We start from the raw sequence: 113,669 nt of genomic DNA on the forward strand, positions 1-113,669 counted from the left end.
CTTATTCTCGATGGCTCGGAACTGACGCTCGAAGTCCAGCAGCAGCTGGGCGACGGCGTGGTCCGCACCATTTGTCTGGGTGCATCCGACGGCCTGCGCCGCGGCCTGACCGTGAAGAACACGGCAAAGCCGATCTCGGTGCCGGTCGGCAAGCCGACCCTCGGCCGGATCATGGACGTGCTCGGCCGTCCGATCGACGAAGCCGGCCCGATCGAAAGCGAACATACGCGTTCGATCCACCAGAAGGCTCCGGCGTTCGACGAACTGTCGCCGTCGACCGAACTGCTCGAAACGGGTATCAAGGTTATCGACCTGATCTGCCCGTTCGCAAAGGGCGGCAAGGTTGGCCTGTTCGGCGGTGCTGGCGTGGGCAAGACCGTCAACATGATGGAGCTCATCAACAACATCGCGAAGGAACACGGTGGTTACTCCGTGTTCGCGGGCGTGGGCGAGCGTACCCGTGAAGGGAACGACTTCTACCACGAAATGAAGGACTCGAACGTTCTCGACAAGGTCGCGCTGGTGTACGGCCAGATGAACGAGCCGCCGGGCAACCGTCTGCGCGTCGCGCTGACCGGCCTGACGATGGCCGAGCACTTCCGTGACGAAGGCCTCGACGTGCTGTTCTTCGTCGACAACATCTACCGTTTCACGCTGGCCGGTACCGAAGTGTCGGCACTGCTCGGCCGTATGCCGTCGGCAGTGGGCTATCAGCCGACGCTGGCTGAAGAAATGGGCAAGCTGCAAGAGCGCATCACGTCGACCAAGAAGGGCTCGATTACGTCGGTCCAGGCCGTGTACGTCCCTGCGGACGACTTGACCGACCCGTCGCCGGCTACGACCTTCGGCCACCTGGACGCAACCGTCGTTCTGTCGCGTGACATCGCTTCGCTGGGTATCTACCCGGCGGTCGACCCGCTCGACTCGACGTCGCGCCAGATCGACCCGAACGTGATCGGTGAAGAGCACTACTCGATCACCCGTCGCGTTCAGCAAACGCTGCAGCGCTACAAGGAACTGCGCGACATCATCGCGATTCTGGGTATGGACGAACTGTCGCCGGAAGACAAGCTGTCGGTCGCGCGCGCTCGTAAGATCCAGCGTTTCCTGTCGCAGCCGTTCCACGTTGCTGAAGTGTTCACGGGCTCGCCGGGCAAGTACGTGCCGCTGAAGGAAACGATCCGCGGCTTCAAGATGATCGTCGACGGCGAGTGTGACCACCTGCCGGAACAGGCGTTCTACATGGTCGGCACGATCGACGAAGCCTTCGAAAAGGCCAAGAAGATCTCGTAAGGATTCGAGTGAGTCGCACGGCGCGTGCTGGCCGGGGTGCCGGTCTTCACTGACCGGTAACCGGGCCGGCCGCGCCGACCGCAATACGCTCAATCCGCCGTGCATGGGACGAGGGCAGGCGCCGTGAGGCGTTCGCACTCGTCGACAGGAGTCGATATGGCAACCATCAAAGTAGACGTCGTCAGCGCGGAAGAGCAGATCTTCTCGGGCGAGGCGAAATTCGTCGCGCTGCCGGGCGAAACGGGTGAGCTGGGTATTCTGCCGGGCCACACGCCGCTGATCACGCGGATTCGTCCGGGTGCGGTGCGCATCGAAGTCGAGGGCGGCAACGACGAATTCGTGTTCGTCGCGGGCGGCATTCTCGAAGTGCAGCCGGGCGCCGTGACGGTGCTCGCCGATACCGCGATCCGCGGCAAGGACCTCGACGCGGCGAAAGCCGAGGAAGCACGCAAGCGTGCCGAGGAAACGCTGCAGAACGCGAAGTCGGATCTCGACCTCGCGAAGGCGCAATCCGAGCTTGCGACCGCGATGGCGCAGCTCGAGGCGATCCAGCGTCTGGCGAAGATTCGCAGCCGGCACTGAGCCGCGCCGCGTATCCCGCGAAAGAAAGCAGCCTTCGGGCTGCTTTTTTTTCGTCCGTCGTGTTCGTCTGATTTTTGCGGGCCGGATCATTCCGTCCGGTCGTGCTATTTCATCCGTCCGCCGCGATTTGCTGTCAGAGTGTCGTCAGCCGCGCGCGTCATCATCTGTGTCGAGGCCGTCCGTCGCGATTTCGCGGCGGAGGCGGGCGCCGGAAGTGCGTAGGCCGACCAGACCAAAAGGACGGAGACATTCATGGCAGCAGACCTTGGCGTGGAGGCGCTGATCGCGCCCGAAAACGGATTGTCGTACGTACGCGGCACGACTGACGTACCGCTCTCCGAAGCGACGATCAGCCGGTTCCTGCTCGACACGGCGGGCCGCTTTCCCGATCGTCCGGCCGTCGTGTTCCGCGAGCAGCAGGTGCGCTGGACCTGGCGCGAGTTCGCGAACGAGGTCGACGTGCTGGCGTCCGGCCTGGCCTCGCTCGGCATCGTGAAGGGCGATCGCGTCGGCATCTGGTCGCCGAACCGCAGCGAATGGCTGCTCACGCAGTTCGCGACGGCGCGGATCGGCGCCGTGCTCGTCAACATCAATCCGGCCTACCGGCTGTCGGAGCTCGAATACGCGCTGAACAAGGTCGGCTGCAAGGCCGTGATCGCCGCCGAGCGCTTCAAGACGTCCGCGTACGTCGAGATGCTGCAGACCATCGCGCCGGAGCTCGCGAGCGCGACACCGGGCGAGCTGCATGCGGCGCGCGTGCCGAGCCTGCGCACGGTCGTGTCGATGGGCGACGTCGTGCCGGCCGGCATGTTCCGCTTCGCGGACGTGATGGCGCGCGGCCGCCAGGCCGTCGATCCCGCGCTGCTCGATGCGATCGGCGCGACGCTCGCGGCCAGCGAGCCGATCAACATCCAGTTCACGAGCGGCACGACCGGCAGCCCGAAGGGCGCGACGCTCACGCATCGCAACGTCGTCAACAACGGGCGCTCGATCGCGGCGGCGATGCGCTTCACCGAACAGGACACGCTGTGCATCCCGGTGCCGCTGTATCACTGTTTCGGGATGGTGCTCGCGGTGCTCGCGTGCGTGTCGAAGGGCGCGGCGATGGTGTTTCCGGGTGAGGCGTTCGACCCGGTCGCGACGCTCGCGGCGGTGGCCGACGAGCGCTGCACCGCGCTGCATGGTGTGCCGACGATGTTCATCGCGGAGCTCGATCACCCCGAGTTCGCGAAATTCGACCTGTCGACGCTGCGCACCGGGATCATGGCTGGTTCGCCGTGCCCGATCGAGACGATGAAGCGCGTGGTGTCGCAGATGCACCTGTCGGAGATCACGATTGCGTACGGGATGACGGAAACGAGCCCCGTGTCGTTCCAGAGTTCGACGGACGATCCGCTCGAAAAGCGCACGACGACGGTCGGCCGCATCCAGCCGCATCTGGAGGTGAAGATCGTCGACCCGAACGGCGAGATCGTGCCGGTCGGCGCAACCGGCGAGCTGTGCACGAAGGGCTATTCGGTGATGCTCGGCTACTGGGACGACGACGCGAAGACGCGCGAGGTGCTGGTGGACGGCTGGATGCATACGGGCGATCTCGCGACGCTCGATGCGGACGGCTACTGCAACATCGTCGGCCGGCTGAAGGACATGGTGATTCGCGGCGGCGAGAACGTCTATCCGCGCGAGATCGAGGAATTCCTGTTTCGGCATCCGAAGATTCAGAGCGCGCAGGTATTCGGCGTGCCCGATGCGAAATACGGCGAGGAGCTGTGTGCGTGGATCGTGCTGCGCGCGGACGAGCAGATGACCGAGGACGACGTGCGTGCGTTTTGCAACGGGCAGATCGCGCACTACAAGATCCCGCGCTACATCCGCTTCGTCGACGAGCTGCCGATGACGGTGACGGGCAAGGTGCAGAAATTCGTGATGCGCGACCGGATGATCGAGGAGCTGAAGCTCGACGTGCAGAAGACCGCGTAGTGTGGCATGAAGGCGGGAAAAACGCGGCGGCCTGCGGGCCGTTGCGCTTTCGATGGACGAAAAAAAGCGGGCTTATTAGCCCGCTAAAAACCACACGCTACGGGGTTAGCGCGAGGAGACCAAAGATGAAACCGAATCCGGCGGGGGGCCGGAAACGACTCCAACAGGGATGCCCCTCGGAAGGGCTTCGGTACGTGACCGACTGGCTCGCAGCGCTTCGCGTCCGCTCACACTTGGCACACGAGACCGCATCCGTGTTGAAACCGTTGAGGCCATTGTGGGCGAATTAATGACCCGTCGCGGTAACAAAGTGTTTCAGGTTGTAACGCCCGCCAGATAAGGCTTTCCGGGATTTTTTGCTGTTTTTGAGGGCCTGAAAAAGGTCATTTTTACTCATATTTTCCGCAGCGTTTTCAGCGCATGCGCACGATGCGTTTTTCATGCGTATCAGGCTCGACGAACTGCCGATTTGCACGTGAGAAAATGCGCCTTTCGGCCGATGCCGCGCATGACGATTCATTCGTCAGAAAGATTTTGAAACGTGATCGGCACGCGCGGAAGTCGGCCGTTCGGCCAATTCGATGGCTTCGGGCCGATTTTCCGGGCGCCGGCATGCTGCGCCGAACTGTAACGGCGGCGCGTCGGTTGCCGCCGCGCAGTGACTTTCGCGGCGATGGTCGCGGGGTCGGTGCCTGCTATCTGTCGCCGTGCGCGTGCCCGCTTACTTCAGCCATTTGTCCGAAATCGCCTGGTATTCGCCGGTCGACAGCGCGAGATGCAGCCACTGATCGACGTATTGCTGGAACGCGACGTCGCCGCGCGGCACCATGTATGCCTTCTCGCCGAACTGGAACGGCTTGTCCGGATGCACCGAGCACAGGCCCGGATTCAGCTTTTGCTGCAGCAGCGTCTCGGACGCATCCGTCACCATCACGTCCGCCTTGCCGGCGAGGATCTGCTTGAAGATCGTTACGTTGTCCGGATAGACGGTGAGGTTCGCATGCGTGAAGTACTGCTTCGCGAACCGCTCGTTGGTGCCGCCCGGGTTCACGATCACGCGCGTCTCCGGCCGGTCGATCTGCGCGACGGTCTGGTATTTGCCGGCGTCCGCGCAGCGCACGATCGGCGTCTTGCCGTCCACCACGTACGGCTGCGTGAAGAACACGCGCTTCTGGCGCTCGAGCGTGGTCGACACGCCGCCCACCGCGATGTCGCATTTCGCGACGAAATCGCCGGTCAGGTTCGGCCAGCTCGTCTTCACGTAATCGGCCTTCACGCCGAGCGATTTCGCGAGCGATTCGGCCATGTCGATGTCGATGCCCTCGAAGCGGCCGTCAGCACGGTAGTACGAATACGGCTTGTAGTCGCCCGTCGTGCACACGCGCAGCGTGCCGCGCGCGAGCACGTCGTCGAGCCGCGAGCCGGCGCCCGCTGCGGCGGCGGTGCCCGCGCCGGTCTGCGCGTGCGCCGCGGCGCAGCAAAGCAGCGTGGCGGCGGCGAGCGTGGCGAGTGTCTTCATCGGTCTCCTCCTTCGTTTCGTTCGATATGAGCGTCCGATCATAACGGAGCCATCGCGCGCGTCATATGGCCGCCATCGCGTCGGCAAGCGCGGCCCGACGGCGCCTGTCCGGTAAAATGCCGCTTTGCCCTCGCATCGTCGCTCCTACCGTGGCCCATACCCTGCTCAACGACACCTTCCTGCGTGCGCTTCTGCGCGAGCCGACCGACTACACGCCGATCTGGCTGATGCGCCAGGCCGGCCGCTACCTGCCCGAATACAACGCGACGCGTGCGCGCGCCGGTAGCTTCCTCGGCCTCGCGAAGCATCCCGACTACGCGACCGAAGTGACGCTGCAGCCGCTCGAGCGCTTTCCGCTCGACGCCGCGATCCTGTTCTCGGACATCCTGACGATTCCGGACGCGATGGGCCTCGGCCTCGACTTCCAGGTCGGCGAAGGGCCGAAGTTCGCGCATCCGGTGCGGACCGAGGCCGACGTCGCGAAGCTCGCGGTGCCGGACATCGAAGAGACGCTCGGCTACGTGACGGGCGCCGTGCGCGAGATCCGTCGCGCGCTCACCGACGGGCAGGGCCGCCAGCGCGTGCCGCTGATCGGTTTTTCGGGCAGTCCGTGGACGCTCGCGTGCTACATGGTCGAAGGCGGCGGGTCGGACGATTTCCGCACGGTGAAGTCGATGGCGTATTCGCGCCCCGACCTGATGCACCGGATCCTCGACGTGAACGCGCAGGCGGTGGCCGCGTATCTGAACGCGCAGATCGAAGCGGGCGCGCAGGCCGTGATGATCTTCGATACGTGGGGCGGCGCGCTGGCGGACGGCGCGTACCAGCGTTTCTCGCTGGACTACATCCGCCGCGTGGTCTCGCAGCTCAAGCGCGAGCACGACGGCGAGCGCGTGCCGGTGATCACGTTCACGAAGGGCGGCGGGCTGTGGCTCGAGGAGATCGCGGCGACCGGCGTCGACGCGGTCGGGCTCGACTGGACGGTCAACCTCGGCCACGCGCGCGAACGCGTTGCGGGCAAGGTCGCGCTGCAGGGCAACCTCGATCCGACGATCCTGTTTGCGCCGCCCGCCGCCGTACGCGAGCAGGCGCGCGCGGTGCTCGACAGCTATGGCAACCATCCGGGCCATGTATTCAACCTCGGGCACGGCATTTCGCAATTCACGTCGCCCGATCACGTCGCTGAACTCGTCGACGAAGTGCATCGCCACAGCCGCTCGATCCGTAGCGGAGCCGCGGGCTGAGCGCAAGCGCTGTCATGCTGCACTGCGGCGTGACAGCGTTTCGCTGCCGGAACTAAACAGGACGCAACCCCCCACCGGTTGCCGATTCAGTGCTTGTCAAGACTTGACTTATACACATTTTCCACGTTGCAGCGCGGTAGAGCCCTGTATCGGTCAATTTGTCTCGCTATGGTTCGGTAATTTGAATAGCAGCCTTATGGAATAAGGCTCAGCGGGGCACCGCAACAAGCGGCGAAAATCCGCGCAAAGCACGGCCCCGCGCGCGTTGCGGCCAGTGAGCGGCGAGTTCTCAACAAAGTTATCCACAGGCTGGGCAGGGTATACGGCGATTCCTAATGCGAATCCAAAACTTAGCGCCGAATCTGAAGTTTTACTTTAAGTTCGCTGCCTCGATGCGAGCGCGGATGTCGGCCGTCCATGCCCATGCGGCGCATGCCGCCGTCGGAGTGCCGTCATGAGCGGCACCTATCTGCGCGTCGCGCTCGACCATCCGCTCGCCACCCTGTTCGATTACCGCTGCGACGTGCAACCGCCGCCCGGGCCGGGCACGCTCGTGCAGGTGCCGTTCGGCAAGCGGCAGGCCGTCGGGCTCGTCTGTGAAGTGACGACTCACACCGAGGTGCCGCCGTCCCGGCTGCGCGCGATCGACGCGATCTGCGCCGACCTGCCGCCGTTGTCGCCGGACTGGCTCGCGCTCGTGTCGTTTGCCGCCGACTACTACCAGCGCGGGCGTGGCGAGGTCGCGTTGCCGGCGCTGCCGCAGGCGCTGCGCGATGCCGGGCGCTGGGGGCGGCTGCTCGCGCCCGAAGTGCGTTACCGGCCGACCGATGCCGGCCGCGCGGCGCTGCCCGATGCGCTGCCCGCCCGCGGGGCCGCGCTGCGGCGGCTCGCGCAGGCGCTGGTCGACACCGGCTCGCTGGCGCTGCCCGATGCGCGCGCGCTTCACCCGAAGGCGGCGGTCACGCTCGACGACTGGGCGACGCGTGGCTGGGTCGACGTCGAGGAGATCGGCTGGGGCGACGCGCCTGTGGCCAAAGCTGTGGATAACCTGTTGGCAGCCGGTGGACGAACTGTGCCGCCGGCGCTCACGGACCAGCAGGCCGAGGCGCTCGACGCGATTCGCGCCGCGCAGGGCTTCGCGCCGTTCCTGCTGCACGGCGTGACGGGCAGCGGCAAGACGGAAGTCTATCTGCATGCGCTCGCGTCGCTGCTCGACGCACGGCCGGATGCGCAGGCGCTCGTGCTCGTTCCCGAAATCAACCTGACGCCGCAATTCGAAGCCGCGTTTCGCGCGCGCTTCGCGGGTGCCCTCGCCGACGACGCGATCGTCACGTTGCACAGCGGGCTCGCCGAGGGCGAGCGTGCGCGCAACTGGCTCGCCGCGCATACGGGGCGCGCGCGGATCGTGCTCGGCACGCGCCTCGCGGTGCTCGCGTCGATGCCGACGCTCGCGCTGATCGTCGTCGACGAGGAGCACGAGCCCGCGTACAAGCAGCAGGAAGGGTTGCGCTATTCGGCGCGCGACCTCGCCGTGTGGCGCGCAAAGCAGCTCGGCATCACGGTCGTGCTCGGCTCGGCGACGCCGTCGCTCGAAAGCTGGTGGCAGGCCGAGCAGGGCCGCTACACGCGGCTCACGCTGTCGCGCCGCGCGGTAGCCGACGCGACGCTGCCGACCGTGCGGCTGATCGACCTCGAAGAGGAGCGGCGGCGCGGGCGCGCGTCGCTGGGCGGGCTGTCGGGGCCGCTCGTCGCGGCGCTGAAGGCGAGGCTCGAGCGCGGCGAGCAGAGCCTCGTGTTCCTGAACCGGCGCGGCTACGCCCCGCAGCTCGTGTGCGATGCCTGCGGCTGGGTGGCCGGCTGCCCGCGCTGCAGCGCGTACGTCGTGCTGCACAAGCCCGAGCACGCGCTGCGCTGCCATCACTGCGGCTGGGAAGCGCGCATTCCGCGATCGTGCCCCGAGTGCGGCAACGTCGACATCGCGCCGCTCGGGCGCGGCACGCAACGCATCGAGGAGGCGCTCGCCGAGGCCGTGCCGGGTGCGCGCGTGCTGCGGATCGACGCGGACAGCACACGCCGCAAGGGCAGCGCGCAGGCGCTCTTTTCCGATGTGCACGCGGGCGAGGTCGATATCCTCGTCGGCACGCAGATGATCGCGAAGGGGCACGACTTTCAGCGCGTGTCGCTCGTCGGTGTGCTCAATGCCGACACCGCGCTGTTCTCTCACGACTTCCGCGCGAGCGAACGGCTGTTCGCGCAGCTGATGCAGGTGAGCGGCCGCGCGGGGCGCGCCGGGCTGCCGGGCGAGGTGCTCGTGCAGACGCGTTACCCGCGTCACGCGCTGTACCACGCGCTCGGGCGGCAGGATTACGTCGGCTTCGCGAATTCGACGCTCGGCGAGCGTCGCGACGCGCACCTGCCGCCGTTCGTCTACCAGGCGCTGTTGCGCGCCGAAGGGCGAACGCTCGACGCGGCGCTCGCGTTCCTGCTGCAGGCCGCGGCCGCGTTGCCGGGGCTGCCGGGCGCCGATCGCGTGACCGTCTACGACGCGGTGCCGATGACGATCGTCAAGGTTGCGAACGTCCACCGTGCGCAGTTACTGCTCGAAAGCGCGTCGCGGGCGGCGCTGCAGCATGCGCTGCGCTCATGGCAGCCGGAGCTGCGCGCGCTGAAGGGCGTGCTGCGGTGGAGCGTCGAGGTCGATCCGCTGGATATCTGAGCGGCGCGCCGTGCGCTCGTCTGGCTGCATGCCGCCGCATTGAAGCCGGGCCCGTCGGGGCCGGGCGCCCCCAAGCCGTCTCTTGCCGCACGGCTGCGCCTCGGCGCCACACCCGCCGTCACACCCAGTGCAACCCATTTTCGTCCGCCGCCTCGCGCGGGGAAGGTTGCGCACGCATGTCAAACCGGCCCGCTCAGGGAAAACACCGATCCTCCGACCACGGGCAACCCCTAGGTTGCAACCACATAAGTGTATGATTATATTGAGTAACCCAAGGGTGCAACCTGCCTCGCAATTTGGTTGCACCTTTTTATTGCGTGCCGTAGGATTTCGCGCATCCTCTCACACCCTATTGCCGGGCTCGCACCGGCGCACGAACCCACCATGGCAAGCACGACTCTCGGCGTCAAAGTCGACGACCTTCTCCGCTCGCGCCTCAAGGACGCCGCCGCGCGCCTCGAGCGCACTCCCCATTGGTTGATCAAGCAGGCGATCTTCGCGTACCTCGAGCGGATCGAGCACGGCCAGTTGCCGCCCGAGTTGTCGGGCCACAGTGGCGTCACGGAGCTCGCCGACGGCCAGGCCGCGGACGGCGACGACGACAACTCGCCGCATCCGTTCCTCGAGTTCGCGCAGAACGTGCAGCCGCAATCGGTGCTGCGCGCGGCGATCACGGCGGCGTACCGCCGCCCCGAGCCGGAATGCGTGCCGTTCCTGCTCGGCCAGGCGCGCCTGCCCGCGAACCTGCAGGCGGACGTGCAGGCGCTCGCGACGAAGCTCGTCGAGGCGCTGCGCGAAAAGAGCTCGGGCGGCGGCGTCGAGGGGCTGATCCACGAGTTCTCGCTGTCGAGCCAGGAAGGCGTGGCGCTGATGTGCCTCGCCGAAGCGCTGCTGCGCATTCCCGATCGCGCGACGCGCGACGCGCTGATCCGCGACAAGATCAGCAAGGGCGACTGGCGCTCGCACGTCGGCCACGCGCCGTCGCTGTTCGTGAACGCGGCGACCTGGGGGCTGATGATCACCGGCAAGCTCGTGACGACCAACAGCGAAGCCGGGCTGTCGTCGGCGCTGACGCGCCTGATCGGCCGGGGTGGCGAGCCGCTGATCCGCAAGGGCGTCGACATGGCGATGCGCCTGATGGGCGAGCAGTTCGTCACCGGCGAGACGATCTCCGAAGCGCTGGCGAACAGCCGCAAGTACGAAGCGCGCGGCTTCCGCTACTCGTACGACATGCTCGGCGAAGCGGCGACGACCGAAGAGGACGCGCAGCGCTACTACGCGTCGTACGAACAGGCGATCCACGCGATCGGCAAGGCAGCCGGGGGCCGCGGCATCTACGAAGGCCCGGGCATCTCGATCAAGCTGTCGGCGCTGCATGCGCGCTACTCGCGTTCGCAGCAGGACCGCACGATGAGCGAGCTGCTGCCGCGCGTGCGCGCCCTCGCGCTGCTCGCACGCCGCTATGACATCGGCCTGAACATCGACGCCGAAGAGGCCGACCGGCTCGAGCTGTCGCTCGACCTGCTCGAGGCGCTGTGCTTCGATCCGGATCTCGCGGGCTGGAACGGCATCGGCTTCGTCGTGCAGGGCTACCAGAAGCGCTGCCCGTTCGTGATCGATTACCTGATCGATCTCGCGCGCCGCAGCCGTCACCGCCTGATGATCCGCCTTGTGAAGGGCGCATACTGGGATTCCGAGATCAAGCGTGCGCAGGTCGATGGCCTCGAAGGCTATCCGGTCTACACGCGCAAGATCTACACCGACGTGTCGTACCTCGCGTGCGCGAAGAAGCTGCTCGCGGCGCCGGACGCCGTCTACCCGCAGTTCGCGACGCACAACGCCTACACGCTGGCCGCGATCTACCAGCTCGCGGGCCAGAACTACTACCCGGGCCAGTACGAATTCCAGTGCCTGCACGGGATGGGCGAGCCGCTGTACGAGGAAGTCACCGGCCGCGACAAGCTGAACCGTCCGTGCCGCGTGTACGCGCCGGTCGGCACGCACGAGACGCTGCTCGCGTACCTGGTGCGCCGCCTGCTCGAGAACGGCGCGAACACGTCGTTCGTGAACCGCATCGCGGATAAAACCGTGTCGGTAAAGGAGCTGGTTGCCGATCCGGTCGACGAAGCGTCGAAGGTCGTGCCGCTCGGCGCGCCGCACGCGAAGATCCCGCTGCCGCGCAACTTGTACGGCGACGAGCGTCCCAACTCGATGGGCCTCGACCTGTCGAACGAACACCGTCTCGCGTCGCTGTCGTCCGCACTGCTCGCGAGCGCGCATTTCCCGTGGCGCGCGGCGCCGATGCTTGCCGACGACACGCTCGCCGATGCGCCGGCCCGCGACGTGCGCAACCCGGCCGACCAGCGCGACCTGGTCGGCACGGTCAGCGAAGCGACGGCCGAACACGTGAGCGCGGCACTTGCGCACGCGGTGGCCGCCGCGCCGATCTGGCAGGCGACGCCGGTCGATGCGCGTGCCGATTGCCTGGTGCGCGCGGCCGACCTGCTCGAAGCGCAGATGCACACGCTGATGGGCCTGATCGTGCGCGAAGCCGGCAAATCGCTGCCGAACGCGATCGCCGAGATCCGCGAGGCGGTCGACTTCCTGCGCTACTACGCGGCACAGATCCGCGGCGAATTCTCGAACGACACGCACCGTCCGCTGGGCCCCGTGGTCTGTATCAGCCCGTGGAACTTCCCGCTCGCGATCTTCATGGGCCAGGTCGCCGCGGCACTCGCCGCCGGCAACACGGTGCTCGCGAAGCCGGCCGAACAGACGCCGCTGATCGCCGCCCAGGCCGTGCGCCTGCTGCGCGAGGCCGGCGTGCCGGCCGGCGCGGTGCAGCTGCTGCCGGGTACCGGCGAGACCGTCGGTGCGGCGCTGGTCGCCGATCCGCGTACGCGTGCGGTGATGTTCACCGGCTCGACCGAAGTCGCGCGCCTGATCAACAAGACGCTCGCCGCGCGCCTCGACCCGGACGGCAAGCCGATCCCGCTGATCGCCGAAACGGGCGGCCAGAACGCGATGATCGTCGACTCGTCGGCGCTCGCGGAGCAGGTCGTCGCGGACGTGCTGCAGTCGTCGTTCGACTCGGCCGGTCAACGGTGTTCGGCGCTGCGCGTTCTGTGTCTGCAGGACGACGTCGCGGATCGTACGCTGACGATGCTCAAGGGCGCGATGCACGAGCTGGCGCTCGGCAATCCCGACCGCCTGTCGACCGACGTCGGCCCGGTGATCGACGCCGAAGCGAAGCAGACGATCGACACGCACGTCGCGGCGATGAAGGACAAGGGGCACGCCGTCACGCAGCTGCCGGCGCCCGAGGCCTGTGCGCACGGCACGTTCGTGCCGCCGACTTTGATCGAGATCGGCAGCATCGACGAGCTCAAGCGCGAGGTGTTCGGCCCCGTGCTGCACGTGGTGCGTTACCGCCGCAGCCAGCTCGACAAGCTGCTGGAGCAGATCCGCGCGACCGGCTACGGCCTGACGCTCGGCATCCACACACGGATCGACGAGACGATCGCGCACGTGATTTCGAATGCGCATGTCGGCAACATCTACGTGAACCGCAACGTGATCGGCGCGGTGGTCGGCGTCCAGCCGTTCGGCGGCGAAGGGCTGTCGGGCACGGGCCCGAAGGCCGGCGGCGCGCTGTACCTGCAGCGCCTGCTCGCGACGCGTCCGTCGGGCCTGCCGCGTTCGCTCGCGCAGATGCTGATCGCGGACGGCGCGGTGGAAGGCGACGCGCGCGGCAACCCGGCGGCGGCGCTCACGACGCTGCGCGACTGGCTGATCGAGCAGCGCGAGCCGGCGCTGGCCGCGCGTTGCGACGGCTATCTGGCCCAGGTGCCGGCCGGTGCGACCGCGGTGCTGACCGGTCCGACAGGCGAGCGAAACACGTATACACTCGGCCCGCGCGGCACGGTGCTGTGTGTCGCGGCGACGCCGGGCGGTGCGCGCGCGCAGTTCGCGGCAGTGCTCGCAACCGGCAACCGCGCGCTGTTCGCGGGCGCGGCCGGCGAGGCGCTGGTCGCCGCGCTGCCGGCGTCGCTGAAGGCTCACGCGACCGTGCGCAAGCAGGCCGACGCGCCGTTCGACGCGGTGCTGTTCGAAGGCGACAGCGACGAACTGCAGACGCTCGTGAAGGACGTCGCGCAGCGGCCGGGCCCGATCGTGTCGGTGCAGGGCGTGTCGGCGGGCGCGTTCGAGAACGGCGATGCGGAAGATTACGCGCTGGAACGGCTGCTGACGGAGCGCTCGGTGAGCGTGAACACGGCCGCGGCGGGCGGCAATGCGAATTTGATGACGATCGGCTGATCATCCTTGCCGTTCGGATCAAACAAAAGAAGCGGCAAGGCGATCCCGAAGCCGCTTCATTTACCCTGGTACCAAGGAGATGCTATGCAACACACGATGAAAAAGCTGGCAGGCGCGACGTTTGTCGCAGTCATGTCGCTGGCGGGGACGGCCCATGCGGATGACGTGAAGATCGGTTACGCAGGGCCGATGACGGGCGCGCAGGCGCACTACGGCAAGGATATGCAGAACGGGATCGTGCTCGCGATCGAGGATTTCAACGCGACGAACCCGAAGATCGGCGGCAAGCCGGTGAAGTTCGCACTCGACACGCAAGACGACCAGGCTGACCCGCGCACCGGCACGACGGTTGCGCAGAAGCTCGTCGACGACGGCATCAAGGGCATGCTCGGCCACTTCAACTCGGGCACGACGATCCCGGCTTCGCGCATCTACGCGAACGCGGGCATTCCGCAGATCGCGATGGCGACCGCACCGGAATACACGCAGCAGGGCTACAAGACGACCTTCCGCATGATGACGTCCGACACGCAGCAGGGCTCGGTGGCCGGCACGTTCGCGTCGAAGGATCTCGGCATGAAGAAGATCGCGATCGTCGACGACCGCACGGCCTACGGCCAGGGTCTCGCCGACCAGTTCGAGAAGGCCGCGAAGGCCGGCGGCGCGTCGATCGTCGACCGTGAATTCACGAACGACAAGGCTGTCGACTTCAAGGCAATCCTGACCAAGCTGAAGGCTGCGAAGCCGGATCTCGTCTACTACGGCGGCGCGGATTCGCAGGCGGCGCCGATGGTCAAGCAGATGAAGACGCTCGGCATCACCGCTCCGCTGATGAGCGGCGAAATGGTGAAGACGCCGACGTTCCTGAAGATCGCGGGCAACGCGGCCGACGGCACGATCGCTTCGCTGGCAGGTCTCCCGCTGGAAGAAATGCCGGGCGGCAAGACGTACGCGGACAAGTACAAGAAGCGCTTCGGCGAAGACGTGCAGACGTACTCGCCGTATGCGTACGACGGTGCGATGGCGCTGTTCAACGCGATGAAGAAGGCCGATTCGACCGATCCGGCGAAGTACCTGCCGCTGCTCGCGAAGACCGACATGGCCGGTGTGACGTCGACGCACGTCGCGTATGACGCGAAGGGCGACCTGAAGAACGGCGGCATCACGATGTACAAGGTCGAGAAGGGCGAGTGGAAGCCGCTGAAGAGCATCGGCGGCAAGTAAGCAGGGCATGACGTGCGGGCGGCGGCGTCTGTCGCTGCCCTGCCGATCATGCGAAAAAGCCACCGGGCCGTCGGGCTCCGGTGGCTTTTTCTTTGGTGGTACACGGCCGGCACGTCATATGGATTTTGCAGGCGATGGTGCAGCAGGCTTGCCACATGTGTACATCAACGCCGCATCGCCGTGACTGGCGGCGGTATGACGTTACTTGCCATCACAGCACTTGTTAGGGCAATCGGGCAGGAAGGAAATTTCCACACGCCGCCCATTGTCCACGTCGCCATGCGAGTAGACGCGGGCGCTCGTCTTGATGGTCCCGCGTAAAAAACCTAGTTGCTCCAACAGCGCATACGCGGTTTGCATTCTTGATTGCGCAAGGGCCAGTGCGCTCCGTTCACTTTCCTCGGCATGGCCACTAATCAGTGTTGTTTCTTTGGTGAAGTGATTGGCGTAATAGACTTTTTGGTCAGCGGCCCATTTTGCAATGCGGGCGATTTCGGAATTCGATATGTGCGAGCTATCTATCGAGAAGTAGATGTCAAAATTCTCGCTGGCGATGCATGCAAATGCCGGATTGGCGGTGAGAAGGCTTAGGCTGAGAATTAACTTAAGCATTGTAAATTACGTATCCCGCAACACTGTCAGCATTGTTTATTGCTTGATTCGGATGGCATCCCATTTTCAATAAATGGAATGGCTATCTGGAGACACTATTCCAGATAAGAAACGTCGATCAATCGGACGAATATGATTCAGTACCGCTAACTTCTATTACTAGTTCAATTCCGCGTATTGCATCGGCCGCGCGTTCGGGAATGCATGGGTCAGCTTATGGGGCCGTGCGATTTCCTGGAGGGCGTTCGCATTCGCTACGTGGCAGTCCGAGGGAGACGCGGACAGGGAATGGTGCAGTATCCCGCTTTGATGAAAGATTGGGGGCACGAGGGGAATATGAGTACGCGAGTTGCAAGTGCGTTGGCGCAAACGTGGGTACTCAGTCCCTGCGACGCCCGCGCAGCAGGAACTTCTGCAGCTTGCCCGTCGGCGTGCGAGGCAGCGCCTGCGCGAACGTGAATTCGCGCGGGATCTTGTACGCGGCCAGCCGCTCGCCGCAGAACGCGCGCAGCGCGTCCGCATCGGGCACGGCGCCCGTGCGCAGCACCACGTGCGCCACGACGGTTTCGCCCCAGTCCGGATGAGGCGCGCCGACGACGGCTGCCTCGGCGATGTCCGGGTGCGCGCCGAGCACGTCCTCCACTTCCTTCGAATAGACGTTCTCGCCGCCCGTCACGATCATGTCCTTCAGCCGGTCGACGATGAACAGGTAGCCATCCTGATCGATCCGCGCGATGTCGCCGGTGCGATACCAGCCGTCCGGCGCGAACGCGGCGCGCGTCGCGGCTGCATCGTCGAGATAGCCGAGCATCATGCTGTCGGTCTTCAGCCAGATCTCGCCGGTCTCGCCCGGCTGCGCGTCGATCCCGTCCATCCGCACGACGCGCAGGTCGACGCCCGGGCCGCCCTGGCGGCCGATCGAACCGGCCTTCGCGATCTGCTCGTCCGGATACAGCGTCGTGCCGGCCGGGCCCGCTTCCGTCATGCCGTACACCTGGAAGAACGCGTCGCTGCGATACGCACGCGCGAGACGTTCGGCCTGCGCAGGGCCGATCGGGCCGCCGCCATACAGCCAGGCGCGCACGCTCGACAGGTCGAACGCCGCGAAGCCGTCGACCGTTTCGAGCGGCAGCAGGTAGGACACCGGCGCGCCGAAATACAGCGTCACGCGCTCGCGCTCGACGGCCTGCAGGAAGCGCAGCGGATGGTATTCGCGCAGCAGCACGACGGTGCCGCCCGCGACCAGCGTGCCGCCGAACCAGTTGTTGAGCGGCGACGCATGCCAGATCGGCATCGCCATCAGCGTGCGCTCGTGGCGGTCGATGCCGGTCGCGAGGGCCGCCTGCATCGCCGCGAGCGTCACGGTGCGGTGGCTGTGTACGCAGCCTTTCGGGTGGCCGGTCGTGCCGGACGTGTAGAGGATCTGCGCGATGTCGCCGTCGGCCGGCTCGATGCCCGCGAGGCCGTCCATCGTCGCGCACAGCGTGTCGAAGCACGGCACGCCGTCGAGCTCGCCTTCAGTCACCAGCCGTCGCGCGGGATGCACGATGCGTTCGGCCACCGGTGCGAGCGCCACGTCGAACAGCAGCACCTTGCTGCGGCTGTGTTCGAGCACGTAATCGACTTCCGGCGCCTGCAGCTTGTGGTTGATCGGCACGAGCGTCGCGCCGAGCCGCCACGCGCCGAACATCAGGTCGACGAAGGCCGGCGTGTTGAAGCACATCGCGGCGACGCGGTCGCCGGCCGCGACCCCCAGCGCGCTCAGCACGGCTGCCGCGCGGTGCGAGCGCTCGCGCGCGGCAGCATAGGTGATCGTCGCGGATTCGCTGACGAGGAACGGCTTGTCGGGCGTCGCACGGGCGGCGCGGTCAAGGGCGGCGACGAGGTTCATCGGGGCTCCGGGCGGGCGATCGAAGGCGAACGGGGTCGTACTGAGTGATCCGAAATGACATCAGGCCGGATACGCGCGCTGCAGCAGCGCGTCGACGTCGATCGCGTGCGGATCGAAGCCGCCCGCGATGCGGCCCCAGTCGGGCGCGGCGAGCCGCGTCGCGACGAACGCGTCGGCGACGGCCGCCGGTGCATCGCGGCGCAGCAGGCACGCCTGTGCGACCACCGCGAGCCGCTGCGCGAACACGCGGCCCGATGCCTCGAGCGTGTCGGCCGGCGCCGCGAGCATCGCGCGCAGCACATCGAGCGCCGCGCGGATGCGCGGTTCGCCCGCGCCGAGGTCGGCGAGTTCGGCGAACAGCGCGGCGGCCGCGTCGGGCTCGCGCGATATCGCGCGCAGCACGTCGAGGCACATCACGTTGCCCGAACCTTCCCAGATCGAGTTGACGGGCGCCTCGCGGAACAGCCGCGCGATCGGGCCGTCGTCGACGTAGCCGTTGCCGCCGAACACTTCCATCACCTCGCCGGTCAGCTCGACCGCGCGCTTGCATACCCAGAATTTCGCGGCGGGCGTGACGATGCGCTTCCAGGCGCGTTCGCGCGGCGAGTCGTCGCGCTCGAACGCGTCGGCGAGACGCATCGAGAGGGACAGCGCCGCTTCGCTTTCGAGCGCGAGATCGGCCAGCACGGTGCGCATCAGCGGCTGCTCGGCAAGTACGCGGCCGAACGCATGACGCTGGCGTGTGTACGCGATCGCCTGCACGACGCCCTGGCGCAGCATCGCCGCGCTGCCGAGCACGCAGTTCAGCCGCGTGTAGGTGGCCATCTCGATGATGGTCGGAATGCCGCGGCCTTCGTCGCCGAGCATGATGCCCCACGCGTCGTTCAGCTCGACTTCGCTGCTCGAATTGCTGCGGTTGCCGACCTTGTCCTTCAGCCGCTGGATCTCGACCGTGTTCTTCGTGCCGTCCGGCCGCCAGCGTGGCACGTAGAAGCACGACGGGCCGCCGGCTTCGGTGCGCGCGACGACGAGGTGCGCGTCGCACATCGGCGCGGAGAAGAACCACTTGTGGCCGCGCAGCAGGTATTCGCCGCCGCGCCCGCCCGCGCCGACGGCGGTCGCGAGCGTCGTGTTCGCGCGCACGTCCGAGCCGCCCTGTTTCTCGGTCATCCCCATGCCGAACCAGATCGAGCGCTTGTCGGCGACCGGCACGTCGCGCGGATCGTAGTCGTCGCTGTAGAGCTTGTCGCGCAGCAGCGCCCACAGCGCGGGCTCCTTCTGCAGCACCGGGATCGCGGCCTGCGTCATCGTCGCCGGACACAGCGTGCCGGCCTCGATCTGGCCGTGCAGGTAGAAGCCGGCTGCGGTCGCGGCCCAGCGGCCGCGGCGCGACTCGCGGAATGCGAGCGACACGAAGCCTTCGTGGCGGTATTGGCCGAGCAGGGCGTGCCAGGCCGGGTGGAAGTCGACGCGGTCGATACGCCGGCCGCGCCGGTCGAAGGTGTTCAGCTCCGGCGTGTGGCGGTTCGCTTCGTCGGCGAGCCGTGCGGTGTCGGCGCTGCCGAGCCGCGCGCCGTACGCGTCGAGCTGCGGTACGGCCCAGTCGGCGCCCGCGCGGGTGAGCGCGTCGCGCAGCGCGATGTCCGTCGCGAAGAGGTTATAGTCGACCAGTTCGTCGAACTGGTTCGTGACGGCGTGAGTCGATTCGGTCATCGAGGTTGTCTCCGGTCTCATGCTTCGCGGGCGGCCGGCGCCATGCCGCACGGATGGCGCTTCGGCGCCGGTTCCGGTCCCCGGTAAAACGCATGCCCTGCTGATTTTCAGAGTAGCAAATATGCCGCCGCGACATGTTCAGGTTCCGGCGCCGCCCGGGCAGCCGGCGGCGCAACCCGCGCCCGCATTGCGCCGCCGGCCGCGCCAGTCGCGCGCGCAGGCGAGTTCCGACGCGCTGCAGCAGGCGTTCGTTCAGCTTTTGCTCGAACGCGGCTACGCGAAGGCGACGATCCGCGAAATCGCGGCTGTCGCGGGCGTCAGCATCGGCACCTTCTACGAGTATTTCGGCGACAAGCAGAGCCTCGCGGCGCTCTGCATCCACCGGCACGTGCAGGCGTTGGCCGACCGGCTGCGCGACGCCGTGGCGCGGCTGCGCGGCGCGCCACGGGCCGAAATCGCTGCCGCGCTCGTCGACCTGCAGGTCGATGCGATCGGCGCCGACACGGCGCTGTGGGGCGTGCTCTTCGCGCTGGAGCGGCAGGTGTCGCCGCTCACCGCCTACCGCCGGCATTACGACGCGTACGTCGCGCTGTGGCGCGACGCGCTCGCGCACGCGCACGCGGCCGATCCGCCGCCGGCCGCACGGCTCGACGGGCTCGCGCGGATGGCGCACGCGATCTGCTACGGCGGTCTCTCGCAGGCGCTGCTGACGCTCGGGCCCGCGTTCGACATCGCCGCGCTGCGCGACGAACTGCGGGCCGTGCTGCTCGCCTACCTGGCCGCGGCCGGCCGGTAGCATTCCCGAGGGGAAATGCCTGATTCGCATGTCGCTCTGGCGGCCTAGCCTTGCCGCTGCGCGCACCGCTTTGCGAGCCATGAGAAAAATGCATGGCAGCCATGACGAACTTTCGATTGTCCGCCGATATTGGCTCGGGCTAAATCTTGCGGCAGATGCAGGCCGTGCGCGGCTTGCCCGAAGGACATCAGAAGGAGGAGTCATGCGAAGCGCGACCGCGCCCCGTTCGAAACTGCCCGACGTCGGGACGACGATCTTCACGGTGATCGGCCAACTGGCGGCTCGGCACGATGCGTTGAACCTGTCGCAGGGCGCGCCGAATTTCGCGCCCGATCCGGCGCTCGTCGAAGGCGTTGCGCGCGCGATGCGCGACGGGCACAACCAGTACGCGCCGATGGCCGGCGTCACGGCGCTGCGCGAGCGGCTCGCCGAGAAGACCGAGGCGCTGTACGGCACGCGCTATGACCCGGCCACGGAAATCACGGTGATCGCCAGCGCGAGCGAAGGGCTCTACGCGGCGATCAGCGCGCTCGTGCACCCGGGCGACGAGGTGATCTACTTCGAGCCGTCGTTCGACAGCTATGCGCCGATCGTGCGGCTGCAGGGTGCGACGCCGGTGGCGATCAAGCTGTCGCCGGAGCATTTCCGCGTGAACTGGGACGAAGTCGCCGCGGCGATCAACCCGCGCACGCGGATGATCATCGTCAACACGCCGCACAACCCGACCGCGACCGTGTTTTCGGCCGACGATCTCGAACGGCTCGCGCAGCTCACGCGCGATACCGGCATCGTGATCCTGTCCGACGAGGTTTACGAGCACGTCGTGTTCGACGGCGCGCAGCACCAGAGCATGGCGCGCCATCGCGAGCTGGCCGAGCGCAGCGTGATCGTGTCGTCGTTCGGCAAGTCGTTCCACGTGACGGGCTGGCGGGTCGGTTATTGCCTCGCGCCGGCCGAGCTGATGGACGAGATCCGCAAGGTGCACCAGTTCATGGTGTTCGCGGCCGACACGCCGATGCAGGTCGCGTTCGCGGAGATCCTCGCACGCCCGGACAGCTATCTGGGCCTGTCGGCGTTCTACCAGGCCAAGCGCGATCTGCTCGCGCGCGAGCTGGCCGATTCGCGTTTCGAGCTGCTGCCGAGCGAAGGCTCGTTCTTCATGCTGGCGCGCTTCCGGCACTTCTCGGACGAGCGCGACAGCGATTTCGTGCTGCGCCTGATTCGCGATGCGCGCGTCGCGACGATTCCGCTGTCGGCGTTCTACACCGATGGCACCGACGCCGGCGTGATCCGGCTCAGTTTTTCGAAGGACGACGCGACGCTGGTCGAAGGCGCGCGGCGGCTGCGTTCGCTGTAACCGTACGGAAACCGGCGACGAGGACGTCGCATCGACCAGACCAGGAGATCACGATGAAGCACACGGCCACCCTGAAACTCGCATTCGCACTTGCGTGCGCAATCGGCTCCGGCGCGGCGCTCGCCGACGCGCAGACGCTGCGCTTCGGCCTCGAGGCGCAATACCCGCCGTTCGAATCGAAAGCGCCGAACGGCGACCTGCAGGGTTTCGACATCGACGTCGGCAATGCCGTCTGCCAGACGGCGAAGCTGTCGTGCAAATGGGTCGAGACGTCGTTCGACGGCCTGATTCCCGCGCTGAAGGGCCGCAAGTTCGACGCGATCAATTCGGCTATGAACGCGACCGAGCAGCGGCGCCAGGCGATCGACTTCACGACGATCATCTATCGCGTGCCGACCCAGCTGATCGCGCGCACCGGCAGCGGCCTGCTGCCGACGCCGGAATCGCTGAAGGGCAAGCGCGTCGGCGTGCTGCAGGCGTCGATCCAGGAAACCTTCGCGAAGGCGCACTGGGAACCGGCCGGCGTCGCGGTGGTCGCGTACCAGGACCAGAACCAGGCGTATGCGGACCTCGTGGCGGGCCGCCTCGACGCGACGCTCGTGCTCGCACCGTCCGGCCAGCGCGGTTTCCTGTCGCGCCTGGACGGCAAGGGCTTCTCGTTCGTCGGCCAGCCGGTGCACGACGACAAGATCCTCGGCAGCGGCATCGCATTCGGGCTGCGCAAGGGCGACGATTCGCTGAAGGCGAAGCTCGATGCGGCGATCGACAAGCTGAAGGCGGACGGCACGGTGAAGTCGCTGGGCCTGAAGTATTTCGGCGATATCGACATCTCGACGAAGTAAGCGGGGCCGCGCGCGATGCCGAATCCGAACCCGGCCGCCGTGGGCGGCGAACAGGACGGCGCGCCGCTGTCCGACGATGCGCTCGATGCCATGCTCGTCGCCGAACTGGGCGACGCGCTCGTCACGCGTTCGGCCGACATCGATCCGCGTTACTTCACCGCGTACAACGAGCCGGCCGGCGTGCGGCCGCGCGCGCTGGTGCGCCCGCGCAGCGTCGACGACGTGTCGCGCACGCTCGCGCTGTGCACGCGTCTCGGCCAGCCGGTCGTGCCGCAGGGCGGGCTGACCGGGCTCGCGCGCGGCGCGGTCGCGCTCGGCGGCGAGGTCGTGCTGTCGATGGAGCGTTTCGCGGGCATCGAGGCGCTCGACGCGGCGGCCGGCACGATCACCGTGCGCGCCGGGACGCCGCTGCAGACGGTGCAGGAAGCCGCGGAGGCGGCGGGTTTCACGTTCGGCGTCGATCTTGGCGCACGCGGCTCATGCCAGCTCGGCGGCATGCTCGCGACCAACGCGGGCGGCACGCGCGCGATCCGCTACGGGATGATGCGCGAGCAGGTGCTCGGGCTCGAGGCCGTGCTCGCGGACGGCACGGTCGTGTCGTCGATGAACCGGATGCTGAAGAACAACGCGGGCTACGACCTGAAGCAGCTGTTCATCGGCAGCGAGGGGACGCTCGCTGTCGTCACGCGCGCGGTGCTGCGGCTGCATCCGTTGCTCGCCGCGCCGGCCACGGCGCTCTGCCGCGTGCGCGACTACGACGCGGTGGTCGCGTTGTGGAACCGCGTGCGCACGCTGCCGGAGGTCGTCAGCTTCGAGGCGATGTGACCGGCGTTCTACGACTACGTCGCGCGTCGTACGCCGGGTGTATCGGCACCGTTTGTCGGCGACGCCGGCTTCGCGATCCTGATCGAATGTGCGACGAGCGCACCGGGCGGCGACGCGAACCAGGCGCTGGAAACCGGTCTCGCGGCGGGGTTCGACGCAGGGCTCGTGGAGGATGCGGTGATCGCGACGTCGGAGCGGCAGGCGCGCGACTTGTGGACGTTGCGCGAAGGTCTCGCGATCGATGCGCTGCCGCATCTCGTCAACTTCGACGTGAGTCTGCCGACGGGCGAACTCGGCGCGTTCGCCGCGCGCTGCGAGGCGGCGCTGCGCTCGCGCTGGCCGGACGTCACGTGCCTGTTCTTCGGCCATGTCGGCGACGGCAACGTGCATATCGGCGTGTCGCTCGCCGGGATGACCGACGTGGACCTCGATGCGCTGGATCGCTGCGTGTACGCGGTGGTGCGCGACATGGGCGGCTCGGTGTCGGCCGAGCACGGGATCGGCGTGCTCAAGCGTCCCTATCTCGCGCATACGCGCAGCGACGCGGAAATCGGATTGATGCGACGCCTGAAGGCCGCGCTGGATCCGCTCGGCATTCTGAATCCCGGCAAGGTGCTTTGATCGCGGCGATGCCCGTTGCCGGCAGGGGCCGGCGCGACGCGTCAGCCGTCCACCCAGCGCAGCGCGCCGATCTTCAGGTGTTCGACGACGCTGCGCGCCCATTCGAGTTCGGCATTGAGCAGCACGAGCGCGTGCTCGTTTTGCAGCAGGAACAGGCGCGGCACCTGATCGGCTTGCGCGGTGGCGCGCAGCGTTTCGAGGCGCTCGCGCTCGGCGTCGAGCCGGGCGATCCGAAGCTCGAGCTGGTGGCGAGCATCTTCGGCGTCGAGTAGCGGCAGGAACGCGAGGCCGGCGCCGAACGCCGGAAATTCACGTGCGGGCTCGGCGAGCAGCGCATGCAGCCACGCCTGCCCGGCCGTGTGCCCTGCCTCGGTCAGCGCATACAGCGTGCGCTCCGGAAACGCGCCGTCGCGCTCGGTGTCGTGCACGACGATCATCCCGTCGCGCAGCAGCCGGTCGATCGTCTGATAGAGGCTCGTGCGCTGGCGCACGTTGACGACTTCGTCGTACCCGCGCGCTTTCAGTTGCTGCAGCATCCCGTATGGATGCATCGGCGTTTCGGTCAGCGTCGCGAGGACGGCCAGCGCGAGCGGGGACGGACGACTAGTGGACATGAATAGTTATTTGATGTCTAGTGTGAATATAACTATTTTCAACCAGACTATCATATTTCACAAGGGTTTCAGCCGAGGTGCGAGCGTTTCGCGGCCGGGGCGACGGTTTCCATCGTCGCGAGACCGTGCACGATGCCGCAATCCTCGACCGAATGCTCGCCGACGCACTGGCGGCGCAATTCGATGAGCTGGTTGCGCAGGTGCGTGAGTTCCGCGAGGCGCGCGTCGACGTGCCCGATGTGGTCGTCGAGCAGCGAATTGATCGAATCGCACGGATCGGCAGGCATGTCGGTGAGCTGCAGCAGCGCGCGGATTTCGTCGTGCGCCATGTCGAGCGCGCGGCAGTTGCGAATGAAGCGCAGCCGTTCGACATGCGCGTCGGTGTAGTTGCGGTAGTTCGAGTCGGTGCGCTCCGCATCTGGCATCAGCCCCTCTTTCTCGTAGAAACGGATCGTCTCGGGTGTGCAGCGGGCCGCTTTGGCCAGTTCGCCAATCTTCATGCCTTTCTCCCGTGTAAGGGTTGACCTTGTAGTGGCTTCAGGGTGTTAACTCTACACCGTCAAGCCATAAAGGAGGTTGTCATGACCGACGCCCAGCGTACCCACGACCCACGACATCGTCATGCCGACGACGCCGATACGTGCTGCGCCGACCCGCGCGACACGCAGCTGGCGACCGTTGCCGACGCGGTGCCGGCGGCCGGCGAGCACGCGCACGGCAAGGCTGCCTCGCGCGGCCACGACCACGATCACGGCCATGCACACGACGAACCGCATGTGCAGGGTGCATCGTGCTCGCACGGGCATGCCGAGCATGGCGATGCTGGCCACGATCACGATCATGCGCACGACGACAAGCGTGTGCATGGCGACGCGCGCTCGCACGACCACGACCACGCGGCCGGCGACTGCTGCGCGCCTGCCGCGCTGACGCTCGCGCCGCTGCCGGTTGCGCAGGCGACCGCGTCGGGCCACGTGCGCTCCGCGTTCCGGATCATGCAGATGGACTGTCCGACCGAGGAAACGCTGATCCGCAAGAAGCTCGGCGGGATGAGCGAAGTGTCGGCGCTCGAATTCAACCTGATGCAGCGGATGCTGACCGTCGAGCACGTGCCGGGCGCGCAGCCGGCGATCGAAAGCGCAATCCGCACGCTCGGGATGACGCCCGAGGCGGCAACGGCCGGCGCACCGGCGCAGCGCGTCGCTGACGCACCCGCGAAGCCGTGGTGGCCGCTGGCGCTGGCCGGCGTCGCCGCGATCGCGTCCGAAGGCGCGACCTGGGCCGGCCTGCCCGTGTGGCTGTCGGCGGCGCTCGCGCTCGCGGCGGTGCTCGCGTGCGGGCTCACCACGTACAAGAAGGGCTGGATCGCGATCCGCAACGGCAACCTGAACATCAACGCGCTGATGAGCATCGCGGTGACGGGGGCGATGGCGATCGGCCAGTGGCCGGAAGCCGCGATGGTGATGGTGCTGTTCACGATCGCCGAGCTGATCGAAGCGAAGTCGCTCGACCGGGCGCGCAATGCGATCCAGGGCCTGATGCGGCTCGCGCCGGACACCGCGACCGTGCGGGACGCCGACGGGTCGTGGCGCACGATCGAGGCCGCGCGGGTGGCGCTCGGCGCGGTCGTGCGCGTGAAACCGGGCGAGCGGATCGGGCTGGACGGCGAAGTCGTCGCGGGCCGCTCGACGGTGAACCAGGCGCCGATCACCGGCGAGAGCCTGCCCGTCGAAAAGACGACCGGCGACGCCGTGTACGCGGGCACGATCAACGAATCGGGTTCGTTCGAATATCGCGTGACGGCCGTCGCGGCCAATTCGACGCTCGCGCGGATCATCCATGCGGTCGAGGAAGCCCAGGGCGCGAAGGCGCCGACGCAGCGCTTCGTCGACCAGTTCGCACGCGTCTACACGCCGATCGTGTTCGCGGTCGCGCTGCTGGTCGCGGTGGTGCCGCCGCTCGTCATGGGCGGTGCGTGGCACGACTGGATCTACCGCGCGCTGGTGCTGCTCGTGATCGCGTGCCCGTGCGCACTGGTGATCTCGACGCCGGTGACGATCGTGTCGGGGCTCGCGGCCGCGGCGCGGCGCGGGATTCTCGTGAAGGGCGGCGTGTACCTGGAAGAAGGGCGCAAGCTCGCGTGGCTCGCACTCGACAAGACCGGCACGATCACGCACGGCAAGCCGGTGCAGACCGACTTCGACCTGCATGCGGACGACGCTGATGCGGCACGTGTCCGGCATCTCGGCGCGAGCCTCGCGGCGCGCTCCGATCACCCGGTGTCGCAGGCGATCGCAACCGCTGCCCGCGACGCCGGCGCGAACGCCTTCGCCGATGTGCAGGACTTCGAAGCGATCGTCGGGCGTGGCGTGCGCGGCACGATCGACGGCACGCGCTACTGGCTCGGCAACCACCGGCTCGTCGAGGAACTCGAGCGCTGCTCGACGGCCCTCGAGGCGAAGCTCGATGCGCTCGAGCGGCAGGGCAAGAGCGTCGTGGTGCTGGTCGACGAAGCGCGCGTGCTCGGCATCTTCGCAGTGGCCGACACGATCAAGGACACGAGCCGCGAAGCGATCGCCGATCTGCATGCGCTCGGCATCCGTACCGCGATGCTGACCGGCGACAACCCGCATACCGCGCAGGCGATCGCGCAGCAGGCCGGCATCGACGACGCGCGCGGCAACCAGTTGCCGGAAGACAAGCTCGCGGCGGTCGAGGAACTGTCGGCGAATGGCGCGGGCGCGGTCGGGATGGTCGGCGACGGGATCAACGACGCGCCGGCGCTCGCACGCGCCGACATCGGTTTCGCGATGGGCGCGATGGGCACCGACACGGCGATCGAGACGGCCGACGTCGCGTTGATGGACGACGACCTGCGCAAGATCCCCGCGTTCGTGCGGCTGTCGCGTGCGACGCATCGTGTACTGGTGCAGAACATCGGCTTCGCGCTCGGCGTGAAGATCGTGTTCCTCGGCCTCACGGTCGCGGGGCTCGGCACGATGTGGATGGCGGTCTTCGCCGACGCGGGTGCAAGCCTGATCGTCGTGGCCAACGGTTTGCGGCTGCTGTCGTCCTCCGGGGCGTTCGGCGGCGCGCAGGCCAAGCGTTGAGGAGCACGCGATGAGCTTTCTGAAACGAATCCTGGGCGGCCACGGCGGTGGCCATGGCGGGGGGCACGGCAACAGCGGAAGCGGAGGCGGGCATCACGGCGGGCAGCGCCGGGACGGGCATGGCGGCCACGATGCGCGCGGCCGCGATCGTTACGGTTGGGGCTGGCAGGCGCCGGACGACGGGCACGGTGGCCAGGGCGGTAACGCGCCGCTGAGCCAGCTTGCGTGCGCGGGCTGCGGCGCGCTCAATGCGGCGGATGCGCGTTTCTGTGCGCAGTGCGGCGCGTCGCAGCGCGCCAAGGCTTGCAGCCGCTGCCACGCGGCGCTGGCTGCCGACGCGCGTTTCTGCCCGGGCTGCGGGACGCAGGCCGGATAACGCGCGATCTCCGGCGTGATTGCCCGCATCGGAACCGTCGCCGAGAGTATGGTGCCTGCAACGGGCGTCGTCCTGGAACAGCGCGCCGGCTCGCCCCGGCACCCCGGCCCTTCGATCAGCGCAGCGGCAGGTAGATCTCGGTGCGCAGGTCGGTCGGCGCCGCATCCATCGGCGTATTGAGGTACAGCTCGAACGGCGGCGCGTCGGCGGCTTCGCGGCCCGAGTGACGCAGCCAGTCGCCGTAGAGCCACTGGTAGGCCGTCTTCAGGTCCGCATACGGCCCCGTATGCAACAGCACCGCATATTCGCCGCCCGCCACGGTCACGCGCTCCACCGGCGGCGCGGGTTCGATGTCCGGCGCGCTGTCGGTCGGCATGAAGCACGCCTTCGCGCGCAACTGCGCTTCGGGCGTCGTGTCCGGATCGTCGTAATAAATGCCGATCATCTTCGCGCCGGGGCCGATCAACCCGTGCTGCCCGACCCACGCGCCGATCTGCATGAACGCTTCGCTGACCTTCAAGTACGAACCGGTGTGCGCCACGGCATAGCCGTGTAATTCCGGCACCTGCCGGATGTCGACTTCAGGCTTGAACATGTCTGCTGCTCCTCGCTGTAACGGATAGATGGGCCGGTGGCTGCCCGTGCGCCGGTGCGGCACGGGCGGCACCCCGTATGCGTCGCGAAACGCCCGCGTGAACGCGTGCGTCGAACCGTAGCCCGCGCGCCGTGCGATCTCGTCGAGCGGCCGCGCGGTGCAGACGAGATCCTCGGACGCGCGCACGATCCGCATCCGCCGCACCGTCAGCACGATCGACTCGCCATACAGCGCGCGATACACGCGCTGCCAGTGATACGGCGACAGGCACGCGACTTCGGCAAGCCGGTTCAGGTCGAGCGGGCCGTCGAGGTGCGCGCGAATGTACTCGTGGACGCGCGCCACGCTGGCCGCATAACGGAGCCAGGCGGGCTGGTCGGGTTTCGTTTCGACGGTCATCGGCGTGTCCGGGCGGGAACCGACGTCACGGTAGCACGGGCCAGATTGATAAATCTTGCGGAAGTGCGTAGAAGCCGGCGAATCGGGCCCCTTTTTATTGCGACGAAATGGGGTCTTGCCCCCCTGCGATCTATGACTAAAGTTAAAGACGGTGAAATCGGGTGATCGCGTCATTTTTCTCGGGTAAGTTGCTCCATCGGGGCAGCGCGTTTTCGAAAGTACGCAGGTAGTTCGTCGATGTTCAATCGCAACACCACGTTTTCGGGAGAAGAAGAAATGGATGCTTCCAGCTTCATCACGTCGCTGCAGACCACGCTAGGGGGGTATCTGCCAAAGATCGCCGGCGCGATTGGCATCCTGGTGATCGGCTGGCTGATCGCCGTCGTGGTGCGGGCCGGCGCGATGCGCCTGCTCGGCGCGCTGAAGGTCGATCAGCGGATCAACGAAAGCACCGGCCAGGGCGCCTGCGTCGAGCGCATCATCGCAGGCGGCCTGTTCTGGCTCGTGCTGCTCGTCACCGCGGTGGGCATCTTCAACGTGCTCAACCTGTACGCGGTCTCCAACCCGTTCTCGCTGCTCGTCACGCACATCGTCAACTACCTGCCGAACCTGATCGGCGGCGGGGCGCTGACGTTGATCGCGTGGCTCATCGCGTCGATGCTGCGCAGCCTCGCGAACCGCACGCTGAAGGCGAGCAAGATCGACGACAAGCTGTCCGAAGGCGCGGGCATGCGGCCGATGAGCGGCTATCTCGGCGACGTGCTGTTCTGGCTCGTGATCCTGATGTTCCTGCCGGCTATCCTCGCGTCGTTCGCGCTGTCGGGGCTGTTGTCGCCGGTGCAGGGGATGGTCGACAAGCTGCTCGCGATCGTGCCGAACCTGTTCGCGGCCGCGGTGATCGGCCTGGTCGGCTGGATCGTCGCGCGGGTGCTGCGCGGCCTCGTGACGAACCTGCTCGTCGCCGCGGGCGCCGACCGCCTCACGCAGCGTCTCGACAGCCCGACGCCGGTGCGCGTGTCGAGCCTGATCGGCACGATCGTCTACGTGTTCGTGTTCGTACCGACGCTGATCTCCGCGCTCGACGCGCTGAAGATCGACGCGATCTCGGTGCCGGCCACCAACATGCTGAACCAGTTCCTCGGCGCGGTGCCGGACATCGTCGCGGCGATCGTGATCGTGCTCGTGACGTTCTACTTCGCGCGCTTCGTCGCGTCGCTCGCGCAGAAGCTGCTGGAAGCCGCGGGCGCCGACGGGCTGCCGGCCGTGCTCGGCGTCGAGCGCGTGTTCTCGGGGATCCTGCAGCCGTCGGTGCTGGTGGCGCGGCTGATCGTGTTCTTCGCGATGCTGTTCGCGTCGGTCGAAGCGGCGAACCGGCTCGGGTTCTCGCAGGTGCGCGACGTCGTCACGCTGTTCATCGAATTCGGTGGCCACGTGCTGATGGGCGGCGTGATCCTCGTGATCGGCGTGTGGCTCGCGGGCCTCGCGCGCCGCGTGATCGAGCAGGCCGACCGCGAGCACAGCGTGCTGTTCGCGCGCATCGCGCAATTCGCGATCCTCGGCCTCGTGTTCGCGATGGGGCTGCGTGCGATGGGCATCGCGAACGAGATCGTCCAGCTTGCGTTCGGCCTCGTGCTCGGCGCGATCGCGGTGGCGGTGGCGCTGTCGTTCGGCCTCGGCGGGCGCGAAGCGGCCGGCAAGCTGCTCGATCGCTGGTTCAACCAGCGCGGCGGCGGGCAGTAAGCCTGCCGCGTGCCCGTCCGGCCGCTTCGCGCGGCCGGCGGTGGTGATCCGCAGGGGGCGGTCGGGCGTGCGCGCCCGGCACGTCGACGCGCGTCGCATGGCCGGCCGAGCCGGCATTTCCGTCAGCGAAATGTCAGCCGCGATCTTTGCCGAATTTCGATAACACGTCGTTTAATGACTCTCTAGCATCGATTCTCAGTCGCGCAGGCCGCCAGGCCCGGCGCCTTTGAGGAGAGAGTCCGATGAAAGCAGAGTCGAATGGCCGGCCCGCCGCCGGCGCCAAGTCGTCCGGCCAGCCCGCGCTGCAGCAGACGCTCGGGACCTGGCAACTGTGGGGCATCGCGGTCGGCCTCGTGATTTCCGGCGAATACTTCGGCTGGAGCTACGGCTGGGCGAGCGCCGGCACGCTGGGCTTCGTCGTCACCGCGCTGTTCGTCGCGGCGATGTACACGACCTTCATCTTCAGCTTCACCGAGCTGACGACGTCGATTCCGCACGCGGGCGGCCCGTTCGCGTATGCGCGCCGCGCATTCGGCCCGACCGGCGGTTATCTTGCCGGCGCCGCGACGCTCGTCGAGTTCGTGTTCGCGCCGCCCGCGATCGCGCTCGCGATCGGCGCGTACCTGCACGTGCAGTTCCCGGGGCTCGAGCCGAAGCATGCGGCGATGGGCGCGTATCTCGTGTTCATGGCGCTGAACATCGTCGGCGTGCAGATCGCCGCGACCTTCGAGCTGGTCGTCACGCTGCTCGCCATTTTCGAGTTGCTGGTGTTCATGGGCGTCGTGTCGCCGGGCTTCGCGTGGAGCAACTTCATGAAGGGCGGCTGGTCGGGCGCCGATCATTTCAGCGTGGGCGCGTTCCACGGGATGTTCGCGGCGATCCCGTTCGCGATCTGGTTCTTCCTCGCGATCGAAGGCGTCGCGATGGCGGCCGAGGAGGCGAAGAACCCGAAGCGCTCGATTCCGATCGCGTATGTCGCCGGGATCCTGACCCTCGTTGCACTCGCGATCGGCGTGATGGTGTTCGCCGGCGGCGCGGGCGACTGGACCAAGCTCGCGAACATCAACGACCCGTTGCCGCAGGCGATGAAGTACATCGTCGGCGCGAACAGCGGCTGGATGCACATGCTCGTGTGGCTCGGGCTGTTCGGGCTCGTCGCGTCGTTCCACGGGATCATCCTCGGCTATTCGCGCCAGATCTTCGCGCTGGCCCGCGAAGGCTACCTGCCTGAGTGGCTCGGGAAGGTGCATCCGCGTTTCAAGACCCCGCATCGCGCGATCCTCGCGGGCGGCGTGGTCGGCATCGCGGCGATCTACAGCGACGAGCTGATCCAGTTCGGCGGCCAGACGCTGACCGCGAACATCGTGACGATGTCGGTGTTCGGTGCGATCGTGATGTATATCGTGAGCATGGCGTCGCTGTTCAAGCTGCGCCGCTCGCAGCCGAACATGGCGCGGCCGTTCCGCGCGCCGCTGTACCCGATCTTCCCGGCATTCGCGATCCTTGCGGCGCTCGTCTGTCTCGGTACGATGGTGGTCTTCAACGGGCTGGTCGCGCTGGTGTTCGTCGGCTTCCTCGCGGTGGGCTACGCGTACTTCCTCGCGACGAGGTCGCAGCGTGCGAGTGCGCCGGGCGACGTGCTGCTGGAGGAATGAGCATGGCGAAGGTGAACGGCCGTTCCTGACGGCATCCGGCGCGCCCCGTCAAACGGGCGCGCCGTCGGCTTTTGGCAAGGAGACTCGCAGATGTCCTATACGGAGACGATCGGCCCGCGCACGTACCGCTTCGCGGACCTGAAGACGCTGCTCGCGAAGGCGAGCCCGCTGCGTTCCGGCGACCAGCTCGCCGGCGTCGCAGCGGCGAGCGAGGAGGAGCGCGTCGCCGCGAAAATCGCGCTCGCGGGTGTGCCGCTGAAGGCGTTCCTGAACGAAGCGGTGATCCCGTATGAAGACGACGAGGTCACGCGCCTCATCGTCGACGATCATGACGCCGCCGCGTTCGCGGAAATCTCGCATCTGACCGTCGGCGATTTCCGCAACTGGCTGCTGTCGCCGGCGGCCGACGGCGCGGCGCTCGAACGGATCGCACCGGGCCTGACGCCCGAGATGGTCGCGGCCGTGTCGAAGCTGATGCGCAACCAGGACCTGATCGCGGCGGCGAGGAAGCGCCGCGTCGTCACGCGCTTTCGCAACACGGTAGGGTTGCCGGGCCGGATGTCGGTGCGGCTGCAGCCGAACCACCCGACCGACGACGTGAAGGGCATCGCCGCATCGATGCTCGACGGGCTGATGTACGGCTGCGGCGACGCGATGATCGGCATCAACCCGGCCACCGACAGCCTCGCGGCGATCGTGAAGCTGCTCGCGATGATCGACGGGTTCCGCGAGCGCTACGGCGTGCCGACGCAGTCGTGCGTGCTCACGCATGTGACCAACACGATCGCGGCGATCGAGAAGGGCGCGCCGGTCGATCTCGTGTTCCAGTCGATCGCGGGTACCGAGAAGGCGAACGCGAGCTTCGGGATCTCGCTCGCGCTGCTCGGCGAGGCGCGCGAGGCCGCGCTGTCGCTCAAGCGCGGCACGGTCGGCAACAACCTGATGTACTTCGAGACCGGGCAGGGCAGTGCGCTCTCGGCGAACGCGCACTTCGGCGTCGACCAGCAGACCTGCGAAGTGCGCGCGTATGCGGTGGCGCGCAAGTTCGAGCCGTTCCTCGTGAACACGGTGGTCGGCTTCATCGGCCCTGAATACCTGTACGACGGCAAGCAGATCATCCGCGCGGGCCTCGAGGATCACTTCTGCGGGAAGCTGCTCGGCGTGCCGATGGGCTGCGACATCTGCTACACGAACCACGCGGAAGCCGACCAGGACGACATGGATACCTTGCTGACGCTGCTCGGTGCGGCGGGCATCAACTTCATCATGGGCATTCCGGGGGCGGACGACGTGATGCTGAACTACCAGAGCACGTCGTTCCACGACCAGCTTTACGTGCGCGAGGTGCTCGGCCTGCGCCGCGCGCCGGAATTCGAGGAGTGGCTGGAAACGATGGAGATCGCCGACGCGCACGGCGCATTGCGCGCCGCGACGTCGCGTGTGCCGCTGCTCGCGGGCGCGAACGACTGGATGGGGATTTCGGCATGAGCGACGCCGTCGAGAAGAACCCGTGGGCGCAGTTGAAGGCGTTCACGAACGCACGGATCGCGCTCGGTCGCGCGGGCAACAGCCTGCCGACCGCGCCGCTGCTCGCGTTCAACCTGTCGCATGCGCAGGCGCGCGACGCGGTGCACCAGCCGCTCGATGCGGACGCGCTGCGGCGCGAGATCGAGACATGCGGGTTATCGACGCTCGGCGTGCAGAGCGCCGCGCCGGACCGCGACCACTATCTGCGCCGGCCCGACCTCGGCCGCAAGCTGTCGGATGACAGTCGCGGGCGGCTGGCCGGCTACGGCGCGGCGCTCGACGACGCACCCGACGTCGTGTTCGTGGTCGGTGACGGGCTGTCGGCGTTCGCGGCCGCGAAGCAGGCGTTGCCGTTGCTGCAGGCGGTGCGGCCGCGGCTCGATGCGGACGGCTGGCGGATCGGCCCGGTGGTGGTCGCGACCCAGGCACGCGTCGCGCTCGGCGACGAGATCGGCGAGCTGCTGCGCGCGCAGGTCGTCGCGATGCTGATCGGCGAACGGCCGGGGCTCAGCTCGCCGGACAGCCTCGGCGTGTACCTGACGTGGGCGCCGAAGGTCGGTTGCCACGACGCGCTGCGCAACTGCATCTCGAACGTGCGGCCCGAAGGGCTGCCTTACGCGGCGGCCGCGCACAAGCTGCATTACCTGATGACGCATGCGCGCAGGCTCCAGCTGACGGGCGTCGGGCTGAAGGACGACAGCGATGCGTTGCTGCCGCAGGCGGAGCGGATCGGGGCGGACTGAAAAGGGCCGTGCGGGCCGCTGGTACGCGGCGGTATTCGCGCAGTTCGAGCGGCTTGCGGGGGCTACCTGAACAGCCGCTCGCACAGAAAATCGACGAACACGCGCAGCTTCGGCGACAACTGCCGGCTCGAGGGCCACACGATCGAGAACTGCCCCGGCGCGATCCGGTAGTCGTCGAGCACGGTGACGAGCGCGCCGCGTTCGAGCGCGTCGTGCGCGAGGAAGTCGGGCATGTAGCCGATGCCGAGCCCCGCGAGCACGGTGCCGCGCAGCGCTTCCATGTTGTTGCAGGTCAGCGCGGTGCGCAGTTTCAGCGGCGTGCCGTCGTCGGCCGCGAGCGCCCAGTCCTGCAGCTTGCCGGTGGTCGGGAAGCAGTAACGCACGCACTCGTGCGTTTCGAGATCGCGCGGCGTGCGCGGCGTGCCGGCCTGGGCGAGATACGCGGGCGTCGCGCACAGCACGAACGCGAACGGGCCGAGCCGCCGCGACATCAGGCTTGAATCGGACAGCGGGCCGCTGCGGATCACCGCGTCGAAGCCGCCTTCGACGACATCCACCATCCGGTCGTTGAAATCGAGATCGAGTTCGACGTCCGGGTAGCGCTGACGGAATTCGGGCAGCACCGGCAGCAGGAACCGGTAGCCGATCACCGGCAGGCTCACGCGCAGCTTGCCGCGCGGGCGCTGCGCCGACGCCGTGACAGTCGCTTCCGCATCGCGGAAATCCTCGAGGATCCGCTGGCAGCGTTCGTAGAAGTGCCGCCCTTCTTCGGTGAGCGTGACGCGCCGCGTCGTGCGGTTGAACAGCCGCACGCCGAGCGACTGCTCGATTTTCGCGATCGTCTTGCCGACCGCCGACGCCGAGATGCCGAGCGCGCGGCCGGCGGCGACGAAGCTCAGCGCTTCCGCGGTGCGGACGAAGGCGACGATGCCGGTCAGGTTGTCCATCGAATCGAAGGGCGTGCGCCAACACGCGTAGTCGAGTGAATTGCGGAATTCTAGTCCGTTATATGCGGAACTTCGCGTGGTTTTTCGCGGATTGAATCGGATTTATCTTCTGTCGCTCTGGCGGCGCATCCGCGCCGGCTTTTCGAGGAGCGATGATGGATCACCCTTTTTCAGCCGCTTCAGACCCGTCGGCACGCCGGCGCGCGTGGGTGCTGGCCGCCGTCTGCATGGCCGCCGTCGCGCTGCCGCTGTCGTTTTCGGGCGGCGCGGTCGCGACGCCGGCGATCGGCCGCGACCTGCACGGCGGCACGGTCGCGATGAACTGGATCACCAACGCGTTCATGCTCGCGTTCGGCAGCTTCCTGATGGCGGCCGGCGCGCTGGCCGACCAGTTCGGCCGCAAGCGGCTGTTCGCGATCGGCGTCGGCGGCTTCACGCTGATGTCGGTTGCGCTCGCGTTCGCGCCGTCGATGCTCGCGGTCGACCTGCTGCGCGCCGCGCAGGGGCTCGCGGCAGCCGCGGCGCTCGCGGGCGGCACGGCCGCGCTCGCGCAGGAGTTCGACGGCGCGGCGCGCACGCGCGCATTCAGCCTGCTCGGCACGACCTTCGGCATCGGGCTCGCGTTCGGGCCGGTGCTCGCCGGCGCGCTGATCGGGCATGTCGGCTGGCGCGCGATCTTCGTCACGAGCGCGGTGGCCGGCGGGCTGTCGCTCGTATTCGGGCTGCCGCGCATGCACGAGTCGCGCGACCCGCATGCGACGGGGCTCGACTGGCCCGGCACGGCGGCGTTCACCACCACGCTGACGCTGTTCACGTTCGGCGTGATCGAGGCGCCGGCGCGCGGCTGGTCGAGCCCGCTGGTGATCGCGCTGCTGGCCGGCGCGGCGCTCGGCGCCTGCGCGTTCGTCGTGATCGAGACACGGGTCGCGCGGCCGATGCTCGACCTGTCGCTGTTCCGGATCGCGCGCTTCGTCGGCGTGCAGGTGCTGCCGGTGTCGACCTGCTGCTGCTATATCGTGCTGCTCGTCGTGTTGCCGCTGCGCTTCATCGGCATCGACGGTTTCAGCGAGATCGACGCCGGCTGGCTGATGCTCGCGATTTCCGCGCCGATGCTGGTCGTGCCGCTCGTCGCCGCGACGCTCACGCGCTGGCTGTCGGCCGGCGTGATCTCGGGGCTCGGGCTCCTGATCGCGGCAGCCGGGCTCGTGTGGCTGGGGATCGCGCTGCGCAGCGGCGCGGGGCCTGCGGCGATCGCGCCGATGGTGGCGATCGGCGTCGGGGCCGGGATGCCGTGGGGGCTGATGGACGGGCTGTCGGTGAGCGTCGTGCCGAAGGAGCGCGCGGGGATGGCGACGGGGATCTTCAGTACGACGCGCGTGGCCGGCGAGGGGATCGCGCTTGCAATCGTCGGTGCGGTGCTGGCCGCGCTCGCGCGGGCGGGGTTGGCGCAGGCGGCGGGTGCTGCGGGCACACCCGACGCGACGCTGCGTGCGGCTGCGCGGCTCGCGACCGGTGATCTGGCGGGTGCGGCAGCCGCGCTGCCGGGTGTCGGGCATGCGGCGCTGCTCGCGAGTTACGCGCATGCGTTCGATCGGTTGCTGATCGGGCTGGCGGTCGTTACGGTGCTGTGTGCGGGGGTGGTGTTTGCGTTTCTCGGCGGGCGGCCGGCGGCGGCTGAAACGGGTGACGACGCCGGCGAGCACGCGCACACCGACGTGCCGGTGCGCAGCCGGATCGAAGCGGCGTGTGCCCAGACGCACGGACGTTGAGTCGCGCGTCGTCGCGCACGGGTGCTCCGGCCACGGCGGCCGGCGTGCCGTCTTGTTTCGTCATCGCTGTGCTCGCACGTTGACGCTCCGTCACGCGCATCACGCCAGCACCAACGGCGGCAGCGTCGCATCCTCCCGTGCCTGCGCCCGTTCCACGTCAACCACCACATAGCGCCGCGCGGCGGGCCACACGTGCGCGCGTTTTTCCGCCTCCTCGTCGATCGTCGCGCGGCCCTGCACGAGCCAGGTCGTCTGGCGCACGAAGTCGACGAACAGCAGCGCGATGGCCGGATTCACGAGCAGGTTGCCGATCGTGTTGAACAGGTTGTTGCCCGCGAAGTCGGGCAGCACGAGCGTGCGGCGGTCGGGCATGTCGACGAGCGGCTCGAACGAGCCGTCCGCGCGTGGCTCGCGGCCGCGGTACGAGCAGTCGCTGTTGCCGTCCGCGTCGGCGGTCGCGACGATCAGGAACGCCTGTTCGCGAATGAACGCGATGGCGTCGTCGGTCAGGGGGCCGCGGTCGTTCATGGTGTCGTCCGGCGCACACGCCGTTGCGTGGGAATGCGCGTTGTGCACGCAAGCGACATGCCACGCGGCGTGGCCTGCCTTCGCGCTCAGGTGCGCCTGCGCACTGTGGAAATTTCGAACACCGCCCCGGCGCGCGGCGCAGTCGCGCTGTTCAGAATCGGCACACCCGCCGTGCGGCATCGATGAACACGGCACGGTGCGCCCGCGGGCCGGCTGGGGTCGCCGTGTTTCCGTCCTGTTTGGCACGCATGTTGCGTAAACGAGGGCAGCGCAATTCGAACCGGCGCTGTACTCACACAAGCACGATAAACAGGAGACATGTATGAACCCGTTTGACCTGAAGCAATTGGGCCTCGACGTCGAATACCCGTACCGTCAGCAATACGACAACTACATCGGCGGCAAGTGGGTTCCGCCGGTGAAAGGCGAGTACTTCGAGAACGTATCGCCGATCAACGGCCAGCCGTTCTGCCGCATCCCGCGCTCGGGCGCCGACGATATCGAGCTGGCGCTGGACGCCGCGCATGCCGCGCGCCGCAAGTGGGGCAAGACGTCCGTGGCCGAGCGCGCGAACCTGCTGCTCGCCGCCGCCGACCGGATGGAAAAGAACCTGAAGCTGCTGGCCGTGGCCGAGACGATCGACAACGGCAAGCCGCTGCGCGAGACGATGGCGGCCGACCTGCCGCTCGCGATCGACCACTTCCGCTACTTTGCGGGCTGCATCCGCGCGCAGGAAGGCGGCATCTCCGAAATCGACGACAACACCGTCGCGTATCACTTCCACGAACCGCTCGGCGTCGTCGGCCAGATCATTCCGTGGAACTTCCCGTTGCTGATGGCCGCCTGGAAGCTCGCGCCGGCGCTTGCCGCCGGCTGCTGCGTGGTGATGAAGCCGGCCGAGCAGACGCCCGCGTCGGTGCTCGTGCTGATGGAGCTGATCGGCGACCTGTTCCCGGCCGGCACGATCAACATCGTGAACGGCTTCGGCAAGGAAGCGGGCGAAGCGCTCGCGACCAGCAAGCGCATCGCGAAGATCGCGTTCACGGGCTCGACGCCGGTCGGCAAGCACATCCTGCGCGCGGCGGCCGACAGCCTGATCCCGTCGACGGTCGAACTGGGCGGCAAGAGCCCGAACATCTTCTTCGCCGACGTGCTCGACCAGGACGACGCGTTCCTCGACAAGGCGCTCGAAGGGCTCGCGATGTTCGCGCTGAACCAGGGCGAAGTGTGCACGTGCCCGTCGCGGATCCTGATCCAGGAATCGATCTACGAGAAGTTCATCGAGAAGGCCGTCGCGCGCGTCGAGCGCATCAAGGCCGGCCATCCGCTCGACCTGCAGACGATGATCGGCGCGCAGGCATCGCAGCAGCAGCTCGACAAGATCCTGTCGTACATCGACATCGGCCGCGGCGAAGGTGCGCAATGCCTGACGGGCGGCGAACGCACGGCGCCGGCGGCGGAACTCGGCACGGGCTACTACGTGAAGCCGACGATGCTGCTCGGCAACAACAAGATGCGCGTGTTCCAGGAAGAGATCTTCGGGCCGGTCGCGTCGGTGATGACGTTCAAGGACGAGCAGGACGCGATCGAGCTCGCGAACGACACGTTCTACGGGCTCGGCGCGGGCGTGTGGACGCGTAACGGCACGCGTGCGTACCGGATGGGCCGCGAGGTCGAGGCCGGCCGCGTGTGGACCAACTGCTACCACCTGTACCCCGCGCACGCGGCGTTCGGCGGTTACAAGCAGTCGGGGATCGGTCGCGAGACGCACAAGATGGCGCTGTCGAACTATCAGCAGACGAAGTGCCTGCTGGTGAGCTACCAGGCCGAGGCGCTCGGGTTCTTCTGATCCCCGCGCGGGTGTCCTGGCCGGCCGGCAATGGATTGCCGGCCGGTCGGGGCGCCGAGTTTCGGCGTCAGCGGCGAAGCGTCGGATGCCGGATGGTCGTCGAACGCGTGTCGCGCCGGGCGACGGCGGCTGCCTGGCCGACGACCGGTGCGCAGATGCGCGCCGCACGGCCGACCGGCGATCCGGAGTTTTGCCGTTTCCGCCCATTCGCAGTCGCAACCCGACACCGGCCGCGCATTGCCGCGGCCTTCGACGGAAACGAACCCGATGGCCGTTTGCTCGCGGCGGCATGTTGAGCCGGCGCGCCGGACGTAAAACCCCATGTCAGAACCGCCCCGATCCCGTCCGCGCCATCCCGTGTTCCACGCGGGTGAACTCGACGCGCACCAACGCTTTGGCGTCGCCGACGAGGCCGAGCGGATGAGCGACGTCGTGACGACGCGGCTGAGCATCGGTGTGCGGCAATTCATCGAGACGCAGCCGTTCATGTTCGTCGGCACGGCCTGCGGCGGGCCGGCGGGCGTGACCTGCGACATCGTGCAGAGCCGGCGCGACGCGAACGGCGACCTGCTGCCGGTCGTGCGCGTGATCGATACGAAGACGCTGCGCTTCGCGCTGCCGGTGTACGGTGAGGGCGACGACGGCCGGGGCGACATTGCGCGGTGCGATGGCAACGGGGTCGGGTTGCTGTTCGTCGACTTCATGCGCGGTATCCGTTACCGGATCAACGGGCGCGCGACGCTGCGCACGGACCTGTCCGATGCGGACGCGGCGCCGTGGCCGGCCGGCAGTGCGATCGTCGAGTTGGCGGTCGCGCAGGCGTACGGCAATTGCGGCACGCGGGTCGTGCGGCTGCGGCGCGCGAACGGTGGCTAGCCGGCCGTCGCGTGTCGCCGGCGGGGCGGAGCGCACCGGGTGCGCCGGCGTGGCGCGTGCCGCACTGGCGGGGTGCGTACGGCAGGGCGTTTGGGTACGCCTACATGGCGCGCGCAGGCCGCGCAGCGCCGAATGACGGGCTTTGCACAGGTGATGCATCGTTCGGCACGGGACTTGCGTGACAGGCGGGGTTCCGGGCAGGTGAGGGAGGACACGATGGACCAACACGTGGCGTGCAGCGAAGAACCGACGGCCGAAGACACGCGGCGCAGCGCGCAGGGCGACGATGCGCTGGCCGGGCAGGCGGTCGTCAGCGTGGCGCACGACGCCGACGAGCAGGCGCGCAACCTGATCGGCTGGCGGCAGACTTACGACCAGCTCGCGGCTGGCCGCTTCGTCGGCACGCTGACCGAGCTGCCGCTCGACACGATGAAGCTGTTTCGCGAATCGACGAGCCACCTGCTGCGCCAGGCGTGCGAGGTGCGCGGCGATGCGTACTGGTTCGGCATCCCGCTCGTGTGCGATGGCACCGCGCGCGTCGATGCGTGCCGCATCGGGCCGGGTGCGCTCGCGTTCCGGCCCGGCAATGTCGAGTTCGAACTGGTGACGCCCGCGCAGTTCTCGATCTACGGTGTCGTCGTGCGCGGCGACGTGCTGCGCCGCTATGCGGAGGAGGTCGAGCGCCGCGCGCTCGACGAGCGGCTGTTCACGCAGCGCGTGATGCAGGTCGGCGATGCGCGGCTCGCGCGCCTGTGCGCGCTGCTCGGCCGCCGGCTCGATGGTGCGGTGGCGATGGCCGGCCCGCTGGCCGATGCGCAGCGCGACGACCTGCAGGCCGAGGTGCTGGCCGCGCTGTTCGATGTGTGTGCGCAACCGGCCGACGATGCCGCCGGCCGCGCGCCATCGATGCGGCGCTGGATCGTCGAACAGGCACGCGACTACGTGCTCGCGCACCGTACGCGCCCGGTCGGCGTGCCCGAGCTGTGCGAGCAGTTGCACGTGAGCCGGCGCACGCTGCAGTACTGCTTCCAGGACGTGCTCGGCATGGCGCCGGCCACCTACCTGCGCACGCTACGGCTGAACGGTGCGCGGCGTGACCTGTGCGGCCGCGCGGCCGGTTCGGTGCAGGACGTGGCGGAGGCATGGGGCTTCTGGCACCTCAGCCAGTTCGCGACCGATTACCGGCGGCTGTTCGGCAAGCGGCCATCGGAGACGCTGCGCGATCGCGCAGCGATGGTGACGGTGGGGTAAGCGTGGGGCGGTAGTCGAAGCGGTTCTGGTTTCGATGCAGACTTCGGCACTGGCTCAGGCTCAGGCTCAGGCTCCGGCTCCGGCTCCGGCTCCGGCTCCGGCTCAGGCTCAGGCTCAGGCTCAGGCTCAGGCTCATGCTCAGGCTCAGGCTCAGGCTCATGCTCAGGCTCAGGCTCAGGCTCAGGCTCAGGCTCAGGCTCAGGCGGCGCGGACACACAGCGCGCTTTCGGCGTCGCCGCTGCCCGCCGGACCCTGCTTCCCTATGCGGCCGTAGCCGCCGCCTCGCGCGGCGCGGGCCACGCCACCGCATCCCAATCGATCGCGCGATAGGCCGCCTCGACCGCCGCGAGATCGGCCGGCCGCTCGCTGCGATGCAGCCCGAGCAATTCGGCGGGCACGTCGAGCGCGACCGGCACGCAATGCGGATAGTCGCGCACGCGCAGCGCCGGCCCGATCGTCGTGAAGCACGCGAGCGTCGGCACGTCGAAACCGTCGGCGAGATGCAGCGCGGCCGTGTCGGGCGTGAACAGCAGGCTGGCACCCTTGACCCATGCGATGAACCGGGCCGTATCGTCGGCCGCATCGGCGCTCACGTCGACATAGGCGGGATGCGCGACGGGCCCGAACCCGGCCACCGGCAATCCGTAGCGCTGCGCGAGCTGCTCGACGAACGTTGCCCACAGTGCGGGCGGCACGCTACGCAATGCGGTGCTCGCGGTCGGACAGAACAGCACGTACGGGCGCTGCCATGACGCAGGCAACGCAGGCAGCCGCAGCCGCGCGAGCCAGCGGTTGCGCTTGGCCGATGCCGGCACCGATGCGGGTTCCACGCCGAGCGCGTCGAGGAAGAAATCGATCATCGGCAGCCGCGCGAACGCGGGCCAGTACAGGTGATTGCCGACGTCGATGCACGGCGCGTCCGCCAGCAGCGCGTCGGCGGGGTGCGGCAGGGTGCGGGACGGCGCGACGATGTCGGCCGCGAGCGCATACAGCGCCTCGACATAGCGCGGCGCGCGGGCTGGCCGGTACAGCGTGAAGCGCAGGCCCGGGTGCGCGTCGCGCAGCGCGGCGAGGGCGGTGAGCCCGATCACCGAATCGCCGAGCGTGACGCCCATCCCGTTGATCACGCGCACGTGCACGTGCCGTGCGTTGTCGTAGTCGAGCCGGAACGGCCGGTGCGCGGCGTGCAGCAGCCTGCGTGCGGCCGTGGCCGGCACGTGGCCGACGGCACGCGCGCCGCCGTGCTCGAGGTCGTAGGGTGCGACGAACGTGCCGTCCGGTGCGAGCAGCGTGCCGGGGAGCGTGAGTGCGTCGTCGTGCGACAGCGCGACGTCGGGTGGCGCGGCGTGCGTGTCCACCGTCATCCGCCGCGCGCGCGGCGGCCCTGTTCGCGGATCTGCTCGAGTGTCGCCGCCGGCGTGCTGGCGTCCTGCGGGATGCGGATTTCGATCAGGGCGGGCCGCCCGCAGGTCAGCGCACGTTCGAGCGCGGGCGCGAAATCGGCGGTGCGCTCGACGGTCTCGCCATGCGCGCCGAACGCGCGCGCATACGCGGCGAAATCGGGATTCGTGAGCCCCGTGCCGTGCACGCGTCCCGGGTAGTTGCGCTCCTGATGCATGCGGATCGTGCCGAAATGCCCGTTGTTGACGACGATCACGACGATGTTCAGCCCGTACTGCATCGCGGTCGCGAGCTCGTTGCCGGCCATCATGAAGCAGCCGTCGCCCGCGAGCGCGACGACGGCGCGCGACGGGTACAGCGACTTCGCGGCAAGCGCAGCCGGCACGCCGTAGCCCATCGCGCCGCTCGTCGGCGCGAGCTGCGAGCGGAAGTGCCGGTACGCGAAGTGGCGATGCAGCCAGATCGCATAGTTGCCGGCGCCGTTGGTGAGGATCGCGTCGTGCGGCAGGCGCTCGCGCAACTGCACCATCACGTCGCCGAGCTGGACGTCGCCGGGCATCGGCAGCGGCGCATGCCATTCGCGATACGCGCGGTGCGCGTCGGCAGCGGTGCCGGCCCAGGCGGGGTGCTCGGGCGCCTCGAGCGCGGCAAGCGGCGCGGCGATCTCGGGCATGCCCGACACGATCGGCAGGTCGGCCGCATACACGCGGCCAAGCTCGTCCGCGCCCTGGTGCACGTGGATCAGCGTCTGGCGCGTCTTCGGGATGTCGAGCAGCGTGTAGCCGCCGGTCGTCGCTTCGCCGAGGCGCGGCCCGATCACGAGCAGCAGGTCGGCGTCGCGGATGCGCTTCGCGAGCGCGGGGTTGATCCCGAGCCCGACGTCGCCCGCATAGTTCGGGTGGGCGTTGTCGATCGTGTCCTGGTAGCGGAAGGCGCACGCGACCGGCAGTTGCCAGCGCTCGACGAAGGTGCGCAGGTTCGCGCACGCGTCGGGCGTCCAGCCGCTGCCGCCGACGATCGCCAGCGGCCGTTCCGCGCGCGCGAGCCGCTCGCGCAGTTCGTCGAGCTGCGCGGCCGACGGCGCGGCCGCGACGCGTTTCGCGGCCGGCACGACGGGCTGCGGCGCGCACGCTTCGGACAGCACGTCTTCCGGCAGCGCGAGCACGACCGGGCCCGGACGGCCCGACATCGCAACGTGGAACGCGTGGCTCAGGTATTCGGGAATGCGGCGCGGATCGTCGATCTGCGCGACCCATTTCGCCATCTGGCCGAACATCCGCCGGTAGTCGATTTCCTGGAAGGCTTCGCGGTCGAGGTGCTCGCGTGCGCACTGGCCGACGAACAGGATCATCGGCGTTGAATCCTGGAACGCGGTGTGCACGCCGATCGACGCATGCGTCGCGCCGGGCCCGCGCGTGACGAACGCGATGCCGGGGCGGCCGGTCAGCTTGCCGACGGCCTCGGCCATGTTGGCGGCGGCCGCCTCGTGGCGGCAGACGACCGTCTGGATGCGGGCGGTGTCGTCCGCCAGCGCATCGAGTACGGCGAGGAAACTCTCGCCCGGCACGCAGAACACGCGTTCGACGTGATTGGCGAGCAACGCATCGACGAGCAGTCGCGCGCCGGTGGTGGCGGGCTGCTCGAGATCCTTGGAATGCGACATGGGCTGCCGTCTCCCTGGGTAGCGGGACGTACAGCTTACGCCTGTCGGTGGGGCGGTGAAAAGTGTCGGAACGCGGGGGGGGTGCCCCTATGTCTTTCGTCAAGCGTTAGGGGCTGACTTGGGTTGGTAAATGGTGCCGTCGCGCAGCATGGCGAACAGGACGTCGCAGCGTCGCCGTGCCAGCGCGATGAGTGCCTGGTTGTGGCGCTTACCTTGCTGGACCTTGCGCGAGTAGTAGGCCCGTGAGACTGGGTCTCGTAAGGCGGCGAAGGCGGAGAGGAACAAGGCGCGCTTGAGCACCTTGTTGCCGCGTCTGGATGGATGTTCGCCACGGATCGACGAGCCTGAGCGCCGGGTGACCGGCGCGAGGCCAGCATAGGCCGCCAGATGAGCAGCCGAAGCGAAGGCTTTATGGGCGACTTCGGTCAGGAGTCTGGCGGCGGTCCTGACGCCGACTCCCGGCATGCTGGTCAGGACCGGCCAAAGAGGGTGAGCATGCACCAGCCGCTCAACTTCGGCGGCGATTTCGCCACGCTGCTTGCGCAAGGCGGCGAGTTGCTGGGCCAAGCGGGGCATGACGATGGTGGCAGCCTGCGTGCCGGGTACGATCACGGCTTGCTCGCTCAGCGCTTGAACGATTTCGGCCGCTAAGTTCTTGCCCATGCGGGGCGCGAGCTTGGTCAGACGGTTGGCGAGCGTCTTCTCGCTGGTTGCGGCAAGCGCGGCGGGCGACGGATAGCGCTCAAGCAGATCGAGCACCGCCGGATGGTCGAGGCGCGGTCCGAGAACGCGCTCGAGCGCCGGATGAATCTGGGTAAGCAGGCCGCGAATGCGGTTGCTGGTCTGAGTGACCTGAGCGGCGAGATCATCGTCGAAGCCGCATAGCATGGTGAGCTCGGCGAGCTGCTCGTCGGCCAATCGAAGCGAGCGCAGCGTATGCGGCATCGAGCGGGCCGCTTCGGCAATGATCGCGGCGTCGCGGGCATCGGTCTTGGCTTCGCCGGCGTGCAGGTCAGCGATGCGGCGCATAGCCAGTCCCGGCAGATAGGCGACGAGTACACCTTCAGCGCGGGCGACGGCCACTGGGAGTGCGCCAATGGTGGAAGGCTGGTCGACGACGAACAGAAGTCGACCGTGAGTCTTGAGTTCAGCGATGAGGGCACGCAGCTTGGCCTCGTCGTTGGGTAGCGCTTTGTTGTACAGACGCTTGCCGTTTCGATCGAGTGCGACGGCGTGATGCTGGCCTTTACCGACATCGACGCCGACGAAGACATCGACGGCATCACGTTGTTGTGTGTCTTGCATCGCAGTTTGTGCAGAGTGAACGGATTGGCCCGCAACAACGGTGGCAAGTCTCGGCATCCACGTTACGGACGGCGTCGGGATATCCCGGCCAAACCCCTATCAGCGATCACCAGCCACCCACCAGGCCCGGTGACAACACCCCCCGGATCATGACTGCGACTGGGGGCGGGAATCATGCCGGGCCCGGCTGGCCAAAACCCCGATTATCGGGGCGTGAAGATAGTAACGGGTCGGCGCGCGCGCGCCGGCTTCGGTTGGCCGAACGGCCAGCTTGTGCGTGATTGCTCGACGGGGAGAATTGAGGGCTACGGATGTCGAGACGAATACGGGTCTCGATCATCGATGTCGTGCCTCCCAAGTAATAATAAAACGGGAGCCCGTTCAATAGTAAAATTTTCCAGAATGACTAACGGGATCGAGGATCCGTCATGGCAACCGAAACGATTGATCAAAAGACCCTCGTCCAGCTCGTCGAGGCCGGTGCGGTGCGCGCCGCGCGGGTGATCGGCTGCGGCAACGGCTGGGCCGTGTCGGCCCGTTGCGGCGCAAGCGAACGGCTCCTGTCGGCCAAGCGCGGCGACGTGCGCGTGTTCCGTCGTTTTGAAACCCTGGTCGGATTTCTGCGCGATATCGGCATCAGCCGGTTCGATGTTGACACGTCGGATTTCGACCCGGATGCAGCCGGCCGGGCGACCCGGCCCGATCGTGCGGCCGCGCTGAAAGCGGCCCATGAAGCGGCTGTCCACGACCGCTGGTTTCGCGAGCAGGTGCAGCAGGCGCTGGACGATCCGCGCCCGTCGATTCCCGATGCCGAGGTCAGCGCAGAGTTTGCGTCGCGCCGTGCCGCGCTGCGTCAACGGATCGCGGGCAAGCGGGGTAATGCTGTTTGACCCTCGCGCTGCATTGGCATCCTAAGGCGTGCGAGGACCGCGCCGCGATCATGGACTACATCGGCCGGCATGACCCGCTGGCCGCGCTCGAGCTGGACGAGCGGCTGGAGGAGCGCGCCGCGGCGTTGCCCGCGCGCGCCGAACTGTATCGGCAAGGGCGCGCGGCGGGCACGCGCGAGCTGGTGGTCGCACCGAACTACGTGCTCGTATATCGCATCCGGCCGGCCGACAACATTGTGGAGATTCTCCGCGTCTTGCATGCGCGGCGGCAGTGGCTGTGACGCGCGGCGCTCTCAAGAAAAAGCGAGGGCGCTCCAGGTTTTCGGCCTCGAAGTGAGGCCCTTCGGGGAATAGGCCCCTCGGGGGCCTGACGCGAAGCGATGGGCCCGGGGGCATTCAGCACTCGACGATATTCACCGCGAGCCCGCCGCGCGACGTTTCCTTGTACTTCGTCTTCATGTCGGCGCCCGTCTCGCGCATCGTCTTGATCACGGAGTCGAGCGACACGTAGTGCGAGCCGTCGCCGCGCAGCGCCATGCGCGCCGCGTTGACGGCCTTCACCGACGCCATCGCGTTGCGCTCGATGCACGGGATCTGCACCATCCCGCCGACCGGGTCGCAGGTGAGGCCAAGGTTGTGTTCCATCCCGATTTCGGCCGCGTTCTCGACCTGCTGCGGCGTGCCGCCGAGCACGGCCGCGAGTGCGCCGGCCGCCATCGAGCACGCGACGCCCACCTCGCCCTGGCAGCCCACTTCCGCACCGGAGATCGACGCGTTCAGCTTGTAAAGAATGCCGATCGCGGCGGCCGTCAGCAGGAAGTCGATCACGCCCTGTTCGTTCGCGCCGGGCGTGAAGCGCGTGTAGTAGTGCAGCACGGCCGGGATGATGCCCGCCGCGCCGTTGGTCGGCGCGGTGACGACGCGGCCGCCGGCCGCGTTTTCCTCGTTGACCGCGATCGCATACAGGTTGATCCAGTCGATCATCGACAGCGGATCCTGCAGCGCGCGTTCCGGGCTGCCCGTCAACGTGCGGTACAGCTGCGGCGCGCGGCGCTTGACCTGGAACGGGCCGGGCAGGTTGCCGTCGGCTTCCGGGTTGCCGATCCCGCAGCCGCGCGACACGCACGACTGCATCACGGCCCAGATCTTCAGCAGGCCGTCGCGCGTCTCTTCCTCGGTGTGCCACGCGCGCTCGTTTTCCCACATCAGCTGCGCGATCGACTTGCCGGTCGACTCGGTCAGCGCGAGCAGCTCGGCGCCGGTGCGGAACGGGTGCGTCATCTGCTCGGCCGCGCTCAGCACCTTCGTGTTCGGTGCGCCGGCCGTCACGACGAAGCCGCCGCCGACCGACAGGTAGGTGCGCTCGACCAGCACCGCGCCGCTCGCGTCGGACGCGCGCAGTTTCATCCCGTTCGGGTGCTCGGGCAGCGCCTGGCGGTAGAACGCGATGTTCTCCTTCAGCACGAACGGCACCGGATGCGTGCCGAGCAGCGCGAGCTGCTTCGATTTGCGGACGTCTTCCAGCCGCGCGTCGATCGTGTCGGGATCGACGGTGTCGGGCGCGTCGCCGAGCAGGCCGAGCATCACGCCGCGGTCGGTGCCGTGGCCCTTGCCGGTGGCGCCGAGCGAGCCGTACAGCTCGACCTTCACGTGGGCCGTTGCGTCGAGCAGCCCGTCGCGCTCGAGGCCCTGGACGAACATCAGCGCCGCGCGCATCGGCCCGACCGTATGCGAACTGGACGGACCAATACCGATCTTGAAGAGGTCAAAGACGCTGACTGCCATGTTGATTTCTGCCTTGCTTTAAGAGTAGTGCTAGCGCGCCTGCAATGGCAGGCACGCGGCGAGCCATGCGGGCGGCGTTGGGGAAAGCTGCTGCGCGACGCGGGCATAGCGCCCGTCGAGCCGCGCGGCCAGATGAAAGAGTTCGGTGGCGTTTTTCGGGTCCCACTGCCCCGTGTAGCCCGGCAGGCCGGCCTCGCGGCGCTTCGCGTCGAACGGCACCGGCGAATTCACGAATTCCTCGTGCGTTTTCTCGCCGAGCGCGTACGGCACGAGCCAGTCGAGCGCGGCCGCGAGCGTCGCGCCGTTCGCGCCGCGCTCGCGCAGCCAGTTGCGGTTGAAGCGGCGCGCGGCGAGCGCGGCCGTCACCAGCGGCTGCAGGTCGTACACCGCATAGTGCAGCGCATCGCGTTCCTCGAAGTCCCACGTCTTGCCGTCCGGGCCGATGTTGTCGGCAAGATGCTCGACGAACAGCCGCTGCGCGGCGTTCATCATCTTGCGGTCGCCGAGCGTGAACGCGGACAGCGCGATCAGCTTGATCCGGTGGCTTTGCCAATTGTTGCGCCAGGTGCCGGTGAGCGGGCGCTTCTGCGCGTCGATCTGTGCGACATAGCCGGCGCCGAGCTTCGCGATGAACGCGGCCGTCGCGTTGCGGGTCTTCACCGGCAGCGCGCTCGCGGTCATGTCGTACGCGACGATCAGGCTGTCGAAGCGCGTCTCGTCGATCGGGTTGAAGCTCGGCTGGTAGGTCGCGACCCAGGCGGACAGAAAGCGGTCGACGAGCTGCAGGTAGCGCGGCGCGTTCGTCACGCGCCACGCGAGCGCGGCGTCGCGCATCAGGTCGAGATCCTTCAGCGCGTCGACGCTCTGGTCGTAGATGCCTTCGTGCGGCAGCGTGCCCTCGGTGTGCACGCGCGGCATGGCCTTCGGCTGCTCGCCGATGCGCGCGTCGACGCTGCGGATCAGCGCCTGGACGCCCGGCTCGGCCTGGGTCGTCTCGCTCGCCTGCAGTGCCGGCGCCGCGCAGAAATTCATCGCCGCGCGCGCGCTGCCGGACGCGCCGAGGCCGGCAGCGGCAAACGACAGCGACGCGACGAGCATCGGCGCGAACCGGCGTGCGCGCGTGCGCGGCCGGCTCTGCATTGCACCCTGGCCCGGAAACATCGGACGCACCATGCGGAACTCCTTCATTGGCTGGATCGCGTGTGATGTTAGCCGGATTGGCGGGCGAACGCGCACCGGTTCGGGCGGCGAATGCAAAAACCGCACGCAACCCCGGTTGCGTGCGGTGCGGTCACCATCTGGCGGCTCCTGGCCTGACGCGCGTTATGCGTATTCCGACATCGGCACGCACGAGCAGAACAGGTTGCGGTCGCCGTAGACGTTGTCCGCGCGGCCGACCGGCGGCCAGTACTTGTTCGTGCCGAGCGACGCGACCGGGTACGCAGCCTGCTCGCGCGAGTACGCATGCGGCCATTCGTTCGCGGTGACGACGGCTGCCGTGTGCGGTGCGTGACGCAGCGGGTTGTCCTCGCGATCGGCGCGGCCTTCCTCGACCGCACGGATTTCGTCGCGAATCGCGATCATCGCGGCGATGAAGCGGTCGAGTTCTTCCTGCGATTCCGATTCGGTCGGCTCGACCATCAGCGTGCCCGGCACCGGGAAGCTCATCGTCGGCGCGTGGAAGCCGTAGTCCATCAGGCGCTTCGCGACGTCGTCGACGGTGATGCCGCTCGATTCCTTGATCGGACGCAGGTCGAGAATGCACTCGTGCGCAACCAGCCCGCCCGGGCCCGAATACAGCACCGGGTAGTGCGGCGCGAGGCGCTTCGCGATGTAGTTCGCGTTGAGGATCGCGGTTTCCGTCGCGGCGGTCAGGTTCTTCGCGCCCATCATCGCGATGTACATCCACGAGATCGGCAGGATCGACGCCGAGCCGTACGGCGCGGCCGATACCGCGCCGATGCCGTCTTCCGCGCGCGTGTAGCCGGTCGAACGCTGGTTCGGCAGGAACTTCGCGAGGTGCGCGCCGACCGCGACCGGGCCGACACCCGGGCCGCCGCCGCCGTGCGGGATGCAGAAGGTCTTGTGCAGGTTCAGGTGCGACACGTCGCCGCCGAACTGGCCCGGCGCGGTCAGGCCGACCATCGCGTTCATGTTCGCGCCGTCGACGTACACCTGGCCGCCGTGCGCATGGACGATCTCGCAGATCTCGCGCACGTTCTGCTCGAACACGCCGTGCGTCGACGGATACGTGATCATGATCGCCGCGAGATCCTTCGAATGCTCGTCGGCCTTCGCCTTCAGGTCGGCGATGTCGACGTTGCCTTGCGCGTCGCATGCAACGACCACGACCTTCATGCCGGCCATGTGCGCGGATGCCGGGTTCGTGCCGTGCGCGGACGCCGGGATCAGGCATACGTCGCGGTGCGCTTCGCCGCGCGATGCGTGGTAGGCGTGGATGATCAGCAGGCCGGCGTACTCGCCCTGCGAGCCCGCGTTCGGCTGCAGCGACACGGCCGCGTAGCCGGTGGCCGCGACGAGCATCTGCTCGAGCTGGTCGATCATCTCGCGGTAGCCGACGGTCTGCTCGGCCGGTGCGAACGGATGGATCCGGCCGAATTCGGGCCACGTGACGGGCAGCATTTCCGACGTCGCGTTCAGCTTCATCGTGCACGAGCCGAGCGGGATCATCGAGCGGTCGAGCGCGAGATCCTTGTCCGACAGGCTGCGCAGGTAGCGCAGCATTTCGGTTTCGGAATGGTGGCGGTTGAACACGTGGTGCGTCAGGTACGCGCTCGTGCGCTCGAGGCCGGCCGGCAGCGCGGCGACGCCGGCGAGGCCCGCGTCCAGCGCGTCGACGGCCGGCGCGGTGCCACCTGCGGCTTGCGCGAACACGGCGAGGAGATCGGCGAGGTCGTCGCGCGTCGTCGTTTCGTCGACCGTCACGCCGACTTGCGTGTCGCTCACGCGGCGCAGGTTGATGCGCTTCGCCTTCGCGAATTCGTGAATCTGCGCGGTGCGCGCGCCGGTGTCGATCGTCAGCGTGTCGAAGAACGTGTCGTTGACGGTCGCGAAGCCGAGCTGCTTCACGCCGGCGGCGAGCAGCGCCGCGATGCGGTTCACGCGCAGCGCGATCGTCTTCAGGCCGTGCGGGCCGTGGTAGACCGCGTACATGCTGGCCATGATCGCGAGCAGTGCCTGCGCGGTACACACGTTCGACGTGGCCTTCTCGCGGCGGATGTGCTGTTCGCGGGTTTGCAGCGCGAGGCGCAGCGCGGGCTTGCCCTGCGCGTCGACCGTCACGCCGACGAGGCGGCCCGGCATCTGGCGCTTGAATTCGTCACGCACCGCGAGATACGCGGCGTGCGGGCCGCCGAAGCCCATCGGCACGCCGAAGCGCTGCGTGTTGCCGATCGCGACGTCCGCGCCCCAGTCGCCTGGCGGCGCGAGCACGGTGAGGGCCAGCAGGTCGGCCGCGACGACCACGTGGCCGCCGGCCGCGTGGATCGCTTCGGTGAGCGCGCGGTAGTCGCGCACGTCGCCGTTCACGCCCGGGTACTGCAGCAGCACGCCGAATGCATTCGATTGTGCCGCGTCGGCGGCCGGGCCCGTCTTGACCTCGATGCCGACCGGCAGCGCGCGCGTGCGGATCACTTCGAGCGTTTGCGGCAGCACGTCGTCGGCGACGTAGAACACGTTCGACGCCGGCTTGCCGGTGCGCTGCAGCAGCGTCATGGCTTCGGCGGCAGCGGTGGCTTCATCGAGCAGCGACGCGTTCGAGATCGCGAGGCCCGTGAGGTCGGCCACCATCTGCTGGAAGTTCAGGAGCGCCTCGAGGCGGCCCTGGGAAATTTCGGGCTGGTACGGCGTGTAGGCCGTGTACCACGCCGGGTTTTCGAGCACGTTGCGCAGGATGACGGCCGGCGTGTGCGTGTCGTGGTAACCCTGACCGATATACGAGCGGAACACCTGGTTCTTGTCCGCGAGAACCCGCAGCGCGGCGAGGGCTTCGGCCTCGCTCTTCGGCTGCGCGAACGGGCCGAGCGGTAGCGTTTCGGCGCGACGGATCGAGGCCGGGATCACGGCGTCGATCAGGGCGGCGCGCGACGCGAAGCCGAGCGTGTCGAGCATGGCCTGCTGGCTGGCGGCGTCGGGGCCGATATGGCGTTCGGCGAACGCGTCGTGCGTTTCGAGCGCGGCGAGCGAGAGGGGCGTGCGGTTCATCAGGCGGTCCGGGTGTTCGAGCTTCATGGCGTGACTCTGGTCCCGCGCGGGACGGGGCGGCTGGCCGGCCCCGCGCGGTTCGGGTGAGGAAATTAGTCGATCAGCTTGGTGTAGGCGGCAGCGTCGATCAGCTTGTCGGTCGATGCGCCGGCCGCGAGCTTGATCTTGAAGAGCCACACGCCGTACGCGTCGCTGTTCACTTCTTCCGGTGCGTCGGCGGCTTCCGTATTGACGGCGACAACCTCGCCGGACACCGGCGAGTAGATGTCGGATGCAGCCTTCACCGATTCGACGACGCCGACGGCGTCGCCTTCCTTCACCTGCTTGCCGACTGCCGGCAGCTCGAGGAAGACGATGTCGCCGAGCGTGCTCTGCGCGTGATCGGTGATGCCGACCGTCAGCGTGCCGTCTGCCTCGGTGCGGATCCACTCGTGTTCGTCGGTGTATTTCAGATCGGCCGGGACGTTGCTCATCGGATGCTCCTGGATAAAAGGGTGTGATTCGTTTTGCTGGCGCGCCGCCGGGGCGCGCCGGGTGTGGTGTTGCGCCGGGCGCCATCTCCCGGCTTCCCGGGAGGCGGGCCTCCCGGCCGTTACGCAGCGAGGACCTTGCCGTTGCGCACGAACGGCAGTTTTACCACGCGCGCGGGAAGATTCTTGTCGCGAATTTGCACCTGGACCAGATCGCCGATCTGGACGGCCGCCGGCACGCGCGCGAACGCGATCGATTCCTGCATCGACGGCGAGAACGTGCCGCTCGTGATCTCGCCTTCGCCGTGCGGCGTGACGACCTTCTGGTGCGCGCGCAGCACGCCGCCCGCCTTGCCGTTTTCCTTCTGCAGGATCAGGCCGACGAACGCGGCGCGGGTGCCGTTGGCTTCCAGTGCGGCGCGGCCGACGAAGTCGCGCGGCGCGGAGAGATCGACCGTCCACGCGAGGCCCGCGTCGAGCGGCGAGACGGTGTCGTCCATGTCCTGGCCGTACAGGTTCATGCCGGCCTCGAGGCGCAGCGTGTCGCGCGCGCCGAGCCCGCACGGGCGCACGCCGTTTTGCTGCAGCGCGTTCCACAGCGCTTCGACGTGCACGGCCGGGACGATCACTTCGAAACCGTCTTCACCGGTATAGCCGGTGCGCGCGATGGTGAGATCGCCGAACGGCGTGCCGGCGACCTGCGCGGCGTTGAACGGCTTCAGTTCGCTCGTCGCGGCACGCGCGGCGGGCACGGTCGTCCAGGTTTTTTCGCGGGCGTTCGGGCCCTGGACGGCGACGATCGCGAAATCGCGGCGCGGCGCGATCGTGACGCCGAAGCCACCTTGCTCGTTAAGCTGGTTGAACCACGCGATGTCATTCTCGGCCGTGCCGGCGTTGACGACGACGCGGAAGAATTCTTCGGTGAAGTAGTAGACGATCAGGTCGTCGATGACGCCGCCCTGCGGATTGAGCAGGCACGAGTAGAGTGCCTTGCCGGGCGTCTTGAGCTTGCCGACGTTGTTCGCGATCGCATGCTCGAAGAACGCGCGCACGCGGCTGCCGGTGAAATCGACGACGCACATGTGCGACACGTCGAACATGCCGGCGTCGGTGCGCACGGCTTCATGTTCTTCGATCTGCGAGCCGTAGTTGACGGGCATGTCCCAGCCGCCGAAGTCGACCATGCGGGCATTGAGCGCGCGGTGCGCGGCGTTGAGCGGGGTGTGATTCAGTGCAGTCATCGAGGCCTCAGGCAAGGCGCTTGCGCGCGGATCAGAACGGCCATGTGCCGACCGCCGCGGCCGATGGCCTGCGAGCGATCCGGTACATGCCCCTCTGTCCTCGATACCTGAGAGATTGCGCTGCCGGCCAGGCCTGGCGAACGCGCGCCCCTTCGGTGGGCAGCCTGCCCGCGCAACCGATGTGCTGCGGGCTACTGCCGCTCTCCAGAGTGCGGGGAGAGTGTGGCCCGCGCAATGCGCGGACGTGATTCCCCGACGCGGTCGGTCCTTTTGCCTGAGAGTTTGCGGGTGTGCCCCTTCGGCGGCGCAACCGGTGCTGAAACAGCCCGGTTACACGCTCTCCCGACGCGTGCGGGCGACTGTACGCGAGCGGGTGGGCCTTGTCAATTTGAGCAAAAGAATGTCGCTTCGCGACAAGCGGCGGCACCCGGTGCCGCCGCTTTTTCCGCTCCGGCGGAAGCCGGTGCGTTACTCGCCGATCGCGCGTGCGGCCGTGTCGAGTTCCTGGTTCAGCACGCGCTGCTCGTCACCGGACAGGCCGCCGCTGTGCTGCGCGGACATATCGTTCGCTTCCTGGCGGATCACGTCGAGGCGGTGATGAAGCTGCGCGCCGTACGGCGGCGGGTAGTAGCCGCCGTTCACGCGCGCATCGATGCGGCGGTGCAGGTTGTCGATCCGGCCCTGGATCTGCTGCATCCGCTCGTTCGCGACGACCTGCGGATTCGGCCGCGGCGGGGGGGCCGGGCGGACCGGCTGCTGCGGCTGCACGATACAGGCCGCAAGCGAGGAAACCAGGACGCAGCACGCAGCTGCGCGAATCAACCGTTGCATCAACATTCTCCTGACGGATTGGTGTCGGATCGACTTTTTTGAGAAACGCGTCAGACCGGTCGGGCGCTGACTTTCGTTCCCCCGGCATTTGTAACCGAATGTTCCGGCCGATCCAAGTGCGCGTGAGCTGGCCGGCCATGACCGGCCGGCGCGCGGTGTCAGATCGTGCGGCGCACGAACGGCAGCCGGCGGCCATCGTGCTCGCTTTGCGCGGCGAGTTCGATGATCGTCATCACGTCGACGGCGTCCTGCGCGGTGACGGGGAACGGCGCGCCGTCGCGGATCGACGCGGCGAGCGCGCGGTAGAACTCCGCGTACTGGCCATCGAGCGTCGGCACCGGGCGCTCGACCTCGACCTCGACGTCGCCGTCGAGCACGCGCAGCAGGCCGGGCGGGTTGCCGCCGCCGAATTCGACGTCGTCCGCGGTGAGGCCGGCCTTGAGCTGGTCTTCCTGTGTGTCGAGCCCGAACTTCTGGTAGCTGCCGCGTGTGCCGTGCAGCGTGAAGCGCGCGGGTTCGATCGCCGACAGCGCGCTCGCGTGCAGCACGACGTCCTTGTCCGGATAGCCGAGCTGCAGGTGCACGAAATCGGGCGCCGTGCCGTTGTCGCGGCGCGTCTTGACGGTCGCGCTCACGGTTTCCGGCACGCCGAACAGCGCAAGCGCCTGGTCGATCAGGTGCGGGCCGAGGTCGAGCAGCAGGCCGCCGCCGCGGGCGGGCTCCTCGCGCCAGCGCGTGCGCGGCGTTGGGCGGAAGCGGTCGAAGTGCGATTCGAAACAGGTCAGCCGGCCGAGCTCGCCCGATTCGACGACACGGCGCACGGTGAGGAAGTCGCCGTCCCAGCGGCGGTTGTGGAACGGCGCGAACAGCCGGCTGCGCGCGTTCGCGAGCCGCGCGAGCGCGAGCGCTTCGTCGGCGGTGAGCGTGACCGGCTTGTCGACGACCACGTGGCGGCCGGCTTCGAGCACCTGGCGCGCGAGCGCGAAGTGCGTGTCGTTCGGTGTGGCGATCACCACGCACTCGATGTCGTCGAGGCCGAGCAGCGTGTCGAGATCGGGGACGACGCGCGCGCCCGGATACGCGGCCTGCGCGCGATCGGGCTGACCCGTCGCGATCGCGGCGACTTCAGTGCGGCCGCTCGTGGCGATCACGGGCGCGTGGAACGTCGCGCCGGCGAAACCGAAACCCATCAAACCAATCCTGAGCAATGACGACATGGCAATCCCTGGCTGCGAAGGAAACTAAAGGATGGTGCGCCGAGACGGCGCGAAGACGACCGGCTATTTTGGCATGGCGCCGCCGCTTGTACTGGCGCGTTGGGCGAAATGCGCGGTGCGATCCGGCGCCTGCGCAAGGAAAGCCGGCATTTTGCGCGAACGCGCAGGCCGCCCGTGCGTGGTTGCCCGCCGGCCCGTGCGGTGAACGGCTGGCGCACGGGCGCCGCGCCGCGTCATGCGGCTGCCCGCCGCAGCACGGCGGCGGCGACCTGCCCGGCCCACGCGGCGCAGGCGGCTGCGCCGGGGTGGAAGCCGTCGGCGGCCATCAGGTGGCGTTCGAGCGGCAGCGCGACGCGCAGGAACGTGCAACGCGGCTGCGTGGCGGCCCAGTTGGCGAGCGCCGTGTTGAGCCGCTTCGCGCGCATCCCGAGATACCACGCGAGCGGCTGCGGCAGCGCCGGAAAGCGTTCCATCGGCGGCACCGCCGACAGGATCGCGTGCCCGACCCGGAAGCGCGCGGCGAGCAGCCGGACGAGCTCGGCCTGTTGCGCCCGCCAGCGGGCCGGCGGCACGCCGCCCGTCACGTCGTTGACGCCGAGCGACGTGACGGCCACGTCGAACGGCTCGGCCGGCTCGGCGGCGAGCCAGTCGACGAGATCCTGCGTGGTCAGTCCGGTGTGCGCGAGCAGTTTCCAGCTCACGCGGTGCGTGGCCGCCAGCGCGTTCGCCAATTGCCCGGACAGCGCGTCGCGCTGCGTCGCGACGCCGACGCCCGCGGCGGCCGAATCGCCGACCACCAGTACGCGCAGCGGCGGGCCGTCGCCCGCCACCCCGGCGCGCGGGCCGGCTGCCTCGGGCAGCCGCGGCGTGACGCGGCGCACGTAGCGCCCCTGCGCGAACAGCAGCGGGCCAAGGGCAGCGGTGGCGAACGGGTATCCCATGGTGTCGATCCGGTGGCGGTTCAGGTGATTCAAGCGGGCCGGCGCGGGGCTGCGCCGGGTGGACATATTGTGGCCGATCGGTGCGGGAACGGGGCCGGATTGGCCGGACGGACAGGGGGCGGCCGGCCGGTCGGCCTGCACAGCCCCGCCCGGCGGCGCTCCCGAAAAGCACGCCGCCGACGTGTTAACATGCGCGTCCTGCCCGCGTGTCCGCCTGCTTCGCCAGCTTGCCGCGCGCGGCATCCTCCCGGCGTTCCGCCGTCAACCGCAACACCATCCGCCATCATGTCCGCAGGCCTCAATCCCGCCCAGAACGAAGCGGTGCGCTACCTCGACGGTCCCTGTCTCGTGCTCGCCGGCGCGGGCAGCGGCAAGACCCGTGTGATCACGCAGAAGATCGCGCACCTGATCGAAGCGAAAGGCTTCGAGCCGCGCCACATCGCCGCCGTCACGTTCACGAACAAGGCGGCCGCCGAAATGCGCGAGCGCGTGGGGAAGCTGCTCGAGGGCAAGACGCTCACCACGCCCGGCAAGGAAGGCCGCAAGGTGCCCGTCAACCAGCTCACCGTCTGCACGTTCCACTCGCTCGGCGTGCAGATCCTGCGCCAGGAGGCCGAGCACGTCGGCCTGAAGCCGCAGTTCTCGATCATGGATTCCGACGACTGCTTCGGGATGATCCAGGAGCAGCTCGGCACCACCGACAAGGGGCTGATCCGCAAGATCCAGAGCATCATCTCGCTGTGGAAGAACGGCCTGATCATGCCCGACGAGGCGATGGCGATCGCGGCCAACGAGGACGAGCACCAGGCCGCGCTGGTCTACCGCAACTACGTCGCGACGCTGCACGCGTACCAGGCGGTCGACTTCGACGACCTGATCCGCCTGCCCGCCGAGCTGTTCGCGAAGAACGAGCAGGTGCGCGACCGCTGGCAGAACAAGCTGCGCTACCTGCTGATCGACGAGTACCAGGACACCAACGCATGCCAGTACGAGCTGCTGAAGCTGCTCGCCGGCCCGCGCGCCGCATTCACGGCGGTGGGTGACGACGACCAGGCGATCTACGGCTGGCGCGGCGCGACGCTCGAGAACCTCGCGCAGCTCGGCAAGGATTTCCCGAAGCTGCATGTGATCAAGCTCGAGCAGAACTACCGGTCGACGGTGCGCATCCTCACCGCCGCGAACAACGTGATCGCGAACAACCCGAAACTGTTCGAGAAGAAGCTGTGGTCCGAGCACGGGATGGGCGATTCGATCACCGTCACGCCGTGCAACGACGAAGAGCATGAAGCCGAATCGGTCGTGTTCCGGCTGTCCGCGCACAAGTTCGAGCGGCGCGCGCAGTTCCGCGACTACGCGATCCTGTATCGCGGCAACTTCCAGGCGCGGATCTTCGAGCAGGTGCTGCGGCGCGAGCGGATCCCGTACGTGCTGTCGGGCGGCCAGTCGTTCTTCGACAAGGCCGAGATCAAGGATCTGTGCGCGTACCTGCGGCTGATCGCGAACGCCGACGACGATCCCGCGTTCATCCGCGCGGTCACCACGCCGCGCCGCGGGATCGGCAACACGACGCTCGAAGCGCTCGGCTCGTTCGCGGGTCAGGCGAAAGTGTCGCTGTTCGAGGCCGTGTACATGGGCGGGATCGAGGCGCGGCTGTCCGCGCGGCAGGTCGAGCCGCTGCGGATGTTCTGCGACTTCATCCAGCGCCTGACCGAGCGCGCGGACAAGGATCCCGCCACCGTCGTGCTCGACGACATGATGGAGGCGATCCACTACGAGGCGTACCTGTACGACGCGTTTGACGAGCGGCAGGCGCAGTCGAAGTGGCAGAACGTGCTCGAATTCCTCGAATGGCTGAAGCGCAAGGGCACCAAGCCCGAGACGGAGGCCGTCGACGGCGAGGCGGAAGGTTTCCACAACGCGGACGGGCTCGCCGATACGGGCAAGAACCTGCTCGGCCTGATCCAGACCGTCGCGCTGATGTCGATGCTCGAGGGCAAGGAAGAGGATCCGGACGCCGTGCGCCTGTCGACCGTCCATGCGTCGAAGGGGCTCGAGTATCCGCACGTGTTCCTGGTCGGCGTCGAGGAGGGCATCATGCCGCACCGCGGCGGCTCCGAGGACGACGGCCCGATCGACAACGAGCGGATCGAGGAGGAGCGCCGGCTGATGTACGTCGCGATCACGCGCGCGCAGCGCAGCCTGCACCTGAATTGGTGCAAGAAGCGCAAGCGGGCGCGCGAGACGGTCGTGTGCGAACCGTCGCGCTTCATCCCGGAGATGGGGCTCGACGAGGCGCCGCCGCCGACGCCGGAAGAGGCGCCGATGTCGCCGAAGGACCGGCTCGCGAGCCTGAAGGCGTTGCTGCAGAAGTGACGCGTGGGCGCCCGGGCGTTCCGGCGCTCAAGTGGCCTGCCGAAAAAACAGAACCCCCGCGATGCGTATGCGTCGCGGGGGTTTTTTACTGACTGCCGGGTGGGCTTACTTCGCCGCGTTGACCATGTAGTCGACGGCGGCCTTCACGTCGGCATCCGATGCGTTCGACCCGCCCTTCGGCGGCATCGCGCCCTTGCCGTGCAGCGCGTAGTTATAGACCGTATCCATCGAGTCCTTCAGGCGCGGCGCCCAGTCTTCCTTGCTGCCGAACTTCGGCGCGCCGAGCACGCCGGCTGCGTGGCAGGCCTGGCAGACCTGCGTATACAGCGCCTTGCCGGCGGATGCGGCGTCGGCGCTGGTCGGCGCGGCCGCCGGTGCTGCGCCGGCCTTCGGGATTGCGGCGATCGCGGCCTGCGCGGCGGCGATCTGCGCGCTCGCGGCGTCGGCCGCGTCCGATGCGCCTGCGGCGCCCGCCGCGACACCTGCGGCACCGCTGGCAGCCGGTGCCGCATTGGCGGCCGGCGCGGCCGGTTCGGGGAAGTTCGCGCCGTCGTTGTTCGCCATGTAGACGATCGCGCGGGCGATTTCATAGTCGCTGACGTCGTCGGGGCTCGTGCCGCCGCGCGGCGGCATCGCGCCCTTGCCGGCGAGGGCCGTCTTCAGCAGCGTGTCGAAGCCTTGCGAGATGCGCGGCGCCCAGTCGTCCTTGTTGCCGAACTTCGGTGCGCCGGCGGCGCCCGTGCCGTGGCAGGTCACGCAGACGGCCTTGTAGACTTCCTCGCCGGTCTTGTACGTGCGGGGCGCGTTGGCGTCCTTCACGTCGACCTGCGCAAGCGGGGCGATGCGCGCGGCGACCTGCTCGTCGGACAGCGCGTCCGTGCCGGCGCCGTAACGGAACGCATGGTTCGCATAGTTGGCGAACAGGACGATCAGGATGATCGGAATCGCGAACGACGCGATGATGACGGCAATCAGTTGCCCGGGGGTTTTGACGGGAGATTCGTGGGGTGCTTCGCTCATGCTTGCCTCGTCTCCGTGAATAGGAATTGTGAGCGCGGTGCAACGGCAAATGGCAGTCCAATGAAGCCCGGTCGATTATAGACGGAACGTTTACATCACGGCGAGCGGTGCGATGGCGCGTGTTTACCCGCACGCAGCGCGGCCCGGCGGGGATTCGTCGGGCACGGTGGACGCGTCATGGGAAACCGGGTATCCTTGCCGTCTTGCCAATCGTGGGCGGCCTGTATATGGGGTCGCTTCACTGTCTCACGCGCCCGTAGCTCAATGGATAGAGTACTGCCCTCCGAAGGCAGGGGTTGCTGGTTCGATCCCAGCCGGGCGCGCCAAGCCTAGTCAGGCTCTCAGCGGTTTTCCCCGTTCGTCGCACTGTCCCGTTGCAGCTGAATTGCAGCTGGCACGGGCTCGGGCTCGGCCGTCAACGGCGCGACCCACTGCGCGAGGTGGTCGGCCGACAGGTGCGCGTACCGCTGCACCATTTCCATCGTCTCCCATCCGCCCAGTTCCTTGAGCACCTGCAGCGGCGTGCCGCGCTGCACGTGCCAGCTCGCCCAGGTATGACGCAGGTCGTGCCAGCGGAAATCGCTCAGGCCGGCACGCTGCAGCGCCTTGGCCCATGCGGCCGTTGCCGTCTGGTAGACCGGCCTGCCGCGATAGGTGAACACGCTGTCCGCGCATTCCGGCGCCCGCGGGTTCGCGTGCTGGCGGCGCAGCACGGCGATCGCGGTATCCGAGAGCGGTACCGTGATGGCCTTGCGCGCCTTCGCCTGGTCCGGGTGGATCCACGCGACGCGCCGCGCAAGGTCGACTTGCGACCACCGCAGCCCCGTCACGTTGGCGCGGCGCAGGCCGGTCTCGAGGCTGAAGCGCGCCATGTCGGCGAGATGCGCGGGCAGTTCGGCGAGCAGCCGCTCCGCTTCCGCCGGGGTCAGCCAGCGGATGCGTTTCGAGACGATCTTCGCGCGTTTCGTGACCGGCGCACGCTCCAGCCATTCCCATTCGACCGCCGCATTCAACACCGACTTCAGCACGCCGATCACGCGACGCACGGTGCCGTCGCTGACGGCCCGGTCGGTCTCGACGATGCCGTGCCGGGTGCGCACCGTGCGCGGTTCCTGGCGCTTGGCGAGCGCGATCGCGTCGACGCGGTTCCGGTCGATATCGGCGAGCGCGACGCCGGACAGGTGCCGGTCGAGCCAGCGCAGGTGAATCTTCGACGTTTCCAGGCTGGCGAGGCCCGCGCGTTCGCCGACGTAGCGCACGACCGCGTCGTTCCACGAATGGCGCGGCTTCGTGCCGAGCCGCGCCTGGTTCCACAGGTCGACCTTCAGCCGGTCGTGGAATTCCTGGGCCTGCGCTTTGTCGCGGGTGCCAGTGCTTCCTTGTATCGGCGTTCCGCCGCCAGGGGGGTACAGCTTGTATTGCCAGTTCGGGCTGGTTTTGCGTTTGTAGAGCGACATGGGCGGGTTTCCTCTTGCTGATCGTGATGGGCGGCTGGCGGGAGCCATTCGCCGGCGAGGTAGCGCTGCAGGGCGGCGATCGAAAAGATCCAGCGCTTGCCGACCTTGCGGCCGGGCAGCGCGCCGGCCCGGGCCTTCAGGCGCACCGTTTCGGGATGGGCGCCGAGCAGGGCCGCGGCGCCCGCCAGGTCGACGGTGGCCGGATGCGCGTTGTCGGCAGGCCGCGCGCCAGGCGGGCACGCAGCGCAACTCGTGGAGTGGTGGATCGCGTGTGAAGAGTGCATAACACGTTGATGTTCAAGCGTTTTGTTGGCCATCGGTTGCCATCATTCATGCGTGGCGCCCGTGCAGGACCCGTGGCGCGAAACGGCGGCATCGCCGGCGACCGATGGCGGTGCGCCCCTGACTCGTGGTGCGCGATGGCGGCGGGTCGCTATGGCTTCCCGGGTCTCTTTCTTCTTTTTCTTCAATGAGTTGAAGAGAGAGAAAGAAGAAGGGGCCGCAGTCGCCGCGCGAACCGGACTCATGGCAAAAGCGGCGAGACACATGGCGAACCCGGCGCGATGCAAGGCGGCAGTTCCTTCAGGAATCAAGGACTTGCGAGCCGGCACCCGCGACAGCCACGACTCGCGCGCGCTGCCTGTCCGCTCCCGGCGGTATCCGCCGTGCGGTGGCGGGCCGGACTGGGCGCGGCTCATGGGCGGCCTCCGTGCAGCGCGTCGGTCGCCAGGTCCTCGCGCACCGACACGTGCAGGCCGAATGCGGCCAGGCGTTCGAGCGACACGGGCGTCAGGTACGGCACGCGGCGCATGTAGATGCGGCGCTCGACCTCCTTCTCGCCGACCAGGACGCCGGCGTGCTTGAGCTGCGCCTTGAACACGCGATCGGACTTCACCGGCAGGCCGTTCCACTTGTCGCGCAGCGCGCTCGTGTGCGCGAGGTGATCCATCACGTGCCCGGTGCGCAGCAGCAGGCAGAATTCGCCGTCGACGGTGTCGAAGGTGTACGGATGCTTGTAGTTGCCGCCGTCGATTTCCGACAGCACCGTTTCCATGATCCAGACCCACGGCTCGCGGTCGGCGCTGGTTTCGGCGACGTGCCCGTTCATCTCGGCGATCAGGTCGCGCGGGAAATCGCCTTCGCTCGGGTCCATGCCGGCGAATTCGCACAGGTAGCGCCAGGCGAGCCCGATGGCCGCGTAGTTGCCGGCCATGCGTCGCGCGCCGTCGTCCTCGCCGCTCGCGCGGCAGCCGGCGAGCGCCTTGTCGCGCAGCGTCGCGTATTGCTCGAGCGCGGTGCGGCGATCCAGCCCGGTCAGGAACTCGAGCCACTGCCGGACCGGGAAGCGCGGCAGGTCGTCGGGCAGCAGCGGCCCGCGCTTGCCGGTCAGCGTCGTGCGCACGAGCTTGCCGAGCAGGCTGCGCACCGGCACGTCTTCGCCGGCGAGCATCACCGGCGCGCACAGCAGGTATTCGGTCATGTCGGTGCCGCGCCGCGTCACCGTGTACTGGTAGTTCTCCTGCAGCAGCCCGACCGCCTTGTCGATCACGTCCTGCCGCCGTGCCGACAGCTCTTCCCAGCCAACCGGGTGGCTCGTGTGGCTGATGCTGGTCAGCAGCCGGAATTCGGTCTGCAGCGATTGCCCGGAGAACATCGTGAACGCGAGCGATCGTTCGAGCCGCTTGATGAGCGTCGACTTGCCCGCGCCCTTGTTCGCCTGGATCGTCAGATGCGGCCAGAAGCCGAGCAGCGCCTTCAGGTGGCCGCCGAGCGCCCACACGAGCGGGATCGTCGCGGCGTTCTGCCGGAACGTCGTCTGGTAGGCCGCGATCACGCGTCGCGCGTCGCTCACCGGGCCGCCCGGGAACGTCAGGTTGTGATACGGGCACTGCTTGTCCGCTTCGGTGAAGTAGCAGTCGGGGCCTTCGTTGACGATCAGCCGCCCGTCGCGCCACGCGAGCCCGACGAAGTTCGCGGCGCGGCGCGCACCCAGGTCGGCGCCGCGCTCGAGGATGTTCACCATCCGCTTGAACGGCGCCGGCGCCCAGATCGGGCCGAACTTGCTCCACTGGTCGACGTTGTGCAGCTGATCGTCGAGCATCACGCGGCGGATCAGCTGCGCACCGTGCCGCGGCGCCTGCACCGACACGGCAAAGTAGACGGTGGGCGCTTGGTCGGCGTCGCCCGTCATCGTCGACGTCGCGCTCGCGACGGCCACGCGGCTGATGCCGGCGATGCGGAAGCCGCACAGGTCGGTCATCACGGGCGTGTCGACGCCGGATTCCTCGTTGCGGTCCATCTTCGTGATGTAGCTGGTGAAGTCCGGCCGGACGCGGAAGCGCCAGTACTGCGCGAAATCGTGCGACGGCAGGAAGATGCGCGGCCGGCCGCGGCGCGATGCGTCGCCGGGCAGGCCGGCGACGAGCCACGGTTCGAGCTGGTCGAGCGCGCGTGCCAGTTCGGCCGGGCCGCGCAGCTGCAGGTAGTCGTTCACGTCGTTGATCGGCGTGCGCGCGGCGTCGCCGTCCGCCAGATCCGCCAGCCAGTCCGACTGGTCGACCAGCACGGCGCTGATATCCAGCGCGGTCAGCCGTTCGTAGAGCGCCCACGCGGCCTCGGGGCCGGGGCGCTGCCCGGCGCGCGGGTGGCCTTCCGCGAATGGCTCGTCGTTGTCCAGGCAGATCGTGACCTGCTTGCCGCGCAGGAACGCGAAGTCGATGCGTTCGACGTTCGCGAGGCCGCGCAGCGCAAGCGCGGCCGTGCCGGGGAGGGCGCACGTGTCGATCGACAGCGCATTGATCGCGCTTTCGACGAGGATCACGCGTTTCGCGCGGTCGAGCCGGCGCGCGTCGGCGGTCCAGCCGTAGCCGGCCTTGTCGCCCTGGGTCTGGGTCTTGACGCCGCCGTTGAGCGCCGGGTCGACGTAGCGCATGTCGACCGCGACGACGCGCGCATCGCCCGGCGCGCGCACCACGAACGCGGCGGCGGGGCCGCCGTGGCCGACATCGCCGGCGGCGATCTTCGGGCTCGTCCATGTATTGAAGCCGAGCGTGCGCGCCGCGAACGCCGCGTCGAGCGCCGCGCCGGAAATGCCGCGGCCGCCGAGGTAGTCGCGCACGCGGTCGCGCTCGGCCGTGCAGCGGTCGGCGATGTATTCGACGGTGGATTTCTCGCGGCGCTCGACGGGGGCCTGGCGCTCGGACGGCAGACCGTACGCGTCGTGGAGATAGCGGACGGCGTCGGCGACCGTGCCGCCGCGTGCGTGGATCACGAGGTCGATGCACGAGCCGCTGGCGTCGGCGCTGTGATCACGCCAGCCGGTGCCGTACTTCGGGTGATTCGCATAGATCGACAGCGACGGGCTCCGGTCCGCGTGCTGCGGCGAGTGATAGAGTGCGCGGTCGCCGCCGCGGCCGCGTTTCAGGCCGAGACGGCCGGCAAGGTCATGCAGGTCGATGTGTCGTTTCAGTTCGTCGATCGAGGCCATGTCTTGGTCATTGCTGTCGTGCGGGTTGCGGTGGTGCGGGCGGTGTGGCCGGTGAGCCGGCGAGCGCGCGCAGTGCAGCGGCGGATTGCGGGAAACCGAGCGCGAGGCGATCGGCGAGCGCCGACACGAAACGGCCGAGCGTGCGTTGCCGCTCGGGGCTGTCCGGCGGGGCGTCGAAGTTCAGCGTGTCGGCCGCCGCCGCGATGGCGGCGCGCAGCGCGGCGTCGTGCGGCGCGGGTTCGGTGGCGTAGCGGTTCATGTGCGCGCCTCCGGGCCGTCGACCCGCATGCCGTGCGCAGGGCGGCGGACCATCGCCGGGCTGGCGGGGCATTGGATGGCGCGGCCCGCTTGGATCGGGATCATGAGGTGTCCTTTTCAATGGCAAAGACGATCCCTCGCGCCGTTCAGGCACGATGCGAGGGAAACGCGGGAACGAGGGTTAGGGCCTGTTCACGCTAATAACGGGCTTGCGCTGGCCCCACGAATGATTTTTTCCAAACAGGGAAACGTGCGTTATTAGCGTGAACAGGCCCCAGTGCGTCAGACCGGCAGCTCGAGTTGCGCGGCCAGGCGTTCGCGCACGTGCGGCGAGAGCGGCAACTGCAACGAGAGGTTCGGGACGGCGGACGGCGACAGCGTGCGGGCGAATTCCATGTTGACGACGTACGTGTGGCCGCACTCCGGATTCGCGCACTGGAAGGTGATTTCGCGGAACGTCAGCGACATTTCGCGGCTGCTGCGTGCGGTGGCGCGGGTGCGGCAGTGCGGGCAACGGTTCAGGATTCGCATGGGGACGTGCTCCGGGCGAGAGTCTGCGCATGGCCGGGCGGGCAGTGGGCTGCGCGGGCGATCCGGCTGCATCGCTGGCCGATCGGCGGATTGGTGCGGGCGTGCGCGCGGCTCACAATCGACGCTGCGGGCACGGACGGTCGGGCGCGTTCGAAGGTGCGGAACATGCGGGCGCCCGGTTCAACGGCCGACGGTGCGTGAGCGCGGCGTCGCGATCGCGCGCAGGTGGCTCGCGCCGATGCGGATCAGCTCGCGCGCCATGCTGGAGATCGAGCGGTTGCGCTGCGCGGCGAGCTGCTCGAGCTCGCCGCGTTCGACAGGCGTCAGCCCCACGTAGACGGGTTTGTCCGACATCGTGCCGCGCGGCGAACGGCGCGGGCCTTTGGGAGTAGTCATGGTCGGTATACTTTGTCGAGATAGTCTTGCGTTACGGTAAGGCCAGTGTAATGAGCAAAAAACAGCGCGTCAATTGTTAATGGGTAATTTATGACACAAATCGGGAGTCGCTTGCGGGACGAGCGCCTGCGGATCGGGCTCAGCCAGGACGAGTTCGCGACCGTGGGCGGTGTCGCGAGGCGCTCGCAGTCGGCGTACGAGTCGGATGAGCGCTCTCCCGACGCGGCCTATCTGCTGGCCGTTCGCGAGATCGGTGTCGATATCGGCTACGTGCTGACCGGTGAACGATCCGCCGCGGGCGAACCGGCGCCGGCGGCCGGCAGCCGCGACGCGGACGAAGCCGACGTGCTGGCGATGTACCGGCAGCTCAACGACGCCGGCAAGGCGTCGCTGCACGCGTTTCTCGCCAGCTGCATCAGCACGGGCGCGATGGTGCAGGCGGCGGCGCCGCGGCGCGCGAAGCGCCTGCCGGAGAATCGCCGGGCGGCACTCGATCAGCGCACGGCGGAAAACGTCGAGCGGGCCATGGCCGAGGTCGAACGGCTGAAGTCCGAGCGCGCGGCGAAGCAATCGAAGAAATAAGCGGCCGCGCGGCCCGCGCATTCTCTACCGCGCATGCCGGCAGCCGCGCTGCACGCGGTCGCACGTTGCCCGATCCGGGCCGCAGCGCGGGCGGCGGCGCGGGCAACCCTACTCCTCTCCGTTTCCCGATGCCACGGCGGTGCGCTGAGCGCGCCGCGCAAGGTCATCGGATAAAATCGGACGAATCACTGTATATCCATACAGTATTGGTTTAGCATTCTGAAAGCCGGTGAGCTGGCGGCGGGGCGTTCCGAGGCGACCCGTCGTGTCGGGCGGCCCCCGGTGGATGACTGAGTTTGCGGAGACCGGAAAATGGACACCAACAGGAAGCACGACATCGGGACGATCGGCGCGTCGGCGCACGCCGACCACCGCGCGGACACGCGCGGATTGACGATGGGCCCGCCGCGATATCGTCCGGACCTGAGCGACGACGAGCGGGCCGACGCGCACGCCGCGATCGACAGCGCGATGCTGTCGGTCGGGCAGGTGCTCGAGGCCGCGCTGCAGGCGATGGCCAATTTGCGCGATGCGCGCGCCACGTTGCAGCAATGCGGCGACGCGCGGGACACGCGCATGACGCTCGGCGGGCGTCAGCAATCGAGCTGAACCGCCGCGACCGATCCCCGCCGGCCGGCATTCGCTCCGGCCGCTGCATCGAACCCGAGCCGCGCATCCCGCGCGTTGCCTCGCTCCGCCCCCCCGAGATCCTGAATTCGCCACCGCGATCGCCGGCACGCGATCGCGTGCCCGGCATCGCGGCACGGGCCGCTCCTTCACCTGTCAGCGCTTGCCGGCTCGACCCGACTGCTTCGGCGCATCGCGTACCTCGAGCTCGAGCGCGGTCGTGAAGCCGCCGTCGCCGATCGTATGCGTTGCCTTTTTCACGAGCCACGGCGTGTCGTCGATTTCCGGCTTGAACCCCGTCACGGTGACGGGCATCTCGGGAAACAGTTCGGGCCGGCCCAGTGCGAGCGTGTAGCTCAGCGTCGACTGGCCGCGCTGCGTGCGCGCATAGTCGGCTTGCGCGGCCGCGCGGGCCTCGGCTTGCGTCGCGTAATCCTCGGGCAGCACCTTGACGTTCTTGCCTTGCGCGTCGCCGACGACCACCGACAGCCGCCGCGCGCTGCCGTTCGAGTGATAGTGCGCGCGCACCGACGTGTAATCGTCGCGTTGAGCGATGTGGTAACGATGCTGGTCGCCGCTTGCGCGCGTGATGGCCAGCACGTCGAGCGGCTTGCCGCTGACGGTCTTGCCGCTGCCGATCGGCATGAACAGCAGACGCTTGTCCTTCACGGTCATCACCGCGTCGTAGCGCCTGGCGAGGCGCGTCAGGAACGACATGTCGGATTCCTGCGTCTGGTCGACATGGTCGATCCGCGTCGCGGCGAGCGTGGCGTCGACGGCGGCCGTGAGCCCGTAGCGCGTCGCGATGGTGCGCACGATCGCGCCGATCGTCTGGCGGTGCCAGCTTTTCTCGCGGCGCTCGTGCATGCCGTTCGTCATCGATGCCGAGCGCGCGCGGATCGTGATGACGTCCGGTGCGCCGCTGTGCTCGACTTCGTCGACCGTGAACGCACCTTTGTCGACGAGCGGCTCGCCGACCCAGCCGATCGACAGCTTGATGCTCGCGCCACGCTTCGGAATCGCGAACGTGCCGCGCGCGTCGTCGAGCACCAGGTCGAGCATGTCGGCCTCGTCCGCGCGCGATTCCGACAGCGACAGGCTGATGAGGTTGGGCGCGATCAGGCGCGACAGGTCGCGGCCGTCGAGCGTGATCCGATAGTCGGCCTGCGGCTGCACGCGACCCGCGCGGGCCTGCGCGTCGCCCGGCTTGCGCTCCTGCGTGCTCATTGCTCGTCCGCTCCGCTTTCGTCGTCCTGCTGCGGCTCGGCCAGCACGCCGTCGTCGACGCGCTTGAGCGTCAGCGTGAACGCGATCTTGCGTGCGATGCCTTCCTTCGTGTGATACGTGGCCGTCTCGTTGAGGCTGTCGATGACGTACGCGCCGTACACGTTGCCGTTCCCGTCGACGAGCACATAGGCGTCGCCGGCGTCGCCCATCCGGGCGAGCGCCTCGATCGACGCGATCTCGCCGATGCCGTTGTCGGGGGCGACGATGCCGGACAGGGTGATCGTGTCGTCGCCGGCACCGGTGAACTGGCTCGCATCGCGCACGCCGATGCGCGAGCTGGTGCGGTGCTTCCAGTTGCGCTGGCGCTGGAGCTCCTGGTAGGGCGTGGTCGCCAGGCTGAAAACGAACTGGTCGAGCGACATCATCATGGGCGGGTTTCCTTCAGCGAACGATCAATCGGACAGGCGCGAGCCGGCGCGCGACGCCTTCGCGCGTTCGGCGCGTTCGAGCTCGGCGCGCACCATGCGCGCGATCTCGGCCGCATCGGCGCCGGGCGGCGGTGCGATGTTGATGGTGACGGGGCCGGCCGCGGGCGCGGCGCTGGCGGCAGCGGCGGCCGGCGCCGTGAGCGGCGCGCGGTAGTCGAGCGACATGTTGTAGCGCTCGAGCGGGGCGGCCGCGGCGATCGCCGGGCTCGCGGCGATCGCGGGCGGGCCGACCAGCGCGGCGGTGGTCGTGAGCGCGGCGGCGGTGCGGGCCATGAGCGACGGGGCGCCGGCAGCTGCGCCGGTCGTGCCGTCGTCGGGCGTGGCCGACGCCTGCATGCCGAGTTTTTCCTTGAGCCAGCCGAGCGCCGAACTGCCCAGGCCGCTGATCGTCTCCTTCAGCGCGACGAAGCGGCTCTTGATGCCTTCGACGAGCCCGGACACCAGGCCGGCGCCGATTTCCTGGAAGCGCGTGCCGAGGTCGCCGAACCAGGCGCCGATGCCGCCGAGCGCGGTCTTTACCCACTCGACGGTGGCATCCCATTTCGCGGTGATCCAGTCGCCGGCCGCGCCGAACGCCTGCTTGATGGTTGCCCACAGCGCGATGAATTTCGGGCCGAGCGTGTCCCAGTTCTGCCAGACGTAGACGGCCGCCATCGCGATCAGGCCGATCACGGCCATCAGCGGATTCGCCATCGCCAACCGGCCGAGCACCATGAATGCCTGCCCGACGAGACTGAACGCGCGGACCATCGACGTCGCGAAGCGGAGCACGTTCACCGATCCGAGCACGTTGCCGAAGACGCTCGCCAGCGTGCCGGCGACGGTGAGTACGCCGCTCAGCCCGGCGAAGGCCGTAACGAGGATGCGGGTGGCCGTGCCGTGTTCGCGCACGAACTTCACGATCTTCTCGAGCACGGTGGCCGTGACGTCCAGCGCGGCGTTGTACATCGGCGTGATCTTCTCGCCGATCTCGAGCTTCAGGTCGCGCAACTGCGCGAGCACGACGAGCTCGCGGCCCGCGGTCGAATCCGCGGCCTTCGCCCGCATGCCGGCGACGCCGTCGGCGGCGGCGCTCTGCCGCTCGGTGTCGTGGATCTGCTCGCGCTGGTCATACATCGTGGTGAGCAGGTTCCCCGCGGCCTTGTCGGGGAACAGCTTCGCCAGCTCGGCCTTGACCTTGTCGGGGCTGGTGATTCCCTTGGCGGCGAGCTTCGGCAGCAGCACCTTTTCGAGCCATTCGATCGGCGACGCCTGCAGCATGTCGCTGCCCGTCAGCGCGCCCGGCTTGAGCCCGGCGATCGCGCCGTTCTTCCGGTGCGTGAGCCCTTTCGGATCGACCAGGCCGAGCGCCGCCAGCCGTTGTGCGGCGAGCGCCGTCGCCTTGCCCTCGAGTGCGCTGCCGGACAGCGCGGCCAGGCCTTCGCCGGCCGACTTGCCGCCAAGCTTCTCGATGAGCGGCTGCATCTGGTAATAGAACGCGTCCGTGCGCAACTGCTTGGCCGCGTTGCCGCCTGATTCGGCGAAGTTGTTCCACTCGTCGCCGCTGACCTTGCCGCCGGTCGCCGTCTGCATCTTCTGCACGATGTTCGCTTCGGCGCCGAACGCCGCTTCGCTCTTCGTGCCGCCGCGCAGGTCGATCACCTTCAGCATGCTCATGAACTTGTCGACGTTCGCCTTCGCGTCGTCCTTGCCGTACAGCGCCTCGTTCGCGAATTTCATCGAGGACAGCAGCGGCAGCGCGACCCGCGCATGCTGTTCGTCGCCGCCGAGCTCGGTCAGCGATTCGCGCATCAGCGCCAGGTTGTCGATGGTCGACAGGCCCCGGGCCTGCCGTGCGCGCGCGAATTGCACGGCGTCGGCCGATGCGCCTTGCGCACGCATGCGCAGCGTTTCGCTTTCGGCCTGCTTCGCGGCATCGAGCGGATCGGACAGCATGCCGAGCATGTTCTTGCCGACGCCCTTGACCGCCTCGCCGCGCTTCGCCCACTTCTCGCCGACGCCGCGCAGTGCGTCGATCTTCGCGCGCCGGGCGTCGGCTTGCTGCTGTCGCCGGGTGTCGTACCCGCGCACCCCTGCGTCGATCATCGACGCACGCGACGCCATCGTCGCGCGGAGGTTGCGCTCGTCCCGCGACAGGTTGCGCGTGTCGATGCCCGCGCCGGCGAGCTGGGTGCGCATGGCCTGTACACGGCCGGCCTGGTAGTGGTGCGCGGACGCCAGGTTCTCGGCCGCGCGTTGCGCCTTGTTGAAGTCGCTGATCATCTGTTGCGTCGGCGAGCGGGTCGCGCGCAGCGACTGGGCGAGTGTGTCGACGCGCGCGCGTGCCGCCGCGAGATCCGATGCCGTATTGGCGAGGCCCTTGCGCATCTCGCGAAACTCGCCGATGCGCTTCTGCGTCTTCGCCATGTCGTCCAGCTCGCGGCGGGTGGCCCGCAGCGAATCGGCCAGCCCCTTGTTGCCGGTCAGCATCATTTGCAGGGGCTTCGTCATGTTGTCGACCATGTCGAACATGACGCGCAGTTTCGTGGTGTTGTCCATCGTCGATCGTTTCGCTCATTGGGCGCCGGCGCGTACTCGTGCGCGTTCGCGCCAGTCCATCAGCTCGGCCAGGCTGAAGGCATCCATCACGGGCGGTGTCCAGCCGAACACCGTCGCGATGTCTGCCATCGGGTCTTCTACGCGGTCTGGGAGGCCAGTCGGGATTTCACGGCCTTCGGCATCAAAAAACCGGCAAAGATGCCTCCCAGCTGCACGAGGTCGGCGGGGTCGATGCCGGCGACGTCGGCTTCAGTCAGCATCGGCGTGCTGATGCGCGGCAGCACTTTCGACAGCGCGACGACGTCGAGGCTGACGAGGTCGGACAGCGATACGCCGCGCAGTTCGCCCGATTTCGGCTTGCGCAGCGTGATCGACGTGATCGTCTGGTTGCCGCGCACGAGCGGCGTGTCGAGCGTGTGGGTGGCCGGATCGTCCTGGTCGGGCGTGACGATCGCGGTGACGGCGGCCGCATCGGCCTGCGAGTCGTTCGCGGCCAGGTCGGGTTGCATCGGATTCATGGTGGTCCTGTCGGTGATCAATCGGGGGGAAGTGCGCAGGGCAGGCCCGGCCGGCGTAACCGGCCGGGCAGCGGATTACAGGCCGATCGCGTTGCGCAGCGCGGCGAACAGGTCGTTGCCGTTGACCTTCTCGATCATGTTGACGAAGTCGATCTCGATCACGTCCTGGCCGTTCACGGACAGCTTGTAGTAGCTGGCGACGGTCGTGACCTTGAACGCGGTGTCTTCCTTCGACTTCGCGGTGCCCGGGTCGATTTCGCTGTGGCGGCCGCGGATGACGATCTCGATCGCGTCGACGTTGGTCGAATCCTCGGACTGGTAGCCGCCGGCGAAGCGCAGCAGCACGCCGTCGTGCTTCGTGATCGCGTATTGCCCGAGCACGGAGCGCATGAAGCCGCCGCAGGTCCATTCGAGCTGGATCCCTTCCTGCCCGAAGTCGACCTTGATCGGGCCGCTCATGCCGCCGCCCTGGTAGTCCTCCATCTTGCGCGTGAGCTTCGGCAGCGTGACTTCGACAACCTGGCCGACGAAGTTCTCGCCGTTCTGGAACAGGTTGAATCCCTTGAGTTTGCGAGGCATACCCATCGTGTTTGACTCCTGGTGAGGCCGGTCGTTACGCGCTGACGCGCGCGGCGAAATCGGCGAGGTAACGGTCGGTGATGCGCTGGCGCAGCATCAGGTTTTCGAGCGGCGGCACCGGCGTGTATTCGTAGTCGAGATACGCCTTGCCGGACTTCAGCACGTCGGTCGTGTTCGGCTCCGGGTCGTACCAGGCCGAGCCGCCGATCAGGTAGCCCTGCGAGATCCATTCGCGGAACTTGGCGTTGATCGTTTCGATGATGTCGCGCGGCAGCGACGGGTTGAGCGGGCCGTCGATGATGGCCATCTGCGCTTCGGCGATCGAATCGGCGATGACCTGCGCGGTGCGCGTGTAGTTCTCGAACGCGAACAGCGGATCGTCCGAGCACGTGCGCGAACCCCAGAAGCGGAAGCCGTTGCGGTTCACGAGCGTCGTCACGTCCTGCTCGTTGAGGAAGCCCGCGTCCGTTGCCGGATCCTGCAGGTCCCACGACACGTCGGCGCTGATGCCGGTGACACCGTTCACGCCGACGTTCGACAGCGTCTTGTGCCAGCCGGTGTCGTTGTCGATCTTCGCGCGCAGGCCGGCCGCATACGCGGTGGCCGGCACGACGACGGTCTTGTTGGTCGTGTCGTCCCACGCGAGGAAGTCCGGCCAGACGACCATCAGTTCGCGCTGGCTGAACTGCTTGCGATAGGCGACGGCTTCTTCCTTCGTCTTGCAGCCGTTGGCCGACACGTACGCGAATGCGCGCAGCGACTGCGCGATCGACGCGAGCGCCGCGGCGACGGGTTGCGTGTCGAGGCCCGGCGTCGCGAGGATGCGCGGCTTCACGCCGAAGCGCGCCTGCGCGCCGAGCAGCGCCTTCATGCCGGTGTACTTGCCGTCGGCCGTGACGGTGCCGATCACGTTGGTCGCCGTCTCGGCGGCGTCCTTGCCTTCGGCGACGCGCACGACGATCGTGACGGGCTTGGTCTGCCGGCCGATCGCATCGAGCGTGCGGCGCAGCGTGCCCTTGGTGCCGGCCTTGCCGAGCGCGGCAACGACGTTGGTCAGCAGGACGGGCGTGTCGAGCGGGAAGGCGGTGGCATCGGCGTCGGACGCGGTGCAGACGATGCCGACGACGGCCGTCGACACGGTGCGGATCGGGCGCGAGCCCTCGTTGATTTCGATGACGCGTACGCCGTGGTGATAATCCTGCGGCATGGTGTGTGGCTCCTGTGTGTGCAGATCAGATGAAAGAGAACGGGAGAAATCCCGTGCGGATCAGGCCGCGGGGTCCGCGACCGGAGCTGCAGGTGCGCTTGGCTCTTCGGGCTGGGGGTTCGGCTGTGGTTGCGGCTGCGGCTCCGGCTCCGGCTCCGGCTGCGGAGGCGGTACGTAAGGCGCCGGCGTAGTCGGCCACGTCACCGAATCGGGGAACGTGTCGGACTGGACGACCGAAACGAGTGCCATCTGGTAGGCCGACCAGGCCTTGAAGTAGTAGATGCCTTCGTCGTCGAGCAGGCCCGCTGCGTACGCATCGGCCTTGCCGGCGTTGGCCTTGCGGGCGGCTTCCAGCCGGCGCTCGAACTCGGCCATCGCGGCGTCGCGCTTTTCGCGCTCGAGCAGCGCGGCCGGGATCGCCCACGCGCCGTTGATCCACGCGTGGCGCGGCGACGGCCGTGCTTCGGTCGTGAGGCCGAGTTCGTCGGGCGTCTTGCCGGCGGTCGCGATTTCGACGGCTTCGCCTGTGTCGGTGCGATAGCAGAGGCGGCCGCGAAAGTCGGGCAACAGGGTCCATGCGCCGTCGCGGTAGAACGGCCAGGTCGTCGGCGTGCGCGCCGGTGGCGCGTCGAACGTCGCCCATGACGGCACGAGCCAGCGTTCGGGGTTGCGCGGATCGGCGTCGGGCTGGCCGCTGCTCAGGTATTCGCCGGTCGACTGGTTGTAGTGGTGAATCAGCATGTTTCGGGGTCCAGGTTAATAAGCGCGGATCAACGCGAGCAGCGCGACGTTGCGCGAACGCGATTCGTTGGCGCCGTCGAGGTTGACGGTGATGGCGTGGCTGTGACGACCGGAGCCGCCGATGCCGACGTTGTGGCCGTGGTTGCCGGCTTCGCTGAGCCAGATGCCGGTGCCGGCGCCCTCGGTGCCGTGCATGTCCTGCCGGTCCCAGTTGTACGGGCCCCAGCCTTGGCCATAGGAGGTGGCGACGACGCCGACCCGACCCATCCGGACGCCGTGTGCGTGGCCGGGGTCATTGACGCCGTGGCCGTGCTGTCCCTGCCCGTCGGTCCAGGCCGAGTGCGCGTGATCGCCGACTTCGGCCGCGCTGGCGCCGTGGCCGTGCGAGCGGTTTGCGCTGTCCTGCCACGAGCCGAGGATGCGGTTGGTGTCGACGCCGCGGGCGTCGTCCCAGCACCGGATGAATTCGCCGCGCAACTCCGGCAGGCGGAACGTCGTCGCGCCGTCGCCGGACGAGAAGCTGCCCCATCGGCCTTTCGACCATTCGTCTTCCGTCACCAGCGCGCCGCTGGCCTGCGCGTACGCCCAAAGCGCGGGGTAGTCGGTGCGCTTGACGAGCGCGCCGTTCGCTTTCAGGAACCCGGCGCGCACCGACGTGCGCGGCTCGAAGATGATCTGTCCGACAGACGTCGTCGACAGCGCGGCCAGCACCCATTCGGTCGTGGCCAGCGCGGTCGACCGGTCACCTGCAGCGGGCGTGGGGCCTCGCACGGGTGTCTGGAAGACGGTGCCGCCGGGGGTGAACGAAACCTGCGGGATCGCGTTGCATGTGACGCCGAACGAGCCGTCGTTGATGTGGTACAGGCCAGTGTCCGGCGCACCGTCGTTGATGAACGTGAGCGATGGCGCTTGTGCGCTGCCTTCCGACAGGAACAGCCGCTTGCCCGGGTCGAACTGGAGATCGCCCGCCATCGTGCCGCCCGTCGTGCGATCGAGCGGCGTGAGGTTGCCGGCGTGCCACACCCGCTTGCCGTTTACGCGGAAGGTGCGGTCTTCCATGAAGTACTGGAACGAGTCGTTGTTTCTCCACCAGCCGACCGTCTCGGCATTTGCATAAAAGTAGCCGTCGGTGGGGCCGACCCTGATGCGTCCTTCGTCCGTATTCCTGCCGATTGCGAGATCGCCGCCGATGTTTGTCAGGGCCCCGCTGTCACTGATGCGGACGACTCCGTCGGAGAGTGACCAGGCGAGCGGACGGAAGTCGTTCCACTGGCCTTCCTGATCGCCCTTGTTCGTCGACAGCAGATACACGTTCGTGCCGTCGTTGCGCAGGAATGCGCCGTAGTCGCCGGAGATCGCACGGAAATGCGCGCCGTTTGCATCCATTGCTCGAGAGGTCAACCCGCCCTTGAAAGTGGCGTTTCCTCCAACCTGGATCGCGTTCCGGCCGTCGTCGCCGATGTCGCCGACGGTCAGGCGCTTGGCGACCGAAAACGTCTGCGTGCCACGGCTGACGCGAAACGCAGGGAATTGCGTTATGCCGTCGTCCGCGAATGCATTCACGCCGAAATCGTTGCCGCCGTTGCCCCCGGTCGCCGCGCCGTCACGCTTGAACATCGACCAGCGGATCTTGCCGCCGTCGGTGAAGAACAGTGTCGAGAAGTTGCCGGCGCCGCCGTCGATCGATGCAGCCTTCGAATAGCTCGTACCCTCGGCAACGGTATCGCCGCCGACACGCAGTCGCGAATTCCCGTCGTCGTTCTTGACATCGCCAACCAGCACGCGGCCGCCGTACGCGATGCGCAAGGCGCGCGCCTGGTTCGCGTCGGTCTGGCTATCGTTGCCGGTGCGATTCAGCCACAGATCGACGTACTCGCGTCCCCACGCGCCGTTGTCGAAACCGGAGCGGATCGTGGCGACAAGGCGCGACCCCGTATCCGGGTTGTTGCCGCCGAACGTGCCATGCAGACGGACGCGGCTTTCTCGACCGGTCTTGCCCGATGGCGGGCGAATCGACACGTGCGCCGTGTCCGGACCCGCATCGAACTCGGTGACGACCGGGCCGGTGAACTTCGCGCCGGTCAATGCCGCGTATCGCGACGCGGCCGTCTTCGGCGTGACTGCGCGCGTGTCATCGCTGCCCGCGTCGACCTCCGCCTGCGTCGCCAGCTCGACCACGCCCTGCCGCTCGGTCGTCGCCGGCGGATTCAGGAACGATGCGTCGCCGAACACGAGTTTCGTCGCGTCGATCGTCGCGAACTGCAGGTCGGACGACAGCAGCAGCATCGCGGCCGGCGACTTCTCCATGATCGGCGTCGCCTGGCCATAGCTGGCCAGCAGCACGCCGTTCTCGAGGTAGAGGCCGAACCCGTACAGCGAGTACTGGTCCGCCGTGTCGTCCTTCAGCGTCGTATGGATCGTGTCCGGCGCGACGTTCGCGCCGCCGAAGGACTTGATCCGCTTCAGCTCGTTCGGCAGCTTCGTGAGCCCCTTGTCGGCGACGAACGGCGCGTTCGCCAGGCCGATTTCCACGACCTGGTGGGCATTCGTGCCGCCGTTGCCGGCGGCGACGAGCGCGGCACGGCCGGCGTCGGTGATGATGATCTGGGTTGCCATGTGCGATCAGTAGTCGGTGAGGTTCAGGCGGCGATAGGCCGCCACGCGCGCGGCGGCGCCGACCGGTTGTCGGCCCCGCATTTCGAAGCCCTGCGTGAACGTGTAATGCGCCCGTACCGGCTTGGTCCGGTCGATTTCCGCGAGGATGTCGGCGACGTATTCGGCGGTCGGCGGCTGGCCCTCCTGGCCGCTGACCGTCATCACGAGGTCGAACGTGCCGGGCCGGCCCGGCGGGCGCTGCTCGAACCATTCGCGCAGGACGATGTTTCCGCCGAAGGCCGCGACGACTTCGCGCACCGCGGCGGCGGTGCCCTTGCGGCGGGCGATCGGAATCGCCTGGCTGACCCGGGCGCGTTTCACGTACTCGGGCCAATAGTCCTTCCAGGCATCGACGCCGAGGTGCCACGCGAGCCAGGGCAGCAGGTCGGAGCGGATCGCGTCCGGATTCATCAGCGTCGCGAGCGGCGTCGGCACGTCGTCGATGCGCGCGTTGGTCGCGGCGAGCCGGCGTTCGAGCCGCGTCGCGTTCGGCGGGAGGACGTCATTCATTGCCGTACACCCCGCCGTCGATCAGCTCGATCCCCGTGCAGTACGGCGCCTGCTGCTTCGTCGCCGGCAGCCCGGCGAGCGGGCTCTCGAGGATCACCTTCTGCACGCCGGCCGCGCGGGCGGCCGCGTAGATCCCGTCGAGCGTGACTTCCATCCCGAGGCGGTGCATGGATTCGGTGTATTTCTTCATCGCGCGGTTGGCTTCCGCGAGCGCCACCGCGCGATCCGGGCCGGCAAAGAACACGAGCCGCGCGCGCACCTGGTAGCGCAGGATTTCCGCGCCGCGCACCGTGACCTTGTCGGTGAGCGGCCGCACGTCGTCGGCCTGCAGCGCGGCCGCCACCGCGGCGATCAGCGCCGGGTCAGCCGTACCGTCGCCATCGCGCGCCAGCACCGAGACGAGCACTTCGCACGGAGCCGGGCTGACTGCCGACGCGTCGAGCACACGGCCGTCCGCGTTGCGGGCATGCGAAACGTACGCGCCTTCGGGGCCGGCGACGGACAGGCTCTGCGGCGCGAGCTGCGTGCGGGCACGCAGGTCGGTATCGCTTTCCATGACCGCAGCGAGGTTGTGTTCGGGATCGGCGGGCGTGATCGTCAGGCGCCGGATGCCGAACAGCGCCGCGAGGTGATCGAGGTCCGTGCCGACCGCGTAGGCGAGCATCACGGCGCGCGCGGCGTCGTTCACGCGCTGCCGCAGCACGATCTCGCGGTACGCGTTTTCCTGCAGCAGCTTCACGACCGGCTCCGATTCGAGCGCGAGCGTCGCGGCGATCTCGGCCTGTTCGTCCGCCGGGTAGAGCGACACGAACCGTGCCTTGCGCGCGGCAAGCAGGGTTTCGTAGTCGATCGTTTCGACGACGTCGGGTGACGGCAGCTGCGAGAGGTCGATCGGCGTCACGCTCATGCCGGGCTCCCGGTCGTCATCGGTACGCGGGTCGACACGGCCGTGCCGGTCTCGCCGGTCCAGCCTTCGATGTCGAGATAGACCGACCCGGCCGCCGCATTCGCGTCGTCCGCGGCGAGCACGACGCGGGTGAGCGTCAGGCGCGGCTCCCAGCGCATGAGCGCCGTCGCGACGGCCGCGTACAGCCGGGTGCGCACGGTGCCGTTGCCGGGTGCGTCGATCAGGTCGGGCAGCTCGGAGCCGAACGTGCGGCGTTTCACGCACGACGCGAGCGGCGTCGTCATGATCCTGCCGATCGACTGGTAGAAGTGGTCCAGGCCCGAGATCGAGCGGCCGGTGTTCGCGTTCATGCCTTTCATTGCGGTGCGCTCACGAGTTGTCCATCGCCCTGTTCGCGATGCGTGTGATGCGGGAGGCTGATGCCCTGGGATTTCACTTCGCGGGTGAAGGTGGCCGCGCCGTCGATCTGCATCGTGGCGCCGCCGCCGGCGCCGCCGGTGCCGGTCATGCCGGATTCGAATGCGAACGGGCCCTTGACCGTCATCGCGCCGGTGCAGGTCGTCTGCGGCGCATCGAACGTGATGCGCTCGGCTTTCACGGTCGCGTCGCGGGTCTGCACGACCACCGATCCCGGCGCGACGACGCGCACGGTCGCGCCGGCGGGCAGCTCGGCCGTGAGTGCATGCGCGGCGTGGTCGTACGTGACGCTCGCGCCGTCGGGGTACACACGTGCGTGGGTGTTCGGGCTCGACGCCGGCGCCGGCGCGGCATTCGAATAGACGCCGCGCAGCGCGACGCCCTGCGCCGGATCGCCCATCGGGCAGAGCAGCACGACCTGTTCGCCGGGTGTCGGCGGCAGCCAGTCGCGCGTGCCGCCGGCCGTGCCGGCGACCCACGGAATCCAGTTGGTCTGCAGGCCGTTGCCGTCGGAGTCGGCGTCGCCGACCGAGACGCGGCACAACGCGGCCGCATGGTCGACCGCGAGGATCGTTCCCTTGCGCACCGCGTTGCGTGCCTGCCGTTGAATTTCATTTGCGTCCATGCAGCCATGGTGACGGCCACGCGGCCAGGGCGCGAGCGATCGTCTGTGTCGTCGCAACGAGGACAGCGCGCACCGGATGCCGGCGCGAAGGCGCGCGTCGAGAATCGCAACACCGGTCGGCGTGAGGATGGCGTCGTGCGCCTGGGCGATGGGGTCGAGGGATTGCAGGGCGAGAGCGGATCGACGCAGGGAGGGCGGCAGGGTGGCGGTGCGACGGGTTGCGTGGCGGTGAAATGCAGATGGGTGTCGTGCGGCGGGGAGCCGAGATGCGGGCGCATGGAGGTGTTGCCACGGGGATGCCGTCGACGCTGCGCGCATCGCCGACTCCGGGCGATTCGACGGCAATGCGCAAGCCGGCGATTGGCTTTGCGATCGCGACCTGCAGATCCGCCGCGCGAGAAGAGGCAGGCGAGAAGAGGCGGACAAAACGAGGCAGGGGAAACGAGGCAGGTAAAACGAGATGGCCGGCTGCGACACGCAGCCGTTGCAGGGGCGAATGAACGCGGCGTAAAACCGCGCGCTCGCGGCGCACGGCGTTCGTCCGACCGCACGCGGCGCCGATGCCGTGTGCGCGAAGGCGGGCCGGCGCCCGCCGGGCCTACCTGATCTGCGGCAGCGCGACCCAGGTCAGCGTGTCGGCCGGATCGACCTGCGTGTCGTCGACGTGGGTGATCACATGCCGGCCGTCCGGCCCGGTTGCGACGTTGACGCTTTCCGTCAGCGCTAGCCGGATCGACAGTTCGACTGCCGCCTGGTCGCGAACGCCGACCTCGAAGGTGATGCCGCTCGCGCGCGCGGCAGGGTTCGTCACGAGATCCGGCTGGTTCTTGCGGACCCATTCGACGAGTGCGACGAACACGGGATCCGTGTCGCCGGAAAAATTCGTCGCGAGCACGTGGGCCGTGTACCGGTATTCGAACGACGGCGTCAGCGTGCCGGTCGTCGCGATCGACCCTTGCTCGACGAGGACGGTCAGCGCGCCCGGTTCGGTCCCGAACGACGGGATCGCGGCGACGAGCGCCCGCCGCAGGCTGTCTGGCTTAATCATGCGGATGCGCTCCGTGGCCGGTTGCGGGCGTGCCGGCCTGGCACGCCGCGATCATGTCGACTTGCGCCGCGCAGGTCGCCCAGGCCGCCTTCGCGAGCGTGAGCGCGGCATCGAGCTCACCGTTGGTGCGGGGCGAGAGCATCGGCAGCGTGCAGGGGCTCACCGCCTGGCACGTATTCGACGTAAGCGTCGGCGCCGGTGAGAGCGGGATTGGCTTGCAGGCGGACAACGTCGTCAGGCAGACGAGTGCCAGCCCAGGCGCGAAGCGCGGCGTTTTCATCGGTCAATCTCCGGTTTTCAAGTCGAGTGGCGTCGAGCTTCGACGCGATCGCGGCCTGCGAGCGGTCGAGCCGGGCCTGCTGTCGTGCGCGCTCGGCGCTGTCCTGCCGCATGCGCGAGATGACGTCGTCGCGTCCGGCAAGCGCCCGTCGTGCATCGACGAGTTGCTGCCGTGCGGCGCCGAGGTCGGTGCGCAGTGCATGCATGACCAGCGCCGCGGCGGCGCACGCGGCAAGCGCGGCGATGCAGGCGGCGAATTTCGCGGCGAGCCCGTTCATGCGGCGGACGTGACGCCGGCTGATGCGGATCCGCTCGGCGCCGGCGCGGCCGGTTGCGACGCATAGCGGTCATAGGCGCGTGCGAGCTTCACGTCGTAGAGGTTCGCCGCATAGTCGGCGCCGTTGTACGCGCGTGCGAATGCGGCCCACTGGCGGTCGCCGAGCGCGCGGCGCAGCGCGTCGTCGGCCGCGATGTAACGGACGAATGCGTCGAGGTGCTGGGCTTCGCCGCTTTCCATGCACGCGACGAATTCGTCGATGCCGGCATAGCCGAGGCGTTCCCAGTGATAGCCCATGACCTGGAACGCGCCCCAGCTCGCGGATTCCCATGCGGCGCCGGCATCGATCGACTCGGCCGTCGCGAGGCGCGTGTATTCCGCGGCGCCGCCGCGATAGCCGCCGCGTGTGCGCGACACGATGTCCGGCTGCCGCGCCGCGAACGGTGCGGGATCGATGCCGCGTGCCTGCAGCCGCTTCCAGAACACGTGGCGTTCGAACAGGATCACGGGCCGGCCGTCGGGCAGGAAACCGGCGCCGCGCGACTCGACTTCGTTGACCGCGCGAATGCACGCGAGCGGAACGTCGAGCGTGCGTGCGGCGCGTTCGAGATCGGCGAGCGCGAGGTGTGTCGGGTCGCGCCGGCCGGTGGCCAGCGCGGCGCAGGTCTTCGGGCCGGCGATGCCGTCGTCGACGAGGCCGGTGTTCCGTTGCAGCGCGATCACGGCGGCTTCGGTCGCCGCGTCATAGAGGTGCGTGACCTGCACCGGATAGCCGGCGCGGATCAGCCGGCGTTGCAGCAGGCCGACGTCGTCGCCGTGGTCGCCGAGGCGGCGGGTCTTCATGATTCATTCCCTCCTGAGCAGGCGGGCGACGTTGCCGCGCGTGCCGCAGACGGACATCGCCAGCAGGACGGCGGTAGCCGCCTCGAAGAAGCCGACGGAGCCGGCATGCAGCAGCAATTCGATCGATGCGCCGCCGGCGACCGCGACGACGATCCAGGCGAACCAGGACGCGCGATGCCGGTGCCGCGCGCCGTTGCGCCGGTAGGTGAGCACGCGCACGAGCACGGCGACGTGGGCGCAGAGCGCGATCAGCATGAGCGGGAGCGGCATGTCATCCCCCCTTGCGGAACAGCGCGAGCAGGTCCAGCGTCTTGACCCGTTCGATGAGTTGCAGCGTGACGGCGATGACGAGCGCGGCCGCGAAGAACGCGGCGACGCCCGTCGAATGGATCGGGGTGGCGCCGACGATTTCCGGTGCGGCGAGATAGCCCATCACGAGCGAGATCAGCAGGTAGGCGGCGCGCCGTGCGACGCCGATCTCCTTCGAGGTGACGACCACGAGCGCGGCGCCCGTGAACGCGCCGATCAGCGCGTTGCCGTCGATGCCGGGCGCGAGCCCGGCGACGCCGATCGCGGCGGACAGCATCGCGGCGGTGGTGAGGTTCGGTTCGGCCATGCAGGCGATTCCAGGGTCAGTCAAACAGTTGCAGCAACGGCCGTGCGCGCGTGGCGGTGTCGAGCGGTGGCAGATGGACGGGCGTGTCTGCCGGCAGCACGACACCGAGGCTGGCGAGCCCGGTGTTGGCTTCGAGCACGGTTTCGACGGTGCCGTCCGTGCGGCCGTAATGGCGCCAGCACAGCGCGTCGACGGTGTCGCCCTGCAGGGTGCGCACGATCATGGCCGGCGCTCCGGATGCGGGAACGCGCCGCGGTCGCCGGCCGGCGCGTGGTGGAGGCATGTCGAGGTCGTGCTGCTTGCCATGGCGAAGTCCCGGGCGGTGAGGCAGTGAAGTTGGTTCCCATGGTCGAGCTTCGCCGGGCGGCGTTCAACGACATGCATGCGTGGCCTGCGTGGAGACGCAGCGCGGCGCGTGTCGCGCTGCGCATCGCGCCTTACGCTGTCCGTGGTGGTGCCTGGTGGGCGCTCGATGGGCGCTCGATGGGCACGTCATGGGCACGTCATGGGCGGGCGCGGCGTGAGCCGTGCAGCCGGATTGCAGCTGGCGCGAGCCGGGGCAGCCTTGATTGACCTTGTGCAGCCTTGGTTTTGCGCTGTGCAACGTGTGTCGAGCCTTGCCGGGCAAGGGCGGGGCGAACGTAGGTAAAACTCCGAAGGCAGGGGTTGCTGGTTCGATCCCAGCCGGGGCGGCCCCTGCCGCGTGGCGGTGCGGACCGGACGTGCCGTCGCCGTCGCCGTTGTGCGAGAATCGCCCGCAACGACAACTCCAAGCGACGATCGCGGCGGCCGTCCGCGCATCACGCCGACTCCCGATGACTGCCATTCCGTCTACCTCGATCGCAGTCGATGCCCGCGCGCTGACCGATGCGCAGCAGGCGCTGCTCGCGCGCCTGCACGCCTATTCCCCCGACGATCCGAATGTGCCGCTGCCGTACAGCCGGCGCCTGGCCGATGCCGAAGGCTGGTCGCATGCGCATGCGCTGGCGGTGATCGACGAATACAAGCGCTTCGCGTTTCTCGCGCAGGCGGCCGGACACCCGGTCACGCCATCGGTCGCGGTCGATGCCGCGTGGCATTTCCATCTGCAATACACGCTCGAATACTGGGACGTTTTCTGCGCCGGCGTGCTGCGTGCGCGGCTGCATCACATGCCCGGCACGGGCGCGCCGGATGAAGCTGCCGTGTACGCGCAGCGCTATCGCGAGACCCTGGACAGCTATCGCCGGTGGTTCGGCTGCGAGCCGCCCGAGTCGATCTGGCCGCCGCCGCCCGGACTGCGCGACGCAACCGGATCGCCGCCGCCGGAACCGTTGGCCGTGAACGGGGTAACGCGCGCGGCGTTGCCGGCCACCCCGCCTGCCACCCCGCCTGCCGGCAGGACCTGGCGCGACCGGCTGCCGAAACTCGCATGGCCGGCCGCCGCCGCGAGCGTCGCCGCGACCTGCGCGTCGGCGCAGGACTTCAACGTGCTGAACTACGCGGGGCCGCAGTTTCTCGCGTTCTACGTACCGGCGTGCGTGGTCGCGTTGTTGCTGATCGTCGCGCTGCAGGCGATCGAGTTCCGCCGCCGCCGCTGGGGGGCGCACACGCGCAAGGCGTCGGACGACCTGAGCACCGACGAAGTGGCCTATCTCACCGGCGGTGAGGCACGGGTCGCACAAGTCGTGACGATGTCGCTCGCGCATGCGGGCGCGGTCGACCTGTGGACGGTTCCGGGACAGGGCGGCTACGTGCAGATCGCCGATCCGGATCGTGCGGGCCGGCATGACGACCACTGCGCGTGGCTCAAGGAACAGCCTTCCGGCACCGTGCGCTACGACGTGTTTCGCGAGCGGCTCGCCGGGTATGCGCGGGAAGTCGTCGACGGGATGCGCGCGCAGGGCTGGCTCTGGGCGCCCGGCGAGATGCGCGCGTCGCGCATGACGGCACGTGCAATCGTGCTGCTCGTGCTGGGCACCGGTGCCGCGAAACTCGCGGTTGGCCTGAGCCGCGGGCGGCCCGTGCTGCTGCTCGCCGTCTGCATGGTGGTGTTCGCGGTCGCGTACCGGATCGTCGCGCGGCGGCTGACCGGCTTCGGGCGGGGCGGCGCGACGGCTGCCGCGCGGGCCGCGCTGCTCGCGCGCCGGATCTCGCACGAGCAGCGGGCCGGGCGAAACCCGCAACCCACGACCGATACGCAGGCGCCGCAACATGCCCAGGCTCGCGAACGCGGCGATCCGGACCCGTTGCTGTGGACTGCCGCGCTGTTCGGCACGGCCGCGCTGGCCGGCACCGCATGGTCGGTGTATTCGCAAACCGTGCAGACCGCGTCGCGGATATCGACGCTCGCCGCCGCCAAAGCGGGCATCGGCGGTTCGATCGATGCGTCGGACAGCAGTTGCTCGTCGTCGAGCTGCAGTTCGTCAAGTTCGTGCAGCTCCAGCTCGTGCAGTTCGAGCAGTTGCGGCGGGTGTTCGTCGAGTAATTGAGCGCGGGCGGGGCGGCGATGGGGCGTGAGGGCGGCCGCGCGACACCGGTGGCGACTGTAGCAACACGCCGTCGGAGCGCTGCTGACGAAACCGGTCGGCCGGATCGACGCGACGATCCTGCTGATGCCTCAGCGTCACGATGAAAAATCGGGCATGAACGCGCGAGCGACGGATGAGGTGCGCATCAACCATCGCCCCTGACGGCAATTCCACGCCGACGCCCGGCACATCCAGGCCAGCGGACGCGAGACCGGCCCCCAACCCCATCGCCGGAACAGAAGCCAGAACGCCGTTCTTCTCCGGGGTCGATTGCCGTCGCCGGATTCCTATACTGCACCGTCCATGCTCGCGGCCGATGTGCCGCGACGTTTTCCACCGCCGTATCGAGCGGCCGGGCATCGAGCCGCCGCACCGGCACACTTGCGACCGCGAATGAACGTTACGACCTCCGACGATTGTATTGGCGTGCTGCCTGACCATGCGTGGTCGAAGCATTTCATCGTGCTCGGCTACCGGGATGGCGCCTTTTCGGCGATTCCGAACAATTTTTTCCGCAACTGGGTCGATGAGGAAGCGCAGGTCGGGACGTTTCATATCGGCCGGTGCTCGTCGATCGGTGTGGGCTCGATCGCCAAGTACGACCAGGATTTTCAGAAACTCGTGATCGGCAAGTACGTGGCCGGCGGAATGCGCCTGCGATTCCTGCTGAATGGCCAGCACGAGATCCGGACCATTTCCACGAGCCTGTTCAGCATCTACGGTAACGGCCTCGACAATGTGTCGATGCCGCAATACCCGGATACCGTGATCCACAACGACATCTGGATCGGCGACGAAGCCATGTTTCTTGGCGGCAGCCAGATCGAGAGCGGATGCGTGATTGGCGCGCGTACCGTCATTCCGCCCAATTTCCGTACCGAGGCGTATGGCATCTATGCGGGTTCGCCGGCCCGTCTGGTGCGCTTCCGCTTCACGGAGAAAGTGCGCGAACGGCTGCTGCAACTCGCGTGGTGGGACATGCCGCTCGACTGGATCAAGCAGAACAACGCAGCATTTCTGGCCGACCTCACCGCCGACGAAGGACTGGCGCTCGACATGCTCGCGGCGCTCCAGGAAGCCAAGGATCGTGCCGTCAGCCAGTCCGGCCAACCGGCTGCCGTATCGACGACGGTCTGACCGTCCGTTCGTGCCGCGCTGCGTGACATGACACCTGCTCTCGACGCATCCGCACCGGTTCAACACGCCGCGACGCTGTGCCAGGACGGACAGTTCGCCGATGCACTGTCGCTCGTCGCGCCGCTGCTCGACCGGCCGGCACCGGCCGTCGTGGCGTTGCACATCGCGGCCGTCTGCGCGCTCGGCCTGAACCGGCTGGTCGACGCGGAAGCCTGGTGGCGGCGCGCGATCGACGCGATGCCGGCGTTCGAGCCGCCGTACGACGGCCTCGGCGCGCTGCTCGTGTCGCAAGGGCGCCTGTCCGACGCCGAGGCGCTCCTGCGCCGGCAGCTCGCGTCCATCACGCCGTTGCGGGCGTCGCACCATCACCGGTTCGGCAAGGTGCTCGAAGGGCTCGGCCGGCTCGACGAAGCCGAACAGGCGCTCGGGCAGGCGCTGCTGATCGAGCCGCAGTCGGCCGACGTGCTGACCGATCTCGGCAACCTGCTGCGCGCGCTCGGCCGGCAGGCCGAGGCGGAACTGGCCTACCGGCTCGCGATTGCCGTGCGCGCCGACGCCGTGCTCGCGCACGCCAATCTCGGCGCGATCCTCGTCGACATGCAGCGGCTGCCGGAAGCGGAAGCCGCCAGCCGCCAGGCGCTCGCGCTGTGCCCGGATCACCCGGAGGCGCACTACAACCTCGGCGTCGCGCTGCAGAATCTCGATCGCCTGCCGGAAGCGGAAGCGGCCTACCGCGACGCGATCCGCTGCCGCCCCGGCCAGCCGCAGCCGCGCAACAATCTCGGCTGCGTGCTGCGCGCGCAAGGCCGCCACGACGAAGCGATGGCCGCGTTCGCCGAGGCGCTGTCGCTCGCGCCGGACATGGCCGAAGTGCACTACAACCTCGGCACGACGTTCGCGCATGCCGGCCGCCACGACGAAGCCGAACACGCGTACCGCCGCGCGCTCGAACTGCGCGCCGACTATGGCGACGCGCGTTTCGGCCTGGCGACGCTGCTGCTCGGCCTGGGCCGCTTCGACGAAGGCTGGCGGCGCTACGAATCGCGCTACGAGCAATCGGCTTTCGTGCACCGCCGGACCCGCGAGGTGTTGCCGTGCGCGCAGTGGCAAGGCGAGCCGCTCGCTGGCAAGACGCTGCTCGTCTGGCAGGAGGACGGCCTCGGCGACATGCTGCAGTTCAGCCGCTATTTCGCGGAATTCAGGGCGCGGCACGCGGCGCGCGTGGTGTTCGCGTGCCAGCCCGCGCTGCATCGGCTGATGGAGTCGGTCGACGGCGTCGACGCCGTGCTCGATCACGAGACGGCGATCGCGCAGGCGGCGCAGTTCGATTACTGGACGAGCCTGTTGAGTGCGCCGATGCATGCGGGTACGACGCTCGACACGATCCCGCCGCCGGTGCGGCTCGTGCCCGATCCGGCCCGCGTCGCGCGCTGGCGCGCGCGCCTCGATGCGTTGCCGGCCGGCCCGCGTGTCGGCCTCGTGTGGAAGGGCAACCCGAAGCATCACAACGATGCGCACCGCTCGCTGCCGTCGCTCGCGTTGCTGACGCCGCTATGGAGTGTGCCGGGCGTGAATTTCGTGAGCCTGCAGAAGGGGCAGGGCGAGGATGAGGCGCGTCAGCCGCCGGGTGGCCTGCCGTTGCTGCACCTCGGCTCGGAGATCGACGATTTCGCGGATACGGCCGCGATCGTCGCGCAACTCGATCTCGTGGTGTGCGTCGATACGTCGACCGCGCATCTCGCCGCATCGCTCGGCAAGCCTTGCTGGGTGTTGCTGCCGAATCAGGATGTGGACTGGCGCTGGATGCACGACCGCGACGATTCGCCGTGGTATCCGGGCACCGTGCGGTTGTTCCGCAGAGGGCGCGACGACAACTGGATCCAGCTGGCAGAGCGCTTGCGCGGAGCGTTCGCCGCGCATTTCGCTGTCAGTCGCATGACGATGGGCGACGCGGTGCGTGCCGTCTGAAGTGGCGGCGCGTGCCGCACGCGCATGGCGATACGTCATACTCCGGGAAATGCGGCAATGGCAACGCCGCTTCTGCTTTTCAGATCAACCGAGGCCCGCGTGGAAAACATCGTCATCGTCGGCTCGTCCGGTCACGCCAAGGTCGTGATCGACATCGTCGAACAGGCTGGTCGGTACCGGATCGCCGGGCTGATCGATTCGTTCCGGCCCCGTGGCGAGGAGACGCTCGGCTACACGGTGCTGGGTGCGGAGCGCGACCTGCCGCATCTGATCGACGCGCACGGGATTGCCGGGCTGCTGGTTGCGATCGGCGACAACCACGCGCGCGAGAAAGTGACGGCCGAGCTCGCGGCCCTCGTGCCCGGCTTGCCGTGCGTGTCGGCGGTGCATCCGGCCGCGTGTGTCGGCAAAGCGTCGACGATCGGCGCGGGCACGGTCGTGATGGCCGGCGCGGTGATCAATCCGTGCTGCACGATCGGCGGTGGATGCATCGTCAACACGAACGCATCGCTCGACCACGACGGGGTGATGGAAGATTTCTCGAGCCTCGCGCCGGGCGTCGTCACCGGCGGCAACTGCCGGATCGGCCACGGCGCGGCGATCGGTCTCGGTGCGATGCTGCGGCACCGGATCGCGGTGGGCGAGCACAGCGTCGTCGGTGCGGGCTCGGTCGTATTGCACGACGTCGAGCCGTACACGGTCGCGTACGGCAATCCGGCCCGCCGGGTCCGCGCGCGCGCGGCCGGCGAGCGTTACCTGTAGACGGCGCGCGTCAGCGCGCGATCAGCTCGACGATACGGCGGACCATGTCGTCGGTGAGCGCCGGGTAGATCGGCAGGCACAGCACTTTGCGCGCGGCCTCGGAGGCGACAGGCAGGTTGTCGCGATTGGCGGACGGCAGCCCGCGATACATCGGGAATTCCGAAATCAGCGGATGGAAGTAGCGGCGCGCATACACGTCGTAGCTGCGCAGCTTCTGGTACAGCGCATCGCGGTCGATCGGATAGTCTTCGTCGACGAGGATCGCGAAATACGCGTGGTTCGCGACGGTCTGGTCGCCGAGCGGCACGCAGCGGATGCCGCGCACGTCGCTCAGCAGCGAGCGGTACAGCGTGTCGATTTCGCGGCGGCGCGCGAGTGCGCCGTCGATGTGCTGCAGCTGCAGCATCCCGAAGGCGGCGTTGATCTCGCTCATCTTGCCGTTGATGCCGGGCGCGACGACCGTGACTTCGTCGACGAAACCGAAGTTCTTCAGGTGATCGATCCGTTGCTTGGTCTTCGCGTCCGGGCAGATGATCGCGCCGCCTTCGAACGTGTTGAACACCTTCGTCGCGTGGAAGCTCAGCACCGACAGGTCGCCGTGGGTGAGCACGCTGCCGCCGGCGTTCTGCACGCCGAACGCATGCGCGGCGTCATAGATCACGCGCAGATTGTAGTTGTCGGCGATCTTCTGGATCGCGTCGACGTCGCACGGATTGCCGTAGCAGTGCACGGGCATGATCGCGGTGGTCTGCGGCGTGATCGCCGCTTCGATACGCGCCGGGTCCAGGTTGAGCGTGCCGGGCGTGACGTCGACGAATACCGGCTTGATGCCGTTCCACAGCAGCGAATGCGCGGTGGCGACGAACGAATACGGCGTCGTGATCACTTCGCCGTTGATGCGCAGCGCCTGCAGCGCGGTGACGAGCGCGAGGGTGCCGTTCGCGAACAGCGACAGGTGCGGCACGCCGAGATACTCGCACAGCGCGCGCTCGAACTGCTGGTGGAACGGGCCGCCGTTGGTCAGCGTGCGGCTCTCCCAGATCTTCTCGAGGTACGGCAGGAATTCGTCGAGCGGCGGCAGGTGCGGCTGCGTGACGAAGATGCGTTCGTGCGGCAGTTGCGCGACGGACGACGCGGGCAGGCTGGCGGTCATGATGGTTTCTCTCGATCTTGACGTGAGGTTCAGGCCTTGGCCGCGGCCTGTGCGATCGCCGTGTCGTCGAACAGCGGCGTGTCGAATGCGGTGGCGGGCTCTCCCGCGCACCAGCGGGTCCACATCGTGCGCAGCGCCGACGACAGCCCGGCCGCGACGACAGCCGGCCGGAACGCGGCGGATTCCCCGCAGCGCGTGCGCAGGCCGGCGCGAAGCGCCTGCAGCGCGGTGGTGTCGCGGCTGAGCGCCAGCGCCTTCGCGACGAAGTCGTCCTCGTCCGTCGCGATGTACGCGTCGAGCCCGACGTGCTGCAGCCAGCCCGCGCTGCCGCGCCCGGCGAGCGTCGCGCCGGGGATCGTCACGGTCGGCACGCCCATCCACAAGCCGTTCAGCGTCGTGGTCGAACCTGTGTACGGGAACGTGTCGAGGCAGAGATCGACGCCATGATGCTGCTGCATGTAGACGGGAATGTTCGAGCGCGGGTGGAACGACAGGCGGCCGACATCGATGCCTGCGGCGGCGAACCATTCGGTCAGTGCCTGCTGGTCGCCTTCGTTGCTGATCGCGCCGAGTGCCATGCGGGCGGTCGGATCCGCGTGCAGCACGCGCGCCCAGACCTCGATCACGTGCGGGCTCAGCTTGTTCAGGCGGTTGAAGCTGCCATAGGTCGTGTAACCGTTGTGCAACGCCGGCAGCACGTTGACCGGCGGGCAGTTCGGCGGCGGCATGTACGGCGCGATCGCGGGCAACCGCACCATCTGCTCGACGAACTGTTCATCGAATGCACCGTACGGTGCGACGAAGCGGTCGGTCAGGTAGTAGTCCATCGCGGCAAGTCCGGTCGTGGCGGGGTAGCCGATCCACGACGCCTGAACCGGCGCTGCCCTCCGCGCCAGCGCGACGAGCCGGTTGCGGCCGGTGTGGCCCGACAGGTCGATCACGATGTCGATGCGGTCGTTGCGCACACGCTCGAGGAACGCGTGGTCGCTCATGCCGGCGACGTTGCGCCAGGTCGCCGCGTGGGCCTTGAAGCGTTCGGACGTCTGATCTTCCTCGACGTGATTGTGATAGAAGTGCATCGCAATGCCGGGATCGGACGCGAGATGCTCGATCACGGGCACCAAGTAGGATGCGACCGCGTGGCCGAACAAGTCGCCCGACACGAAGCCTACTTGTAGCTGGCGTGCCGGATTGCGCGGGTTCGCGAACGCGGCCGTGCGCTTGCGCTTGTGTTCGTCGTAGCGCTGACCGAACTTGCGGTGTTCGTCGACGAGCGCTTGCGGACCGAAATCGCTGCTGTGTGCGATGCAGAACAGCATGCTGCTATGGGTCACGCTGTCGGTCGGATCGATGTCGATCGCGCGCCGCAGCCAGCCCAGCGCTTCCTGTGTTGCGCCCTGTTCGAGCAGCACGAACCCGAGCGTGGCGTTCGGCGCGGCGACGCCGGGCGCAATCTCGACCGCGCGCCGGCAGGCCGCGATCGCTTCGGCGGTCCGGCGCTGCGCGAACAGCACGAGGCCCTGGATCCGCAGCCCTTCCGGATGGTCGGGCCGGAGCTCCAGCAGGCGCTCGCACTGTTCGCGGGCCTCCGTCAGACGGTTCATCACCCGCAGCGTATCGGCAAGCAGGATGCGCACGAGCACTTCATCCGGCAGCAATTCGACCGCGCGCAAGCCGGCGTCGATCATTTCCGCATAGCGGCCGTCCTTGTGCAACGACGCGGACAGCGCGCGCCAGCATGCGCCGTCGTCCGGATAGTCAGCGGCAAGGCGTTGCGCGAGCGTGGTCGCTTCCGCGTACTTGCCCTTGGCGAAAAAGGCCGCGTGCTTTTGCAGGAGGTTCGGGCTCGCGCGGCGGACCGGATTGCCGGTGTCGTCCGGTTTCGTCGCCGCGGTCGTGCCGGCGGCAGTTTCCGAGACGATCGCCACGGTGACGCCGTTCGGCGTGTCGGCCGCGGCGGCCGTCGCGAGCACGGTATCGGGCATCGCCATCTGTGCGATCAGCCCGTCAAGCGCGGGGCCGCGCACACCGCGCTTCTGCGCGATTTCGACGGCGATCCACGCGGCGGGTGTCTGCCCGCTGCGATGCAGCGCATGAATGTAGCTGACCCAGTAGTAGCCGTTGTCCGGGCTCGAACCGATGGCGGCTTCGAAATGCGGCACCGCGTCAGCCGGATGGCCCGTATCGACCATCAGGACTGCGAGGTTGTAATGTGCATCCCCGTGCGTGGGCACCGCGTCGAGGATCGCTTCGTACAGCGCCCGTGCGTCGTCGAAAGCGCCGGCGCGCTGGCGCTCGAGCGCGTTGTCCAGGACGAGCGCGATGTCCTGCGCAAGCTGCTGTTCGGGCGTAAGCGGGGCGGAGGCGGGCAGTTCGAACGAGAGCATGATGAAATCTGCGGAAAGTCGGTCGATACCATTATGGGTAGCGTGCCGCCGCGCCGATGCCGCGAGATGACGGGAAAAGCCGGGTTAGTTTGGCCGATTGAACGGTCGGCCGGAGCAAGGGCGGCGCGGTTGGTGGCGCCCCAAAAAAATGCCCGCACGAGGCGGGCAGAGGCGAACGAGCACGCCCTCACATCAGCGTGTAGTTCTTGTTGTCTGGTTGGTGCGCCGGCGCCGTCAGTGGCGCGGTGCCGGGCGCGCGTCAGCGGCTCGCGACGCTCTGGTACTGGCCGACCGCCTGCACGCGGCCCATCGCCGCCTGGTATTCGCCGGTCAGCTCCTGCTGCGCGCGTTGCGCGTCGGCGAAGATGCGTTCGTTGCTGGCCTGCATCCGGCGGATCGCGGCGATGCCGGCCGGCGGCTGGTCGGCCGCAAGCGACGCGACGAGCGGATCGCGCACGTCGACGAGGCGCGCCGCCTCGATCCAGTCGGCCATCGCGGCCGCATGTTCGATCGCGTCGGTGAGCGCGTCGAGCTGGGCGATCAGTTCGGTCTGTTGCATCGTGGCTCTCCGGTCCGGTGGGCGATCAGCTCTTGTTGCTCGACAGTGCGCCGGCGCTGTTCGTGCCGCCGAACAGCTGCGTCAGGTACTGCGAGTTGCTGTTCATCGTCGCCATCAGCGTGTTGAGCGCGGTGAACTGCGCCTGGTACTGGCTGGTCAGCTGCGCGGTGTAGTTCGACAGGTTCGTCTGCTGCGTGGCGACGCTCGTCAGGTCGTTGTTGAGCGCCGTCGTGCGGGCGGCGATCATCCCGCCCGTCTGCGTGTAGTTCGTGATGTCGGTCGTCAGTTGCTGGCCGATCCCGTTCGTCGAGTTGAACAGCGCTGCGACGCCGGTCGGGTTGCTCTGCAGCGCGATGTTGAGCGCCGTGTTGTCGACCTGCAGCGTGCCGTCGGCCTGCAGCGTGACGCCGATCGACGCGAGGTTGACCGTCGAGCCGTTGCTGGTCACGCCGCCCGCGACGACCGATGCGAGCGCGTTGCGGATCGTGTTCAGCGTCGAGTCGCCGAGCAGCGGGCCTTGCGACGCCGCGCCGGACGAGAAGCTCGACAGCGTGTTCATCGTCGTGACGAGCGTGTTGTAGAGCGTCACGAAGTTGTTGATCGTGGACGCCTGCGATTGCGTGTTGGTGGCGATCGTCAGCGTCTGCGTCGAGCCGGCGGCGGCCGAGGTCAGGTTCACCGTGACGCCGGTGATCGCGCTCGTCACGGTGTTGCTCGCGCTCGTCGCGGCGATGCCGTTGATCGTGAACGTGGCGTCCTGCGCGGCCGTGCTCTGCTTCCACGCGGCGCTGCTGTTCGCGGACGTGAAGCTCGACTGGCCGCCCGTCGTGCTGGCCGTCGACGTGACGCCGAGGCTGGACAGGCCGTTGTCGCCGGTCACGTTGCTGACCGCGACGCTGATCGTGTTCGCCGCGCCGGTCGGCGTCGAGCTGAGCACGAGGTGGGCGCCGTCGCTGCCGTTGACGACCGATGCGACGATGCCCGGGTTGCCGGTCGCGGTGTTGATCGCGGCGGCGATGCCCGACAGCGTGTTGTTCGTGCTGCCCACGTTGACCGAGAACGACTGGCTGCCGAGCGACAGCGTCATCGTGCCGGTGCCGAGCGCCGTCGACGCACCGAACGCGGCCGACGACAGCGACTGCGACGTCGCGATCTGCGTGGTGTTGATCGAATAGCTGCCGGCGACGGCGCCCGCGCCGGCGGTCGCGGTAATGCCGGTACCGCTCAAGGTCGCGGTGAAGGTGTTCTGCAGCGAGCCGTTCGACAGCGTCGTGACGCCGGCCTGAAGTGCGCTCAGCGCCGCCGAAAGGGCGCCGTACGCGGAAATCTGGGTGTTGTCGCTGGTCTGCTGCGCGGTGAGCGCGGCGGCCTGACCGGCGGTCTTCGCATTGACGAGTGCCGTCACGAGCGAGTTGACGTCCATCGACGAGTTGCCGGTCGAACCGCTGATGATCGATTGGGCGGCCTGCTGCAGCGCGCTGTTGGCCGAGCTGTTGGCGGCGGTGACGGCGGGATTGATCGTCGACATCGTAGTGCTCCGTGCGGCGGGTGATCCGTGAGATGCGGGGTGAAGACCTGGCGGCGGGACGGGGCCCCGCGCGCCAAGCGCTTGCGGCCGGGCCGCGCGTTACGCGAGGCCCGGCCGTGGGTTGCTACTCGATTACTGCAGGAGCTTCAGGACCTGCTGCGGCAGCGAGTTTGCCTGTGCGAGCACCGAGATGCCAGCTTGTTGCAGCACCTGGTTCTTCGACATGTTCGCCGTTTCCTGCGCGAAGTTCGCGTCGGTGATCTGCGACTGTGCCGACGACAGGTCGGTCGATTCTGCCTGCTGCGACGTAGCGATAGCCGTGAAGCGGTTTTGCGCCGCGCCCAGCTGTGCTTGCAGGTTGTTCACCGTTTGCAGCGCGTTGTCGATCGACACCATCGCGACGTTTGCACCGCTGACCGTGCTGATGTCGAGGCCCGACACGGTTGCCGGCTTGTTGACGGCGTTGATCTGCGCGACGGCGTTCGAGATCGCGGTGAGCGATGCTGCCGACATGCTGGAGCTGGTTGCGCTCGCGCTGATCGTGATCTGCGTGACGGCCTGGCCGTTGGAAGCCGTGCCTGCCGACGTCGTGAAGATCGCCGATGCCGTTGCGCCCGTGATTGCCGTGCCGTTCTGGTCGGTGAACGTGAAGCCGCCCTTGCCGTCCGACGTCACGTTGACTGCCGTGATTGCCGCGCCCGACGACGTGTACTTGCCGGTGGAGTCGAGGCTCAGGCCCGTGACCGTGCCGACCGTCTGGCCCGTCTGAACGACGCCGCCACCGATCTGTGCAGCCGACATGCTTTGGCTCAGGTCCAGCGAGATCGTCTGGCCGACGTTCGCGCCGACCTGGAACGACACGATGCCTGCGTTGCCGTTCAGGATGTTCGTGCCGTTGTACGTCGTTTGCGACGCGATACGGTTCACTTCCTGGATCTGTTGCGCAACTTCCTGTTGCAGTGCTGCCTGGTCGGTCGTGGACATCGTGCCCGTCGACGCCTGAACGGCCAGCTGGCGGATACGCTGCAGGCTGTTCGTCAGCGACGACAGTGCGCTCGATGCCGTTTGAATCATCGACACGCCGTCGTTCGCGTTCGACACGCCCTGGTTCAGACCGTTGATCTGGGTCTGCATCCGGGTCGAGATCGCGAGGCCTGCTGCATCGTCTGCCGCGCTGTTGATGCGCTTGCCCGACGACAGGCGCGTGATTGCCTGCGACAGGGCGTTTTGCGAGCCGTTGAGGTTCTGCTGTGCAACCAGCGAGTTGATGTTGCTGTTAATTCCGAGCATGGAAAATTCTCCTGTTTAAGCCGAAAGCCCTGAAAAGCCGTTTTGGCGTCGGCGGAAGCACTCGTTCATTGCTGGCCGCCTCAGAGCAGGATTTCGGCGCACCAAAACAAAACTTGAGGGGTGGGTTGAGATTCGGCCCGATTTTTTATCCTTCTTTGTCATTTCGGATGGGCGCCGGCGTGACGCCGGATGGATGGGGCCGGAGAGCGGCCCGACCACGCAGTCGTTCGCCTGTGCACACACGATCGACAAAAGGGTGGTTTTGTCTGTGATTCCCTGCTATGATGGCGGGCTGAATTGAGATTTCTGTCAAGCCTCTGCCGTTTTCGGCACGTCTGCTGGCAGTCAAACGCGGCGCTGCACGCGGCTGTGAAGCGTACTCGCGGTGCTTTCCGCCTCTCTTTTCCGGCCTCCGAGGCCGTATTTCCGCTCGTTTCGCCTGTTTGTGGAGACGCTCGGATGGCCGGTGCGTGGCGCTTGGCCGCTACGTTTTTGACCGTTTAAGCAATTTAGGAACGACATGACGACGATTCTTCTGAAAGAAAACGAGCCGTTCGAAGTGGCGATTCGCCGCTTTCGCCGTGCTATCGAAAAAAATGGCCTGATCGCTGAGCTGCGCGAACGCCAGTCCTACGAAAAGCCGACCGCAGTCCGCAAGCGCAAGAAGGCAGCAGCCGTCAAGCGCCTGCACAAGCGCCTGCGCAGCCAGATGCTGCCGAAGAAGCTCCACTAAGAGCGTCTTACGGTTCGCCGCGAAACGGCGGAGCGTGCTTCGAAAGAAGCCGCTCCGCCGTTTTGCCTTTGGGACCGGGAAAATCCCGGGGCCGCTGCGGTTCCGGCGCGCTTGCGCGCCGTCAGCCCGCCTTGCGCCGGCGTGCGGGCTGCTTGCCGCCGAGCGCCGCGCATTGCGCGTGGCACGGGCAGCCGACCTCGTGATCGTTGACCATCCCGGTGGCCTGCATCAGCGCATAGCAGATCGTCGAGCCGACGAACTTGCAGCCGTAAGCCTTCAACGCCTTGCTGAGCGCGTCGGACTGCTCGGTCGACGCGGGCGCGTCGCGGTACGACTGCCATGCGTTCTGGACGGGCGTATCGCCGACGAACGACCACAGGAACGCGGCGAGCGAACCGTGCTCTTCGCGGATGCGCTGCACGGCGCGCGCATTGGTGACCGCCGACTCGACCTTCGCGCGGTTGCGCACGATGCCAGGATTCTCCAGCAGCTTCTCGATGCGCTTCGGCGTGAAGCGCGCGACGGCATCGACGTCGAAATCCGCAAAGGCCTCGCGATAGCCCGCACGCTTGTTCAGGATCGTCGACCACGACAACCCGGCCTGCGCGCCTTCCAGGATCAGCATTTCGAACAGGTGGCGATCGTCGTGCGAGGGCACGCCCCACTCGGTATCGTGATAGTGAGCATCCGCTTCCGTCTTCACCCAGTTGCACCGCTGCGACATCGTCCGCCTCGTATTCAGTGTCGATTCGATCGCGTCAGCATAGCGGAAGCCCCTTCCACGGAACAGCCTGCCGAACGGCAGATGGGCGCGCGGCGCCGATCCGGTTAAGCTTGGCGCCTGTTCGAATCAGCGGGATGAAGGCATGGCGGCATTACTTTTTGCGATCGGCATCGACGGCGGCGGCACGGGCACGCGCGCGGTGCTGGCCGACCGGCACGGGCGCGAGCTCGCGCAGGGGCGCGGCGGCCCGTCGGGGCTCGGGCTCGGCATCGAGCGCGCGTGGGCATCGATCGGCGCGGCCTGCGCGGATGCGTTCACGCAGGCCGGTTTCGCGTTCGAGTGGTCGCAGTGCGCGCTCGGCTGCGGGCTCGCGGGCGTGAACAATGCGGCGTGGCTCGCCGCATTCCGCGCGCAGGCGCCGCTCGGCGCGCTCGCGGTCGAGAGCGACGCATATACGACCGTCGTCGGCGCGCACGGCGGCGCGCCGGGGTTGATCGTCGCGCTCGGCACCGGCAGCATCGCGGCGGCGCTCGACGCGTCCGGCGCATGCCGGATTGCGGGCGGCTTCGGCTTTCCGTCCGGCGACGAGGCGAGCGGCGCATGGCTCGGCGTGCGAGCGCTCGCGTATGCGCAGCAGGCGCTCGATGGCCGCGCGCCGCGCGATGCGTTCGCCAATGCGCTGCTCGCGGAAACGGGCGCGCAGGATCGCGACGCGCTCGTCCAGTGGTCGTGCGATGCAAACCAGACGATCTACGCGCGGCTTGCGCCGATCGTGCTCGCGCACCGTTCGCATCCGGTCGCGGGCGCGCTGATCGCGCAGGCGGGCGACGAGATCGGCAAGATGATCGACGCGCTCGATCCGCAGCAGGCGCTGCCGGTCGCGCTGTGCGGCGGATTGGCGGACGCACTCGCACCGGCCGTGCCGGCGCGTCATGCCGCGCGGCTGCGCGCGCCGCTCGACGATTCCGCGCACGGCGCGCTGCGGCTCGCGCTGCAGGCGCTGCGGGCCGCGGAAGGAGGCTGAAGGCGTTTCGACGGTGGTTGACGGCGCACCGCAACCGGGCCGCGGGCGGCGATCGACCGGGAACCGTCCGGCGAGCGACCGGGCACGACGTTAAAATGGCCGTTCCGCAGAGCCCTGAGCGCCATTCTTCCGTCCCATGTACAAAGTCATCGCCACCGATCTCGACGGTACCCTGCTGAACAGCGACCACCAGCTCGATCGGTACACGATCGACACCGTCCGCCGGCTCGACCGCGACGGCCTGCAGTTCGTGATCGCCACCGGGCGTCATTACGCGGACGTCGCCGGCATTCGCGACGTGCTCGGGATCCGGCCGTACCTGATCACGTCGAACGGTGCGCGCGTGCATGCGCCGGACGACACGACGATCCACGCGCAGGACATCGATCCGGCGATCGTCCGCGGCCTGGTGCAGCCGGATGTCGTCGGCACGCACGGCCGCGTGATCGTCAACCTGTTCACCGACCAGGGCTGGCTGATCGACCGCGATGCGCCGCACCTGCTCGAATTCCACCAGGATTCGGGCTTCCGCTACGACGTGATCGACATGCCCGCGCACGACGGCACGGATATCGCGAAGGTGCTGTACATCGGCGATCCGGCCGATCTGGCGGTCGTCGCCGAGCAGATGCGCGTGCGCTTCGGCGATGCGCTGTACGTCACGTACTCGCTGCCCGACTGCCTCGAAGTGATGACCGCGAACGTGTCGAAGGGCCGCGCGCTGCGCTCGGTGCTCGCGCGGCTCGGCGTCGACACCGGCCACTGCATCGCGTTCGGCGACAACATGAACGATATCGACCTGCTCGAAACCGCCGGCCACGCGTTCATGATGAACAACGCGAACCCCGACCTGGTCGCGCGGCTCCCGCACATCCCGCGGATCGGCAACAACTTCGACGCGGGCGTCGCCCGCCACCTGCGCACGCTGTTCTCGCTCGAAGACAACGTCGCCGCATCCTGAGCGTCCCGCCGGGGCGCCAATGAAAAACGGGCGCCAGTGGCGCCCGTCGAAATGACCTGCCTCGATCTTCTTGGACAGCGTGAGGCTCGCTGCTCTGCTCGCTTGACCCCGTAGTGTTTTATTCGCTTGTGCGAGCGGATACCGGCAGCAGGTCGACGGCGTTGTCACGCCCCGCGACCAGCGGGTAGATGATCCCGGCGAGTGCCGCGCCGATGATCGGCGCCACCCAGAACAGCCAGAGCTGGCCGATCGCTTCGCCGCCCACGAACAGTGCGGGGCCGGTCGAGCGGGCGGGGTTCACCGACGTATTGGTGACAGGAATCGAGATCAGGTGAATCAGCGTCAGGCAAAGGCCGATCGCGATCGGCGCAAAGCCGGCCGGTGCGCGCTTGTCGGTGGCGCCCAGGATCACGAACAGGAAGAAGCCCGTCATCACGACTTCGCAAATGAACGCCGCGCCGAGCGCGTAGTGGCCGGGCGAGCGCTCGCCGAAGCCGTTCGTCGCAAAGCCGCTGCCGACGACGTCGAAGCCCGGTTTGCCGCTTGCGATCAGGTACAGCACGAATGCGCCGAGCGTCGCGCCGACCACCTGCGCCACGATATACGGCACGAGATCGCGTGCGGGGAAGCGGCCGGCGACCGTCAGGCCGACGCTCACCGCCGGATTCAGGTGGCAGCCCGAAATGTGGCCAATTGCGAATGCCATCGTCAGCACAGTCAGGCCGAAGGCAAGTGCGACACCGGCAAAGCCGATGCCGAGGCCCGGAAAGGCGGCGGCCAGCACGGCGCTTCCGCACCCGCCGAGCACCAGCCAGAACGTGCCGAATACCTCTGCAGCGAGACGCTGAGAAAGATTCATGTAAGGACCTCGTTCAAGTGGATTGAAGACAACCGGACGACGCGACGGATTTAAACCGTCACCCGGAATTGGTCTGGATTATAGGAAATGAATCGGGTCGGGGAGGGTCAACGATTGTTAAATTTGAATGGCTGACGAATGCCTTTTATTAGAATAAGTCCGCATTCTCGATATAGCCGAATCGGTTAAAGATGACAGCATTAATTTCGAAGGGTAGGGCGGCAGTGCGGATGACGTAACGGATGCTGGTGTCCCGGTCGAGTTCGCCGGGGCCGCATCGTCAAAAGGGGAGTCGAAAAATGTCTCAATACGCGAAACTCAAGGCGCAGATCGCCGATCTGCAGGCTCAGGCGGACGATGTGCGCCGCCAGGAAGTGGCGGCGGTGATTGCGGAAGTCCAGCAAAAAATCGCCGAATATGGGCTGACTGCCCAGGATCTGGGCTTCGCGGAGCGAGCGAAGCGCGGGCGCCCGCCGAAGAAGGCGCCGCTGCCCCCGAAATACCGCGATCCGAAGTCGGGCGCGACCTGGAGCGGGCGAGGCAAGCCGCCGAATTGGATCGTCGGTAAAAACCGCGATCGTTTCGTGATCGAATGACCGAAATCCCAAACAAAAGAGCCGCCTCTCGAGGCGGCTCTTTTGTTTTGCGCGCCGATTTCGGCGCGGATTTGATTACGGAATATTTCCTTGCGGAATTCCGTGTCAGGCGCCGGCGACCCGGCGCAATACCGGTTGACGGGTTCCCGTGCACAGCGATTCGTAAGTGTCGACATAACGCTGCGCCATTGCCTTCGAGCTGAAGCGCGTGTCGAAACGTTTGCGGATGGCGGTGCGCGACAGGCTGTCGATCCGGTGCAGCGCGCCGACCGCGCCTTGAACGTCCTCGACGATGAAGCCCGTGACGCCGTCCTCGATCACTTCCGGCACCGAGCCGCGGTTGAACGCGACGACCGGCGTGCCGCAGGCCATCGCCTCGATCATCACGAGGCCGAACGGCTCCGGCCAGTCGATCGGGAACAGCAGCGCCTTCGCGCCGGACAGGAACGCGGGCTTCTGCGCCTCGTTGATCTCGCCGATGAATTCGACGTGTGCCTGGCCGAGCAGCGGCTCGATCACTTCCTTGAAATAGTCGGCGTCGGCCTTGTCGACCTTCGCGGCGATCTTCAGCGGCAGCCCGCTTTGCGCGGCGATCCGGATCGCGGTGTCGACGCGCTTTTCCGGGCAGATCCGGCCGAGGAACGCGAGGTATTCGGGCTTCACGCCCGGCTGCGGCGTGAGCAGCGTGTCGGGCAGCCCGTGATAGACGGTGCCGGCCCACGCGGCCTGCGGCAGCGGCTTGCGCTGGTTGTTCGAGATCGACACGACCGGCGCGTCCGGGAATGCGTCGAACACGGGCTGCAGTTCCGGCAGATCGAGGCGGCCGTGCAGCGTCGTCACGTACGGCGTGTCGAGGCGCGACATCAGCGGGAACGGCAGGTAGTCGAGGTGGAAGTGCAGCACGTCGAATTCGTGCGCGACCCGGGCGACCTTTTCGAGGAGCCGCATATGGGGCGCCATCGAATCGCGAATCGACGGGTCGAGCCGCAGGGCGCGCGGCCACGCCGCCTCGAGTCGGGCCGACGTGACGGAGTCGCCGCTGGCGAACAGCGTCACGTCGTGGCCGAGTTCGACGAGCGCCTCGGTGAGGTAGGACACGACACGCTCGGTGCCGCCGTAGAGCTTCGGCGGAACGGCTTCGTAAAGCGGCGCGATCTGGGCAATTCGCATGGGTGTTCTCCAGTGTCGATCCAGGGGCGCGGTGGCGCCGGTGCGGATCCCGTGCAAGGTTGCGGAACTCGCCGACGCACGCGGTTGGCGGTACGTGGCCGTGCCCTGGGCGGGGTGCGCGGGGCGCCGGACGGCAAGCTGCGGGGCGGGCCGGCACGGCTCGCGCCGCCGCCCATTGGAGTCCATTATCGATATCGCCCCGAGGGGTTCGAGTGTTTTTTCAAACACTTAAGGCTTGTTACACGATGAAATACGCGAAAACCCCGAGAAAAAGGGCAGGGAAACAGAAATGGAGATAGAAGCAACTATTGTTGCGCCATCGTGAAAAACCACTATAATTTTTACCGATCCGATTGTCGGCAGCCTTGCTGGCAAGCCTTTCGTCACCGCCCGGAGGCCATCGGACACATCGCCGCCGAATCCGCGCCGCCACTCGCTTTCCCGATTGCTCCTTTCAATTCGCTTTGTCGGAAAAATTCCTACACGGTTTACAGACAAATCCTGCATGGCATACGCCACTTCGCTGATACCGGCATAAATGCCGTTTGGCCAAAATTCGCCCTGTAAGACTATAAACGAGCCGACTGTGCGCCAAGAGCGCTCTGATCGAGCAAACGTTTTCATAACACGAATGGCCAAAGCAAAGCTCTTTAACGGGGGAATCATGAGCGCTACCAGCGAAATGCTCAGTGAGATCAAAGAGGTCAACCTGTCGTACCTCCTCCTTGCGCAACGCCTGCTGCGGGAAGACAAGGCGATGGGCATGTTCCGCATGGGAATCTCCCAGGAACTCGCCGACGTGCTCGCCAACCTCACGCTCGCGCAGACTGTGAAACTGGCTGCGTCCAACCAGATGCTGTGCCGCTTCCGCTTCGATGATCACGCGCTGCTGTCGTCGCTCGCCGACAAGGGCCGCAGCGATGTCGTCGCGCACGCCCACTCGGCCATCCTGATGGCCGGGCAGCAGGTCGAAGGCGTCCGCTGATCCATCCCGCCTTGCGTTTGTCCCGGCGTGCCGCGCCGGTGGGCAGCGTATTGGCCATCCATCCGAATAACGTCAAGCGGACGGTTATCACCATGGCAAGCAAAAGCGTCGTGATCGAGGTGAAGGAAATCACTCTCGCCATCGAACTGATCGAGCTGGGCGCCCGGCTGCAGCTGCTGGAAGCGGAGACGAGCCTGTCGCGGGACCGTCTGATCAAGCTGTATAAGGAACTGAAGGGCGTGTCGCCGCCGAAGGGGATGCTGCCGTTCTCGACCGACTGGTTCATGACGTGGCAGCCGAACATCCACTCGTCGCTGTTCTACAACATCTACCGGTTCATGCAGGACCACGGCCGCTGCGAGCCGATCCAGTCGATCGTGAAGGCGTACCGGCTCTATCAGGAGCACGTGAACCTGTCCGGCGACGAGGCCGCGTTGAGCCTCACGCGCGCGTGGACGCTCGTGCGCTTCTTCGATTCGGGGATGCTGCAGATGACCCCGTGCACGCGCTGCGGCGGCCACTTCGTCGCGCATGCGCATGATCCGCATCAAGGTTTCGTCTGCGGCCTCTGCCAGCCGCCGTCGCGCGCAGGCAAGACCCGCAAGGCCGCGGCCGCGCGCGCCGAACTGGCCGCCGCCGCGGCCTGAGCGCCGCCCGGCGGGGCCCAGCGGGGCGCTCAGGCCGTGCCGGGTAGCGCGAATCGTCTGCAAATTGCTGGTAAACACCGTCGGGCTGCCGCCTGGCCGCCCGCGAAAGTTTTCCTGCCGACTGCCGTAAACCTGTTTAACGGCGGTCTCCCCGCCGGTCATTCGTGAGGGACAGGCAGTGCTGATTATCGTGGGAACACTCGTGACGCTGTTGTCCGTCTTCGGCGGTTATGCGCTGGCAGGCGGGCATCTGGGCGCCTTGATCCAGCCCGTCGAGATCCTGATGATCGTGGGTGCGGGCGTCGGCGCGTTCATCCTCGGCAACGGCGGCAAGACCATCAAGGCCACGCTGCGCGTGCTGCCGACGCTCTTCAAGGGCTCGAAATACACGAAGGATGTCTACATGGAGCTGATGGCGCTTCTTTACGTGCTGCTCGCGAAGGCACGCAAGGAAGGCACGCTCACGCTCGAGGCCGACATCGACGATCCGGAAAAGAGCCCGATCTTCACGCAATACCCGAAGATCCTCGCCGATCATCACATCGTCGAATTCCTGACCGACTACCTGCGCCTGATGGTGGGCGGCAACATGAACGCGTTCGAGATCGAAAGCCTGATGGACGAGGAGATCGAGACGCACCACGCGGAAGGCGAAGGCCCCGCGCATGCCCTGATGCGCGTCGGCGACGCGATGCCGGCGTTCGGTATCGTCGCGGCCGTGATGGGCGTCGTGCACACGATGGCATCCGCCGACAAGCCGCCCGCGGTGCTCGGCGCGATGATCGCGCAGGCGCTGGTCGGCACCTTCCTCGGGATCCTGCTGTCGTACGGGCTGATCGGGCCGCTCGCGAGCCTCGCGGAGCAGCGCGTCGCCGAGTCGACCAAGATGTTCCAGTGCATCAAGGTGACGATCCTCGCGACGCTGAACGGCTATGCGCCGGCGATCGCAGTCGAGTTCGGCCGCAAGGTGCTGTTCTCGACCGAGCGCCCGTCGTTCTCCGAGCTCGAAGAGCATGTGCGCCGCGTGAAGGCGAAGTGACGCGGAGCGACCAATGAGCAAGAGCAAGGATCGCGCAATCGTCGTCAAGCGGGTGGCCCCGGCGAAGAAGGGCCACCACGGCGGCGCATGGAAGCTCGCGTACGCGGACTTCATGACCGCGATGATGGCGTTCTTCCTGCTGATGTGGCTGCTGAGCTCGGTCACGCCGGTGCAGCTGAAGGGGATCGCCGAATACTTCAACACGCCGCTGAAGGCCGCGCTGTTCGGCAGCGGCGACCGCAGCTCGCAGGATTCCAGCATCATCAACGGCGGCGGCCGCGATCTGTCGAGCGTCGACGCCGGCACGCTGCGCCGCACCGACGGCACGACGCAGCTCGCCGAACGCCTCGCGAAGATGGGCGACGAGCATTCCCGGTCGCAGGCGCAAGGCGCGCAGGACCGGCTCGAGCAGGCGCGCCTGCACGACCTGCAGATCAAGCTGATGGCCGCGATCGAGGCCAACCCGACGCTGCGCCAGTTCAAGCAGCAGATCCGCATCGATTCCACGCTGATGGGGCTGCGCATCGAGATCGTCGATACGCAGAAGCGGCCGATGTTCGCGATGTCGAGCGACAACGTCGAACCGTACATGCGCGACATCCTGCGCGAGATCGGCAAGACGCTGAATGACGTGCCGAACCGGATCATCGTCCAGGGCCACACCGACGCCGTGCCGTACGCGGGCGGCGAGGGCGGCTACAGCAACTGGGAGCTGTCGGCCGACCGCGCGAACGCGTCGCGCCGCGAGCTGATCTCCGGCGGCATGGACGAGGCGAAGGTGCTGCGCGTGCTCGGCCTCGCGTCGACGCAGAACCTGAACAAGGCCGACCCGCTCGATCCGGAAAACCGCCGGATCAGCGTGATCGTGCTGAACCGCAAATCCGAAGAGGCGCTGATGCGCGACGATGCGACGACCACGACGCTGTCGGCCGATGCGGCCGGCTCGCAGCAGCTCGCGCAGCAGCTGGCCCCGGCGCCGGCGGTGCGCCCGGCGCTCGCGGCGTCCGCCGTCGCCGTGCCGAAACCCTGACGTTTACACGATTCCGAGACAGACATGATCCGAACCATTCTCGCCATCGACGACTCCGCGACCATGCGTGCGCTGCTGCAGGCAACGCTCGTGCAGGCCGGCTACGACGTGACGGTGGCGCCGGACGGCGAGGCCGGCTTCGATCTGGCGGCCACCGTGCCGTACGACCTGGTGCTGACCGACCAGAACATGCCGCGCAAGAGCGGGCTCGAAGTGATCGCCGCGCTGCGCAAGCTGACCGCCTATACGGAAACGCCGATTCTCGTGCTGACGACGGAAGGCAGCGACGCGTTCAAGGACGCCGCACGCGAGGCGGGCGCGACCGGCTGGATCGAAAAGCCGATCGACCCCGCCGTGCTGGTCGACCTGGTCGCGACGCTGTCCGAGCCGGCCGCCTCCTGACATTCACGCGACGCATTCAACCCGGGACCGGGCATGACTCTCGACATCACTCAGTTCTACCAGACATTTTTCGACGAAGCGGACGAGCTGCTCGCGCAGATGGAGCAGTTGCTGCTGAACCTCGACGTCGGCTCGCCCGACCCCGAGGATCTGGCCGCGATCTTCCGCGCCGCGCATTCGATCAAGGGCGGCGCGGCGACGTTCGGCTTTTCCGCGCTGACCGATACGACGCACATCCTCGAATCGCTGCTCGACCGCGCGCGCAACCATGAGCTGACGCTGACCAAGGAAATGGTCGACGCGTTCCTGGAGACGAAGGACGTGCTGTCCGACCAGCTCGTCGACTACCGCGCGAGCGCCGAACCGGACGCGGCCGCCGCCGCGACGATCTGCGCGAAGCTCGAACGGCTGAAGGCCGAGAGCGGCGCGGGTGCGCCGGCTGCCGCCGCGGCTGCGCCCGTGGCGCCGGCCGGTGCCGCCGCCGCACCGGCTGCTCCGGCCGTGGAACCGGCCGCCAGCGACGATCGCGTGCCCGACCACGTGATCGAGCAGGCCCTCGCGGCCGCGCATCCGGCGGCCGCCGCCGATGCGGGCGAAGGCGGTCCGCACCTGAAGATCACGCTCGTGGGCGTCGATGCGAAGGATCGCGAACTGCTCACCGAAGAGCTCGGCAACCTCGGCCGGATCGTGGGCCGCGAGGAAGCCGGCGCCGACCTGACGCTGTGGGTCGAATCGGACGTGCCGTCCGACGACATCGTCGCCGTGTGCTGCTTCGTGATCGACGAAAGCCAGATCCGCGTCGGGCGCGGCACGGCGCCGGCCGCACCGGCTGCCGCACCGGAAGCCGCGGCGCCTGCAGCAGAACCGGCCGCCGCCGCGCAACCGGTGCGCGCCGAGGTATTCGTGCCGCAGGCCGCGGCGCCGCAGCCGGCCGCGCCCGCGCCCGCCGAGCCGGCCGCCGCTGCCGCGCAAGCGCAGCAGCCGGCCCGGCAAGCGCCTGCCGACCACGCGCCGCAGCCCGCCGCGCATCACGACGACAAGCGTGCCCGCCCGGCCGCCGCTGCCGCGTCGGGCGCCGAAGGTAGCTCGATTCGCGTCGGCGTCGAGAAGGTCGATCAGCTGATCAACCTGGTCGGCGAACTCGTGATCACGCAGGCGATGCTCGCGGAAACCGCGAGCGCGTTCGATCCGGCGCTGCACGACCGCCTGTTCAACGGGATGGCGCAGCTCGAGCGCAACGCGCGCGACCTGCAGGAAGCCGTGATGTCGATCCGCATGATGCCGATGGACTACGTGTTCAGCCGTTTCCCGCGTCTCGTGCGCGACCTCGCCGGCAAGCTCGGCAAGCAGGTCGAGCTCGTCACGTTCGGCCAGGCGACCGAACTCGACAAGAGCCTGATCGAACGGATCATCGATCCGCTGACCCACCTCGTGCGCAACAGCCTCGACCACGGGATCGAGACGGTCGACAAGCGCGTGGCCGCCGGCAAGGACGCGGTGGGCCAGCTCGTGCTGTCGGCCGCGCATCACGGCGGCAACATCGTGATCGAGGTGAGCGACGACGGCGCAGGCCTGAACCGCGAGCGAATCCTCGCGAAGGCCGCGAAACAGGGCATGCAGGTGTCCGACAACATCAGCGACGACGAAGTCTGGCAACTGATTTTCGCGCCGGGCTTCTCGACGGCCGAGACGGTGACCGACGTGTCGGGCCGCGGCGTCGGGATGGACGTCGTGAAGCGCAACATCCAGTCGATGGGCGGCCACGTCGAGATCTCGTCGGTGGCCGGCCGCGGCACGACCACGCGGATCGTGCTGCCGCTCACGCTCGCGATCCTCGACGGGATGTCGGTGAAGGTCGGCAACGAGATCTTCATCCTGCCGCTGAACTTCGTGATGGAGTCGCTGCAGCCGTCGAACGACGACATCTACACGGTCGGCAACGGCGAACGCGTGGTGCGCGTGCGCGGCGAATACCTGCCGTTGGTCGCGCTGCACGAGGTGTTCTCGGTCGACGACGCGCGCACCGACCCGACGCAAGGAATCGTCACGATCATGGAAACCGAGGGGCGCCGCTTCGCGATGCTGATCGACGAGCTGGTCGGCCAGCAGCAGGTGGTCGTGAAGAACCTCGAAACCAATTACCGCAAGGTGCACGGCATCTCGGCGGCGACGATTCTCGGCGACGGCAGCGTCGCGTTGATCGTCGACGTCGCGGCGCTGAACCGTGAAACCCGTGCGACGCACGGTGCCCGTGCCGGCGCCGAGCTCGCGATGTTCTGATGTCACTCGCCATTCAACCGATTGGGGGCAAACGTGTCTGCTGAAGTCCAAATGATCAATCCGGCCGCGGCGAACGCGGCAACGAGCCGCCGCGATGCGGAACAAGGCGACGCGACGGGCCAGGAATTCCTCGTGTTCACGCTCGGCGACGAGGAATACGGGATCGACATCCTGAAGGTGCAGGAAATCCGCGGCTACGACAGCGTCACGCGCATCGCGAACGCGCCGGAATTCATCAAGGGCGTGATCAACCTGCGCGGGATCATCGTGCCGATCGTCGACATGCGGATCAAGTTCCATCTCGGCCGCGTCGAGTACGACCACCAGACCGTCGTGATCATCCTGAACGTCGCGCACCGCGTGGTCGGGATGGTGGTCGACGGCGTGTCGGACGTGCTGACGCTGCAGACCGACCAGATCATGCCGGCGCCGGAGTTCGGCGCGACGCTGACGACCGAGTACCTGACGGGCCTCGGCACGGTCGACGGCCGGATGCTGATCCTGATGGACATCGAGAAGCTGATGTCGAGCCGTGAAATGGCGCTGATCGAGACGCTCGGCGGGTAAGCGCGCCGCGCGCGCAGGAATCTAGGGAGAATCTGCAATGTTGCATAACTGGTCGATCCGCACGACGCTCACGGCGGTCGGACTCATCCTGGTGGCGCTGGCCGCGGCCGTCGGCGGGCTCGGCCTGTACGCGCTGAATCACGCGAGCCGCTCGCTCGACGAGATCGCGCACGTCGACCTGCCGGCGATCCATACGCTCGACGACACGTCGTCGTACCTGCTGCGTGCGCGTGTGTCGCTCGACCGCTTCCGGTCGCTGACGGAAGCCGGCAACACGGCCGAGGCGGCCAAGGTGCTCGACCGCGCGCAGGAGCTGTACGCGAAGTCGAGCCAGAACTGGCAGGCGTTCCAGTCGACGCCGAAGCTCGGCGTCGAGCCGGCGCTCGTCGACGACCTGACCACCCGCTACACGACGATCGTGAAGGAAGGCGTCGAGCCCGAGTTCGCGGCCGCGCGCGCGGGCGACATGGCCGCGTACCACGCGGTCGCCGATACCAAGATCAGCCCGATGTTCGTCGCGTACGACCAGGCCGCGTCGGCCGTGGTCGCGTCGCTGCAGAAGCGTGCGGAAGATCGCCAGGCCGCGACGCAATCGCAGATCTCGCTGATGATCGGGCTGATCGCGGCCGGCATCGCGATCGCGTTCGTCGTCGTGATCGCGATCCGCTTCGCGCTGCGCGGGCTGATCGTGCAGCCGCTCGAGGACGCGATCGCGCACTTCGAGCGCATCGCCGGCGGCGACCTCACGCAGCCGGTGAACGTGTTCAGCACGAATGAGATCGGCCGCCTGTTCGGCGGCATCAAGCGGATGCAGGACGCCGTCACGACGATGGTGCAGGCCGTGCATCGCGGCACCGAATCGATCGACGTCGGCGCGCGCGAGATCGCGACCGGCAACATCGACCTGTCGCAGCGTACCGAGGAGCAGGCCGCGTCGCTGCAGGAAACCGCGTCGAGCATGGAGCAGCTGACGGGCACCGTGCGGCAGAACGCGGAGAACGCGCGGCAGGCCAGCCAGCTCGCGGTGAACGCATCGGACATCGCGACGCAGGGCGGCGACGTGGTTGGCCAGGTCGTGTCGACGATGCAGGACATCGCGGCGAGCTCGGGCAAGGTCGTCGACATCATCGGCACGATCGAAGGCATCGCGTTCCAGACCAACATCCTCGCGCTGAACGCGGCGGTCGAAGCCGCCCGCGCGGGCGAACAGGGCCGCGGCTTCGCGGTGGTCGCGGGCGAGGTGCGCTCGCTCGCGCAGCGCAGCGCGAGCGCCGCGAAGGAAATCAAGCAGCTGATCGGCGATTCGAGCGAGAAGGTCGAAAGCGGGTCGGCGCTCGTTGCGCGTGCCGGCTCGACGATGGACGAGATCGTGCAGGCCGTGCGCCGCGTGACCGACATCATGGGCGAGATCAGCGCCGCGTCGGACGAGCAGTCGACCGGCATCGAGCAGGTCAATCGCGCGGTCGGCCAGATGGATTCGGTCACGCAGCAGAACGCGGCGCTCGTCGAGCAGGCGGCCGCCGCGGCCGCGTCGCTCGAGGAGCAGACGCGCCAGATGAAGGCGATCGTGTCGGGCTGGCGCGTGGCGGGCGGCATCGTGCTCGCGCCGTCGCGCGGGGGTGCGCGGCCGGTCGCGCATGAGCCTGCGGCCGTGCCGGCGCTGACGTCGGAGCCGCGTTTCGATGCGGCGCCGGCCGCCGCGCTGCCGGCCCCGCAGGCTGCCGCACAACCGGCTCGGCGCGCCGCGCCGGCACCGCGTGCGGCCGCTGCGGCTGCATCGGGTGCGGGCCATGAACCGAAGCGTGCGGCCGATACGGGCGCTCACGCGCAGAAGGATGCGCCGGCTTCCCGCGGCACGGCCGCGGGCGGCTATGGGCCGCGTCTCGCGAAAACCGCCGCGCCGGCCGACAAGCCGGCCGCGAAGCCCGCGCTCGTGCGCCCCGCGCTGAACGGCGAGAAGCCGGCGGCGGCCACGGCCGGCACGTCCGATGACGATTGGGAGACCTTCTAAACCATGTCGCACGCGCGCGCGCCGTTTCGACCCGATGCACCGGATGCCTCGCCTCGCGCGGGCGAGCCGGGGCGCGACTTCGCGTTCACGAGCGCGGATTTCGCACGCATTCGCGCGCTGATCCATCAACGCGCGGGGATCTCGCTGTCCGAGCACAAGCGCGACATGGCGTACAGCCGTCTCGCGCGCCGCTTGCGGGCACGCGGCCTCGACACGTTCCGCGACTACCTCGACCTGCTCGAGCAGGAAGACGATCCGTTGGAGTGGGAAGCGTTCACCAATGCGCTCACGACAAACCTGACCGCGTTCTTCCGCGAGTCGCACCACTTCCCGATCCTGTCGGAGTTCGTGAAGGGGCGGCCGGCGCCGGTGTCGGTGTGGTGCTCGGCGGCGTCGACCGGCGAGGAGCCGTACTCGATCGCGATCACGCTGATCGAGGCGCTCGGCGAATCGGCGGCGCGCGGCGCGTCGATCCTCGCGACCGACCTCGACACGCAGGTGCTCGCGAAGGCGGAAGCCGGCATCTACACGTACGACCAGGTCAAGCACCTGTCGCCCGAGCGGCTGAAGCGCTTCTTCCTGAAGGGCACGGGAGCGCAGTCCGGCCGCGTGAAGGTGCGTCCCGAGCTGCGCGCGATGATCCGCTTCGAGCAGCTGAACCTGACCGATGCGGATTACGGGATCGCGAAGCCGTTCGACGCGATCTTCTGCCGCAACGTGATGATCTATTTCGACAAGCCGACCCAGGGGCAGGTGCTGTCGCGCTTCGAGCCGCTCGTGAAGCCGGGCGGGCTGCTGTTCGCCGGCCATTCGGAGAATTTCACGTATGTCACGCAGGCGTTCCGGCTGCGTGGGCAGACGGTGTATGAACTGACCCGCGACGCCGCAATCGGCGCGCGGTCGCGTGGTGCGCAGGCGCCTGCGGCGGCGGCGATCCCGTCGCCGGTGCGCGCACGGGCCGCGGGCGCCGCGCCCGCTTTTGGAGAGCGCGGATGAGCGCCCTGCCGATCGCAACCAATCGCTACTTCGACAACCACTTCGGCCGTCCCGGCGTGAAGCTGTTGCCGAACGAGTTCTACACGACGTCCGAGGACATGGTGCTGATGACCGTGCTCGGCTCGTGCGTCGCCGCGTGCCTGCACGACCCGTACGCGGGCATCGGCGGGATGAACCACTTCATGTTGCCCGACGACGGCGCCGATCCGGGCGCGGCCGCGTCGGAATCGATGCGCTACGGTGCGTATGCGATGGAAGTGCTGATCAACGAGATGATCAAGGCCGGCGGGCGCCGCGAACGCTTCGAGGCGAAGGTGTTCGGGGGCGCCGCCGTGCTGGCCGGGATGACGACGATCAACATCGGCGACCGCAACGCGGATTTCGTGCGCCGCTACCTGGCGCTCGAACGCATCCGCATCACGGCGGAAGACCTGCAGGGGGTGCACCCGCGCAAGGTCGCGTTCATGGCGAACAGCGGGCGCGCGATGGTGAAGAAGCTGCGGCTGCAGGTGCCGGGCGTCACCGAGCGCGAAGCCGCGCTCGCCCGCGAGGCCGATCGCGCCCGCGCCGCACGGCCGCGTCCGCAAGTCGAGCTGTTCTCGGCGAAGCGTCCGGCCCCGCCGCAGCCGGCGCGGCCGCGCATCGAGCTGTTCGGTGCGCGCAGCG

99 protein-coding genes, 1 tRNA gene, 1 pseudogene and 2 riboswitches (2 of these 103 only partly in view) are annotated in these 113,669 nt (G+C 68.0%); of the genes and pseudogenes, 45 read left to right on the forward strand and 56 right to left on the reverse strand.

Annotation, left to right across the window (positions count from 1 at the left end; genetic code table 11):
* The 3 genes from atpD to ACPTTC_RS00550 all read left to right on the forward strand — a co-directional run.
* A protein-coding gene (gene atpD, locus ACPTTC_RS00540; RefSeq protein WP_014895501.1) for a F0F1 ATP synthase subunit beta crosses the window boundary here: on the forward strand, positions 1–1,293 show its 3' portion. It extends 102 nt beyond the left edge of the window; the window shows 1,293 of its 1,395 coding nt (coding positions 103–1,395); its start codon lies beyond the left edge, outside the window; the stop codon is at positions 1,291–1,293.
* A 156-nt stretch (positions 1,294–1,449) separates the two neighbouring features.
* Complete coding sequence (locus ACPTTC_RS00545; protein ID WP_006477288.1) at positions 1,450–1,875, forward strand: F0F1 ATP synthase subunit epsilon; 426 nt, start codon at positions 1,450–1,452, stop codon at positions 1,873–1,875.
* Positions 1,876–2,127: 252 nt separating this feature from the next.
* The gene (locus tag ACPTTC_RS00550) at positions 2,128–3,855 is read left to right on the forward strand and encodes an AMP-binding protein (protein WP_423391262.1); all 1,728 of its coding nucleotides are present in this window, start codon (positions 2,128–2,130) and stop codon (positions 3,853–3,855) included.
* A 721-nt stretch (positions 3,856–4,576) separates the two neighbouring features.
* Here the strand turns inward: ACPTTC_RS00550 and ACPTTC_RS00555 are convergent.
* Entirely contained in the window at positions 4,577–5,374 is a 798-nt protein-coding gene (locus ACPTTC_RS00555) for a transporter substrate-binding domain-containing protein (protein WP_423391263.1), read from the reverse strand.
* A gap of 149 nt (positions 5,375–5,523) precedes the next feature.
* Between ACPTTC_RS00555 and hemE the strand changes: the two genes are divergently transcribed.
* The 4 genes from hemE to ACPTTC_RS00575 all read left to right on the forward strand — a co-directional run bounded on the left by hemE (position 5,524) and on the right by ACPTTC_RS00575 (position 14,875).
* Entirely contained in the window at positions 5,524–6,618 is a 1,095-nt protein-coding gene (gene hemE / locus ACPTTC_RS00560; protein WP_423391264.1) for a uroporphyrinogen decarboxylase, read from the forward strand.
* A gap of 454 nt (positions 6,619–7,072) precedes the next feature.
* A complete protein-coding gene (locus tag ACPTTC_RS00565; RefSeq protein WP_423391265.1) occupies positions 7,073–9,334 on the forward strand; it encodes a primosomal protein N' in 2,262 nt (753 codons plus the stop codon).
* A 384-nt stretch (positions 9,335–9,718) separates the two neighbouring features.
* Positions 9,719–13,651 (forward strand): trifunctional transcriptional regulator/proline dehydrogenase/L-glutamate gamma-semialdehyde dehydrogenase, encoded by a 3,933-nt coding sequence (gene putA, locus ACPTTC_RS00570; RefSeq protein WP_423391266.1) that lies wholly within the window; start codon positions 9,719–9,721, stop codon positions 13,649–13,651.
* 84 nt (positions 13,652–13,735) lie between these two features.
* Positions 13,736–14,875, forward strand: a complete 1,140-nt coding sequence (locus tag ACPTTC_RS00575; protein WP_175969831.1) for a branched-chain amino acid ABC transporter substrate-binding protein — start codon at positions 13,736–13,738, stop codon at positions 14,873–14,875.
* 201 nt (positions 14,876–15,076) lie between these two features.
* On the opposite strand, the gene ACPTTC_RS00580 is transcribed toward ACPTTC_RS00575, so the two are convergent.
* The 3 genes from ACPTTC_RS00580 to ACPTTC_RS00590 form a co-directional block, all read right to left on the reverse strand.
* Positions 15,077–15,487 carry a hypothetical protein gene (locus tag ACPTTC_RS00580; RefSeq protein WP_423391267.1) on the reverse strand — a complete coding sequence of 137 codons (411 nt, stop codon included), beginning with the start codon at positions 15,485–15,487 and terminating at the stop codon, positions 15,077–15,079.
* A 379-nt stretch (positions 15,488–15,866) separates the two neighbouring features.
* The gene (locus tag ACPTTC_RS00585) at positions 15,867–17,378 is read right to left on the reverse strand and encodes a class I adenylate-forming enzyme family protein (protein WP_423391268.1); all 1,512 of its coding nucleotides are present in this window, start codon (positions 17,376–17,378) and stop codon (positions 15,867–15,869) included.
* Positions 17,379–17,438: 60 nt separating this feature from the next.
* Complete coding sequence (locus ACPTTC_RS00590; protein ID WP_423391269.1) at positions 17,439–19,091, reverse strand: acyl-CoA dehydrogenase family protein; 1,653 nt, start codon at positions 19,089–19,091, stop codon at positions 17,439–17,441.
* Positions 19,092–19,212: 121 nt separating this feature from the next.
* Between ACPTTC_RS00590 and ACPTTC_RS00595 the strand changes: the two genes are divergently transcribed.
* The 4 genes and pseudogenes from ACPTTC_RS00595 (at position 19,213) to ACPTTC_RS00610 (ending at position 23,532) form a co-directional block, all read left to right on the forward strand.
* Positions 19,213–19,887 (forward strand): TetR/AcrR family transcriptional regulator, encoded by a 675-nt coding sequence (locus ACPTTC_RS00595; RefSeq protein WP_423391270.1) that lies wholly within the window; start codon positions 19,213–19,215, stop codon positions 19,885–19,887.
* Positions 19,888–20,089: 202 nt separating this feature from the next.
* The gene (locus tag ACPTTC_RS00600; RefSeq protein ID WP_423391271.1) at positions 20,090–21,244 is read left to right on the forward strand and encodes a pyridoxal phosphate-dependent aminotransferase; all 1,155 of its coding nucleotides are present in this window, start codon (positions 20,090–20,092) and stop codon (positions 21,242–21,244) included.
* Between the two features lie 53 nt (positions 21,245–21,297).
* On the forward strand, positions 21,298–22,086 hold the full coding sequence (locus tag ACPTTC_RS00605; RefSeq protein WP_423391272.1) for an ABC transporter substrate-binding protein: 789 nt from the start codon (positions 21,298–21,300) through the stop codon (positions 22,084–22,086).
* A 15-nt stretch (positions 22,087–22,101) separates the two neighbouring features.
* Positions 22,102–23,532, forward strand: a pseudogene (locus tag ACPTTC_RS00610) (FAD-binding oxidoreductase).
* 41 nt (positions 23,533–23,573) lie between these two features.
* Here the strand turns inward: ACPTTC_RS00610 and ACPTTC_RS00615 are convergent.
* Entirely contained in the window at positions 23,574–24,146 is a 573-nt protein-coding gene (locus tag ACPTTC_RS00615; RefSeq protein WP_423391273.1) for a PadR family transcriptional regulator, read from the reverse strand.
* 68 nt (positions 24,147–24,214) lie between these two features.
* Positions 24,215–24,646, reverse strand: a complete 432-nt coding sequence (gene cadR, locus ACPTTC_RS00620) for a Cd(II)/Pb(II)-responsive transcriptional regulator (RefSeq protein ID WP_423391274.1) — start codon at positions 24,644–24,646, stop codon at positions 24,215–24,217.
* An 81-nt stretch (positions 24,647–24,727) separates the two neighbouring features.
* Between cadR and ACPTTC_RS00625 the strand changes: the two genes are divergently transcribed.
* Together ACPTTC_RS00625 and ACPTTC_RS00630 are read left to right on the forward strand one after the other, a co-directional pair.
* Positions 24,728–27,256 carry a heavy metal translocating P-type ATPase gene (locus tag ACPTTC_RS00625; protein ID WP_423391275.1) on the forward strand — a complete coding sequence of 843 codons (2,529 nt, stop codon included), beginning with the start codon at positions 24,728–24,730 and terminating at the stop codon, positions 27,254–27,256.
* Positions 27,257–27,266: 10 nt separating this feature from the next.
* Entirely contained in the window at positions 27,267–27,632 is a 366-nt protein-coding gene (locus ACPTTC_RS00630) for a zinc ribbon domain-containing protein (RefSeq protein ID WP_423391276.1), read from the forward strand.
* A 115-nt stretch (positions 27,633–27,747) separates the two neighbouring features.
* On the opposite strand, the gene ACPTTC_RS00635 is transcribed toward ACPTTC_RS00630, so the two are convergent.
* Entirely contained in the window at positions 27,748–28,626 is an 879-nt protein-coding gene (locus ACPTTC_RS00635; RefSeq protein ID WP_423391277.1) for an AraC family transcriptional regulator, read from the reverse strand.
* 276 nt (positions 28,627–28,902) lie between these two features.
* Here ACPTTC_RS00635 and ACPTTC_RS00640 point away from each other — a divergent pair, with 276 nt between their 5' ends.
* The 4 genes from ACPTTC_RS00640 to eutC all read left to right on the forward strand — a co-directional run bounded on the left by ACPTTC_RS00640 (position 28,903) and on the right by eutC (position 34,291).
* Positions 28,903–30,366 (forward strand): mechanosensitive ion channel, encoded by a 1,464-nt coding sequence (locus tag ACPTTC_RS00640; protein ID WP_423391278.1) that lies wholly within the window; start codon positions 28,903–28,905, stop codon positions 30,364–30,366.
* Positions 30,367–30,608: 242 nt separating this feature from the next.
* Positions 30,609–32,021 carry an ethanolamine permease gene (gene eat / locus ACPTTC_RS00645; RefSeq protein WP_175969845.1) on the forward strand — a complete coding sequence of 471 codons (1,413 nt, stop codon included), beginning with the start codon at positions 30,609–30,611 and terminating at the stop codon, positions 32,019–32,021.
* A 90-nt stretch (positions 32,022–32,111) separates the two neighbouring features.
* On the forward strand, positions 32,112–33,509 hold the full coding sequence (locus tag ACPTTC_RS00650; RefSeq protein ID WP_423391279.1) for an ethanolamine ammonia-lyase subunit EutB: 1,398 nt from the start codon (positions 32,112–32,114) through the stop codon (positions 33,507–33,509).
* Entirely contained in the window at positions 33,506–34,291 is a 786-nt protein-coding gene (gene eutC, locus ACPTTC_RS00655) for an ethanolamine ammonia-lyase subunit EutC (RefSeq protein ID WP_423391280.1), read from the forward strand. The genes ACPTTC_RS00650 and eutC overlap by 4 nt, the downstream gene beginning before the upstream one ends.
* Before the next feature lie 62 nt (positions 34,292–34,353).
* On the opposite strand, the gene ACPTTC_RS00660 is transcribed toward eutC, so the two are convergent.
* Positions 34,354–35,238: a LysR family transcriptional regulator gene (locus ACPTTC_RS00660; RefSeq protein ID WP_423391281.1), complete on the reverse strand. Its 885-nt coding sequence runs from the start codon at positions 35,236–35,238 to the stop codon at positions 34,354–34,356.
* 155 nt (positions 35,239–35,393) lie between these two features.
* Between ACPTTC_RS00660 and ACPTTC_RS00665 the strand changes: the two genes are divergently transcribed.
* A complete protein-coding gene (locus ACPTTC_RS00665) occupies positions 35,394–37,007 on the forward strand; it encodes an MFS transporter (RefSeq protein ID WP_423391282.1) in 1,614 nt (537 codons plus the stop codon).
* 99 nt (positions 37,008–37,106) lie between these two features.
* On the opposite strand, the gene ACPTTC_RS00670 is transcribed toward ACPTTC_RS00665, so the two are convergent.
* Positions 37,107–37,535, reverse strand: coding sequence for a pyridoxamine 5'-phosphate oxidase family protein (locus ACPTTC_RS00670; RefSeq protein ID WP_423391283.1), 429 nt, complete (start codon positions 37,533–37,535; stop codon positions 37,107–37,109).
* Between the two features lie 322 nt (positions 37,536–37,857).
* Here ACPTTC_RS00670 and ACPTTC_RS00675 point away from each other — a divergent pair, with 322 nt between their 5' ends.
* From ACPTTC_RS00675 to ACPTTC_RS00685, 3 genes are all read left to right on the forward strand, one after another.
* Positions 37,858–39,384: an acetaldehyde dehydrogenase ExaC gene (locus ACPTTC_RS00675; RefSeq protein WP_089424179.1), complete on the forward strand. Its 1,527-nt coding sequence runs from the start codon at positions 37,858–37,860 to the stop codon at positions 39,382–39,384.
* Between the two features lie 321 nt (positions 39,385–39,705).
* Positions 39,706–40,260: a hypothetical protein gene (locus ACPTTC_RS00680; protein WP_423391284.1), complete on the forward strand. Its 555-nt coding sequence runs from the start codon at positions 39,706–39,708 to the stop codon at positions 40,258–40,260.
* A gap of 216 nt (positions 40,261–40,476) precedes the next feature.
* Positions 40,477–41,511: a helix-turn-helix domain-containing protein gene (locus tag ACPTTC_RS00685; RefSeq protein ID WP_175969852.1), complete on the forward strand. Its 1,035-nt coding sequence runs from the start codon at positions 40,477–40,479 to the stop codon at positions 41,509–41,511.
* A 260-nt stretch (positions 41,512–41,771) separates the two neighbouring features.
* On the opposite strand, the gene ACPTTC_RS00690 is transcribed toward ACPTTC_RS00685, so the two are convergent.
* From ACPTTC_RS00690 to ACPTTC_RS00700, 3 genes are all read right to left on the reverse strand, one after another.
* Positions 41,772–42,875 (reverse strand): ADP-heptose--LPS heptosyltransferase, encoded by a 1,104-nt coding sequence (locus tag ACPTTC_RS00690; protein ID WP_423391285.1) that lies wholly within the window; start codon positions 42,873–42,875, stop codon positions 41,772–41,774.
* Positions 42,872–44,575 (reverse strand): thiamine pyrophosphate-binding protein, encoded by a 1,704-nt coding sequence (locus ACPTTC_RS00695; protein ID WP_423391286.1) that lies wholly within the window; start codon positions 44,573–44,575, stop codon positions 42,872–42,874. Before ACPTTC_RS00695 ends, ACPTTC_RS00690 begins: the two co-directional genes overlap by 4 nt.
* Positions 44,576–44,674: 99 nt before the next feature.
* Positions 44,675–45,880 carry an IS110 family transposase gene (locus ACPTTC_RS00700; RefSeq protein ID WP_423391287.1) on the reverse strand — a complete coding sequence of 402 codons (1,206 nt, stop codon included), beginning with the start codon at positions 45,878–45,880 and terminating at the stop codon, positions 44,675–44,677.
* Between the two features lie 428 nt (positions 45,881–46,308).
* Between ACPTTC_RS00700 and ACPTTC_RS00705 the strand changes: the two genes are divergently transcribed.
* Positions 46,309–46,770 (forward strand): hypothetical protein, encoded by a 462-nt coding sequence (locus ACPTTC_RS00705; protein WP_175956707.1) that lies wholly within the window; start codon positions 46,309–46,311, stop codon positions 46,768–46,770.
* Positions 46,767–47,051 carry a type II toxin-antitoxin system RelE/ParE family toxin gene (locus ACPTTC_RS00710; protein WP_423391288.1) on the forward strand — a complete coding sequence of 95 codons (285 nt, stop codon included), beginning with the start codon at positions 46,767–46,769 and terminating at the stop codon, positions 47,049–47,051. The genes ACPTTC_RS00705 and ACPTTC_RS00710 overlap by 4 nt, the downstream gene beginning before the upstream one ends.
* 115 nt (positions 47,052–47,166) lie before the next feature.
* Here ACPTTC_RS00710 and ACPTTC_RS00715 read toward each other — a convergent pair whose 3' ends face one another.
* The 8 genes from ACPTTC_RS00715 to ACPTTC_RS00750 all read right to left on the reverse strand — a co-directional run bounded on the left by ACPTTC_RS00715 (position 47,167) and on the right by ACPTTC_RS00750 (position 57,479).
* Positions 47,167–48,555: an L-serine ammonia-lyase gene (locus ACPTTC_RS00715; protein ID WP_175956720.1), complete on the reverse strand. Its 1,389-nt coding sequence runs from the start codon at positions 48,553–48,555 to the stop codon at positions 47,167–47,169.
* Positions 48,556–48,585: 30 nt separating this feature from the next.
* Positions 48,586–49,728 carry an alginate lyase family protein gene (locus ACPTTC_RS00720; RefSeq protein ID WP_175969857.1) on the reverse strand — a complete coding sequence of 381 codons (1,143 nt, stop codon included), beginning with the start codon at positions 49,726–49,728 and terminating at the stop codon, positions 48,586–48,588.
* A gap of 150 nt (positions 49,729–49,878) precedes the next feature.
* Entirely contained in the window at positions 49,879–52,806 is a 2,928-nt protein-coding gene (gcvP, locus tag ACPTTC_RS00725; protein WP_423391289.1) for an aminomethyl-transferring glycine dehydrogenase, read from the reverse strand.
* Positions 52,807–52,871: 65 nt separating this feature from the next.
* The gene (gene gcvH, locus ACPTTC_RS00730; RefSeq protein WP_047899491.1) at positions 52,872–53,252 is read right to left on the reverse strand and encodes a glycine cleavage system protein GcvH; all 381 of its coding nucleotides are present in this window, start codon (positions 53,250–53,252) and stop codon (positions 52,872–52,874) included.
* Between the two features lie 119 nt (positions 53,253–53,371).
* Positions 53,372–54,490 (reverse strand): glycine cleavage system aminomethyltransferase GcvT, encoded by a 1,119-nt coding sequence (gene gcvT / locus ACPTTC_RS00735; protein ID WP_423391290.1) that lies wholly within the window; start codon positions 54,488–54,490, stop codon positions 53,372–53,374.
* Positions 54,491–54,574: 84 nt separating this feature from the next.
* Positions 54,575–54,708: riboswitch (glycine riboswitch) on the reverse strand.
* 34 nt (positions 54,709–54,742) lie between these two features.
* Positions 54,743–54,845: riboswitch (glycine riboswitch) on the reverse strand.
* A gap of 113 nt (positions 54,846–54,958) precedes the next feature.
* Entirely contained in the window at positions 54,959–55,321 is a 363-nt protein-coding gene (locus ACPTTC_RS00740; RefSeq protein WP_027788671.1) for a hypothetical protein, read from the reverse strand.
* A 158-nt stretch (positions 55,322–55,479) separates the two neighbouring features.
* A complete protein-coding gene (locus ACPTTC_RS00745) occupies positions 55,480–56,538 on the reverse strand; it encodes an oxidoreductase (protein WP_226199256.1) in 1,059 nt (352 codons plus the stop codon).
* Positions 56,539–56,771: 233 nt separating this feature from the next.
* Positions 56,772–57,479: an SGNH/GDSL hydrolase family protein gene (locus ACPTTC_RS00750; RefSeq protein WP_423391291.1), complete on the reverse strand. Its 708-nt coding sequence runs from the start codon at positions 57,477–57,479 to the stop codon at positions 56,772–56,774.
* A 285-nt stretch (positions 57,480–57,764) separates the two neighbouring features.
* On the opposite strand from ACPTTC_RS00750, the gene ACPTTC_RS00755 reads away from it, so the two are divergent.
* A complete protein-coding gene (locus tag ACPTTC_RS00755) occupies positions 57,765–59,852 on the forward strand; it encodes a UvrD-helicase domain-containing protein (protein ID WP_175969862.1) in 2,088 nt (695 codons plus the stop codon).
* 105 nt (positions 59,853–59,957) lie between these two features.
* Here the strand turns inward: ACPTTC_RS00755 and ACPTTC_RS00760 are convergent, their stop codons facing one another.
* Entirely contained in the window at positions 59,958–60,872 is a 915-nt protein-coding gene (locus tag ACPTTC_RS00760) for a c-type cytochrome (protein ID WP_423391292.1), read from the reverse strand.
* Between the two features lie 250 nt (positions 60,873–61,122).
* Here ACPTTC_RS00760 and ACPTTC_RS00765 point away from each other — a divergent pair.
* Positions 61,123–61,198 (forward strand) — tRNA-Arg (locus ACPTTC_RS00765).
* Positions 61,199–61,213: 15 nt separating this feature from the next.
* Here the strand turns inward: ACPTTC_RS00765 and ACPTTC_RS00770 are convergent.
* The 6 genes from ACPTTC_RS00770 to ACPTTC_RS00795 all read right to left on the reverse strand — a co-directional run bounded on the left by ACPTTC_RS00770 (position 61,214) and on the right by ACPTTC_RS00795 (position 67,001).
* Positions 61,214–62,284 carry a tyrosine-type recombinase/integrase gene (locus ACPTTC_RS00770; protein WP_423393299.1) on the reverse strand — a complete coding sequence of 357 codons (1,071 nt, stop codon included), beginning with the start codon at positions 62,282–62,284 and terminating at the stop codon, positions 61,214–61,216.
* Positions 62,197–62,469, reverse strand: a complete 273-nt coding sequence (locus tag ACPTTC_RS00775; protein ID WP_423393300.1) for a DNA-binding protein — start codon at positions 62,467–62,469, stop codon at positions 62,197–62,199. The genes ACPTTC_RS00770 and ACPTTC_RS00775 overlap by 88 nt, the downstream gene beginning before the upstream one ends.
* 554 nt (positions 62,470–63,023) lie before the next feature.
* Positions 63,024–65,816, reverse strand: coding sequence for a toprim domain-containing protein (locus ACPTTC_RS00780; protein ID WP_423391293.1), 2,793 nt, complete (start codon positions 65,814–65,816; stop codon positions 63,024–63,026).
* Between the two features lie 7 nt (positions 65,817–65,823).
* Positions 65,824–66,075, reverse strand: a complete 252-nt coding sequence (locus ACPTTC_RS00785; RefSeq protein WP_226199262.1) for a hypothetical protein — start codon at positions 66,073–66,075, stop codon at positions 65,824–65,826.
* A gap of 281 nt (positions 66,076–66,356) precedes the next feature.
* Positions 66,357–66,605 (reverse strand): ogr/Delta-like zinc finger family protein, encoded by a 249-nt coding sequence (locus ACPTTC_RS00790; protein WP_174916740.1) that lies wholly within the window; start codon positions 66,603–66,605, stop codon positions 66,357–66,359.
* Positions 66,606–66,785: 180 nt separating this feature from the next.
* Positions 66,786–67,001 carry a hypothetical protein gene (locus tag ACPTTC_RS00795; protein ID WP_107312543.1) on the reverse strand — a complete coding sequence of 72 codons (216 nt, stop codon included), beginning with the start codon at positions 66,999–67,001 and terminating at the stop codon, positions 66,786–66,788.
* A 90-nt stretch (positions 67,002–67,091) separates the two neighbouring features.
* Here ACPTTC_RS00795 and ACPTTC_RS00800 point away from each other — a divergent pair, with 90 nt between their 5' ends.
* Both ACPTTC_RS00800 and ACPTTC_RS00805 read left to right on the forward strand, forming a co-directional pair.
* Positions 67,092–67,583, forward strand: a complete 492-nt coding sequence (locus tag ACPTTC_RS00800) for a helix-turn-helix domain-containing protein (RefSeq protein WP_226199263.1) — start codon at positions 67,092–67,094, stop codon at positions 67,581–67,583.
* A gap of 312 nt (positions 67,584–67,895) precedes the next feature.
* Positions 67,896–68,192 (forward strand): hypothetical protein, encoded by a 297-nt coding sequence (locus ACPTTC_RS00805; protein ID WP_226199277.1) that lies wholly within the window; start codon positions 67,896–67,898, stop codon positions 68,190–68,192.
* A 174-nt stretch (positions 68,193–68,366) separates the two neighbouring features.
* Here ACPTTC_RS00805 and ACPTTC_RS00810 read toward each other — a convergent pair whose 3' ends face one another.
* The 20 genes from ACPTTC_RS00810 to ACPTTC_RS00905 form a co-directional block, all read right to left on the reverse strand.
* Positions 68,367–69,437 (reverse strand): phage late control D family protein, encoded by a 1,071-nt coding sequence (locus tag ACPTTC_RS00810; protein ID WP_423391294.1) that lies wholly within the window; start codon positions 69,435–69,437, stop codon positions 68,367–68,369.
* Positions 69,434–69,865 carry a phage tail protein gene (locus tag ACPTTC_RS00815; RefSeq protein ID WP_069246823.1) on the reverse strand — a complete coding sequence of 144 codons (432 nt, stop codon included), beginning with the start codon at positions 69,863–69,865 and terminating at the stop codon, positions 69,434–69,436. The genes ACPTTC_RS00810 and ACPTTC_RS00815 overlap by 4 nt, the downstream gene beginning before the upstream one ends.
* 24 nt (positions 69,866–69,889) lie before the next feature.
* Positions 69,890–72,463, reverse strand: coding sequence for a phage tail tape measure protein (locus ACPTTC_RS00820; RefSeq protein ID WP_423391295.1), 2,574 nt, complete (start codon positions 72,461–72,463; stop codon positions 69,890–69,892).
* A gap of 15 nt (positions 72,464–72,478) precedes the next feature.
* Positions 72,479–72,592, reverse strand: coding sequence for a GpE family phage tail protein (locus ACPTTC_RS00825; protein ID WP_006484104.1), 114 nt, complete (start codon positions 72,590–72,592; stop codon positions 72,479–72,481).
* An 8-nt stretch (positions 72,593–72,600) separates the two neighbouring features.
* Positions 72,601–72,981, reverse strand: coding sequence for a phage tail assembly protein (locus ACPTTC_RS00830; protein ID WP_423391296.1), 381 nt, complete (start codon positions 72,979–72,981; stop codon positions 72,601–72,603).
* Positions 72,982–73,056: 75 nt separating this feature from the next.
* On the reverse strand, positions 73,057–73,566 hold the full coding sequence (locus ACPTTC_RS00835; protein WP_048251463.1) for a phage major tail tube protein: 510 nt from the start codon (positions 73,564–73,566) through the stop codon (positions 73,057–73,059).
* Between the two features lie 28 nt (positions 73,567–73,594).
* Positions 73,595–74,767 (reverse strand): phage tail sheath protein, encoded by a 1,173-nt coding sequence (locus ACPTTC_RS00840; RefSeq protein ID WP_174916733.1) that lies wholly within the window; start codon positions 74,765–74,767, stop codon positions 73,595–73,597.
* Between the two features lie 60 nt (positions 74,768–74,827).
* Positions 74,828–75,508 (reverse strand): tail fiber assembly protein, encoded by a 681-nt coding sequence (locus tag ACPTTC_RS00845; RefSeq protein WP_423391297.1) that lies wholly within the window; start codon positions 75,506–75,508, stop codon positions 74,828–74,830.
* 15 nt (positions 75,509–75,523) lie between these two features.
* Positions 75,524–78,124: a phage tail protein gene (locus ACPTTC_RS00850; RefSeq protein WP_423391298.1), complete on the reverse strand. Its 2,601-nt coding sequence runs from the start codon at positions 78,122–78,124 to the stop codon at positions 75,524–75,526.
* Between the two features lie 6 nt (positions 78,125–78,130).
* Positions 78,131–78,673, reverse strand: a complete 543-nt coding sequence (locus tag ACPTTC_RS00855; RefSeq protein ID WP_423391299.1) for a phage tail protein I — start codon at positions 78,671–78,673, stop codon at positions 78,131–78,133.
* The gene (locus ACPTTC_RS00860) at positions 78,666–79,580 is read right to left on the reverse strand and encodes a baseplate J/gp47 family protein (protein WP_423391300.1); all 915 of its coding nucleotides are present in this window, start codon (positions 79,578–79,580) and stop codon (positions 78,666–78,668) included. The genes ACPTTC_RS00855 and ACPTTC_RS00860 overlap by 8 nt, the downstream gene beginning before the upstream one ends.
* Entirely contained in the window at positions 79,577–79,939 is a 363-nt protein-coding gene (locus ACPTTC_RS00865; RefSeq protein ID WP_423391301.1) for a GPW/gp25 family protein, read from the reverse strand. The genes ACPTTC_RS00860 and ACPTTC_RS00865 overlap by 4 nt, the downstream gene beginning before the upstream one ends.
* Positions 79,936–80,622, reverse strand: coding sequence for a phage baseplate assembly protein V (locus ACPTTC_RS00870; protein ID WP_423391302.1), 687 nt, complete (start codon positions 80,620–80,622; stop codon positions 79,936–79,938). The genes ACPTTC_RS00865 and ACPTTC_RS00870 overlap by 4 nt, the downstream gene beginning before the upstream one ends.
* Before the next feature lie 598 nt (positions 80,623–81,220).
* Complete coding sequence (locus tag ACPTTC_RS00875) at positions 81,221–81,670, reverse strand: phage tail protein (RefSeq protein ID WP_423391303.1); 450 nt, start codon at positions 81,668–81,670, stop codon at positions 81,221–81,223.
* Positions 81,663–81,899 carry an Rz1-like lysis system protein LysC gene (gene lysC / locus ACPTTC_RS00880; RefSeq protein ID WP_423391304.1) on the reverse strand — a complete coding sequence of 79 codons (237 nt, stop codon included), beginning with the start codon at positions 81,897–81,899 and terminating at the stop codon, positions 81,663–81,665. Before lysC ends, ACPTTC_RS00875 begins: the two co-directional genes overlap by 8 nt.
* Entirely contained in the window at positions 81,787–82,227 is a 441-nt protein-coding gene (gene lysB / locus ACPTTC_RS00885) for an Rz-like lysis system protein LysB (protein WP_423391305.1), read from the reverse strand. The genes lysC and lysB overlap by 113 nt, the downstream gene beginning before the upstream one ends.
* Positions 82,224–83,069: an N-acetylmuramidase domain-containing protein gene (locus tag ACPTTC_RS00890; protein WP_423391306.1), complete on the reverse strand. Its 846-nt coding sequence runs from the start codon at positions 83,067–83,069 to the stop codon at positions 82,224–82,226. The genes lysB and ACPTTC_RS00890 overlap by 4 nt, the downstream gene beginning before the upstream one ends.
* Positions 83,070–83,072: 3 nt before the next feature.
* Positions 83,073–83,339 (reverse strand): phage holin family protein, encoded by a 267-nt coding sequence (locus tag ACPTTC_RS00895; protein WP_107311242.1) that lies wholly within the window; start codon positions 83,337–83,339, stop codon positions 83,073–83,075.
* A gap of 1 nt (position 83,340) precedes the next feature.
* Positions 83,341–83,685: a putative holin gene (locus ACPTTC_RS00900; RefSeq protein WP_069246837.1), complete on the reverse strand. Its 345-nt coding sequence runs from the start codon at positions 83,683–83,685 to the stop codon at positions 83,341–83,343.
* 16 nt (positions 83,686–83,701) lie between these two features.
* Positions 83,702–83,908 carry a tail protein X gene (locus ACPTTC_RS00905; RefSeq protein WP_174916720.1) on the reverse strand — a complete coding sequence of 69 codons (207 nt, stop codon included), beginning with the start codon at positions 83,906–83,908 and terminating at the stop codon, positions 83,702–83,704.
* A 592-nt stretch (positions 83,909–84,500) separates the two neighbouring features.
* On the opposite strand from ACPTTC_RS00905, the gene ACPTTC_RS00910 reads away from it, so the two are divergent.
* The 4 genes from ACPTTC_RS00910 (at position 84,501) to ACPTTC_RS00925 (ending at position 90,062) form a co-directional block, all read left to right on the forward strand.
* On the forward strand, positions 84,501–86,156 hold the full coding sequence (locus ACPTTC_RS00910) for a TIGR04222 domain-containing membrane protein (protein ID WP_423391307.1): 1,656 nt from the start codon (positions 84,501–84,503) through the stop codon (positions 86,154–86,156).
* A 432-nt stretch (positions 86,157–86,588) separates the two neighbouring features.
* Positions 86,589–87,332 carry an acetyltransferase gene (locus tag ACPTTC_RS00915; protein WP_423391308.1) on the forward strand — a complete coding sequence of 248 codons (744 nt, stop codon included), beginning with the start codon at positions 86,589–86,591 and terminating at the stop codon, positions 87,330–87,332.
* Between the two features lie 27 nt (positions 87,333–87,359).
* Positions 87,360–89,300 (forward strand): tetratricopeptide repeat protein, encoded by a 1,941-nt coding sequence (locus ACPTTC_RS00920; RefSeq protein WP_423391309.1) that lies wholly within the window; start codon positions 87,360–87,362, stop codon positions 89,298–89,300.
* A gap of 99 nt (positions 89,301–89,399) precedes the next feature.
* Positions 89,400–90,062 carry an acetyltransferase gene (locus tag ACPTTC_RS00925; RefSeq protein WP_226199330.1) on the forward strand — a complete coding sequence of 221 codons (663 nt, stop codon included), beginning with the start codon at positions 89,400–89,402 and terminating at the stop codon, positions 90,060–90,062.
* Between the two features lie 10 nt (positions 90,063–90,072).
* Here ACPTTC_RS00925 and vioA read toward each other — a convergent pair whose 3' ends face one another.
* From vioA to ACPTTC_RS00950, 5 genes are all read right to left on the reverse strand, one after another.
* Entirely contained in the window at positions 90,073–91,215 is a 1,143-nt protein-coding gene (gene vioA, locus ACPTTC_RS00930; protein ID WP_423391310.1) for a dTDP-4-amino-4,6-dideoxy-D-glucose aminotransferase VioA, read from the reverse strand.
* Positions 91,216–91,244: 29 nt separating this feature from the next.
* On the reverse strand, positions 91,245–93,602 hold the full coding sequence (locus tag ACPTTC_RS00935) for a tetratricopeptide repeat protein (protein WP_423391311.1): 2,358 nt from the start codon (positions 93,600–93,602) through the stop codon (positions 91,245–91,247).
* A 259-nt stretch (positions 93,603–93,861) separates the two neighbouring features.
* Entirely contained in the window at positions 93,862–94,161 is a 300-nt protein-coding gene (locus ACPTTC_RS00940; RefSeq protein WP_423391312.1) for a flagellar protein FliT, read from the reverse strand.
* 25 nt (positions 94,162–94,186) lie between these two features.
* Complete coding sequence (gene fliD, locus ACPTTC_RS00945) at positions 94,187–95,689, reverse strand: flagellar filament capping protein FliD (RefSeq protein ID WP_423391313.1); 1,503 nt, start codon at positions 95,687–95,689, stop codon at positions 94,187–94,189.
* 132 nt (positions 95,690–95,821) lie between these two features.
* A complete protein-coding gene (locus ACPTTC_RS00950; protein ID WP_423391314.1) occupies positions 95,822–96,979 on the reverse strand; it encodes a flagellin in 1,158 nt (385 codons plus the stop codon).
* Between the two features lie 520 nt (positions 96,980–97,499).
* On the opposite strand from ACPTTC_RS00950, the gene rpsU reads away from it, so the two are divergent.
* Entirely contained in the window at positions 97,500–97,712 is a 213-nt protein-coding gene (gene rpsU, locus ACPTTC_RS00955; RefSeq protein WP_006401410.1) for a 30S ribosomal protein S21, read from the forward strand.
* A gap of 121 nt (positions 97,713–97,833) precedes the next feature.
* Here rpsU and ACPTTC_RS00960 read toward each other — a convergent pair whose 3' ends face one another.
* Positions 97,834–98,436: a DNA-3-methyladenine glycosylase I gene (locus tag ACPTTC_RS00960; protein ID WP_175958282.1), complete on the reverse strand. Its 603-nt coding sequence runs from the start codon at positions 98,434–98,436 to the stop codon at positions 97,834–97,836.
* 142 nt (positions 98,437–98,578) lie between these two features.
* Between ACPTTC_RS00960 and ACPTTC_RS00965 the strand changes: the two genes are divergently transcribed.
* Together ACPTTC_RS00965 and ACPTTC_RS00970 are read left to right on the forward strand one after the other, a co-directional pair.
* Complete coding sequence (locus ACPTTC_RS00965) at positions 98,579–99,460, forward strand: BadF/BadG/BcrA/BcrD ATPase family protein (RefSeq protein WP_423391315.1); 882 nt, start codon at positions 98,579–98,581, stop codon at positions 99,458–99,460.
* Positions 99,461–99,596: 136 nt separating this feature from the next.
* Positions 99,597–100,421: a Cof-type HAD-IIB family hydrolase gene (locus tag ACPTTC_RS00970; RefSeq protein ID WP_423391316.1), complete on the forward strand. Its 825-nt coding sequence runs from the start codon at positions 99,597–99,599 to the stop codon at positions 100,419–100,421.
* Between the two features lie 118 nt (positions 100,422–100,539).
* Here ACPTTC_RS00970 and aqpZ read toward each other — a convergent pair whose 3' ends face one another.
* Positions 100,540–101,280 (reverse strand): aquaporin Z, encoded by a 741-nt coding sequence (aqpZ, locus tag ACPTTC_RS00975; protein WP_226199356.1) that lies wholly within the window; start codon positions 101,278–101,280, stop codon positions 100,540–100,542.
* 299 nt (positions 101,281–101,579) lie between these two features.
* Here aqpZ and ACPTTC_RS00980 point away from each other — a divergent pair, with 299 nt between their 5' ends.
* Positions 101,580–101,876 carry an H-NS histone family protein gene (locus tag ACPTTC_RS00980; protein ID WP_011350588.1) on the forward strand — a complete coding sequence of 99 codons (297 nt, stop codon included), beginning with the start codon at positions 101,580–101,582 and terminating at the stop codon, positions 101,874–101,876.
* A 105-nt stretch (positions 101,877–101,981) separates the two neighbouring features.
* On the opposite strand, the gene ACPTTC_RS00985 is transcribed toward ACPTTC_RS00980, so the two are convergent.
* Positions 101,982–103,046: a glycosyltransferase family 4 protein gene (locus ACPTTC_RS00985; protein ID WP_423391317.1), complete on the reverse strand. Its 1,065-nt coding sequence runs from the start codon at positions 103,044–103,046 to the stop codon at positions 101,982–101,984.
* Between the two features lie 228 nt (positions 103,047–103,274).
* Positions 103,275–103,712 (reverse strand): hypothetical protein, encoded by a 438-nt coding sequence (locus tag ACPTTC_RS00990; protein ID WP_226199540.1) that lies wholly within the window; start codon positions 103,710–103,712, stop codon positions 103,275–103,277.
* On the opposite strand from ACPTTC_RS00990, the gene flhD reads away from it, so the two are divergent.
* From flhD to cheD, 10 genes are all read left to right on the forward strand, one after another.
* The gene (gene flhD / locus ACPTTC_RS00995; protein ID WP_011350590.1) at positions 103,711–104,031 is read left to right on the forward strand and encodes a flagellar transcriptional regulator FlhD; all 321 of its coding nucleotides are present in this window, start codon (positions 103,711–103,713) and stop codon (positions 104,029–104,031) included. The two genes, ACPTTC_RS00990 and flhD, sit on opposite strands and share 2 nt — an antisense overlap.
* Before the next feature lie 92 nt (positions 104,032–104,123).
* Entirely contained in the window at positions 104,124–104,678 is a 555-nt protein-coding gene (gene flhC, locus ACPTTC_RS01000) for a flagellar transcriptional regulator FlhC (protein ID WP_011350591.1), read from the forward strand.
* A gap of 178 nt (positions 104,679–104,856) precedes the next feature.
* Entirely contained in the window at positions 104,857–105,717 is an 861-nt protein-coding gene (motA, locus tag ACPTTC_RS01005) for a flagellar motor stator protein MotA (protein ID WP_011350592.1), read from the forward strand.
* A gap of 13 nt (positions 105,718–105,730) precedes the next feature.
* The gene (motB, locus tag ACPTTC_RS01010) at positions 105,731–106,747 is read left to right on the forward strand and encodes a flagellar motor protein MotB (RefSeq protein WP_226199364.1); all 1,017 of its coding nucleotides are present in this window, start codon (positions 105,731–105,733) and stop codon (positions 106,745–106,747) included.
* A gap of 24 nt (positions 106,748–106,771) precedes the next feature.
* Positions 106,772–107,149: a response regulator gene (locus ACPTTC_RS01015; protein ID WP_175958274.1), complete on the forward strand. Its 378-nt coding sequence runs from the start codon at positions 106,772–106,774 to the stop codon at positions 107,147–107,149.
* A gap of 33 nt (positions 107,150–107,182) precedes the next feature.
* Positions 107,183–109,429, forward strand: coding sequence for a chemotaxis protein CheA (gene cheA / locus ACPTTC_RS01020; RefSeq protein ID WP_423391318.1), 2,247 nt, complete (start codon positions 107,183–107,185; stop codon positions 109,427–109,429).
* Between the two features lie 51 nt (positions 109,430–109,480).
* Positions 109,481–109,996 (forward strand): chemotaxis protein CheW, encoded by a 516-nt coding sequence (gene cheW / locus ACPTTC_RS01025; protein ID WP_043185043.1) that lies wholly within the window; start codon positions 109,481–109,483, stop codon positions 109,994–109,996.
* Positions 109,997–110,033: 37 nt separating this feature from the next.
* Positions 110,034–112,007 carry a methyl-accepting chemotaxis protein gene (locus tag ACPTTC_RS01030; protein ID WP_423391319.1) on the forward strand — a complete coding sequence of 658 codons (1,974 nt, stop codon included), beginning with the start codon at positions 110,034–110,036 and terminating at the stop codon, positions 112,005–112,007.
* Between the two features lie 3 nt (positions 112,008–112,010).
* Positions 112,011–113,003, forward strand: coding sequence for a CheR family methyltransferase (locus ACPTTC_RS01035; RefSeq protein WP_423391320.1), 993 nt, complete (start codon positions 112,011–112,013; stop codon positions 113,001–113,003).
* Positions 113,000–113,669, forward strand: the 5' portion of a protein-coding gene (gene cheD / locus ACPTTC_RS01040) for a chemoreceptor glutamine deamidase CheD (protein ID WP_226199372.1). Its footprint extends 56 nt past the window's final position; 670 of the gene's 726 nt are visible here — the first part of the coding sequence; it begins with the start codon at positions 113,000–113,002; its stop codon lies off the right edge, out of view. The genes ACPTTC_RS01035 and cheD overlap by 4 nt, the downstream gene beginning before the upstream one ends.

It is taken from the genome of Burkholderia mycopellens (genome assembly GCF_964265025.1).
In the GTDB taxonomy this organism is placed as follows: Bacteria; Pseudomonadota; Gammaproteobacteria; order Burkholderiales; family Burkholderiaceae; genus Burkholderia.

Coding starts and splice junctions, on each gene's coding strand:
- ACPTTC_RS00545 (WP_006477288.1), top strand. CDS start 1,450: ATGGCAACCATCAAAGTAGACGTCGTCAGCGCGGAAGAGCAGATCTTC.
- ACPTTC_RS00550 (WP_423391262.1), top strand. CDS start 2,128: ATGGCAGCAGACCTTGGCGTGGAGGCGCTGATCGCGCCCGAAAACGGA.
- ACPTTC_RS00555 (WP_423391263.1), bottom strand. CDS start 5,374: ATGAAGACACTCGCCACGCTCGCCGCCGCCACGCTGCTTTGCTGCGCC.
- ACPTTC_RS00565 (WP_423391265.1), top strand. CDS start 7,073: ATGAGCGGCACCTATCTGCGCGTCGCGCTCGACCATCCGCTCGCCACC.
- putA (WP_423391266.1), top strand. CDS start 9,719: ATGGCAAGCACGACTCTCGGCGTCAAAGTCGACGACCTTCTCCGCTCG.
- ACPTTC_RS00575 (WP_175969831.1), top strand. CDS start 13,736: ATGCAACACACGATGAAAAAGCTGGCAGGCGCGACGTTTGTCGCAGTC.
- ACPTTC_RS00580 (WP_423391267.1), bottom strand. CDS start 15,487: ATGCTTAAGTTAATTCTCAGCCTAAGCCTTCTCACCGCCAATCCGGCA.
- ACPTTC_RS00585 (WP_423391268.1), bottom strand. CDS start 17,378: ATGAACCTCGTCGCCGCCCTTGACCGCGCCGCCCGTGCGACGCCCGAC.
- ACPTTC_RS00590 (WP_423391269.1), bottom strand. CDS start 19,091: ATGACCGAATCGACTCACGCCGTCACGAACCAGTTCGACGAACTGGTC.
- ACPTTC_RS00595 (WP_423391270.1), top strand. CDS start 19,213: ATGCCGCCGCGACATGTTCAGGTTCCGGCGCCGCCCGGGCAGCCGGCG.
- ACPTTC_RS00600 (WP_423391271.1), top strand. CDS start 20,090: ATGCGAAGCGCGACCGCGCCCCGTTCGAAACTGCCCGACGTCGGGACG.
- ACPTTC_RS00605 (WP_423391272.1), top strand. CDS start 21,298: ATGAAGCACACGGCCACCCTGAAACTCGCATTCGCACTTGCGTGCGCA.
- ACPTTC_RS00615 (WP_423391273.1), bottom strand. CDS start 24,146: ATGTCCACTAGTCGTCCGTCCCCGCTCGCGCTGGCCGTCCTCGCGACG.
- cadR (WP_423391274.1), bottom strand. CDS start 24,646: ATGAAGATTGGCGAACTGGCCAAAGCGGCCCGCTGCACACCCGAGACG.
- ACPTTC_RS00625 (WP_423391275.1), top strand. CDS start 24,728: ATGACCGACGCCCAGCGTACCCACGACCCACGACATCGTCATGCCGAC.
- ACPTTC_RS00630 (WP_423391276.1), top strand. CDS start 27,267: ATGAGCTTTCTGAAACGAATCCTGGGCGGCCACGGCGGTGGCCATGGC.
- ACPTTC_RS00635 (WP_423391277.1), bottom strand. CDS start 28,626: ATGACCGTCGAAACGAAACCCGACCAGCCCGCCTGGCTCCGTTATGCG.
- ACPTTC_RS00640 (WP_423391278.1), top strand. CDS start 28,903: ATGGATGCTTCCAGCTTCATCACGTCGCTGCAGACCACGCTAGGGGGG.
- eat (WP_175969845.1), top strand. CDS start 30,609: ATGAAAGCAGAGTCGAATGGCCGGCCCGCCGCCGGCGCCAAGTCGTCC.
- ACPTTC_RS00650 (WP_423391279.1), top strand. CDS start 32,112: ATGTCCTATACGGAGACGATCGGCCCGCGCACGTACCGCTTCGCGGAC.
- eutC (WP_423391280.1), top strand. CDS start 33,506: ATGAGCGACGCCGTCGAGAAGAACCCGTGGGCGCAGTTGAAGGCGTTC.
- ACPTTC_RS00660 (WP_423391281.1), bottom strand. CDS start 35,238: ATGGACAACCTGACCGGCATCGTCGCCTTCGTCCGCACCGCGGAAGCG.
- ACPTTC_RS00665 (WP_423391282.1), top strand. CDS start 35,394: ATGGATCACCCTTTTTCAGCCGCTTCAGACCCGTCGGCACGCCGGCGC.
- ACPTTC_RS00670 (WP_423391283.1), bottom strand. CDS start 37,535: ATGAACGACCGCGGCCCCCTGACCGACGACGCCATCGCGTTCATTCGC.
- ACPTTC_RS00675 (WP_089424179.1), top strand. CDS start 37,858: ATGAACCCGTTTGACCTGAAGCAATTGGGCCTCGACGTCGAATACCCG.
- ACPTTC_RS00680 (WP_423391284.1), top strand. CDS start 39,706: ATGTCAGAACCGCCCCGATCCCGTCCGCGCCATCCCGTGTTCCACGCG.
- ACPTTC_RS00685 (WP_175969852.1), top strand. CDS start 40,477: ATGGACCAACACGTGGCGTGCAGCGAAGAACCGACGGCCGAAGACACG.
- ACPTTC_RS00690 (WP_423391285.1), bottom strand. CDS start 42,875: ATGACGGTGGACACGCACGCCGCGCCACCCGACGTCGCGCTGTCGCAC.
- ACPTTC_RS00695 (WP_423391286.1), bottom strand. CDS start 44,575: ATGTCGCATTCCAAGGATCTCGAGCAGCCCGCCACCACCGGCGCGCGA.
- ACPTTC_RS00700 (WP_423391287.1), bottom strand. CDS start 45,880: ATGCAAGACACACAACAACGTGATGCCGTCGATGTCTTCGTCGGCGTC.
- ACPTTC_RS00705 (WP_175956707.1), top strand. CDS start 46,309: ATGGCAACCGAAACGATTGATCAAAAGACCCTCGTCCAGCTCGTCGAG.
- ACPTTC_RS00715 (WP_175956720.1), bottom strand. CDS start 48,555: ATGGCAGTCAGCGTCTTTGACCTCTTCAAGATCGGTATTGGTCCGTCC.
- ACPTTC_RS00720 (WP_175969857.1), bottom strand. CDS start 49,728: ATGGTGCGTCCGATGTTTCCGGGCCAGGGTGCAATGCAGAGCCGGCCG.
- gcvP (WP_423391289.1), bottom strand. CDS start 52,806: ATGAAGCTCGAACACCCGGACCGCCTGATGAACCGCACGCCCCTCTCG.
- gcvH (WP_047899491.1), bottom strand. CDS start 53,252: ATGAGCAACGTCCCGGCCGATCTGAAATACACCGACGAACACGAGTGG.
- gcvT (WP_423391290.1), bottom strand. CDS start 54,490: ATGACTGCACTGAATCACACCCCGCTCAACGCCGCGCACCGCGCGCTC.
- ACPTTC_RS00740 (WP_027788671.1), bottom strand. CDS start 55,321: ATGCAACGGTTGATTCGCGCAGCTGCGTGCTGCGTCCTGGTTTCCTCG.
- ACPTTC_RS00745 (WP_226199256.1), bottom strand. CDS start 56,538: ATGTCGTCATTGCTCAGGATTGGTTTGATGGGTTTCGGTTTCGCCGGC.
- ACPTTC_RS00750 (WP_423391291.1), bottom strand. CDS start 57,479: ATGGGATACCCGTTCGCCACCGCTGCCCTTGGCCCGCTGCTGTTCGCG.
- ACPTTC_RS00755 (WP_175969862.1), top strand. CDS start 57,765: ATGTCCGCAGGCCTCAATCCCGCCCAGAACGAAGCGGTGCGCTACCTC.
- ACPTTC_RS00760 (WP_423391292.1), bottom strand. CDS start 60,872: ATGAGCGAAGCACCCCACGAATCTCCCGTCAAAACCCCCGGGCAACTG.
- ACPTTC_RS00780 (WP_423391293.1), bottom strand. CDS start 65,816: ATGGCCTCGATCGACGAACTGAAACGACACATCGACCTGCATGACCTT.
- ACPTTC_RS00785 (WP_226199262.1), bottom strand. CDS start 66,075: ATGAACCGCTACGCCACCGAACCCGCGCCGCACGACGCCGCGCTGCGC.
- ACPTTC_RS00790 (WP_174916740.1), bottom strand. CDS start 66,605: ATGCGAATCCTGAACCGTTGCCCGCACTGCCGCACCCGCGCCACCGCA.
- ACPTTC_RS00795 (WP_107312543.1), bottom strand. CDS start 67,001: ATGACTACTCCCAAAGGCCCGCGCCGTTCGCCGCGCGGCACGATGTCG.
- ACPTTC_RS00800 (WP_226199263.1), top strand. CDS start 67,092: ATGACACAAATCGGGAGTCGCTTGCGGGACGAGCGCCTGCGGATCGGG.
- ACPTTC_RS00805 (WP_226199277.1), top strand. CDS start 67,896: ATGGACACCAACAGGAAGCACGACATCGGGACGATCGGCGCGTCGGCG.
- ACPTTC_RS00810 (WP_423391294.1), bottom strand. CDS start 69,437: ATGAGCACGCAGGAGCGCAAGCCGGGCGACGCGCAGGCCCGCGCGGGT.
- ACPTTC_RS00815 (WP_069246823.1), bottom strand. CDS start 69,865: ATGATGATGTCGCTCGACCAGTTCGTTTTCAGCCTGGCGACCACGCCC.
- ACPTTC_RS00820 (WP_423391295.1), bottom strand. CDS start 72,463: ATGGACAACACCACGAAACTGCGCGTCATGTTCGACATGGTCGACAAC.
- ACPTTC_RS00825 (WP_006484104.1), bottom strand. CDS start 72,592: ATGGCAGACATCGCGACGGTGTTCGGCTGGACACCGCCCGTGATGGAT.
- ACPTTC_RS00830 (WP_423391296.1), bottom strand. CDS start 72,981: ATGAATCCGATGCAACCCGACCTGGCCGCGAACGACTCGCAGGCCGAT.
- ACPTTC_RS00835 (WP_048251463.1), bottom strand. CDS start 73,566: ATGGGTATGCCTCGCAAACTCAAGGGATTCAACCTGTTCCAGAACGGC.
- ACPTTC_RS00840 (WP_174916733.1), bottom strand. CDS start 74,767: ATGCCGCAGGATTATCACCACGGCGTACGCGTCATCGAAATCAACGAG.
- ACPTTC_RS00845 (WP_423391297.1), bottom strand. CDS start 75,508: ATGCTGATTCACCACTACAACCAGTCGACCGGCGAATACCTGAGCAGC.
- ACPTTC_RS00850 (WP_423391298.1), bottom strand. CDS start 78,124: ATGGCAACCCAGATCATCATCACCGACGCCGGCCGTGCCGCGCTCGTC.
- ACPTTC_RS00855 (WP_423391299.1), bottom strand. CDS start 78,673: ATGAATGACGTCCTCCCGCCGAACGCGACGCGGCTCGAACGCCGGCTC.
- ACPTTC_RS00860 (WP_423391300.1), bottom strand. CDS start 79,580: ATGAGCGTGACGCCGATCGACCTCTCGCAGCTGCCGTCACCCGACGTC.
- ACPTTC_RS00865 (WP_423391301.1), bottom strand. CDS start 79,939: ATGAAAGGCATGAACGCGAACACCGGCCGCTCGATCTCGGGCCTGGAC.
- ACPTTC_RS00870 (WP_423391302.1), bottom strand. CDS start 80,622: ATGGACGCAAATGAAATTCAACGGCAGGCACGCAACGCGGTGCGCAAG.
- ACPTTC_RS00875 (WP_423391303.1), bottom strand. CDS start 81,670: ATGATTAAGCCAGACAGCCTGCGGCGGGCGCTCGTCGCCGCGATCCCG.
- lysB (WP_423391305.1), bottom strand. CDS start 82,227: ATGAACGGGCTCGCCGCGAAATTCGCCGCCTGCATCGCCGCGCTTGCC.
- ACPTTC_RS00890 (WP_423391306.1), bottom strand. CDS start 83,069: ATGAAGACCCGCCGCCTCGGCGACCACGGCGACGACGTCGGCCTGCTG.
- ACPTTC_RS00895 (WP_107311242.1), bottom strand. CDS start 83,339: ATGCCGCTCCCGCTCATGCTGATCGCGCTCTGCGCCCACGTCGCCGTG.
- ACPTTC_RS00900 (WP_069246837.1), bottom strand. CDS start 83,685: ATGGCCGAACCGAACCTCACCACCGCCGCGATGCTGTCCGCCGCGATC.
- ACPTTC_RS00905 (WP_174916720.1), bottom strand. CDS start 83,908: ATGATCGTGCGCACCCTGCAGGGCGACACCGTCGACGCGCTGTGCTGG.
- ACPTTC_RS00910 (WP_423391307.1), top strand. CDS start 84,501: ATGACTGCCATTCCGTCTACCTCGATCGCAGTCGATGCCCGCGCGCTG.
- ACPTTC_RS00915 (WP_423391308.1), top strand. CDS start 86,589: ATGAACGTTACGACCTCCGACGATTGTATTGGCGTGCTGCCTGACCAT.
- ACPTTC_RS00920 (WP_423391309.1), top strand. CDS start 87,360: ATGACACCTGCTCTCGACGCATCCGCACCGGTTCAACACGCCGCGACG.
- vioA (WP_423391310.1), bottom strand. CDS start 91,215: ATGACCGCCAGCCTGCCCGCGTCGTCCGTCGCGCAACTGCCGCACGAA.
- ACPTTC_RS00935 (WP_423391311.1), bottom strand. CDS start 93,602: ATGCTCTCGTTCGAACTGCCCGCCTCCGCCCCGCTTACGCCCGAACAG.
- ACPTTC_RS00940 (WP_423391312.1), bottom strand. CDS start 94,161: ATGCAACAGACCGAACTGATCGCCCAGCTCGACGCGCTCACCGACGCG.
- fliD (WP_423391313.1), bottom strand. CDS start 95,689: ATGTCGACGATCAATCCCGCCGTCACCGCCGCCAACAGCTCGGCCAAC.
- ACPTTC_RS00950 (WP_423391314.1), bottom strand. CDS start 96,979: ATGCTCGGAATTAACAGCAACATCAACTCGCTGGTTGCACAGCAGAAC.
- rpsU (WP_006401410.1), top strand. CDS start 97,500: ATGACGACGATTCTTCTGAAAGAAAACGAGCCGTTCGAAGTGGCGATT.
- ACPTTC_RS00960 (WP_175958282.1), bottom strand. CDS start 98,436: ATGTCGCAGCGGTGCAACTGGGTGAAGACGGAAGCGGATGCTCACTAT.
- ACPTTC_RS00965 (WP_423391315.1), top strand. CDS start 98,579: ATGGCGGCATTACTTTTTGCGATCGGCATCGACGGCGGCGGCACGGGC.
- ACPTTC_RS00970 (WP_423391316.1), top strand. CDS start 99,597: ATGTACAAAGTCATCGCCACCGATCTCGACGGTACCCTGCTGAACAGC.
- aqpZ (WP_226199356.1), bottom strand. CDS start 101,280: ATGAATCTTTCTCAGCGTCTCGCTGCAGAGGTATTCGGCACGTTCTGG.
- ACPTTC_RS00980 (WP_011350588.1), top strand. CDS start 101,580: ATGTCTCAATACGCGAAACTCAAGGCGCAGATCGCCGATCTGCAGGCT.
- ACPTTC_RS00985 (WP_423391317.1), bottom strand. CDS start 103,046: ATGCGAATTGCCCAGATCGCGCCGCTTTACGAAGCCGTTCCGCCGAAG.
- flhD (WP_011350590.1), top strand. CDS start 103,711: ATGAGCGCTACCAGCGAAATGCTCAGTGAGATCAAAGAGGTCAACCTG.
- ACPTTC_RS00990 (WP_226199540.1), bottom strand. CDS start 103,712: ATGATTCCCCCGTTAAAGAGCTTTGCTTTGGCCATTCGTGTTATGAAA.
- flhC (WP_011350591.1), top strand. CDS start 104,124: ATGGCAAGCAAAAGCGTCGTGATCGAGGTGAAGGAAATCACTCTCGCC.
- motB (WP_226199364.1), top strand. CDS start 105,731: ATGAGCAAGAGCAAGGATCGCGCAATCGTCGTCAAGCGGGTGGCCCCG.
- ACPTTC_RS01015 (WP_175958274.1), top strand. CDS start 106,772: ATGATCCGAACCATTCTCGCCATCGACGACTCCGCGACCATGCGTGCG.
- cheA (WP_423391318.1), top strand. CDS start 107,183: ATGACTCTCGACATCACTCAGTTCTACCAGACATTTTTCGACGAAGCG.
- cheW (WP_043185043.1), top strand. CDS start 109,481: ATGATCAATCCGGCCGCGGCGAACGCGGCAACGAGCCGCCGCGATGCG.
- ACPTTC_RS01030 (WP_423391319.1), top strand. CDS start 110,034: ATGTTGCATAACTGGTCGATCCGCACGACGCTCACGGCGGTCGGACTC.
- ACPTTC_RS01035 (WP_423391320.1), top strand. CDS start 112,011: ATGTCGCACGCGCGCGCGCCGTTTCGACCCGATGCACCGGATGCCTCG.